This is a genomic window from Brachymonas sp. J145, assembly GCF_036312245.1.
GTDB classification, from domain to species: Bacteria; Pseudomonadota; Gammaproteobacteria; order Burkholderiales; family Burkholderiaceae_C; genus Brachymonas; species Brachymonas wangyanguii.
Genome location: NZ_JAZDCI010000008.1, coordinates 1 through 106,300, shown reverse-complemented (window position 1 = coordinate 106,300; position 106,300 = coordinate 1). Strand labels below are relative to the sequence as shown.

Genomic DNA, 106,300 nt, shown 5'->3' with positions numbered 1-106,300 from the left:
GACTCCACGCCGACAGCGCCGGTGATCCCGGTGGCGGGTCAGGATGGTGCCGTGGTATACGAATCCGGCCTGCCGGCGCGTACCGGCGAACCGGAAGGTTCGGACGAGACGGCAGATACCGAGACCACCAGCGGCACGATCACCTTCACCAGCAAGGACGGTGTGTCCGAGGTGAGCCTGGGTGGCTATCTGCTGGGCACCACTGAAGCGGTGCTGGAGGCAACAGATACCGGTGAGCTCAAGGGCTACTACACCTACGAGCCGACCACGGGCGCAGGCGTGATCCACTACACGTATACGCTGCTGGACAACACCCTGGTCGATCCGGACAGCGTGAGTTTTGCCGTGGCGGTGAAGGATCTGGACGGCGACCCGGCTCCGGCTGCTGATCTGGTGATCAATATCGTGGACGACGTGCCCACGGCCGAGCCGGATACCAACAGCGTGCCTAGCGGCACCTATGCCGCGATCACGGGCAACGTGATGGCCAACGACACCGAAGGCGCGGACGGCGCAGAAGTGGTGGGCGTGCAGCCGCAAGCCGGTGATGTGCAGGAGGCCGGCACGGAGGTGCCGGGTCAGTACGGCACGCTGACGCTCAATGCCGATGGCAGCTACAGCTACCAGCGCGATGCGGCCACCACCGAAGGTGGCGTGACGGACGTGTTCACCTACACGATCCAGGATGGTGACGGCGATACGGCCACGGCCACGCTGACGATCACGATCGAGGACTCCACGCCGACAACGCCGGTGATCCCGGTGGCGGGTCAGGATGGTGCCGTGGTATACGAATCCGGCCTGCCGGCGCGTACCGGCGAACCGGAGGGTTCGGACGAGACGGCGGATACAGAGACCACGAGCGGCACAATCACCTTCACCAGCAAGGACGGTGTGTCCGAGGTGAGCCTGGGTGGCTATCTGCTGGGCACCACTGAAGCGGTGCTGGAGGCAACAGATACCGGTGAGCTCAAGGGCTACTACACCTACGAGCCGACCACGGGCGCAGGCGTGATCCACTACACGTATACGCTGCTGGACAACACCCTGGTCGATCCGGACAGCGTGAGTTTTGCGGTGGTGGTGAAGGACCTGGACGGTGACCCGGCTCCGGCTGCTGATCTGGTGATCAATATCGTGGACGACGTGCCCACGGCCGAGCTCGATACCGATACGGTGCCCAGCGGCAGCCATGATGCCGTGACCGGCAATGTCATGGACAACGATACCGAAGGCGCAGACGGCGCCACAGTGACCCAGGTGGTGCCGACGACGGCGGCCACTGCGGCAGTTGCTGTTGCCGAATCGGGCGATACCACCATCATCGGCAAGTATGGCGTGCTGACAATCAGCGCCGATGGCAGCTATAGCTACCAGCGCGACGCCGACAGCCCTGGTGATGTGGAAGACGTGTTCACTTACACGCTGACCGATGGCGACAACGATACGGACACGGCCACGCTGACGATCAGTATCGGCAACGCTACGCCGACGATCACGGACCTGACGCCCAGCACCGCAGGCGGTGATGCCACGGTGTACGAGAAGGCGCTGGACGGCCAGGGCAGCGAGCCTGCACTGACGAGTGAGAGTGCCCAGGGCAGCTTCAAGATCCAGTCTCCGGACGGTATCAAGTCGCTGACCATTGGCAGCACCATCGTGATTGCCGATGACGTGTTCACGGCTGCAGTGATCACCACGCCCATGGGTAACGAGCTCAATATCCAGAGCTATGACGCCGCCACTGGCGAGGTGGTGTATGTCTACACCCTGAAGGATGCGGAGCTGCACACCAAGCCGGCGCTGGATACCGAGCTGTTCGAGCACTTCACGGTCCAGCTGGTTGACCAGGATGACGACACGATCGGCGGTACGCTGAGCGTGAAGATTGTGGATGATGTGCCGAGCATCTTGGCCAACGCCACGGCAGCGCCGGCGCTGACGGTGGACGAAACCACCCTGACCACGGACGCCACCGTCGCCATCCCGGCCGCGTTGTTCACCGTCACGGCAGGTGCCGATGGCGAAGCCAGCAGGGTGTACAGCCTGGCTGTCGATGCCGCAGTGGAAAGCGGTCTGGTCGATACCGCCACTGGCGAAACAGTGCTGCTGAAACTGGTGGGCGACAAGGTACTGGGTTACGTCAGCGATGCCGGAACCGAAGTCACGGTGTTCGAACTCAGCCTCGTGGGCGACACCAGCTTGAAACTGGACCAGCAACGCGCGGTCAAGCACGCTGATCCGGCCACGCAGGATGAATCCGTGAGCGTGGCGGCTGCCGCCGTGCAGCTGACGCTGACGGTGACTGACGGCGATGGTGACATTGCCAAGGAGAGCGTGAACCTGGGCACCAGCCTGCAGTTCTACGACGATGCGCCGACCGTCAAGCAGCCCGCTACGGCCCTGCTGGACGATGACGCCCAGCCGAATGCCAACACCACGGCTGGCGAAACCTACCTGAAAGAAGCCTCCGGCACTGGCCTGTTTACCCCTGGTGCCGATGGCCTGGACAGCCTGACGCTGACGCCGCCCGCCATGACCGTGATCCATGTCTGCGAATTCGGCGTGGCTACCCAGCATGCCGTGAGCTGGATCCCATACGCTCCGGAAAACCCTGGCGATGGCTACAACCTGGTGGGCAGCATCAGTGTCAAGGGGGAGAGCATCACGGCGGCCCAACTGCTGGTAAAGGAAGACGGCAGCTATACCTACACGCAATTCAAGCCAGTCGCGCACGGCACGGCTTCGTCTGATGGCGTGGAAGAAGATGCCAGCTTTGCCTTCGGCATCGCCGTCACCGACGGTGATGGTGACAAGGCCAGCACGACGCTGAACGTGCAGATCAATGACGATGTCCCGATGGCCTATACGGTGACAGCTGACGTCGTGCTGGACGACGATGCCCAACTGGGCGGCAATGCCGGCGGCACTGGCGATGTGGCCGACGCCAAGGCGATTGCCAGGACGACAGCCGGCCAGTTGTTCTCTGCCGGCGCGGATGGCGTGCAGTCCCTGCTGCTGGAGGCCGCGACGGGCGATCTGGCGATGAAGGCGATCTACGTCGATGCCAGCGCAGGCCGCATGGCCACGCAGGAAGCCATCACCTGGACGCAGGCCGGTGACCTCGCCGCCAATGGCTACGTCACGCTGACCGGCACCAGCGACAGTATCACCAAGGTGGCGGTGCTGACGGTTTACGCCGATGGCTCGTACGCCTATGAGCAGTTCGTGCCGGTAGTCAGCTCCAAGCCGACTACAGCGCCGGATGGTGTGGAAGAAACCGATACCTTCAGCTTCAGCGTCACGGTCAAGGACGGCGATGGCGATACGGCCAAGGCCACGCTCAAGGTGCAGATCAACGACGACACGCCGGTGGATGCGATGGTGAACGCCGTGACCGTCAAGAACAAGGCTGGCAATGCGCCGGTCTTCTCGCTCGATACGCTGGACAAGGCATTTGCCGACAGCTATGGCGCCGACGGCGGCAGCGTGCGCTTCAATCCGGATCTGAACGGCCAGCCGGCGCTGGGCGCCGATGGCAAGGGCATGGTGGCGGGCGGCCTGCCGATCACCTATGTGCTGAGTGATGGTGGACTGGTGCTGCAGGCAGTGACCAACCATGGCACCGCGGCACAGAGCGAGGTGTTCAAGATTACGCTGGATCCGGCCAACTCGGAATACAGCCTGGTCATGACGCGTCCGGTCGATCTGACCAAGGAGATTGATTTCAGTGCCGATAGCGGCTATGCCTTCAAGGGTGGCCTGGACACGTGGAACGGCTTTTATGCGCTCACCGTTGACCAGAGCAAGGACCTGCTGCTGACTGGCGTGAAGGCAAACGGAACTCCTGGCACGGTCAACACCAGCACCGGCAGCGGTGGCGTGGACGACAACCTGATGGAGCAGGGTGAAACCATGCGGATCGACTATGTGATCGACCTGCAGCCTGCGGCAGTCCCGCAAGGCTATACCTTCCAGCAGCACTACGTCGCCCAAGGTGCCGGCATCGGCTTTATGCACAAGGACAACGTGGCCGTCAACCTGCGTGCCGTGGATGACACCAACGACGGTGAGAACACCGGCAGCTACACGCTGGCGGATGGCGTGACCGATCCTGTCACCACCGTGGCCGTGATGTATGGCACCAGTACCTATCTGTTCAGCCGTGGCGTGACGCCGCCGACAGAGAATGGCGGTTTTGCGGTGACCTTCAAGGATGATGGCACGGCAGACTTGAGCAACATCATGATCGGTACCCAGGTCGCGGTCTACACCGCCGACGGCTACAACCGTCTCGAGGTGAAGGCGCTGACGCCGGACATCAAGTTCAAGGTCACGGAACCGGTCTCGGCCGTTCTGAACGAGCTGGACTACCAGTTCAAGCTGCCGCTGCAACTGGTCGATGGCGACGGTGACCTGGCTGCCAGCCAGCTGGACATCACGCTGGCCGGCATTGCCGAGCCGCCGACCATGGTGCTGCAGGACGTGGCCGCCGTACGCGTGTCGGAAGAAGGCCTGCCCCATGGCCTGCCGGATACCGATGGCCTGGTGCCTGGCGATGACACCACCAACGTCACCACGGTGACAGTCGCCACCGGTGCCGTCCTGTTCAGCGATACGGATAGCCTGCTGGCAGAGTTGAGCTTCCAGTTCAACAGCCCGATTGGTGCCTACACCTCGGGTGGCAAGACCGTGCTGTGGGACCGTACCACGCCGGGCGAGATCGTGGGCTATGTGGAAACCGGCACTGGCCGTGAAGATGTCATCACCGTCAAGATGGGAGAGATCAGTGCGGTGGCTGGCGAGACTGACCAGTACCAGGCCGGCTACACGGTCACTCTGCATCAGCCGCTGGACCATGCCCAGCAGGGCGAGGATGTGCTCGACATCGATTTCGAGGTCAAGGTGTTTGACGGCCGCTTCTACAGCGCGCCGCAGACGCTGACGGTGCAGGTCGAGGATGACAGTCCGGTTGTGACCGGCGTGCACCACGAAGTGGCGGTGCCGGTGGACAGTCTGGTGGTCAACAACCTGCAGGCCGGCTTCATCGGCTATGTGCTGGACAATGGCAACGAGGTACCTTCTGGCAATCGTTTCGACAATGATGCGGACGACTACATCGACAAGGTCCAGTGGGGCGGCTGGAGCGGTTACTCCAGCTACAGCCTGGTAGACAACCCGGCGTTCGTTGGCACCGGCAGTGCTGCGCCGCTGGGTGAGATTTTCAAGCTGGGTGACTTTACCCACGTGAATAATCCGATCTCTGGAGCTGCGCTCGACTACGTGACCGTGGAGCTCACCTTCGACGTGACGGTCAATGGCGTGAAACAGACCCTGACCGGCCAGTTCAAGCTGGACCACACGGAAACGCCGAACAACGGCCCCCATCCGGATGACATCATCGAGATCCAGCCGGTCAGCGGCAGCGGTGGCACAGTCTTGCCGGATGGCTCGCTCAAGTTCGTGCTGGACAATGCCTCTGGTGAAGGCCAGTACGCGCTGGTGATCAAGGGCTTCCGCAATGCCGCAGGCAACTATGTGCAGCGCGTGACCAGCAAGGAAGAATCGAGCAACTCCTTCCAGATCTACGCCGTAGTCGAAGCCGAACACGAAGTGGCCCCGGTCAGCAGCAACATCTTTGCCAACGGTGGCCTGCAGACGGGTGCTGACCACACGCCGCAAGGTGATGTGGAGTGGGCTGTGCACACCAGCCAGTGGGGCACTTTCATCGGCAAGGCGGATGGTTCCTACACTTTCACGCTCAGCGACTACGGCCAGCTGAACGTGGGCATTGGTGGCAGCCATAAAGAAACCATCAGCTACGACTATCGCGATGCCGATGGTGACCTGGTGACCGGCTCGGTCGAGATCGTGCTGGAAGGCTACAAGAACTGGGAAGACGCGGTCGATCCGGACAGTACCGATCCGCTTTACCTGCAGGGCACGGCGAATGCCGATACCCTGGCCGGTGGCGCTGCCGCTGACTACCTGGTGGGCGGTGCCGGCAACGACACGCTGACCGGTAACGCTGGCGCAGACCGTTTCGTCTTCAACGCGCCTCTGGGCAGCGGCAACGTCGACACCATTACCGATTTCGGCAATGGCGCAGACAAGCTGGTCTTGGCTTCCGATGTGTTTGCTGGCTTGACGGCTGGCGGTATGGTGAATCTGGTGGTCGGTGGCGCTGCCACCACGGCTGACCCGACCGTGCTGTACGACAGCGCCACCGGCATGCTGTCTTACGATGCCGATGGCAATGGTGCCGGCCCGGCCGTGGATTTTGCCAAGCTGCAGAACCTGGCCCCGCTGAGCAGCAGCGATTTCATGATCATCTGATCATGCTGCCCGATCCCGCCAGTCCGCAGAGGCGGCCGGGATCGGGCAAGAAAGAACCACTCCTTTGCCGGCCTTGTGCCGGCTTTTTTCGTCCTGTCTCAGTCGGTGGCGGCTTCCAGCAGCCGCACGCGCTCGATGTGAATCGCCTGGCGGATCAGCTCGCCCGGGTTGCGCTCACGCGTGTCCGCGGGCTGCTCCTGCCAGCGCTGCTGCACGCTGCGCGCAATCGCGCCTTCATCCAGCGTGCGCAGCCGCTCCAGCACCGCCAGCAACCGCGCCGCTTGCGGGTAGGGGCGCTCATCAAAGCCAAGCCGGCCGCGTGCATCGCATTCGCAGGCCAGCAGCACCTCGGCAAAGCGCTCGGGCTGGCGCAAGGCATCGCAGCGTTCCAGCAGGCGCACCGTGGCCGCGGCAGAAAAGTCCAGGCTCTGGTGGATGTTGCCGTGCTCGCGTGCCACCACTTCGGCCAGCTCCCGGCAGGCCACCGGCACGCGCAGGCGCTCGCACAATTGGCGCAGCAGCTTCACGCTGCGCTGCTCGTGGCCGATATGGCGCGGCAGCACATCGGCCGGCGTGGTCGCCTTGCCCAGATCGTGGCAGAGGCAGGCAAAGCGCACGGTGAGCGGCGTGTCCAGCCGCGCCGCCATGTCCAGCACCATTTCCAGGTGCACGCCGGTATCGACTTCCGGGTGGAATTCGGCGCGCTGCGGCACGCCATAGAGCGCCGCCACCTCGGGCAGGATGCGCTGCAGGGCGCCGCTGGCACGCAATTCCTGCAGCATGCGCGAGGGGCGCTGTTCCAGCAGGCCGCGGCTGATTTCCTGCCAGACACGTTCCGGCACCAGATGATCCACTTCGCCATCGTCCACCATCTGCTGCATCAGCGCCAGCGTTTCGGGCGCGGTACGGAAATCGCTGAAACGCGCGGCAAAGCGCGCCAGCCGCAGGATGCGCACTGGATCTTCGCCAAAGGCATCGGTCACATGGCGCAGCACACGCTGCTGCAGGTCGCGCTGGCCGTGGAACGGATCGACCAGGCTGCCATCTTCGGCCTGGGCGATGGCGTTGATGGTCAGGTCGCGACGCGCCAGGTCTTCTTCCAGCGTCACACCGGGATCGGCATGGACGGCAAAGCCCTTGTAGCCCCGCGCCGTCTTGCGCTCGGTACGCGCCAGCGCGTATTCCTCGTGCGTGTCCGGGTGCAGGAACACCGGAAAATCCTTGCCCACCGGCACAAAGCCGTGCTGCACCATCAGCTCCGGCGTGGCCCCGACGACGACCCAGTCATGGTCCTGCACGGGCAGGCCTAGCAGGGCATCGCGCACGGCACCACCCACCATGTAGATGCGGACACCGGGCAGGCGGGGAGGGGCGGAAACAGCAGCAGTCATGACAGGGAATGGGGCTGTGTTGCGGGAAACAGCCCATGGCGGGTTGGAATGTCCCAGTGTATCCTGTAGTCCGATTTGTCACTGGAGCACGCATGAGCAGTACCGCCACCCCCGATACGCCCGATACCGAACCCTATGTGCAACTGGAGCGCGCCGATGGCGTCTGCACCCTGTGGCTGAACCGTCCGCGCCAGTTCAACCCGCTGTCCGAAGCGATGATTGGCGCACTGGAAGCGGCCCTGGCCGAGATTGCCGCCGACAGCAGCATCCGCTGCGTGGTGATCGCCGCGCGTGGCAAGGCCTTCTGCGCTGGCCACGACCTGCGTGAAATGCGCAGCCAGTACCGCAAGGAGTACTACCAGACCCTGTTTGCGCGCTGTGCGGCGCTGATGCAGTCCATCGTGGCGCTGCCGGTGCCGGTGATTGCGCGCGTGCATGGCGTGGCCACTGCCGCCGGCTGCCAGCTGGTTGCGACCTGCGATCTGGCGGTGGCGGCGGAAGAAGCGCGCTTTGCCGTATCGGGCATCAACGTCGGCCTGTTCTGCGCCACGCCCTCGGTGGCGCTGTCACGCAACGTGGGCGTGAAAAATGCCTTTGATATGCTGGTTACCGGCCGCTTCATCGATGCGCCCACGGCGCAGGACTGGGGCCTGGTGAACCGCGTGGTGCCGGCCGATCAGCTCGATGCCGCGATTGCCGAATACACCAGCAGCATCTGCGCCAAGAGCCCGGCGGCGATCCGCCATGGCAAGGCGATGTTCCAGCGCCAGCGCCAGCTGCCACTGGCTGATGCCTATGCGCTGGCCGCCGAATCGATGGCCTGCAACATGATGGAAGACGATGCCGCCGAGGGCATCGACGCCTTCCTGGAAAAGCGCCAGCCGGTGTTCAAGGGCTGACCGGGCGGGGGCCGATGCGTCCCCGCAGAAGCTGATTCAGGCGTCGTGGCGGATGGCCGCGTAACGCTGCTCCATTTCACGGCGCATGGTCTTGCGCAACTCGGCAGCGGCGTGGCGGCGCTTTTCCTCCGGCGTGAACGGACGCAGCGGGGCCACCGCGGTCGGCTTGCCGTTTTCATCTACCGCCACCATGGTGAAGAAGCAGCTGTTCACATGGCGCTGCTCCTGCGTGCGAATGTTCTCGGCGATCACCTTGATGCCGATTTCCATTGACGAGGAGCCGGTGTAGTTGACGGCCGCCAGCAGCGTGACCAGTTCGCCCACGTGGATCGGCTGGCGGAACACCACCTGGTCCACGCTCAGCGTCACCACGTAATGGCCGGCATAGCGGCTGGCGCAGGCAAACGCCACCTGGTCCAGCAGCTTGAGCAGATGCCCTCCGTGCACATTGCCGGAAAAGTTGGCGGTATCGGGCGTCATCAGCACGGTCATGCTGAGCTGGTGGGCGGGGAGGTCCATGGCGGTCAAGGGCAAGGTGCTGATCGGTAAAGGATAAAACCCGATTGTGGCATGGCTCCGAATCCCCAGGGGCGTGTGGGTATGGCGTGCAACACAGCTGGAATGCCACAAGAGGACTGTCAGGAATCCCCTGATAATCGTGATTGAGCCGATTTCCCTGTTACCGGAGCCTGCCATGCCCCCGATTCCCGTCCGCCGTCATGCCCGCCTGCTGTTCCTGTTGCCCCTGGCCGGGTCGCTCGGCGCCTGCAGCAGCTTCTACGACAAGCACCCCACGGCCGCTGCCGCCGCACTGGCCAGCATGCGCCAGCAGCTGGACGCGGGCAGCTACCGTGTGCAGACCGAGGCGCAGCTGGAAGATGTGGAGCTGTCGCCCTCGCTGCAGAAGACGGTCGAAGGCCTGATGGATGACGAGGGCGACGACGCCCTGGGTACGGGCGAGGTCGGTTCGGCGCTGGGCGCAGCGCGCGATGCCTTGCGCGCCATCACAGGCCAGCCGGCGGTAGACGATGCAGCCGCATCGGTGGAATCATCGGGGAAGTCGACAGCACAGCCAGTGACTGATGAAGACATGCTGGCCGGCATCGCCGCCGACAATCGCCATCTGAAGCCGATGACCATCGCCAGCCATCTGGGCAGCGGTTATCTGCACATGCTGCGCAACATGAAGTTCCAGGGCGATACCGTGGTCGATGGTGGTAATGGCCGTGTCCAGCATGTCTCCGGCATGGACTATCGCACGCGTACCACGCACCAGAGCTACCACATGCCTTTCCTGCTGGATTTGCGCAAGCGCCAGCTCTACTGGGACGCCGAAGCCGTCAGCATGCTGATGAACCCGGTGACGCGCGACAAGCCGGTGCGCATTGACCTGGAACCGCTGAACCAGCATGTCGATGCCATGAAGCTCTATGGCATCTTGCGTCAGCAGCGCACTTATGTGCTGGAACACGCCAATGCGGACGCGATCCGTTTTGAGCCGCTGGAAGACGGCCCGCAGGTGCCGGGCGCCTACCGCAAGATCCGCTACCAGGTGCCGTTGCGGGCGGCGCTGCAGCAGAACCGAGATTTCCTGCGTGACCACAAGGACGGCATCGTGCAATCGGTGCGCGATGAGGGCAGCCGCGAAAAGGTGGGTGAACTGCTGGAGGGGCTGGTGGACATGGGCGGTGAATTCCTGAAGCCGGCGGACATGGCCAAACTGCCGTCGGCGGCAGCGCAGGCCACCGACGACAGCAGTGAAACCCTGGCGAAAGACATCGTCAAAAGCGAGGTGCCGCAAGAGGACGCATCGGCATCTGACCAGGCCATGCGCAAGATGGCAGCGCGCACGCTGGACGATTCCACCATCACCCAGTGGCTGTGGCTGGACCGCAGCGGCCGCCTGCTGCGCGAAGACAAGCGTCACGACCTGCACCTGGGTGGCACAGAGGACTATGTGAAGGTCAAGACCATCGGCCGCAAGATCTACAGCGATGTGCCGTCAGAGCCGGTAGCGAAAATCGTGCCGGAACAGGCGGTCAGCCTGCGCGAGGCGGTCAAGGGATCGCTGGTCGGCTATGTGCTGGCCAGCGTGCATGACAGTACCAGAAAGAAGGAGGCCGATGAGGTGTCCTGGAGTGCGGCTGATGATGCGGCCATGGCGGCCGCCGAAGCGGCAGTTGCCGAAGCCATCGCCGAGGCAGAAGCGGCTGCTGCGGCTGCCGGCTCTGTCGTGGAGCCGGCTGGCGATACTGTCAGCACGATTGATGCCGCACGTGCTGCCTATGCAGCCGCCCGTGCGGAACAGGCCGCCGCCGAGGCAGTGCCGCAGCAGTGATGCCGCGATGACAGGCTTGCCAGCAGGCAGGCCTGTCACTGGCGACATCAGGGCATCAGCACGCCCATGGACAGCAGCAGGAATACCAGCAGACCCAGCGCGATGCGGTAGGCCACGAACGGCAAGTAGGAGTTCTTGGAGACGAACTTCAGGAACACCACGATCACCGCATAGCCGGTGACAAAGGCAATCAGCGTGGCCAGCGCCGTCGGGCCAGGAGCAATCGGGCTGCCAACCTGGAAGCTGCGCAGCAGCTGGTAACCGCCGGACAGCAGCACCGCCGGTACCGCCAGCAGGAAGGAGTAGCGCGCCGCCGCTTCACGCGTGTAGCCCATCAGCAGGCCGGCGGTAATCGTGCCGCCCGAACGCGACACGCCCGGAATCAGCGCCATCGCCTGGGCAAAGCCGAAGATCAGGCCATCGCGCCAGCTCAGCTCGGTCAGCGTCTTGCGCTGCTTGGCGATGCGATCGGCCAGCCACAGGAACAGGCTGAACACGATCAGCATGGTGGCGGTGATGTAGAGATTGCGCAAATGGGTCTCGATCGCGTCCTTGAACAGCAGGCCCAGGATGGCGATCGGCATGGTGCCCAGAAAGATCAGCCAGCCCATGCGCGCATCGGCATCCATGTGCTTGCCCTTGCTCAGCACGGATTGCCACCAGGACTTGAGAATCGCCCACAGCTCGTGCCGGAAGTAGATCAGCACGGCGGCTTCGGTGCCGATCTGGGTGATGGCGGTAAACGCCGCACCCGGGTCACCGCCCGAGGGCAGCAGCGGGCCGACGATGCGCAGGTGCGCGCTGGAAGAAATCGGCAGGAATTCGGTCAGTCCCTGCAGCAGGCCGAGAAAGGCGGCTTCTGCGTAGGCAGCAAGAGAGGTCATGGTGTGATGGGATCAGGAACGGGAAATGCCGCAACGCAGCATAAGCTGGTGCGGCAGGTGTGATCATACGCAAAGATGGGTCTGTCGGGCAGTTTTTTGGCCGTGCTTTGCTGGTTGGCGGAGCGTGTCAGCGCATCTGGACGAGGACGATGCGCTAGCTTGGCCAGGCCACGGCTGGCATGAAAAAGGCGCCCGGCATGGCTGCCCGGGCGCCTGCTGTCAGGCCAGTTGGCTTGCCGGAAGGGTTACTCCACCGTCACGCTCTTCGCCAGGTTGCGCGGCTTGTCCACGTCCGTGCCCTTGGCCACGGCCGTGTGGTAGGCCAGCAGCTGCAGCGGCAGCACGTGCAGGATCGGGCTCAGGCTGCCATAGTGCTCGGGCATGCGGATCACGTGCATGCCTTCCTCGCTGCGGATCTGGCTGTCGGCGTCGGCCAGCACGTACAGCACGCCGCCGCGCGCGCGCACTTCCTGCATATTGCTCTTGAGCTTGTCGATCAGCTCGTCATTCGGCGCCACCACGACGACCGGCATGGCGTCGGTGATCAGCGCCAGCGGGCCGTGCTTGAGTTCGCCGGCCGGGTAGGCTTCGGCATGGATGTAGCTGATCTCCTTCAGCTTGAGCGCGCCTTCCAGTGCAATCGGGTAGTGCATGCCACGGCCCAGGAAAATCGCGTTGTCCTTGCTGGCAAAGTCTTCCGACCACTGGATCACCTGCGGCTCCAGCGCCAGCACGGACTGGATTGCCACCGGCAGGTGACGCATGCGCTGCAGGTAATCGTCCTGCTTGGCTTGCGGGATCGTGCCCTTGACCTGGCCAATCGCCTGCGTCAGCAGGAACAGCGCGGCCAGCTGGGTGGTGAAGGCCTTGGTCGAGGCCACGCCAATTTCCACACCGGCACGCGTGATGTAGTGCAGCTTGCACTCGCGCACCATGGCGCTGGTGGCCACGTTGCAGATCGTCAGTGTCTGCGTCATGCCCAGCGACTTGGCGTGGCGCAGCGCGGCCAGGGTGTCGGCGGTTTCGCCGCTCTGGCTGATGGTCACCACCAGCGTCTTCGGGTTCGGCACGCTGGTGCGGTAGCGGTACTCGCTGGCAATTTCCACATCGCAGGGGATGCCGGCAATCGCTTCCAGCCAGTATTTGGCGGTGCAGCCGCTGTAATAGCTGGTGCCACAGGACAGGATCAGCACGCGCTCGATCTCCTGGAACACGCTTTCGGCCTCGTCACCGAACAGCGTCGGCGCAAATGCCTCGATGCCTTCTAGCGTATCGCCCAGCGCACGCGGCTGCTCGAAGATTTCCTTTTGCATGTAATGGCGGTAGGGGCCGAGCTCGGCGGCGCCGCTGTGGGCGTGCACCGTTTTCACCGGGCGGTCAGCGGCTTCCTGTCGCTGGCCCTTGTTCTCGATCCAGTACTTGCCCGGCTGCAGGTCGATCACGTCGCCTTCTTCCAGATAGATGATCTGGTCGGTCACGCCGGCCAGTGCCATCGCGTCGCTGGCCAGGTAGTTGGAACCGTCAGCGGCCAGGCCCAGGATCAGCGGTGAGCCGGCACGGCCGCCAATCACGCGGTTCGGTTCGTCACGGGCGATCACGGCCACGGCGTAGGCACCATGCAGGCGCGCCAGCGCTTCCTTCACGGCCACGAACAGGTCGCCGTCGTAGACGGAATCGATCAGGTGGGCAATCACTTCGGTATCGGTCTGGCTGTCAAACTGGTAGCCCTTGGCACGCAGTTCGGCACGCAGCTCGTCATGGTTTTCGATGATGCCGTTGTGCACCAGTGCGATGCGCGCCTTGCTTTCAACGGCAGCGCCCTCGGGCTGAGGGCCAAAGCTGAAGTGCGGGTGTGCGTTGTGCGTGGCCGGCACGCCATGCGTGGCCCAGCGCGTGTGCGCGATGCCGGTATAGCCGTCCAGACTGTCCTGCTGCACCTGCTCCAGCAGTTCGGCCACGCGGGCCGTGCTGCGCGCGCGCTTCAGGCCGTCATTCCACACGGCCACGCCGCAGGAGTCATAGCCCCGGTACTCCAGCCGCTGCAGGCCCTGCACCAGCACCGGCACCACATTGTTCGAACCCACACCTGCGACGATTCCGCACATTCTTATTCTCCAAGGTTAAGTGGCAGGCCCCGTGGGCACGCCAATCCCTGATCATAGGGGCTTGTTGAAAATGCAACCGTTCAAAATTCACGAAAAATGAAAGATAATTTCATGAGCCGAAGGGCTTGAATTTATATTTCAAAAATAATCAACTATTGAAATGGATAAACGCGTAGAGCTTGATGCCAGCGACTGGCGTATCCTGCAGCAGCTGCAACTCGATGCCAGCCTGAGCAACCAGGCGCTGGCCGAGCGTTGCCACCTGACACCGCCGACCTGCCTGCGCCGCGTGCGCCGATTGCAGCAGCTGGGCCTGATCGAGCGCACCGTGGCCATCCTCGGTGCCGATGCGCTGCGCCAGCACACCGGCGCCGGCCTCACCGCGATTGTCGAAGTCACGCTCGACCTGCAGGCCGAAGAGCGCCAGACCGCCTTCGAGGCGCTGGCGGTGCAGGAGCCGGCGGTGCAGCAGTGCTACCGCACCTCGCCCGGGCCGGATTTTGTGCTGATCATCACCGTGGCCGACATGCCGGCTTTCATGGCGGTGAGCCAGCGCCTGTTCAGCCAGCAGGCCAATGTGCGCAACGTGCGTTCCTTCTTCAGCCTGCGCCGTGCCAAGTTCGGCAGCAGCTTGCCCCTGCCGCTAGCCGAAGGCTGAAACCGCCTCTGTAGGTTTGGTCCGATTGACAGTCGCCTGCTCGTCCCCATGTAATAGAGCAGGGCGTGGCAGCCTGCCGCGCACACCATGCAGGAGCTGTTGCAGATGGAGTTCAAGGACTACTACCAGGTGCTGGGCGTCGACAAGAACGCCAGCGCCGACGAGATCAAGAAGGCCTACCGCAAGCTGGCGCGCAAGTACCATCCTGACGTCAGCAAGGAGGCTGATGCCGCTGAGCGCATGGCCGAGATCAACGAGGCCAATACCGTGCTGTCCGATCCGGAGAAGCGCGCCGCCTACGACCAGGCTGGCACGCAGCCTTCGGGCGGCGGCTACTACCAGCCGCCACCGGGCTGGGATGCCGGCTACAGCTGGCGCGAAGGCGATTTCCACGGCGGTGGCGAAGGCCAGTACAGCGATTTCTTCGAGCAGATGTTCGGCCAGGCGGCACACGCCGGCCGTGCGCGGCGCCAGCAGCGTCCAGCCGCCATGCGTGGCGAAGACCTGCACGCCAGCATCGAACTGGAGCTGCGCGATGCCTACCAGGGCACCGAGCGCACCATCACGCTGCAAAGCGCCCGCCTGAGCGATGACGGCCAGGTCGTGCCCGAGCAGCGCAGCCTGCAGGTGAAGATTCCCAAGGGCGTGCGCGAAGGTCAGCTGATCCGGCTCGCCGGGCAGGGCGGTCCGGGTTTTGGCGGCGGCGCCAATGGCGATGTGCTGCTGGAAGTGCGATTCCGCCCGGATCCGCGCTGGCGCGTTGAAGGCAAGGATGTCACGCAGCGTGTGCGCGTGTCCCCGTGGGAGGCCGCACTGGGCGGCGCGATCCAGGTCGGCACGCCAGCCGGCACTACGGTCGAAGTCACCGTGCCGGCCGGTTCCGGCAGCGGTCGCAAGCTGCGCCTGAAGGGCCGCGGCATTCCGGCCGCCGAACCCGGCGATCTCTATCTGGAACTGGAGCCGGCAATTCCCGGCGCCGTCACTGACGAACAGCGCGCCGCCTGGGCGGCACTGGCCCAGGCCTATCCTGGCTTCGACCCGCGCCTGGCCTGAGCAAGGAGAGACAGACAATGGCAAACCTGACCACCACCATCCCCGTGCCAGCGGATCTGACCGAACTGCTGGCCGACCAGTCACTGACGCTGCAGGAGCTGGCCCGCGCCTGCCGCATGGCGCCCGAATGGGTGCATGCCCGCGTGCACGACGGCGTGATCGATATCACCCAGACCCAGGCCGATCCGCGCGTGCAGGTCGATGACCAGGGCAGCTGGCGCTTTTCCTGCACCATGGTGCTGCGCGCGCGCCGCATCGCCGATCTGGAACGCCAGTTCGAGGCCGACCCGCAGCTGGCGGCCCTCACCGTGGACCTGATGGAAGAAGTGGCGCGGCTGCGCCGCCAGCTGGAGCGTCTGGCATGAACCGGCCTGATCTGCCCGATGCCGAAGCGGTGCTGCGCTTCTGGTTCGAGGAGACCACGCCGAAGCAGTGGTTTGCAGTCGATGCCGCCTTTGATGCGCTGATTGCCGAGCGCTTTGGCGCGCTGCTGCAGGCGGCCAGCCAGGGCGAGCTAGCGCACTGGCGCGACAGCATCCGTGGCCGGCTGGCCGAGATCATCGTGCTGGACCAGTTCTCGCGCAATGTCTATCGGGGGACGGCGCAGGCCTTTGCCCAGGACGCGCAGGCGCTGGTGCTGGCGCAGGAAGCGGTGGCCGCCACGCTGGACCGGGCCTTGCCGCCGCCGCAGCGTGCCTTTCTCTACCTGCCGTACATGCACAGCGAGTCGGCCGTCATCCAGCAGCAGTCCGTGCAGCTGTTTGACCAGCCGGGGCTGGAAGACAACTACCGCTTTGCGTTGCACCACCGCGACATCATCGAACGCTTTGGCCGCTATCCGCATCGCAATGCGCAGCTCGGACGTGTTTCCACGCCCGAGGAGTTGGCCTTCCTGCAGCAGCCGGGATCGAGTTTCTGACGCAGCTGGCCGCGCGGCTTACTTCTGGATCTTGGCCGGACGCGTGTAGTTCTCTTTCAGCGTCAGGCGGCCGCGCACCACGCTCAGCGCATTCGCCGGCGTGTCCTTGCTGACCGCGCTGCCGGCACCCACGGTGCCGCCGGCGCCGATGGTGACCGGGGCCACCAGCACGCTGTTGCTGCCGATATGCACATCGGCCTCGATCACGGTGCGGTGCTTGTTGGCGCCGTCATAGTTGGCGGTGATGCTGCCGGCGCCGTAGTTGACGCGTTCGCCCACGGTGGCATCGCCCAGGTAGGCCAGGTGGTTCGCCTTGGCCCCCTTGGCCAGGGTGGAGTTCTTCACCTCGACGAAGTTGCCGATGTGCACTTCCTCGGCCAGTTCGGTACCGGGGCGCAGGCGCGCAAACGGGCCGATCAGGCTGCCGGCACCAACTTGCACCGGCTGCTTGCCGCCATCGATATGGGTGAACGGGCTGATGACGACATCGTCGCCAATCGTGCAGTTGGCCAGCACGCAGTGCGCACCGATCTTCACGCGGTTGCCCAGCGTCACGTTGCCTTCAAACACGCAGCCGATGTCGATATCCACGTCCTGGCCGCACTGCAGCGTGCCACGCACGTCAAAGCGCGCCGGATCGCGCAGGCGCACGCCATCGGCCATCAGGCGGCGCGCCTGGCGCTGCTGGTATTCGCGCTCCAGTTCGGCCAGCTGCTGCGGGCTGTTGACGCCGGCGACCTGTACCGCGTCGTGGATCATGTGCGCCTTCACCGGCACGCCATCGGCCACCGCCAGCTTGACGACGTCGGTCAGGTAGTACTCCTGCTGGGCGTTGTGGTTGTCGATGCGGCCCAGCCACTGGCGCATCAGGCGCGTCGGTGCCGCCATGATGCCGCTGTAGATTTCCTTCACCAGCAGCTCTTGCGGCTTGCCGTCCTTCTGCTCGACGATGCGGTTGACCTCGCCATCGGGGTTGCGCAGCACGCGGCCATAGCCAAACGGGTTGTCCATGGTCAGCGTCAGCAGTGCCAGGCATTCGTCGCTGCACACTTCCAGCAGCTGCTGGATGGTGTCGGCCTCGGTCAGCGGTACGTCGCCGGACAGCACCACCATCACGCCGTCATCGTCCAGCACCGGCAGCGCCTGTTGCACGGCATGGCCGGTGCCCAGTTGCGGCATCTGGCGCACGAATTCGCGGCGCGGTGCGGCCTCATCCGTCTGCAGCAGGGCGGCTTCGACTTGTTCGGCGCCATGGCCGGTGATTACCACCACCTTGCGTGCCTGCAGCTGCGCGGCGGTATCGAGCACGTGCTGCACCAGACCCTGGTGCGCCAGTTGTTGCAGCACCTTGGGCGTGGCGCTTTTCATGCGGGTGCCCTTGCCGGCAGCCATGATGACGATATCGAGAGGCTTATTGTTCACGGGAAACTCCTTGCAGGTTCGGCGTCAGCGCGCCCCACGGCGCACGCGCAGGATTTCATCCAGGATCAGGCAGATCGCGCCAATCGTGATGGCCGTATCGGCGATATTGAAAGCGGGGAAGTGGCCGCGGTAGAACAGCGGCTCCAGAAAGCGCCAGTGGAAGTCCAGAAAGTCCACCACATAGCCGTGCAGCACGCGGTCCAGCACGTTGCCAATGGCACCGCCCAGCAGGCTGGCCATGGCAAAGCTGAACAGGCGCTGGCCCGGATGGCGCACCAGCATATAGACCATGAAGCTGGCCGCCAGGATGCCGATGCCCATGAAGAACCAGCGTTGCCAACCACCGGCACCGGCCAGGAAGGAGAAGGCGGCGCCGTAGTTGTGCACCCGCACCACGTTGAAGAAGCTGGTGACATAGGTGCTGTCGCCGAGCTGGTAGTGGCCCAGGATCAGGAACTTGGTGAACTGGTCAAACAGGAACCAGAGCGCCGCAATGCCCAGCCACATGACCAGGCTGTCGCGGGAGCCCCGGATCGGGCGGCGCTTGCTGTTGCGCGATCGCGTGGCCGCCATTTATGCAAACTCCCGCTGTTCGCCGGCGCCGTACAGGTTGCTGCTGCAGCGGCCGCAAATCGTCGGGTGTTCGACATCGCTGCCGACGTCATCGCGGTAATGCCAGCAGCGCTCGCATTTCTGCGCGCCGGATGGCGTGACCGTGATCGCCAGCGCTTCGCCGGCCTGCAGCGTCACCTTCGAGGTGATGAAGATGAACTTCAGGTCTTCGCCCAGGCTGTGCAGCAGCGCCAGGTCATCGGCCGCGGCGGTCACGGTCAGCTCGGCCTGCAGCGAGGCACCGACCTGGCCTTGCTCACGCACGGCCTCGATCTCTTTCAGTGCGGCGGCGCGGATCTCCAGCAGGCGTTCCCACTTGGCGTCCAGGACAGCATCGGGTGCCGGCAGCTGGCAGTATTCCTCGATAAAGATCGAATCGCTGCTGCCGATGATGGCCCAGGCCTCCTCGGCGGTAAAGCTGAGGAACGGTGCCATCCAGCGCAGCATGGCGTGCGTGATCTGGTGCAGCGCGGTCTGGGCGCTGCGGCGAGCACGGCTGTCCACCTGCGTGGTGTAGAGGCGGTCCTTGAGCACGTCCAGGTAGAAGCCGCCCAGGAACTCGCTGCAGAAATGCTGAAGCTTGGCGACGACGGGGTGGAATTCGTAGATTTCATAGTGCGCCAGGATGTCGGCCTGCAGGGCAGCGGCGTGGCTCAGCGCATGGCGATCGACCTCGAACAGCTGCTCGTGCGGCACGGACTGCGTGGCGGCATCGAAATCGCTGATGTTGGCCATCAGGAAGCGCAGCGTGTTGCGGATGCGACGGTAGGCATCGACCACGCGCGCCAGGATCTTGTCGTCGATCGCCAGGTCGCCGGAATAGTCGGTGCTGGCCACCCACAGGCGGATGATTTCCGCGCCGAGCTTGTCGCTCACGCTCTGTGGCGCCACCACGTTGCCGACCGACTTGCTCATCTTGCGGCCCTGGCCGTCGACAGTAAAGCCGTGCGTCAGCAGGCCTTTGTACGGCGCGCGGCCATCGGTGGCGCAGGCGGTCAGCAGCGAGCTGTGGAACCAGCCGCGGTGCTGGTCATGGCCTTCCAGGTACAGGTCGGCCGGGAATTGCAGCAGGCCGGCATGGCTGCCGCGCAGCACGTGCAGGTGCGTGGTGCCGGAATCGAACCAGACGTCCAGCGTGTCGTTGACCTTGCTGTAATGCTGGGCATCATCGGCGCCCAGGATCTCTTCGGCCGTGACCTTGCTCCAGGCCTCGATGCCGCCTTGCTCGACCATCTGCGCTGCCTGCTCCATGATCTCCATGGTGCGCGGGTGCAGCTCGCCGCTGTCCTTGTGGATGAAGAAGGGCAGCGGCACGCCCCAGTTGCGCTGGCGGCTGATGCACCAGTCCGGGCGGTTGGCAATCATGTCGCGCAGGCGCGCCTGGCCGTTTTCTGGGTAGAAGCTGGTCTGCTCGATCGCGTCCAGTGCCGTCTCGCGCAGGCTGCGGGCGGCCTTGTCGGTCGTGAACACGCCTTCGCCTTCGTCCATGCGCACAAACCACTGGGCGGCAGCGCGGTAGATCACCGGCGTCTTGTGGCGCCAGCAATGCGGGTAGCTGTGGCTGATGGTGTGCTCGGCAAACAGGCGGCCGGCCTGGCGCAGCGTGTCGATGATCACCGGCACCGCCTTCCAGATGTGCTGGCCGCCGAACAGCGGGAAATCGGCCTCGTAGGTGCCGTTGCCGGTGACCGGGTTCAGGATCTCGTCGTAGCGCATGCCATGGCTGATGCAGCTCTGGAAGTCATCCAGGCCATAGGCCGGCGCAGCGTGCACGATACCGGTACCGTCGGCATCGGTGGCGTAGTCGGCCAGGTAGATCGGGGCGGTGCGGCGGTAGCCGGCGTCCACATCGTGCAGCGGGTGCTCGAAGCGCAGCGATTCCAGTGCGCGACCCTTCGCCGTGCCGACCAGCTCGCCCTGCAGGCCGTAGCGTTCCAGGCACTGGCTCACCAGCGAGCTGGCCAGCAGCAGGTAGCCGCGCTCGGTATGCACCAGCGCGTAGTCCAGCTCCGGGTTGACGTTCAGCGCCTGGTTGGCGGGAATCGTCCAGGCGGTGGTGGTCCAGATCAGCACATAGGCCGGCTCGTTCAGCGTCGCCAGGCCGAAGGCGGCAGCGAGCTTTTCCGGTTCGGCGCAGCGGAAGGCCACGTCCAGCGCCTGGCTCTTCTTGTCGGCGTATTCGATCTCGAACTCGGCCAGCGAGGAACCGCAGTCAAAGCACCAGTAGACCGGCTTCAGACCGCGGTAGACAAAGCCGCGCTCCATGATCTTGCGCAGCGCACGGATCTCGTTCGCCTCGTTGGCGAAGTCCATCGTCTTGTACGGATTGTCCCAGGCACCGAGCACGCCCAGACGCTTGAAGTCGGCCATCTGGCTGGCGATCTGCTCGGTGGCGTAGGCGCGGCTTTTGGCCTGCACCTCGTCGCGCGGCAGATTGCGGCCAAACAGCTTCTCGACCTGGTTCTCGATCGGCAGGCCGTGGCAGTCCCAGCCCGGCACGTAGATCGCGTCCAGGCCCTTGAGCTGGCGCGCCTTGACGATCATGTCCTTCAGGATCTTGTTGACGGCGTGGCCGATGTGGATCTGGCCGTTGGCATAGGGCGGGCCGTCATGAAGCACGAACTTGTCGCGGCCGGCGCGGGCAGCACGCAGCTTGGCGTGCAGGCCGCTGTCTTCCCACTGCTTCACCCAGTCGGGTTCGCGCTTGGGCAGGTTGCCGCGCATCGGGAACGGGGTATCGGGCAGGTTCAGGGTCTTGCTGTAATCGGTCTTGTTGTCGGTATCGGACATGGGGAGATTCCTGGGGCTGCAGGGCCGCTGGCCGGCCTGGCGGGAAAAGGGGGACGCAGGGGTGCAGGGCACGGCAACTGCTGCGCCTGCGGGGCTGGGCAGCGTCAAATTCGGTCGCGTGTGGTCTGGCGGCGCGTTTCGCTGTGGCGGTCGGCAAACCAGGCGCGCGCGTCGGCGCAGTCCTGGGCAATACCCTGACGCAGGGCAGCCAGACCATCGTATTTGCGCTCGTCGTGCAGTTTGTGCAGCAGATCCACGCGGATGATTTTACCGTAGCCATAGCCATCGGGCAGGTCGTCGGGCCATTCGAGGCAGAAGGTCTCGAGCAGCACGCGGCCGCCATTGACATCGTTCGGATCGAGCGAGGGGCGTATGCCCAGGTTGGCCACGCCGGGCAGCACGCGGCCATCGTCAAACAGGCCGGTCACTTCGACCACGAAAATGCCGCTGGCCGCCGGCTTCCAGTGCGAGAAGCGCAGGTTGAGCGTGGGGAAATCCAGTTCGCGTCCGAGCTTGCGGCCATGCACCACGTGACCACTGATGCTGTACGGGCGACCCAGCAGCCAGGCAGCCTCGTTCATGTCGCCGCGTGCCAGCGCCGCACGCACCTCGGTGCTGCTGACGCGGATGCCGGGCTCGGATGGCAGTGGCTCGTGTGGCTGCAGCGGGCGCGACACCTCGTAGCTGTTCATGCGCGCCACCTCAAAGCCCAGTTCACGGCCCATGGCGTCGAGCATGGCGTAATCGCCGGCGCGCCTGGCGCCAAAGCGGAAATCATCGCCGACCAGCACATACTGCGCACGCAGGCCTTCCACCAGCACCTTGCGGATGAACACCTCGGGCGGCAGCGAGGAAAACTCGGCGTTGAAGGGCACGACTACGGTCTGGTCGATGCCGTTGTTGGACAGCTCGCACAGCTTGTCGCGCAGCGTGGCAATGCGCGCTGGCGCCAGCTCCGGGTTCTGGAACTGCTCGGCAAAAAAGTCGCGCGGGTGCGGCTCGAAGGTCATGGCGCAGCTGGGCAGGCCGCGGTGGCGCGCCTCGTTGCGCAGCAGTGCCAGCATGGCCTGGTGGCCACGGTGCACGCCGTCAAAATTGCCGATGGTAAGGGCGCACGGCGGTGCGTCCGGCGGGAGGCGGTAGCCACGGAAGATCTTCATGGCTGGCTATTATCCCACCGTGATCCGCTCAGCGTGGCGTGGACGGCTGCGGCGCCGTCAGCAGCTGCTGGTATTCCTTGGCCAGCGCGCTGCAACCCTCGGCCGTGCCGGGCTGTTCTGCCTGCAGCAGCAGCGGCCGGTCCCAGCCGCTCTGGTACTGGCGGCGCAGCTGGCGGATGTCATAGCCATGCGCCAGCGCCTGGCGTGCGGCATCGAAGGCCGGAGCTGGCTGGCCCGGCTGGCAGGCGGCCAGCGCGATGCGCAGCGGAATCAGGCTGCGTGCGGTGTTTTCCAGCGTCTGCGCCTTGATGTCGGTCGGGGCTGGCACCGCCTCCCAGGCGTAGGCCTGCCACTGGCTGGCCGTGGCTGCATCCTGGCGGCGCGCGGCCGATAGCGCCAGCGCTTCGGCCGCCTGCAGGCGCAGCATGGCTGGCTGTTGCGCGGCGGTGGGTGCCTGTAGCGCCGTGCCGAGCGATTGCTCCAGCTGCGCCGCCAGGCCAGCCGGCTGCTGCGGCATGCGCACCAGCGTGGCCAGCGCCAGCTGCTGCGCCTTGAGTGTCAGCGTATCTTGCGGTATCTGATCCAGCCAGGGCTGCAGGCGCTGCAGCAGGCGCTCTCCGCGTTGCTGCTGTTGCGCCAGGTCACCAAACTCGGCGCCATCATGCAACTGGTGCGCGGCGACTGCCACACGCGTGCGCGGCACGTCCGCTACGGCACCATAGCCGGGCAGCTGGGTCACCCACCAGGCCAGGTTCATCGCCAGGCCGCCGGGTTCCTGGTGCTGCTCCAGCGCCTCGATCGCCTGGCGCGAACCATAGACCGGCAAGGCCAGCGCGATCAGCACGGCCAGCAGAATAAGCAGGATTTTTTTCATGACGGGGATTATCGCCTTGTGGCAGGACAGAAACGACACAGCCCGGCGATGCAGGCATCGGCCGGGCTGTCGGGAAAGGACAGTCGCGCGGGATCAGCTTTCCACGAAGGCGCGTTCGATCACGAAGTCGCCCGGTGTGGTGGTGTTGCCTTCCTTGAAGCCGCGTGCCTCGCACAGTGCCTTCAGGTCGCGCAACATATGCGGAGAACCGCAGATCATGACGCGGTCGGTTTCCGGGTTCAGCTCGGGCAGGCCCAGCTCGCGGGCCATTTGGCCGCTTTCGATCAGGGTGGTGATGCGGCCTTCGCGTTCGAACGGCTCGCGCGAGACGGTCGGGTAGTAGACCAGCTGTTCACGCACGATCTCGCCGAGGAACTCGTGCTCGGGCAGCTCCTGGGTGATGTAGTCGCGGTAGGCCAGCTCGTTGATGAAGCGCACGCCGTGTACCAGCACCACTTTCTCGAAGCGTTCATAGGTTTCCGGATCACGGATGATGGACATCCAAGGTGCCAGGCCGGTGCCGGTACCGAGCAGGTACAGGTTCTTCGCCGGCAGCAGGTAGTCGATCAGCAGCGTGCCGGTGGGCTTCTTGCCGACGATGATGGTGTCGCCTTCCTTGATGTGCTGCAGCTGGCTGGTCAGCGGGCCGTCCTGCACCTTGATGCTCAGGAACTCCAGATGCTCCTCGTAGTTGGCACTGGCGATGCTGTAGGCGCGCAGCAGCGGCTTGCCGTTGGGCTGCTTCAGGCCGATCATGGTGAAGTGGCCGTTGGAAAAACGCAGCGCGGTGTCGCGCGTGGTGGTAAAGCTGAACAGGGTGTCGGTCCAGTGGTGCACGGACAGGACTTTTTCTTCTAGGAAGGCGCTCATGATGATGAAAAAGGGTGGCTCTGGCTGCCATCCGGTGGTTAGGGGAATCCTATATTGTCCTTTACTTGCCACTTCAGGTAAAGCACAAGCATATAAGCCAAACGAATAAGACGCACGCCTACCGACCCGGTCTACAGCAGCCAACCGGGCTCTGGGTGCATAATTCGCGCATGACGCAAGCCCGACGCAATATCGTGATCCTGATCTCCGGTGGCGGCTCCAACATGGCCGCCATTGTCCGTACTGCCAAGCAAGAGCACTGGCAGCGCCGCCTTGGCGCGCATGTGGCGGCAGTCATCAGCAACAAGGCCGATGCCGGTGGCCTGCAGCTGGCCAGTGAGCAGGGCATTGCCACCGCCGTGGTCGACCACAAGGCCTATCCGGACCGCGCCGCCTTTGACGCAGCGCTGGCCGAACAGATCGACAGCCACCAGCCGGCGCTGGTGGTGCTGGCCGGCTTCATGCGCATCCTCACGCCCGAGTTCGTGGCGCGCTATGCGGGGCGGCTGGTGAATATCCATCCCTCGCTGCTGCCCGCGTTTACCGGCCTGCACACGCACCAGCGCGCGATCGATGCCGGCTGCAAGTACGCCGGCGCTACCGTGCACCAGGTCACGGCCGAACTCGACCATGGTCCGATCCTGGCCCAGGCTGTGGTGCCGATCCTGCCCGGCGATACCGCCGCTGCCCTGGCCGCGCGCATCCTGACGCAGGAGCACCTGATCTACCCGCGCGCCATCGCCGACTGGCTGCAGCAGACCACCCCTGTCCCGGAGGTCGCATGAACCCGAACCAGCTGCCCGTGACCGTTCCCGCCCCCAACGACGTGGTGGTGGCCTGGCCTGAACAGCCGCAACAGCTGTTCCTGCTGCTGCATGGTGCGGGTCAGCGCCCGGCCGACATGCGGGACATGGCGCAGCAGTTGGCGGATGCCTTTCCCGAGGGCCTGGTCGCCTGTATTGCGGCGCCGCACCAGCACGATGATGGCGAAGGCTTCCAGTGGTACTCGGAGCGTGGCGAAAACGATGACAACCGTCTCGAGCGGGTGCTGCCGGCACGCGGCGAACTTATGCGCACGCTGCAGGCCTGGCAACAGGCCTGTGGCCTGGGGCCGGAGCGCACTGCGCTGCTCGCCTTTGGCCAGTCCGGCATGCTGGCGCTGGAAGCGGTGGTGGCCAGCGACGCCGTGGCTACCCGCCTGTTTGCCGTGGCCTGCCGTTTTTGCACGCTGCCCGAAGCCATGCACCTGCAGACCACGCTGCACTGGCTGCACGGCAAGACTGATACGCAGCTGTCCTACCAGGCCGCCACAGAGGCCGCGTATCGTCTGCGCGCGCTGGATGCCGACTTTTCCGTCGATGTCTATCCGGATACCGGCCACGAATTCAGCGCGGAGATGCAGCAGCGCGTGCTGCACCTGCTGCGCAACCATGTACCGCTGCGCATCTGGCGCGAAGCGATGCAGCAGGGCGGCCAGCCGGCGGCCGATGACGACCGCACGATTCACTGATGGATACGTTTCGCGTGTGACAGGCGCTTGACATTTGACCTGCTTGCCTCAAACTGGACGGTATTGATTGTTCCAGTGAGGGCTGTTCCGTTCATGACCGATTCGATTGTGGGTTTCCTGTTGCGCGTGTTCCTGTGGGGCGCTGCCGCCATCTTCACCATCAGTTTCCTGATCGTGGGGGCGTTTGCGGCCGTGCTGGGCGGCATCTGGATGCTGCTGACCGGTCGTAATCCCTTCAAGCTCTACCAGACCTATGCCGGCTTTGCGCGTCGCATGCCGGGCGGCGGTTTCCAGTGGGGCATGCCTGGCGCCGCCACGCAGCCGGCGACCGAGCCGCAAACTGCCAGCGAGCGCGTGCAGGAGCGTTTCAGCAACCCGCGTACCGAGGTCGAGGACGTGGCCGTGAAGGAAGTACGCTAAGCCGCTGGCAGTAGTGCCTTCAGGCCTTGCGTAGCACGACGGCAGGCTGGGTGCGCGGCAGCAAGGCCGTGGCCAGACCCAGCAGCGGCAACCAGGCACACCACTGGTAGACCCGCACAATGCCGTGCTGGTCGGCCAGCTGGCCCAGGCCGGCAGCGGCCATGCCACCCAGGCCAAACATCAGGCCAAACATCAGCCCCGACACCAGGCCCACGCGCCCCGGAACGGCTTCCTGTGCATACACCACCATCGCCGAAAACGCCGAGGACATGATCAGGCCGATCAGGATCACCAGCACGGCGGTCCAGAACAGGCTGGCGTGTGGCAGCAGCAGCGCAAACGGCGCCACGCCCAGGAACGACACCCAGATCACCGCCTTGCGACCAATGCGATCGCCCACCGGACCGCCGGCAAAGGTGCCGGCCGCCACTGCCGCCAGGAACATGAACAGGTACAGCTGGCTGTCACGCAGGCTGATGCCGAAGCGCTCCATCAGGTAGAAGGTGAAGTAGTTGGTGATGGAGGCGGTGTAGACAAATTTGGCAAACATCAGCACCGCAATTACGGCGATGGCGCGGATGACGGTGGCACGGTCCAGCGGCGGAGGCTGCTGGCTGGCGAGCTTGCGGATCTGCGCCTGGCCATGGCGCGCGCTCCAGCGTGACAGCTGCCACAGCACCACGATGGCGAGCAGGGCGATCAGCATGAACCAGGCGATGGCCGGCTGGCCGAATGGCACGACGATGGCGGCTGCCAGCAAGGGGCCGATCGCCGAGCCGGTATTGCCACCGACCTGGAACATCGACTGCGCCGTGCCAAAGCGCCCGCCCGAACCCATGCGCGCCACGCGCGAGGCTTCCGGGTGGAAGGTGGCCGAACCCAGCCCGACCACACAGGCGGCCACGATCAGCATTGGAAAACTGCCGGCCACGGCTAGCATGCCGATGCCGGTCAGCGTCAGCACCATGCCGCTGGGCAACAGCCAGGGCTTGGGGTGCTTGTCGGTGTAGAAGCCGATCCAGGGCTGGAACAGCGAGGCCGTGACCTGGTAGGCCAGCGCGATCAGGCCGATCTGGCCAAAGCTCAGCGCAAACTGCGTCTTCAGCATCGGGTAGATCGCCGGCAGCAGCGCCTGGATCAGGTCATTCAGCAGGTGCGACAGGCCGACGGCGGCCACGACCGGCAGCACAAAGCCCGGCGCGGGTGCGGCCGTCGTTGCAGAAGAAGAGGAAGACATGTACATGAAAAACAGGCACCGGCTTGCGCTGGTGCCTGGGGTCATCGGGTTACGGGAAGGCTCAGGCTTCCTTGCGCAGCGCCGGGAACAGGATCACGTCGCGGATGCTGCCGCTGTCAGTCAGCAGCATGATCAGGCGGTCGATGCCGATGCCGCAGCCACCCGTGGGTGGCATGCCGTATTCCAGCGCACGGATGAAGTCGTGGTCGAAGTACATGGCCTCGTCGTCGCCGGCGTCCTTGGCGTCGACCTGGGCCTGCAGGCGCGCGGCCTGGTCTTCGGCATCATTCAGCTCGGAGAAGCCGTTGGCCATCTCGCGGCCGGTGATGTAGAGCTCGAAGCGCTCGGTCACCTCGGGACGCTCGTCGTTGGCGCGCGCCAGCGGGCTGATCTCGGTCGGGTGCTCCATGATGAAGGTCGGCTGCCACAGTTGCTCCTCGACCTTTTCCTCGAAGAACAGCACTTGCAGCGCCGGCAGGCTGCGCTGGCTCAGGCGGTCCTTCTCTTCGCTCATGCCGAGGCGCTTGAGGGCGTCGATCAGCCAGACGGCGTTGTCCACGTTGTCGCCGGCATCGGTATGCGCCAGGATCGCTTCGCGGATCGTCATGCGGCGGAACGGCTGCGACAGGTCGATCTCCTCGCCACCCTGGTAGGTCACGGTCAGCGAGCCGCGCGCCTGCATGGCGACATGGCGAATCAGCTTTTCGGTGTAGTCCATCAGGTCCTGGTAGTTCCAGAACGCCGCGTAGAACTCCATCATGGTGAATTCGGGGTTGTGGCGGACGCTGATGCCTTCGTTGCGGAAGCTGCGGTTGATTTCGAACACGCGCTCGAAGCCGCCGACGATCAGGCGCTTCAGGTAGAGCTCGGGCGCGATGCGCAGGAACATGTCCTGGTCCAGCGCGTTGTGGTGCGTGACAAAGGGCTTGGCGTTGGCGCCGCCCGGGATCGGGTGCAGCATCGGCGTCTCGACTTCGAGGAAGCTGTTCTGCACCATGAAATCGCGCATGCTGCTGATGGCCTTGCTGCGTGCGACGAAGCGCAGGCGTGCGTCTTCGTCAGTGATCAGGTCCACGTAACGCTGGCGGTACTTCAGCTCCTGGTCGGACACGCCGTGGAACTTGTCCGGCAGCGGGCGCAGGCTCTTGGTCAGCAGGCGGATGCGGGTGGCGTGCAGGGAGAGCTCGCCGGTGCGCGTCTTGAACACATGGCCTTCGGCGGCGATGATGTCGCCCAGGTCCCACTTCTTGAAATCGGCATAGACCTCTTCACCCACGGCATCGCGCGTGACGTAGATCTGGAAACGGCCGGTGGCGTCCTGCAACGTGGCAAAGCTGGCCTTGCCCATGACGCGCTTGAGCATCATGCGGCCGGCAATCGTGGCCGGCGTGCTGTTGCCGGCAGCGATTTCTTCCTCGAACTGCTCCTTGGTCTTGCCGTCGAGGGCCTGCACCAGGTCGGCGGCACGGTCGGAGGGCTTGAAATCGTTCGGGAAGGCCACGCCCTTGCCCTCGGCCTGGGCGGCGCGCAGGGTTTTCAGTTTCTCGCGGCGTTCGGCAATGAGCTGGTTTTCGTCGGCGGCGGGAACTTGGGAGGCTTGTTGCTGGTCGGACATAGTGAGATTTGGCTGCCTATGCGGCAGCGAGTAGATATATGGGTTTTTTGAGTTGCCTATGCGGCAAGAAAACGCTGCCAACCGCACAGAGTGGCAGTAGACCGGCCAGAAAGGCCGTAAATTTGGGTAAAACCCGTATTTTAGGGCTTCGGCTGCCTGCTGTCTTGTCTGCAGCGTGTAGCCTTGCCGTTGAGCCGGGCTGTTGCGCCGGCAAGACTCTGGAAGGAAGTCCCATGCAAGATACGCTTGTCGCCCATTGGCGTCCCCTGTCCCTGGCTGCCATGCTGTTGCTGGGAGCCTGTGCGCAGCAGGCTCCGCTGACTGAAACCACGGCACCATCACAGTCCCGGCCACCGGCCCCCTTGGCCAGCAAGCAGGCGCAGCTGTATGGCGCACAGGTGATGGCCGCCCCGGCGGCGGTCGGCATGGCCAGCATGGACCGTCGCGCCATCATCATGCCGCCCGAGTACCGCCCGCCGGTACAGAACACCGAGCAGTACGGCCAGATCCAGGACAACCCGGTGCATGTGGTGGCGCGTGAGCCCGTTTCCACTTTCAGCATCGATGTGGATACCGGCAGCTACGCCAATGTGCGCCGTTTCCTCAACAACGGCCGACTGCCGCCGGTAGACGCGGTGCGCGTGGAAGAGCTGATCAACTACTTTCCCTACGATTACGCGCGTCCGGCCGACAGCCGCCATCCGTTTGGCGTGAGCACTGAAGTGGCGCAATCGCCCTGGAAGAACGGTGCCGAGCTGCTGCGCATTGCGATCCAGGCGGCTGACCAGTCGTTTGGCAGCCTGCCGCCGGCCAACCTGGTGTTCCTGGTGGACGTATCGGGATCGATGCAGTCCGAGGACAAGCTGCCACTGGTGAAAAAGACGCTGCGCCAGCTGTTGGACCAGCTGCGGCCGCAGGATCGCGTGACGCTGATCACCTATGCCAGCGGCGAACAGCTGGTGCTGCCGCCGACGCCGGGCAACCAGCGCGATACCCTGCTGCGCGCCATCAACAGCCTGCAGGCTGGCGGCGCCACCGCGGGTGAACAGGCGATGCAACTGGCCTACCGCGAGGCTGAGCGCGCCTATATCCGGGGCGGCATCAACCGCATCCTGCTGGCGACCGATGGCGATTTCAACGTCGGCATCACCGACTTTGCCACGTTGCGCGGTATGGTGGCGGAGAAGCGCAAGTCCGGCATCTCGCTGACCACGCTGGGCTATGGCCAGGGCAACTACAACGAGCGCCTGATGGAGCAGCTGGCCGATGCCGGTGACGGCAACTACAGCTATATCGATACCGAACGCGAGGCGAAAAAGGTCTTGCGTCAGCAGCTCACGTCCACGCTAGCCACGGTTGCCAGTGACGTGAAGCTGCAGGTCGAGTTCAACCCGGCCACGGTGAGCCAGTACCGCCTGATCGGCTACGAGAACCGCATGCTGCGCCAGGAGGACTTCAATAACGACCAGGTCGATGCCGGCGAGATCGGTGCCGGCCATGCGGTCACAGCGTTGTACGAGATCATTCCGGCCGGCCGCCAGGGCTGGCTGAGCGATAGCCGCTACCAGCCGGCTGCCCCTGTGGCCAGCGGCCACGGCCAGGAATATGCCTATGTCAACATCCGCTACAAGCCGGTCGGCAAGAGCAGCAGCACGCTGTTGAGCGTGCCGGTACGCACCGGCAGCCAGCCGTTGGCGCAGGCCAGCACCGACATGCGCCACGCCACGGCGGTGGCCAGCTATGGCCAGCTGCTGCGCGGCGGCAAGACCACCGGAAACTTTGGCTGGAAGGACACACTGGCACTGGCGAAGGGCGCGAAGGGGCAGGATCCGTTTGGCCTGCGTGCCGAGTTTGTCGAGCTGGTCGAGACCGCCTCCAGCCTGTCCAGCCGAACACCGCCGATGGCGGTCGAGGAGCCGCCGCCGGCACTGCGTCCGTTGCCGCGCCCGGTACCGGTCGTGCCGATCCGGCATCCGCGCCTGCCGGTACAGCCGCAGCCGTATTGAGCCGACCCTGAAAAAACAGCCCGTGTAGCCAGATGGCCAACACGGGCTGGGGTGCAGGGCGCGAACGCTCAGGCGCTGACAGCCTCGGCCGGCTTGCGCTGCAGCATGGCCAGCGTATGGGCCACGGTCTTGCGCAGCTCACGGCGATCGCAAATCATGTCGATCGCACCCTTCTCGAGCAGGAATTCGGCGCGCTGGAAGCCGTCTGGCAGCGTCACGCGCACGGTGTTCTCGATCACGCGCGGGCCGGCAAAGCCGATCAGCGCCTTGGGCTCGGCAATCACCACGTCGCCGACAAAGGCGAAGCCGGCACTGACGCCGCCCATGGTCGGGTCGGTCAGCACGCTGATGTAAGGCAGGCCCTGCTTGGCCAGGCGTGTCAGCGAGGCGTTGGTCTTGGCCATTTGCATCAGGCTCAGCAGGCCTTCCTGCATGCGCGCGCCGCCGGTGGCGGTGAAGCAGACAAAGGGCAGCTGCTTTTCCACGGCGTACTCGACGCCGCGCACAAAGCGCTCACCGACCACGCTGCCCATGGAGCCGCCCATGAAGTCGAACTCGAAGCAGGCCGCGACCAGCGGAATGCTGTGCACGCTGCCCTGCATCACGATCAGGGCATCGGTTTCGTTGGTGGCGTCCAGCGCCTCTTTCAGGCGTTCCGGGTACTTGCGGCTGTCCTTGAACTTCAACGCGTCAAGCGGCAGCACTTCCTGGCCGATTTCATGGCGGCCTTCGGGATCTAGGAACAGGTCCAGACGCTGGCGCGCGCCCATGCGGTGGTGGTGGCCACACTCGGGGCAGACGTGCTGGTTCTTGTCCAGATCGCTCTTGTACAGGGTGGTATCGCAGCTCGGGCACTTGATCCACACGCCTTCGGGGATGAAGGTGGAGCGCTCGGATGATCGCGGTGTCTTGGTTGCCTTGGTCGGCAACAGTTTTTCCAGCCAGCTCATAGGTTTGCTTTCGTTTTCTGATGCAGCGACATTATGCATCCAGTGCGCTACGGATATCTTGCAGGAATCTTGCAGCCGCCTGCGGGATGCCCTCGCCGGTCTGGTCGGCGATCAGCTGCATGATCTTGCTGCCGATCACCACGGCATCGGCGTGCTGGCCGATGGCGCGTGCGCTCTCGGCATCGCGGATGCCGAAGCCGACGCCGATCGGGATCTTCACGTGCTGGCGGATGCGCGGAATCGCCTCGGCCACGGCCGCGGTATCCAGCGCGCCGGAACCGGTCACGCCCTTGAGCGAGACGTAGTAGACATAGCCGGTGGCCAGCTCGGCGATCTGCTGCATGCGCTGCTCGGTGGAGGTGGGAGCCAGCAGGAAGATCTGGTCCATGTCGTGCGCGCGCAGCTGGGCGGCGAAATCCGCACTTTCCTCGGGCGGGTAGTCCACGACCAGCATGCCGTCGATGCCGGCGGCGCTGGCATCGCGCGCAAAGCTGCCGGCGCCATGACGCAGCTCGTAGTTCTCGACCGCGTTGCCGTAGCCCATCAGCACCACCGGGGTGCTGTTGTCCTGTTCGCGGAAGCTGCGCACCTGCTCCAGCACGGTGACCAGATTGACGCCCTGGGCAATCGCCTTTTCGCCGGCAGCCTGGATCACGGCGCCATCGGCCATCGGGTCGGTGAACGGGACGCCGAGTTCGATGATGTCGGAGCCGGCCGCGACGGCGGCGTGCATCAGCGGCACGGTGCAGTCACGCTCGGGGTAGCCGGTCATCAGGTAGGGAATCAGGGCCTTGCGCTTCTGCTCGGCCAGACGCTGCAGGGTGGGCTGGATACGGCTCATGCCTGGCCTCCTTTCACAACCAGACCGCGCATCGAGGGGCGGTCGTAATAATCTTCGCCGGACAGGTCGGCCACGGTGCCGATGTCCTTGTCGCCACGGCCGGACAGGTTGACCAGGATCGCCTGGTCGGGCGACATGGTCTTGGCCAGCTTCATGGCATGGGCCACGGCGTGGCTGGATTCCAGCGCCGGGATGATGCCTTCGGCGCGGCACAGGTAGTGGAAGGCGTCCAGCGCTTCCTGGTCGGTGATGCCGACGTATTCGGCACGGCCGATTTCCTGCAGCCAGGCGTGTTCGGGGCCGACGCCGGGGTAGTCCAGGCCGGCGCTGATGCTGTGCGTTTCGGTGATCTGGCCGTTGGCGTCCTGCAGGATCATGGTGCGGTTGCCGTGCAGCACGCCCGGCTCGCCGCGTTCCAGCGAGGCCGAGTGCTTGCCGCTGTCCAGGCCTTCGCCGGCAGCCTCGACACCGATCAGGCGCGTGCCAGCATGTTCGATATACGGATAGAAGATACCCATGGCATTGCTGCCGCCGCCGACGCAGGCGACCACCGCATCGGGCTGGCGGCCCTGGTGCAGCGCCGGCATCTGTTCCAGGCATTCCTGGCCGATGACGCTCTGGAAATCGCGCACCATCATCGGGTAGGGATGCGGGCCGGCGACAGTGCCGATGATGTAGAAGGTGTTGTCGACGTTGGTGACCCAGTCGCGCATGGCTTCGTTGAGCGCGTCCTTGAGCGTGCGGCTGCCGGATTCGACCGGCACCACGGTGGCACCCAGCAGCTTCATGCGGAACACGTTGGGCGACTGGCGCTTGACGTCTTCGGCACCCATGTAGACCACGCACTCCAGGCCGAAGCGCGCGCAGATGGTGGCGGTGGCCACGCCGTGCTGGCCGGCACCGGTTTCGGCGATCACGCGCGGCTTGCCCATGCGCCTGGCCAGCAGTGCCTGGCCGATCACGTTGTTGATCTTGTGCGCGCCGGTGTGGTTCAGGTCCTCGCGCTTGAGGTAGATCTGGGCGCCGCCCATTTCACGGCTCATGCGTGCCGCGTGGTAGACCGGCGAGGGGCGGCCGACGTAATGTGCCAGCTCGTACTGGAATTCGGCGAGGAATTCGGGATCGTTCTGGTAGTGGGCGTAGGCTGCGCGCAGCTCCTCGATGGCGTGCGTCAGCGTTTCGGAAATGAACGCACCGCCGAACTTGCCAAAGTGCCCGTTGGCATCGGGATAGTGGTAATCAGACATGAAAAAACCCTGGTCAGGCTGGAAGGGCGTCGGCGGCGCGTACGGCCGCGACGAAGGCGCGCATCTTGTCGGCATCCTTGATGCCCTTGGCCGACTCTATGCCGGAACTGACATCGACGGATAGCGCAGTGCAGCAGTCACGCAGGCGCGCGATGCCGTCGCCCACGTTTGCAGGCGTCAGTCCACCACTCAAGACGAGGGGAGCGTTGACGTTTGTTGTAAGGAGTGACCAATCGAATGCCTTGCCACCGCCGCCATAGCCATCCACCTTGGCATCGAGCAGGATGGCCTGGGCGCGCGAATACTGTTGGCAAAATTGTAGCAAGTCAAAGCTGCTGCCGGTACCCAGCGGGATATGCGCGGCGCGCAGCCAGGCGCGATGCGGGCCGGCCGCCTGTTCGCAGCGCTGCGGACTCTCGTCGCCATGGAACTGCCAGCTGGCGTGTGGTACGGCCTCAGCGGCGTCCTGCAGCAGGGCGTCATCGGCATTGACGAACAGCAGCACCGGCGTGACAAAGGGCGGCAGCCGGCGCGCCAGCTGGGCGGCGCGCTGCGGGCTGACGGCGCGCGGGCTGGGCGCGTAGAGCACAAAACCGATGGCATCGGCACCACAGGCGACGGCAGCGTCGACGTCCTGTTCGCGCGTGAAGCCGCAGAACTTGATGCGGGTACGGGGGGGGAGTTGCATGGGGGGTATTGTGGCCCATGGGGCCGATTTGTGTCGGCAGCCTGGCAATGGTCGATGCCGCTGCCTGCCGATTCACCCCGGCAACCAGTCAAACGCCGCCGTCCGCTCCGGCAAGCCCCACTCCGGCGCATACACTGGCCCGGAAAAATACAGCCCGTCCGGCGAGAAGGTGGGCGCGGCAGCATCGCGGCTGCGTGCGGCGATCACCTGGTCGATCCATTCCGGCGGCTGGTTGCCGTGGCCAACGGCGAGCAGGCAGCCCATGATGTTGCGGATCATGTGGTGCAGAAAGGCATTGGCCTGGAATTCGAAGCGCCAGTAGGCGCCGTGCCGGCTGATGGCAATGCGCTGCACCGTCTTCACCGGGCTCAGCGCCTGACAGGCGGCGGCGCGGAAGGACGTGAAATCGTGCTCGCCCAGCAGGCGCGCCGCAGCATCTTCCATCGCCGCCTGGTCCAGCGTGCGGAACACCCAGCCGACGCGGCCGCTTTCCAGGCTGGGCCGCACTGGTGACTCCAGCAGCACATAGACATAGCGCCGCGCGATGGCGCTGGCGCGTGCATGGAAGCCGTCCGGTACGCTGGCCGCCCACTGCACCGCGATGTCATCGGGCAGATAGGTATTGGTGCCGCGCATCCAGGAGATCTCGCTGCGCTCGATATCGGTATCGAAGTGCACCACCTGCATCAGCCCGTGCACGCCGGCATCGGTACGACCGGCGCATAAGGTGTTCACCGGCGGGCCAGCAGTAAAGCGCTGCAGCGCCAGTTCCAGCTTGTCCTGCACCGTGTTGCCGCAGGGCTGGCTTTGCCATCCCAGATAGCGGCTGCCCAGATAGCTCACGCCCAGCGCGATCCGCATGATGGCTCAGTCCTCGCTGCTGGCGGCAATGCGCGCCAGCAGCGCATCGGCTTCGGCCTTCAGGCTGTCGCTGTCGGTCTTGTCGGCCACTTCCTGCGCCAGCACGCGTGCGCCGTCCAGATCGCTGATGGCCAGGAACTCGCGCGCCAGCGCCAGCTTGGTCAGCAACGCCGCCTCGCCGGGCTGGAGGTCCGCCGGCCCTTCGATATCGAGCGACAGGTTGCTGAAATCGAATACCAGCGGCTTGTTGTCGGATGTCGCGGATTCGGCTCCCTCCGGGGAGGCCACCTCATCCGGCAGCTCCAGCGTCAGGCCGGACAGGTCTTCTTGTTCGGCAGCGCTATCGGCCACGGCTGCTGTGGCAGCGATAGGCGCTGCCTCCGGCACCAGCTCCTGTTCCAGCGCCGGCACATGGTCTGGCTGGCTCAAATCCATCGCACGCGACAGCGCCTCGGCTGAGGCACGCGGGCCGGCTGCGGCCGCCGCTTCGGCCGCCAGGCGCTCGGCTTCACGGCGTTGCGCGGCACGCCACAGCAGCAAGAAGCCGATCACCAGCAGCGCCAGCACGCCGATCAGCGTCCAGGCCCACCATGGCAGGCTGTCGGATGCGGGAGCCGATTCGCTGACCGGGGCCGGGGAGGGTTCGCTGGCTGCTACCGGCTGGCTGGCCGGTTCGGCCACGGCTGCGGGCGCAGCAGCAGACGCGGCGCTGGCCATGTCCGATGCCACCAGCGCAGGAGCCGATGCCGCAGACGCTGCGTGCACGCTGGCTGAAGCCGTGGCATCAGGCACTGCCACCGCAGCCGTGGTGCCGGAGCTGGCCGCTTCTTCGGGCTGGGCTGGGGCACTGGCGGCCGGTGTTGCAGGGACTACAACTGTCGCCGATGCCGATGCCGATGTCGATGCCGATGCCGATGCCGATGCCGCAACACCCGCTGCCATCAACTGCACCAACCCATAGCCATGCTTTTCATAATCCGCATGCTGCTGGCGGATCAGGACGCGTGCCTCGTCCGCCGGCGTGGACAGCGCCTGCTCGGCCGTTGGCATGGTCAACGCCGCGCCTTTCTTCAGCAGGTTGATGTTGTCGGCCATGAAGGCATCCGGGTTCACGCGCAGGATCGCCAGCAGGGTCTGGTCCAGCGTGGCACCGGCTGGGCGATTCGCGCTGGCGATGCGGCTGACCATGGCGCCGGGGCGGGTCTGGATCACCTTGGCGCTGCTGGCCGCCATCGGGGCAGGGGCAGCGGCAGTCGTCTGGGCCAGCACTGCCGGTGCGGCAGACAGGCCCAATGCGGCCGTCAGCAGCAGGGCAGAAGCAGAAGAAGGGCGCACGTGGCACATCAGGGTCTGGAGCATGGGGAACACAATTCGATAACAGGCCGCGTGCAGCAGGCGCGCAGCCATCAGGAGGCCGGGCCCTGCAAGGGGCGGCTGGCAATAGTCATAGTCTAACTGCGCGCTGTCCTGCTGGCATGCCGGCTGCATCCTGTTGCACCCGGCAGCGCCTGTACGCAGCAAAAAGGGCGCACCCCCGAAAAGGTGCGCCCTGGGCCTCAGGCTGGCAGCAATCAGTCTTCCAGCAGGATGCGCAGCATGCGGCGCAGCGGCTCGGCCGCGCCCCACAGCAGCTGGTCACCAATGGTGAAGGCGCCGACGTACTCGGGGCCCATGGCCAGCTTGCGGATACGGCCAACCGGGATCGTCATGGTGCCGGTCACGGCCACCGGTGTCAGATCCTGCATGGAGGCTTCGCGCGTGTTCGGCACCACCTTCACCCAGTCGTTGTCGGCAGCGATCAGTGCCTCGATATCGGCCGTGGGCACGTCTTTCTTCAGCTTGAAGGTCAGAGCCTGGCTGTGGCAGCGCATGGCGCCCACGCGCACGCAGTAACCGTCCACCGGGATCGCGGCATCGCCCAGGCCCAGGATCTTGTTGGTTTCGGCCATTGCCTTCCACTCTTCGCGCGACTGGCCGTTGCCCAGGTCCTTGTCGATCCACGGGATCAGGCTGCCGCCCAGCGGTACGCCGAAGTTGGCGGTTTCGTCAGCCGTCAGTGCGCGCTGCTTGGCCACCACCATGCGGTCGATTTCCAGGATGGCGGACTTAGGGTCGTCCAGCAGCGCCTTGACTTCGGCGTTCAGCGTGCCGTACTGCGTCAGCAGTTCGCGCATGTGCTGGGCACCACCGCCGCTGGCAGCCTGGTAGGTCTGCGTGCTCATCCACTCGACCAGACCGGCCTTGTAGAGTGCACCCACGCCCATCAGCATGCAGCTCACGGTGCAGTTGCCGCCCACCCAGTTGTTGCCGCCCTTGGCCAGCGCGTCCTTGATCACCGGCAGGTTGACCGGGTCCAGCACGATCACGGAATCCTGCTCCATGCGCAGCGTGGAAGCGGCGTCGATCCAGTGGCCGTTCCAGCCGGCCGCGCGCAGCTTGGGGAACACCTCGCTGGTGTAGTCGCCACCCTGGCAGGTCAGGATGATGTCGCACTTCTTCAGTTCCTCGATGTCGTGCGCGTCTTTCAGGGTCTTTTCGTTCTTGGCCATGGCCGGAGCAGCGCCGCCGGCGTTGGAGGTGGAAAAGAACACCGGCTCGATCAGGGCAAAGTCATTTTCGGCCTGCATGCGGTCCATCAGGACGGAACCGACCATGCCGCGCCAGCCGACCAGACCAACTACGTTACCAACTTTCATCGTGTATCTCCATGCGAATCAAAAAACCAGGACAGGCGATCCATCTGCGGGCGCACGCAAGCGCGGCGTCAGCGAACGGCAATCAGGAAGGGGGAGGTGTTTCTGGCGGCCCCGGCTCGTCTGGGCCGGTTTTGGCGCACGACGAACCCGGACTGGTCAGCCCTTGATGGTTGTCGTCTTGATGATGGAAGCAGGCAATGCCGCAGCCGCAACAGCACGGGCTGCCGGGTGGGGGGAAAAGGCGACATTGCTAGACATGGGGAACATTATAGGCAGCCCGCGCGCGTGCACGTGCGTGCTTTTTGATGACATCAGTGAAAGCGTGGTTTCTGCGCCATAAAAAACGCCACCCGCAGGTGGCGTTTGAACTACATGGCGAAGATTACTTCTCGGCCACGGCGCGATAGGTGATGGCGCCCAGGATGCCGCCCACGATGGGAGCGACCCAGAACAGCCACAGCTGCTGCAGCGCCCAGGGCTCGGCAAACAGTGCCACGCCGGTGCTGCGCGCAGGGTTGACCGAGGTGTTGGTCACCGGGATGCTGATCAGGTGGATCAGCGTCAGCGCCAGGCCGATGGCGATCGGGGCAAAGCCGGCCGGGGCGCGCTTGTCGGTAGCGCCCATGATGATGAACAGGAAGAAGCCGGTCAGCACGATCTCGATCAGCAGCGCGGCCATCAGGCTGAACTGGCCGGGGGAATGGTCACCGTAGCCGTTGCTGGCGAAGCCTCCGACCTGGCTGAAATCGGCCTTGCCGCTGGCAATCAGGTAGAGCACGCCACCGGCGGCGGCGGCACCCAGCACCTGCGCCACGATGTACGGCAGCAACTGGCTGGCTGGGAAACGGCCGCCGGCCCACAGGCCAAAGGACACCGCCGGGTTGAAGTGGCCGCCCGAGATATGGCCCACGGCATAGGCCATGGTCAGAACGGTCAGGCCAAAGGCCAGCGAGACGCCGGCAAAGCCGATGCCCAGTTCGGGGAAAGCCGCGGCCAGTACGGCGCTGCCGCAGCCGCCAAATACCAGCCAGAAGGTGCCAAAAAATTCGGCGCCATACTTGTTCATGAAGATACTCCTTGTGATAACTGTTGCGCCTGTTTAGTGGCGCCAATCCAGAGTGTAGAAAAACCGGCTGACGGTTTTGTGTACCTGACAACCGGCCTGTACAACAAGTTGCCAATACCGTGCAAATGTCGCAGTTCGGCCGTTGCTTTTATACTGGCCGCAACCTGTTCCACCCTGACTCCGGAGGTCTGCATGAAATCCCGCGCCGCTGTTGCCTTTGCCCCTGGCCAACCCCTGCAAATTGTCGAGCTCGATGTCGCGCCGCCGCAAAAAGGCGAGGTGCTGGTCAAGATCACCCATACCGGCGTGTGCCATACCGATGCCTTCACGCTCAGCGGCGAGGATCCGGAGGGCGTGTTCCCGGCCGTGCTTGGCCACGAAGGCGCCGGCGTGGTGGTGGAAGTGGGCGAGGGCGTGACCAGCGTCAAGCCGGGCGACCACGTGATTCCGCTCTACACCGCCGAGTGCGGCGAGTGCCTGTTCTGCAAGAGCGGCAAGACCAACCTGTGCGTCTCGGTGCGCGCCACGCAGGGCAAGGGCGTGATGCCCGATGGCACCACGCGCTTCAGCTATAACGGTGAGCCGATCTACCACTACATGGGCTGCTCCACCTTCAGCGAATACACCGTGGTGGCTGAAGTCTCGCTGGCCAAGATCAACCCGGCTGCCAACCACGAGCAGGTCTGCCTGCTGGGCTGTGGCGTTACCACCGGCCTGGGCGCAGTCTCGCACACGGCCAAGGTGCAGGAAGGCGATACCGTGGCCGTGTTCGGCCTGGGCGGCATCGGCCTGGCGGTGATCCAGGGTGCCAAGATGGCCAAGGCCGGCCGCATCATCGCGGTCGACACCAATCCCGGCAAGTTCGAGCTGGCACGCCTGTTCGGTGCCACCGACTGCATCAACCCCCAGGACCACGAGCAGCCGATCCAGCAGGTGATCGTCGAGATGACCGGCTGGGGCGTGGACCACAGTTTTGAATGCATCGGCAACGTCAATGTGATGCGCGCCGCGCTCGAGTGCGCACACCGCGGCTGGGGCCAGTCCGTCATCATCGGCGTCGCCGGTGCTGGCCAGGAAATCTCCACCCGCCCGTTCCAGCTGGTGACCGGCCGCAAGTGGCTGGGCACTGCCTTTGGCGGCGTCAAGGGCCGTACCGAGCTGCCCGGCATGGTCGAGCAGGCGATGGACGGCACCATCCAGCTGGAGCCTTTCGTCACCCACACCATGCCGCTGGAAGACATCAACCAGGCGTTTGACCTGATGCACGAAGGCAAGTCGATCCGCAGCGTGATCCATTACTGATCCGGACGCGGCATACGCCACAACGGGGCCGGCATCGCCATGATGCCGGCCCCGTTGTCGCTGGAGGGTGAGTCAGCCGCTGACGCTGGCCTCTTAGTGGCCCACGTTGATCTTCTTCCAGCCCGGGTGGCTGAAGTAGTCGCCATAGGTGTTCAGTGCCTTGGCCACGCTGAGCACGCCATCGGCACGCTTGGCGTTGCCCTGCTTGCCCTTGGTCATCTCGCTACCCTGCATCATCTGCGCGATCAGGCCGTGCAGCTGGGCGTCGGCCTTGGGCTCGAGCTTGCAGTTCTTGATGATGTAATTGATCTGCGTATTTACCTGCTTGTCGAAGGCGGCGTAGTCGGCGGCGCTGGCCTGCTTGCTGTGGGCGCGTTGCAGCATCTTCTGGGTCGAAGTGTGGATGGCGTTCATGCCTTGGCGCAGCGGGGCGTCGCTGGCCCATTTCTGGCCGTTGTTGAGCTGGATCGCGGGTGTGGCGCCGTGATCGCCATGGTTATGACCACCCTCGGCAGCCAACACGGCCAGCGGGCTGGCGAGAGCGACGGCGAGGATCAGGGGCAGGGAACGGCGTTGCATGATGGGAGTCTCCTGGAATAGACAGTGCAATAGTGCGTTGGGCTTGGGCCGGATCAGCCGGCTTGCTGTTACTAACGACGGGCGCAAGCAAAGGTTCCCGCAGGCATCCAGTTTTTTTGAAAAAAGAAAAAGGCACCCGATGCAGGTGCCTGGTCGTGCCGGGAGCGTGGTGTGGCCTCAGGCCTGCCGATCGCGTATCACGCCGATAATAGCGCCCAGCGGCACATAGGGCGAGCGCCAGCTGCGGCTGTCGCTGGAGGCGGCGCGGTTGTCGCCCAGGAACACGCCATGTCCGGCCGGCACTTGCCAGCTGCCTGTCCTGCCGCCCGGATGCGCCACATAGGGCTCGGGCACATGCTGGCCGTTGCGCTGCAGGCCGCGGTGATCCAGCTGCAGCCGGTCGCCCGGCAGGCCGAGCAGGCGCTTGACGATGCGTTGCTGTAGCTCTTCGGAGTACAGCACCACGATGTCGCCGTGGCGCAGCTGGCTGGCATGGTGCACCGGGCGTGCCAGCAGCAGCTGACCGGCCCGCAGCGTGGGCTGCATCGAATGCGATTCGACCCGGATCACCAGACCCGCATAACGGCGAAAGCCCAGCGCCGCAGTTGCTGCGGTCGCCAGGGCTATCGGCCAGAGCCAGAGGTTGCTCATGGCTCGGTGGATCAGTGGGCGTGGTGCGCGTGGCCGTGGCTGCCGCAACCACCGCCGTGTCCGTGATCGTGGTCATGGCCTTCGGCGTACTTGAAGAAGGACACATAGTCTTCCACGTGGGCACGTGCGGCCACCAGATCGTCGATATCGAAGTTCATGCTGGCGCGGGCCCGCTCGAAGCGGCTCTGCAGTTCGGCATGCTGCTTTTCGGGCATCAGGGCCAGCAGCGGCTGCAGGTTGCCATCGAGCATGGCGGCATCGGCAGCGATGACCTTGGGATCCAGCGCAGTACCGCTGGGCTTGATGCCGTCGTAACCGGCACCTTCACCAGCGCGGTGGATACGCACCAGGTTTTCCAGGAAGTGGCGATCGGCCAGTTCAGCGGCTTCGCCGCCCAGGGCACGTACGCGGATTGCACGTTCGAAGATCGGGCGCAGTTCGGCTTCGCCATCGGCAAAGATCCACTTCAGGGCGTAGTTGGCATTGCCGGTCTGCAGCGCCTTGTGGCCATCGACAACGGCGGGACCGTCTTCGGTATCGCAGTGGGCGCTGGCACGGCGCGGGGTCAGGGCGATCAGGGCAAACAGGACGATGGCCGAGAGGATGAGGGTGATCATGGACATGGTGTTCTCCTTGGGGTTGATGAAAAAGCCGCCGTCATCTGGCCGGCTTATTCATACAAACGAACGGGAGCGCAAAAGGTTCCATGATCACGATCCATGAAATTGTTACTTGTTGTGTAACTGCTCTTCCTGCGTCGGTTCTGCCGAGTAGCGGCTCAGTAGCAGGGCCAGCAGTTTGGCGCGCTGGGTGTCATTGAGCAGCTCGCGTTCGGCCGCCAGCTGCGCAATCACGCGTTGCTGCTGGGCCGTCTGCAGTTCGGCGATGCGTGCCTGCTCCCGCTCGATGGCGGCCGGGTCCGGCGTTGGCGCCAGGATCGCCTGCACCAGGGCTTCGCGGTGCTGGCGGATCTGCTCCCAGTTGTGGCTCAGGTCCTGCAGAAAGGGCTGTTCCAGCGCCTCCCACTGCTGGCGCTGGGTCGCGTCCAGGGCCAGCATGTCGGTCAGCTGCTGCGGGGCGGCATCGGCCTGTGGCCGCCATTGCTGCCAGGCCACGGCCGACAGCATGCCGAGGTTGAGCGCCAGCGAAGCGGCCAGCAGCCAGTTCAGGGATTTGCGGTAGTTCATGGCAGCGTCCTTGTCATGCGGCAGAGTTCGGGGGCGGCGCAGAGCCCGCCTGGCGGGACCGGATCGAACACGCGCACGCTGTTGATGCCGGCCGTGGTGCCGACGGTGGCTGCCGGCAGCAGGCCGCCGCCGAGCCAGAGGCCGGCCGCCAGTGCGACGCTGGCGGCCACGCCACCCGGCACGCCGCCGATCCAGCCCAGCCAACTGCTGAAGCGTCCGTCACGGCTGCGGCCAGGCTGGCTGCTGGCAGGCGGCCGCGTCTGCGGATGCGCCTGCAGGCGATCGTGCAGGTTGGCGGCCAGGTCAAAGCCGAGCGCCGGCTCGGGCAGGGCACGTGCCGCGAGCTGCAGGTTGGAAAACACCTGTAACTGCCGCTGGCACAGCGGGCACTGCTGCAGGTGGGCGGCAATCTGTTCGCACTCGCACGGGGCGAGTTCCTGGTCCAGATAGGCAGACAGGTCATCGACAGGAGGGCAGGTCATGGCGGTCTCTCTCATTTCTCATGGGGGCATGGCGGCGGCCAGGGCAAGCCGCGCACGGGCAATGCGCGACTTGATGGTGCCCAGCGGTACCTCCAGTACCTGGGCAATCTCGTCGTAGGACAGTTGTTCGATCTCGCGCAGCAGCAGCACCTCGCGCTGGTCGGCGGGCAGGCGGCCCAGGGCGGCATCGAGCAGTTGCAGCTGCTGGGTGCCCTGCAGGGCCACATCTGGCGTCGGGCCGGTATCGACTAGTTGCGCCGCATGTTCTGGCTCCAGCGCGACAAAATCGACGCGCTGGCTGCGCCGCAGCATGTCATAGGCCTGGTTGCGTGCAATGCGCAGCAGCCAGGTGCTGAACTGGGCGTCGGGGCGCCAGCGTGGCAGTGCTTCGTAAGCGTGCATGAAGGTCTCCTGCGTCAGGTCCTGCGCATCCTCACGCGTGCGCGTCAGGCGCAGCAGGAAGCGGTAGACGCGCTCCTGGAAGCGCCGCACCAGCTCGGCGAACGCGGCGGCATCGCCGCGCTGGGCGCGGACAATGCAGTCGTCGTCGGTGAGTGGGCTGGTCGTGATTCGCATGGCTCTGTTATAGCGTTCAACGAATGGCGCGCAGAAAAGTTCCCGGCAGCGGCAAAAAAAGTGGTCCGTTCGGTGCCACTGCCCGCATGGGCTGATGGCGACAAGGCCGCAGCGCAGCAGGGCGTCATCCGCGCAGTGTATGCTTGGACCGATATCGGCCAGTGTCTGGCGTCATTTCTTGTGGAGGAGCAAGCCCATGCAACGCATTGAACAGCGCGCCAGCTTTGGCGGTCGTCAGGAAGTCTGGAAACACGCCAGCAGCAGTACCGGCACCGAGATGACCTTCGGTATCTACCTGCCGCCGCAGGCACTGGCCGGCCAGCGCTGCCCGGTGCTGTACTGGCTGTCCGGCCTGACCTGTACCGAGCAGAACTTCATCACCAAGGCCGGCGCGCAGCAATTTGCCGCACAGCACGGCCTGATCGTGGTGGCACCCGATACCAGTCCGCGCGGCGAAGGCGTGGCCAATGACGCCGCCTATGACCTGGGGCAGGGTGCCGGCTTCTACCTGAATGCCACGCAGCAGCCCTGGGCGGCGCATTTCCGCATGGAAGATTACGTGGTGCAGGAACTGCCGGCGCTGGTGGAGCAGCATTTTCCGGCCACCGATGCGCGCAGCATCAGCGGCCACAGCATGGGTGGCCATGGCGCGCTTACGCTGGCCTTGCGCCATCCGGGTCGCTACCGCAGCGTCAGTGCCTTCAGCCCGATCGTGGCGCCGACCCAAGTGCCCTGGGGCCAGAAGGCCTTGCGCGCCTATCTGGGTGATGACGAAAGCGCCTGGCAGCAGCACGATGCCGTGGCGCTGATTGCCACGGCGCAGGAGCGCCTGCCGCTGCTGGTGGACCAGGGCATGGGCGATGAGTTCCTGCAGGACCAGCTCAAGCCGGAGCTGCTGCAGGCGGCCTGCGAGCAGCACGGCCACCCGCTCACGCTGCGCCTGCAGCCGGAATACGACCACAGCTACTACTTCATCGCCAGCTTTATCGGCGAGCACCTGGCGCACCACGCAGCGGCGCTGCGCGGCTGAGTCGCTCGCCGTCTACTCCAGCCAGCGCTGGCCTTGCGCCAGCTGCTGGCGCAGTTCGTCCAGGCGCACAAAACGCGCGGCGCGATACAGCTCGCGCCCCTGCAGATACAGCAGCACGACCGGCACCGTCAGCACATGCAGGCGCGAGGCCAGTTCCGGCACCTCGTCCAGCTCGACGATGGCCGGGTGCACCTGCCCGAACTCCGCTGCCAGCGCCAGCACGCGCGGGCGCAGCGCATGGCAGACGCCACAGTGGCGCGCACCCACTTGCAGCAGGCGCAGGCCGTCTCCGGCCAGGTGCTGTTCCACCGCGGCCAGATCGTGCAGGTGCAGGGCATCGGCCGTCATGCGGGGATTTGCCTCAGTCCTTGATCAGGCCTTCGGCGCGCATCGCCTGCTGCACGGCCGGACGCGCGGCCACGCGGGCGCGGAAGGCCTGCAGGTGGGCCAAGCCGGACAGGTCCAGCTGGACGAGATCAGCCCAGTTGGTGGTGACGAACAGATAGCCGTCGGCCACGGTAAAGGTATCGCCCATCAGGTAGTCGCGCTGCGCCAGCTCCTGGTCGATATAGGTGTAGAGCTGGGTCAGGCGCTTGCGCGAGGCGTCCTTGGTGGCGTCGGAACTGCCGGGACGGAACATCGGGCTGTAGCTCTTGTGTACCTCGGTGGCGATGAAGTTCAGCCAGGACTGCAGCTGGTAGCGCGCCAGCGTGCCGTTGGCCGGGGCCAGGTTCTTTTCCGGAGCCTGGTCGGCGATGTACTGCACGATGGCCGGGCCTTCGCGCAGCATGGTGCCGTCGTCCAGCTGCAGCATCGGCACATAGCCCAGCGGGTTGATCGTGTAGTAGTCGGTGCCATCGGCCAGCTTGTGGTCGGGCAGGGTCACGGCGATGGCCTCGTGCGGCAGGCCGGCCTCGAGCAGGGCGATATGCGGGGACAGGGAACAGACGCCTGCGGCGTAATACAGCTTCATGGAAACCTCGTTGTCATCAGGGTGTGGAATAAAGGGGCATGCCGGCTGTGGCAATCGCCCATGCACCAGTATCATGGGAGCTGACACAAGGCCCTGCATCCAGCGTGGTTGTCAGGGCCATTGTGCGCATGCCGCCAGGCTGGCGGAAGTTCCCGAGCCAGCGCCCTGATTCTGTAGCAGATTTCAACCGGATAGCAAGACCATGGACCAGCACTTCCTGACCCCCTTGTTCGCACCCAGCAGCATCATCGTGTTCGCCGGCACCAAGGAGGAACGCGCCGACAACCCGGCCTACCGTGACGCCATCAACCTGATCGATGCGTTCAAGGCCCAGGAGTACAAGGGCAAGGTGTTCTTTCTGGATGTGGACCACTCCGAAGGCAGCCTGTCCGACCTGATCCATGCCGGCTCCGACCTGGCCATCATTGCGCTGCCGCCAGCCGAGATCATGGAAGCGCTGGAAGCGGCCGGCCGCATGCGCTGCAAGTCGGCGCTGGTGCTGTCCGCCGGCATTTCGCCCGACATGGCCAACGAGATGCGCCAGGTGGCACGCCGCAGCAACATGTTCCTGCTCGGCCCCAACAGCCGTGGCTTCCAGCGCCCGAACCTGGGCCTGAATGCCGGCGTGGTCGGCCCGATGGCCGAGAAGGGCCCGCTGGCACTGGTGTCGCAATCCGGCGCCCTGACGGCGGCGCTGCTGGACTGGGCGCGCCCGAACCACATCGGTTTCTCCACCATCATCTCGCTTGGCCCGCACACCTGCGTGGACATGGCGCAGACGCTGGATTTTCTGGCTGCGGACCCGCAGACGCACAGCATCGTGGTCTATCTGGAAGGCATTTCCGATTCGCGTAGCTTCATGAGCGCACTGCGTGCCGCTGCCATCGCCAAGCCGGTGGTGGTGCTCAAGGCTGGCCGCAAGCGCGCCGGCAACGTCGCGGCGCGTACCCACTCTGCCGCGATTGTCGGCAGTGACGAGGTGTTTGACGCCGCGCTGCGCCGTGGCGGCGCGGTGCGCATCCGCTCCTTCACCGAGCTGTTTTCGGCCGCGCAGTGCCTGGCCTCGCGCTACCGCCCGGTCGGCAACCACCTGGCCATCATCACCAACGGTGGCGGCCCCGGCGTGCTGGCGGCAGACCGTGCCAATGACATCGGCCTGGAGCTCGGCCACCTGTCGCAGGAAGCCATCAACGCGCTGATGCCGCGCCTGCTGCCGCAGGCCTCGGTGGTGGACCTGATCGACCTGTCCGAGGAAGCCCAGCCTGAACACTATGTGGCGGCGCTGCAGGTAGTGGCCAAGGAGGCCGATATCGACGGCATCCTGACCATCCACACGCCCAAGCGCGATGTCGACATGAAGGCGGTAGCCGTGGCCGTGGCACAGGAGCGCAAGAAGATCGGCAAGCCGCTGATCAGCTGCCTGATGGGCGATACGGCAGTGCGTGAAGCGCGCGATGCGCTGCGCGAGGCCGATATCCCCACCTTCCGCAGCCCCGAAGCGGCAGTCGGTGCCTTTGGCAATATTTCGCAGTTCTACCATAACCAGCGCCTGCTGCAGCAGACGCCGCCGCCGCTGAGCAATATGGCCAAGCCCGACGTGGAAGGCGCGCGCCTGCTGCTGGAAGGCGTGCTGGCCGAACGCCGCCAGATCCTGACCGAGATGGAATCCAAGGCGCTGCTGTCGGCCTTCCACATTCCGGTCACGCAGACGATCCTGGCGCGCAGCACCACCGAAGCGATGATGCTGGCCTCGCAGCTGGGCTTCCCGGTGGCGCTCAAGATCGATTCGCCCGACATCGTGCACAAGTCCGACGTCAACGGCGTGGCGCTGAACGTGATGAACGCCATCGGCGTGCGCGATGTCTACGAGGACATGATGGAAAACGTGCGCCGCAAGCAGCCGTCGGCGCGCATCAACGGCATCACGGTGCAGCGCATGGCCAGCCATGTGCGCGGCCGCGAGCTGTATATCGGCGTGGTGACCGATGAGGCCTTTGGCCCGGTGATCGCCTTCGGTGCCGGCGGCACCATGATCGAACTGTATCGCGACCGCTCCATGGAGCTGCCGCCGCTCAACCAGTTCCTGGCGCGCCACATGATCGACCGCTCGCGCGTCTCGGCCACGCTGGGCAACTGGCGCGGTGCCAGCGCGGTGGACCGCGAGCTGCTGGAGCAGGTGCTGCTGCGCGTTTCCGAGATGGTGTGCGAACTGCCGCAGCTGCGTGAAATGGACATCAACCCGATCATCGTGGACGCCAACGGCGCGGTGGCGGTGGATGCGCGCATCGTGGTCGGCAACACCACGGCCACGGCGCGCCCCTACCAGCACCTGTCGATCCTGCCGTACCCGGCGCACTTCAAGCAGGAATGGCCGCTGCGTGGCGGTGGCCATTACACGATCCGCGCGATTCACCCGGATGATGGCCAGATGCTGCAGGAGCTGGTACGCGGCCTGAGCCCGGAAAGCCGCTACAACCGCTTCGTCTCCGCACTGACCGAGCTCTCGCCCGGCATGCTGGCCAAGTTCTCGCTGATCGACTACGACCGCGAAATGGCGCTGGTGGCGATACTGGACGAGCGCGAGATCAGCCCGGACGGCAAGGTCACCGAGCAGGAACGCCTGGTCGGCGTGGTGCGCTATGTCACCAACCCCGACAGCAGCACCTGCGAATTCTCGCTGCTGATCGCCGACGACATGTCCGGCAAGGGCATGGGCTCGCGCATGATGCGCTCCATCATGGACGTGGCACGCGACAAGGGCCTGCGCGAGATCATCGGCCTGGTGCTGACCAGCAACAGCAATATGCTGAAGCTGATGCGCTCGCTCGGCTTCAGCATCAAGCCCTATCCGGATGATCCGGATTTCCGTCTGGTGACCTACCAGCTGTAAGGCGCTGGCAACGCAGGCCGGTTCCCCACGGAGCCGGCGCTGCGCGCACTGGGTACGCATGGTCCTCAATCTCGTCTGGCTGGGTTTTTTTGTTTCGGCATTCCTGATCGCGCTGTGGCAGCTGCTGCAGGGGGATCTGGAGGCGTTCTCGCGTCTGCTCACCGCCTTGTTCGATGCCGCCAAGTCTGGCTTCGAGATTGCACTCGGCCTGACCGGCATGATGGCGCTCTGGCTGGGCCTGCTGCGCGTGGGCGAGCGCGCCGGCCTGATCAATCTGCTGGCGCACGGCGTGAACCCGCTGTTCCGCCACCTGTTTCCCGGCGTGCCCTCCGGCCACCCGGCGCAGGGCGCGATGACGATGAACATCTCGGCGAACATGCTGGGGCTGGACAATGCCGCCACGCCGCTGGGCCTGAAGGCGATGCAGGAGCTGCAGTCGCTCAACCCACAGCCGGAGCGCGCCACCAACGCGCAAATCCTGTTCCTGGTGCTGAACACCGCCGGCCTGACGCTGATCCCGACCTCGGTGATCGCGATCCGCCAGACCATCGCCATGCAGCAGGGCCTGAGTGGTTTCAACGCTGCTGACATCTTCCTGCCGACGCTGGTGGTGACCTCGATTTCGCTGCTGGCGGCACTGCTGCTGGTGGCACTGATCCAGCGCCTGCCGGTGTGGAAGCCGGCGATCTGGCTGCCGGTGCTGCTGTTTGGCGCGCTGATCGGCGCTCTGAGCTGGTGGCTGACCGGGCTGCCGGCGGAGCAGGCCTCGCAGCTGGTCGGCGCCATCGGCAGTGGCGTGATCCTGTCATTGGTGGTGCTGTTCCTGCTGGCCGGCGCGGTGCGCCGCATCCCGGTCTACGAAACCTTTGTCGATGGCGCCAAGGAAGGCTTTGGCGTGGCGGTGCAGATCATTCCCTACCTGGTGGCGATGCTGTGCGGCATTGCGGTGTTCCGCGCGGCTGGCGGCATGGACTGGATCCTGCAAGGCATTGCCAGCCTCATCACCGCCTTCGGCCTGCCGACCGATTTCCTGCCGGCGCTGCCGGTGGGGCTGATGAAGATCCTGTCCGGCTCCGGCGCACGCGGGCTGATGGTGGACGTGATGCAGGCGCATGGTGTGGCGTCCTTCCCGGCGCAGGTCGCCGCCATCATCCAGGGATCGACCGAAACCACCTTTTACGTGCTGGCGGTCTACTTTGGCAGCGTTGGGATCAAGGACACGCGCTACGCACTCGGCTGCGCGCTGTTTGCCGACCTGGTTGGCATCGTGGCGGCAGTGCTGGTCGGCTACGCGTTTTTCCGCTAGCAGAAATTGGTCTACGTGATAGGTTAAAATCATCAGTTGGGTGTCTGGCACATGGGGTGCCTGACAGGTTTGTCTTGCGCTGGTCGGGCCGCCACGCGGAGTTTTGTCGACCCTATGGAAACCCTCAATCCCTCTACCGTGCAGATCGTGGCTGCCTGCATTTTTGCCCTGGCGCTGCTGCACACCTTCTCCACCAAGTTCTTCCACGATCTGGCGCACAAGAATCCGCGCCATGGCGGCGTCTGGCATCTGCTGGGCGAAGTCGAGGTCGTGTTCGGCTTCTGGGCCATGGTCATGGTGCTGGTCATGCTGGCGCTGACCGGCCCGCAGCAGGCGCTGGAATACGTCGAATCGCGCAACTTCACCGAGCCGATGTTCGTGTTCGTGATCATGGTGGTGGCGGCTACACGCCCGATCCTGGACCTGGCCACGGCTGGCGTGCACGCACTGGCGCGTCTGGTGCCGCTGCCGCGCACCATGGCGATGTATTTCGTGCTGCTGTCCTTTGTGCCGCTGCTGGGCTCCTTTATCACCGAGCCGGCCGCCATGACCCTGGGCGCACTGATGCTGCGCGACACCATCTTCCGCCACAACGTGAGCAGCATGCTCAAGTACGCCACGTTGGGCGTCCTGTTCGTCAATATTTCCATCGGTGGCGTGCTGACGCCGTTTGCGGCACCGCCGGTGCTGATGGTGGCGGCCAAGTGGAACTGGGACATCAGCTTCATGCTGATGAACTTCGGCTGGCGCGCTGCCATTGCCGTGTTCTTCAATGCCCTGGCCGTGACGCTGATCCTGCAGCGTGAGCTGGTGCGCCTCAAGGTTGATCCCGAGGCCGAAGTAGTACGCGTGCCCATGGTCGTGATGCTGATCCATGTGCTGTTCCTGGCCGGCGTCGTGGTCACGGCCCACCATCCGGTGGTGTTCATGGGCCTGCTGCTGTTCTTCCTCGGCTTTACCGCAGCCTACACCCGTCACCAGTCGCCGCTGATCCTGCGCGAGGCGCTGCTGGTGGCCTTCTTCCTGGCTGGCCTGGTGGTGCTGGGCGGCCTGCAGCAGTGGTGGCTGCAGCCGCTGCTGATGAGCCTGAGTGCCGATTCGGTCTTCTTCGTGGCTACCGGCCTGACGGCGATTACCGATAACGCCGCGCTGACCTATCTGGGCTCGCTGGTGGAAGGCCTGAGCGATGAGTTCAAGCTGGCCCTGGTGGCTGGTGCCGTGTCCGGTGGCGGCCTGACGCTGATTGCCAACGCACCCAACCCGGCAGGCGCCACCATCCTGAAGGAATACTTCCCCAACGGCGCGATTCACTTCTTCTGGCTGCTGGTGGCGGCGATTCCGCCCACGCTGGTGGCGATGGCGGCGTTCCGGCTGCTGTAACGGCTGGCAACGGCGGCCAGCCATCAGCCAGCCCTAAGGTTGGCGGCACATCATGACGCTGTCGGTGGCCCTCATGCCACCGCAGCAACTACAAGGAGTTCATGATGTCTACCCGTAACCGTATCACCACGACCATTCTGGCCACCCTGCTGAGCGCATCTGCCCTGGGCAGCGTGGCGCTGGCCAGTTCCCTGGATGCCAGCCAGCTGCAGGCGATTCGCGTCAGTGCCGAGCAGGCACTGGTCACCGCCGAGCTGCAGGTGCAGGGCAGCAAGGCGGTGGAACTGGAGCTGGAACAGGGCCAGCAGCAGGCCTATTACGAGGTCAAGCTGCTGGGCCCTGACAGCAAGCATGAGGTCAAGATCAATGCCGTCGATGGCGCGGTGCTGTCCACGCGGGACAAGCAGGCCAGGGGTGCCGCCGACAAGCTGCAGGGCGTGAAGGTGACTGCCGCCCAGGCAGCCAGCAATGCAGAAAAACTCTATGCCGGTGGCAAGGCGGTCAAGGTTGATCTGGAGCGCGAGAAAGGCCAGCTGCTGTACGAAGTGGATGTCGTGACGCCCCAGCAGAAGTACGAGGTGCTGGTGGATGCCGCCAGCGGCCAGGTGCTGTCGGCTGAGAAGAACCGCTGAAGCAGGGGATCAGCCCTGCGTGCCCTGCAGGGCGCGCTCCCAGGTGCCGCGCCAGAGCATGCCCAGGTTGGCGCGTGACAGCGCTCCGGGGCCGCTGGCGCGTACGCGTTGCGGCATGTCCAGTGGCTGCCATTGCTGGCCAGCCTGTTGCGCCACGGCAAAGTTGAAGCTGTAGTTCGGGTCGATGCCCATGCGCAGGTCACTCAGCACCAGTTGGCCATCGCGCACCTGGGCGCGCATATAGCCGCGGTTGAACCAGCTCAGCTCCTGCACGGCGGGGATGTGGCTGGCGGCCTGTAGCGCGGCGGTGTCGGAGCGATGCGCGCTGAAACGCATCGGGCCCTGGTCGGCGAGCACGGCGCGATCGCCGATCAGGTAGCCGTCCGGCGTCATGACGACGACGCGGTAGAGCAGGCTGGTGAACGGTGCCGCCACCGAGAAGCGTGGCGCCTCGGCCAGGCCCATGGGGGCGAGCGTGGCTTGTGCGGCATGCTCCGCCATCGATTTGGCCGCCAGTGACCAGGCCAGGTAGCTGCTGGAAGCGATCAGGCTGGCGACGAGCAGCTGCTGCGCCAGCCTGCGCTCGCGCAGCCACCAGGCAGCCAGCACGGCGAGCAGCAGCCACAGCGTATAGGCCGGGTCGATGATGAAGAGGCTGGACCACATGGCCGGATGTACCGGCAGCGGCCAGAACAGCTGTGTGCCGTAGGAGGTGAAGGCGTCCAGGATTGGGTGCGTGAACAGCGGCAGGAAGATGGCCCAGAACCAGGCGCGTGGTGCCTGGGCGACGCGGCCGTTGCGCTGCCTGAAGCTCCACCAGATCAGCCAGGCCAGCAGTGGCAGCAGGAACAGCGAGTGCGAGGCGCCACGGTGCCAGGTCATGAGATGGACCGGGTTGCTGGTGATGGCGGAGATGACGAAGCCGTCCAGGTCGGGCAGGGTGCCGAGGGCGGCACCGGCGAGCAGGGCGGCGCGGCGGTGTCGGGCCGGGGCAGCTGTGGCAGCCAGGGCGCTGCCGAGGACGAGTTGGGAGAGGGAGTCCATGGGCGGGAGCTGGGATCAGTGGGCAGCGGGATCGTGCAGCTGCTGGTGCAGGGTGCGCAAGGCCTGCACATCTTGCGGCAGCGGCAGGTTGCGCTCGCCGTGGGCCAGCGCGGTGGCCGCCTGGGTCCGGGCTGCGGATTGCAGGGCAGGCGTGGCGCTGGCGATCATGGCGAGCAGCTGCTGCATGCGGCTGAGGACTTCCAGCAGGCCGGCGCCATCGCGCGCGATGGGGTCGAAACCGTCGTGGATCAGGCAGTCGGTGTGCAGCGGGAGCAGGGTGACGTAGGGCAGCTGCGGCACTTTCTGGCGCTGCTGCTCATCTGCCGGCTGGCCGAGGCGTACCAGCAGCCGGGTCATGATGGTCATGGCCTGGATGGCGGTGCCGGGATCGTTGGTGGCAGGGGAGAGGGCGCGCTGGGCGGTTTCGCTGAGAACGAGCAGGCCAAAGCGCGGGTCCTGGTCGTAGCTGCGTTCCTGGCTGACGATGAACAGCTGGCGCACGCTGGCAGCGGTGTCGGCATCGATCTGGCTGGCGACGATGGCGAGCACGGTGTCGGGGCCGATCAGGTCGCCGGGACGGGTGCGGATGTGGATCGGGGCCTGCAGGCTGCTGCCGAGCTTGTTGAGTGCGGGCAGGTCGATGTGGCGCAGGTAGCCGACGGCATCGGCCAGGATGGGGGTGCCGGCGGCGGGCTGTTCCGGGCCGTTGAGGGCGCCCATGCTGGCGTGGGCACGGTAGTCGTCGATGGCGGTCTGGGCGGCTTTTTCGATCTTGGCCAGGGTGTTGCCAAGCAGGCCGAGCGAGGACAGGGTGCGCACCCAGCGGATCAGGGTGATGATCAGGTAGAGCAGCACCAGCACGGTGCCGACAAACAGGATGAAGCGCCCGGCCTGGCCGTAGTAGCCCAGTCCCAGCGCGATCTTGGCGATGAGCGAGAAGATGAAGGCGCCCAGAAAGCTGGCAATCGCCACGCGCGTGCCTTCGTCGCCCATGACGAGTTCGGTGGCGCGCGGGGTGACGCTGCCAGAGGCATAGGCGAAGGCCGACACCATGATGCCGAGCGAGAAGGTGGTCACCGCCAGCATGCTGGAGGCGATCACGCTAAGCAGGTCGTCCAGCGTCTCGCGCTCGATGTTGGGGAAGTAGTTGTCGGGCACCCACTGGTTGAACACGGCCGCGCCCAGCGCCAGCAGGATGGCGGCCAGGCTGGTGACGGCGGGGGTGAACCAGAGTCTGGTGCGGCGGTCGGTTAGCCAGAGTTTGGTTTGGGTGAGCATGGGGGTGGAAGTTTTTCTGTCGAATGATAAGTAGTTTTGATAGGCGATTTATTTTAGTGCCTTTAATTTACTTCCCTAGTTGTCTGCTAATTATGTAATAAAAATGATCGACTGGTTGATATGGAAATGTTATTTCAAAATTAATATATGTCATACATTTAATGTAAAATAATTCATATATGTTGAATTTGCCTGATTTTTGTGGATCTGGAGGTGCTTTGGAGACGTTATTTACTTTCTGCGACAATCCGCTTTAGACTAGTTCAAGATCCAGTCAGGATGGCAACCGAGCTGCTTGCTGATCCAACTCAGTCACAACGCACTTGGCTTGTGGTTGTAGAGTGCCAAGGGGATGCATATGCTCGCAAAACTCGAACGACTCATCGGCGAAATCGGCGACCTCAACAGCAAGCTGATCCTGCTGGTCGGTCCCAGCCGCAGTGGCAAGACCCAACTGCTGCGCCAACTCAGCGCCAAGCTCAATATCGAGCCGCTCAACGTCGGCATGGAGCTGGGGCGCCGACTTGCCGCCACGCCAAACAGTAAGCGTGGCTTCTCAGCCGGTGAGCTCCTGCGGGAGATCGCGGACAGGGAACGCACTGAAGACCCGCTGGTGCTCGACAACCTCGAGTTGTTATTCGAGCCGAGCCTGCAGATCAATCCGCTTGACCTCGTCAGGCGGCTGGCTCATTCCAAGCGCGTCGTGGCCGTCTGGCCTGGCGAGCTGCGCGGAGACCGCTTGGTGTACGCGGACATGAGCCATCCAGAACATCGTGACTACAGCCGCGACGGCGTGGTCGTACTCGAAATTTGACGCTATGGTGAAGAGAGAACCATATGGCCAAGAACATGAAATACGGAGATCTGATCCAGTTCGAGCAGATCGAGTCAGTCATTCAGCTGCTCGATGCCGGGCGCCCGGACGAGGCCAAGAAGCTCGTCGCGACCTACGTCATCTCCGACGACATGGCCGAGCGGATCTCCAAGCTCATGGTTCCCCAGCTCAGTTTTGATGATTCGGTCGATCACAAGGGCGTGCTGATCGTCGGCAACTACGGCACCGGTAAGTCGCACTTGATGTCGGTCCTTTCGCTGGTGGCTGAAGACGCCGCGTATGCGCCGATGATTCGCCACCCCAAGGTCGCCGAGGCAGTTGTCCCGATCGCCGGCCGCTTCAAGGTGCTGCGTATCGAGGTGGGTGGGCTGCAGATGCCGCTGCGCCAGATCATCACCTTGCAGCTTGAGCGTTTCCTCGAAAAGATCGGCGTCGACTACACGTTCCCGACTGCCGACAAGGAGCTCAACAACAAGGACTCCTTCGAGGAGATGATGGCCGCGTTCGCGGAGAAATTCCCGGACCAGGGCGTGCTGCTGGTTGTTGATGAGTTCCTGGAGTACCTGCAGTCCCGTCGCGATCACGAACTGGTGCAGGACCTTGCCATCCTGCGTCAGATCGGAGAGGTCACCAAGCACCTGAAGTTCCGCTTCGTGGCTGGTGTGCAGGAAGCCATCTTTGACAGTGTGCGCTTCCAGCACGTCGCCGACAGCATGCGCCGGGTCAACGAACGCTTCACGCAGATCCTGATCGACCGCCAGGATGTCAGCTTCGTCGTCTCCGCGCGCCTGCTCAAGAAGACGGCCGACCAGCAGAACAAGATCCGCGAATACCTCACGCCGTTTGCCAAGTTCTACGGCTCCATGAACGAGCGCATGGACGAGTACGTGCGGTTGTTCCCGGTTCACCCGGATTACCTGAAGACCTTCGAGCAGATCCACTTCACCGAGAAGCGCGGCGCACTCAAGACCATCGAGGCCGCGATGCTGGCCATCCTCGACCAGGAAGTTCCCGCTGACAAGCCGCTGTTCATCAGCTACGAGAATTTCTGGAACACCATCAAGGCCAACTCGGTCCTGCGCGCTGACCCCAACATCAAGGAAGTCATGCGCGTGTCCGAAGTGCTGGAGTCCCGCGTGCAGCAGGCCTTCACGCGCCCGGCCTACAAGGCAATGGCACTGCGCGTCATCAACGCGTTGGCCGTGCACCGTTTGACCACGGGCGGCGACATCCATGTGCCGATTGGCCCCACGGCTGCCGAGCTGCGCGACGCCTTGTGCCTGTTCCAGCCAGGCGTGGAAGACATGCCGGGCGACCCGGCCGAGAACCTGCTGTCGATGGTGCAGACCGTGATGCGGGAGGTGCTGAAGACCGTCAACGGCCAGTTTATTTCCAAGGCGCCGGATACCGAGCAGTATTACCTCGACCTCAAAAAGGACATCGACTACGACGCGCAGATCGAAAAGCGCGCCGAAGCCCTGTCCGACGACGCACTCGACCGCGCCTACTACAGCGCCGTCAAGGCGCTGATGGAGTGCAGCGACGACCTGCGCTATCCCGGCTTCCAGATCTGGCAGTACCAGCTCGAGTGGCAGGAGCGCCGCGTCGAACGCATGGGCTACCTGTTCTTCGGGGCGCCGAACGATCGGCCCACGGCCCAACCCGAGCGCGACTTCTACGTCTACTTCATCCAGCCCTTCGACAAGCCGAAGTTCAGCGACAACAACCTGTCGGACGAGGTGTTTTTCCGCCTAACCGGGCTGGACAACGATCTCAAGCGACATCTGTCGTCCTACGCGGCAGCGCTCGATCTGGCCTCCACCGCCAGTGGCGGCGCCAAGGCCATCTACCTCTCCAAGGCACAGGATTTCCTGCGCGCCATGAGCAAGTGGCTACAGGAAAAGCAGATGACCGCCTTCGAGGTTACCTACCAGGGCAAGAAAAAGAACCTGCAGGAGTGGGCCAAAGGCGTGTCGTTGCGCGACCGAGCACGGCTTGGGGCGGACGAGCGCATCAACTTCCGCGACGTGGTGAACGTCATTTCGGGCCTGGTGCTGGGCCAGCGCTTCGTCGATCTCTCGCCGGAATATCCCACCTTCTCGGTGCTGGTCACCGAGGCCAACCGCAAGCAACTGATCGGCAACGCGCTGCGCGCACTGGCTGGCGGCACTCGCACCAAGGATGCGCTCGCCGTACTCGATGCGCTGGAATTGCTCGATGGTGACCGCGTCGATCCGGCCAATTCCCGCTACGCACAGGAAGTGCTCAACCGCCTCAAGGCTAAGGGCCACGGCCAGGTACTCAACCGTAGCGAACTGCTGTCGGGCACTTCCGACGTCGAGTATTTCGCGCCGATCAAGTACCGGCTGGAGCCTGATCTGCTGGTCACCGTGCTGGGCGGGCTGGTCTACTCCGGCGACATCGTGCTGTCGATCACCGGCGACAAGATCGACTCCGGCAAGCTGGTGCAGCTCGCAGAGCGTTCCCTGGAAGAACTCAAGCAGTTCAAGCACGTCGAGGCGCCCAAGGAGATCAACCTCGCGGTGCTGCGTGCCTTGTTCGAGTTGTTCGACCTGCCGTCCGGTCTGGCGCAGAAGGCCAGCCAGGGCGACACCGAGCCGGTCATCAAGCTGCAGGAGAAAGTCAGCGCGCTGGTGCCGCGCGTGCTCAAGGCTGGCTCCGACCTGCAGCAGGGCAAGCTCGGTTTTTGGGGCCAGAACCTGCTGCGCGAAGAAGAATCCAAAGACTGGCACGCCCGGCTCGATTCGCTGAAGAAGTTCACCGAGTCGCTGGCGCCTTACAACACCGTCGGCAAGCTCAAGAATCTGCGCGTCACACAGGAAGACCTGGACGGCCAGAAGAAGAATCTGGAAATCCTGGCCGCCGTCGAGCGTCTGCTCGAACTGGTGGTGGAGTTGGGCAGCACGGCGTCCTACCTCTCGCAGGCCGAAATGGTGCTGCCTGCCGAGCACCCGTGGGTGAAGCAGGCCGAGGCGGCCCGCAAAGCGCTGCAGGACAAACTGAGCCAGGACCGCACCGCCGAGCATGCCGCCGAATACCGGCAGACGCTCAACCAGCTCAAGAAGGACTACATCACCGCCTACATCGCCAGCCACAGCAAGGCGCGGCTGGGCGTGGCCGAGGACAAGACCCGCAACGCCCTGCGCAAGGACGACCGCCTGCTGGCGCTACGCGTGTTGGCCGGCGTGTCGTTGATGCCCACCAGCCAGCTCACCGCCTTCGAGGAATCCCTCAATGGCCTGAAGAGCTGTTCCTCGCTGGATGAGCCGACCCTGGTCACAACCGCCGTCTGCCCGCACTGTCAGTTCCGCCCGTCTGCCGAGCAGTTGGAGATGATCCCGGCGGCCAACCGCCTGCACAAGCTCGACGATGACCTGGATCAGTTGGTGGCCAACTGGCAGCAAACCCTGCTGGAGAACCTGGAAGACCCGTTCACACAGGACAGCCTGGGCCTGTTGCCGCCCGCGTCCAAGAAACTGATCGACGCCTTCCTGGCCTCGCGCAAGCTGCCGGACCCGATGACCACCGAGTTCGCCAACGCCGTGCAAGAGGCGCTGTCGGGGCTGGAGAAGATTGCGGTCAAGGGTGAAGAGATCAAGCAGGCGCTGCTGCAAGGTGGATCGCCAGCCACACCGGACGACCTGCGCAAGCGCTTCGACACCTTCATGAACGAGCGCTGCAAGGGCAAGGATGCCACCAAGCTGCGCTTCGTGATCGAGTGACACGGTGACCGCTCGATTATGACAACAAGAATTTGAGGAACGACTGATGAGTGATCTTTTCCAGAACCACGCGGCCAAGTCCGGCCCGGTTGAATGCCTCGGGCAAACGTTCCCGAATGATGAGGCTCGCCGCGAGCACTACCTGAAGCTGCTTGCCGAAAAACTCAAAGACCCTGCGTTCCGGAAGATCGAAGGTTTTCCTCTCGGCTCGGATGAAGACATCCTCGCGCTTTCTGATCCGCCGTACTACACGGCTTGCCCGAATCCTTTTATCGAGGATTTCGTCCGGCACTACGGTAAGCCCTACGATTCGTCAGTTCCGTACAGCAAAGAGCCCTTTGCCGCAGATGTCAGCGAGGGCAAAAACGATCCGATTTACAACGCGCACAGCTACCACACCAAGGTTCCGCACAAGGCAATCATGCGGTACATCCTGCATTACACGCAGCCGGGCGACCTCATCTACGACGGTTTTTGTGGTACGGGAATGACCGGTGTTGCAGCGCAAATGTGCGGGGATCGTTCTGTTGTGCAGTCAATGGGCTTCCGAGTGGACCCCGACGGCACCATTTACGAACAAGCCAACGAGGATGGACGTACGGCTTGGAAGCCATTCTCGAAGATCGGTGTCCGCCGAGCAATTCTCAATGATCTGGCGCCGGCGGCAAGCTTTATTGCCTACAACTACAACACGCCAGCTGATGTCGTTGCATTCGAATCAGAGGCACAGAAATCACTGGCCTCCGTCGAACGAGAGTGCGGGTGGATGTACCAGACTCTGCATGCATCCACGCCGGCGCAAATTGAAGACGCGCTTCGTATCGTTAGATCAGACGACCGACCAAACCTAAGCGGTATCGGCTCCATAGGTCGAATCAACTATACCGTGTGGTCTGACGTTTTTACCTGCCCAGAATGCGCTGGTGAAGTGATTTTCTGGGACGCTGCAGTAGATGAGAAGGCTGGCGCTGTTCGTGATGAGTTCGATTGTCCGCATTGCTCATCTAAGCTGACCAAACGAGGGATGGAGCGCGCTTGGGTTAGCAGAATCGATGACGCGACGAAGCAACCAATACGTCAGGCAAAGCAAGCGCCCGTAATGATCAACTACAGCGTTGGTCGAAAGCGCTTTGAAAAGCGCCCTGATGTCGTCGACAAGGCGATAGTGGAGAAGATCGAGGACCAGGCGCTCCTAAACTGGTGTCCGACTGATCGGATGATGGACGGCGGCGAGTCCAGACGAAATGATCCGATTGGTATTACTCACGTCCATCATTTCTATACCAAGCGGAATCTGGCGGTTCTCTCAAGTCTGCGCGCACATCTCAAACATTCTTCGATGGAAGGACAGTTGCTCTGCTTGGTCGGTGATCAGCTGCCGCGCGCAAGCAAGATGCATAAGATTGCCGTGAGCCGTCTTAATTCAAATCTATCAAAGACGGCGGGAATTTTGGCTGGAACGCTCTACGTACCATCGAACCAGATTGAATATTCTGTACTGGAAATGATCTCGTACCGAATTGCAGACGTCGCCTCTTACCTCGGCAAGAGAGATAAAACAACGCGCCAGCTTGTATTCACTGGCTCGTCCGCGACAACGCTCATTCCGGATAACAGTCTTGATTACATCTTTGTAGACCCGCCGTTTGGTGCGAATATCAGCTATTCAGAGCTCAATTTTCTTTGGGAGGCATGGCTCAAAGTCTTCACGAATATTGTGCCTGAGGCCATCGAAAATCGGGCGCATGGAAAGTCGCTTGATGATTACCGGGCGCTGATGTCGATCTGCTTCAAAGAGGCATTCCGAAAGCTGAAGCCGGGCAGGTGGATGACTGTTGAATTCTCGAATACCCAAGCATCCGTGTGGAACACCATTCAAACCTCTCTGCAAGAGGCTGGATTCGTTGTCGCAAATGTTTCGGCTCTTGATAAGAAGCAGGGGAGTTTCAAAGCAGTAACGACTACCACGGCCGTCAAACAAGATCTAGTTATCTCAGCCTACAAGCCCAATGGCGGTCTCGAGGATCGATTCGCCAAGACTGGTGGTAGTGAGGATTCAGTTTGGGATTTCGTTCGGACGCACTTGAACTATCTGCCTACCGTAAAGGTGCGGAACAGCACTCTGGAATTCATCGCAGAGCGTGACCCAAGAATAATTTTCGATCGCATGGTTGCGTGGTTCATCCGGCACAACGTGCCTGTTCCTATGTCCACTCATGAGTTTCAAGCGGGTCTTGTGCAGCGCTTCGTTGAGCGGGATGGAATGATCTTTTTGCCGGATCAGGTCACCGAGTACGACAAAAAGCGTATGCAGGTTGCAATCGCTCCTCAGATGGAGATGTTCGTATCCGATGAGCGCAGCGCGATTGATTGGTTGACCGATTTCTTGAAGCGTCGCCCATCAACCTACCAAGAGGTCCACACCGATTTCATCAGCCAGCTCGGTGCAGGCTGGAAGAAGCACGAGTCGAAGCCGGAACTCGCCGCCCTGCTGGAAGACAACTTCATTCAGTACGACGGCACGGGTGAGGTGCCGAGCCAAATCCATAGCTACCTCTCGACCAACCACAAGGATCTGCGCGGGCTGGAGAAGAATAGTCCCGCACTGGTGGCCAAGGCCAAGGATCGTTGGTACGTGCCCGACCCGAACAAAGCACAGGACTTGGAGAAGAAACGCGAGAAGGCGCTGCTCAAGGAGTTTGACCACTATCGAGCGTTCACGGGTCGCCGTCTGAAGGAGTTCCGCCTGGAAGCGCTGCGGGCTGGTTTCAGAACGGCATGGGGCAATAAGGACTATCAGACGATCATCGACATCGCAGCCAAAGTGCCCGACGCAGCGTTGCAAGAGGATGAAAAGCTGCTCACCCTCTATGACCTCGCGCTGACCCGTACTGAGGATGGCTTATGAGCACTTTTCAGGAGGTCAATGATTCGTCATTGATCAAGCTCATCGGCAACGCTCAGCAACGTGTCGTGTTTGTGGCGCCGGGCGTGCATCAGGCGGTGGCGGAAGCACTGGGTAAGCGCCTTGCCGAGATCGATCGCCTGCAGGTCACAGTGGTGATCGATCCGGATGAGGATGTATGCCGCATTGGCTACGGCGATGCCAAGGGGCTTGAGTTGTTGAGCAGCTACGCCGACCGCCAGAGCTTCGCGTTGATGGCGCAACCGGGGCTTCGGGTGGGCGTGCTCTTGGTGGATGACGTCACTTTGGTGTGGTCGCCCACACCGCGCTCGGTGGAAGCCGCGCCGCTCGGCAACACTGCCGCACCATCCGAACGAGCACCGAACGGCCTGTTGCTGGGCGCGCATCCTGGCGAGCAATTGGCGCATGCCGTGTCTGCCGCCGGCACCGATACGCTCCCATTCGATGCGGAGGTCGGCGTAGAGGTGGTCACCAAAGAGAGGGTGCAAAAGACACTGGATGGTCTGGCCAAGAATCCGCCGATTCCGGTGGATCTGGCGCGCATCACCCGTGTATTCAGCACCAAGCTGCAGTTCGCCGAGTTCACGGTGAAGGGCGCGAAGTTTTCCAAGCGCGAGCTGAAGGTTGCCAACGACTACATGAACGCGGATATCCAGGGCGAGCTGAAGGGCCTGGTGGAATCCAGATTGCGGGCTTTTGGCGACTTTCGGGATGAGGAAATCGAAGTGCCGGCGTTCAACAATGGCACTGCCGCTTTTAATCAACAGGGGGAACCGCTGACGGAAAAGGTCAGCGAAGCGTCCCTGCAACGGCAGCGCAATGAGCTGGAGCGACGTTACCTGTTCAATGTGGCGGGTTTTGGCCGCCTGATTGCCAAGGACGACAAGCAAGACCTGGAGCGTTTGGTGGCTGCCTATCGTGTGCAACTGGAAGCCTACTCAGAAGCGATTCGGCAGAGACTGGACGAGCAGGCGGGCAAGATCATCGATGAAGCTGCCAAGTTGATCGCCGAGCGCGCAGCTCGGACGGGCTCCAAGCTGGATGAGAAACAACTGCGGGACAGTATTCAGAAAAGTCTGGATCGGACCAAAGATGAGGTGCCTGAGGTGAAGCTCGTGTTCAAGGATGTGACCTACGAGCAAACGAAAAACCCGGAGTTTCGTGCCAAGGTTGACAAGGCTTTGCCAGCCGCCAAACGCAAACAGATAGGCGATTGGAACCATGACTTTGATGCGGCCAAGGCGGCAGAGCCACCATCTCCGTCTGAAAGCCGTTGAGCCGTACTGAGGAACCGTAAATGGCCAAACACCCAACCCAAAGCGAACAGGCCGTATCGCTGCTGCCCGTCCCTGAAGGCTACGCGCTGTGGCTGGACGAGCTGAAAGGCCGTATCCATGGCGCGCAGCAGCGCGCGGCACTGGCGGTCAATCGCGAGCTGGTACAGCTCTATTGGCAGATTGGCCGTGACATCCTGCAGCGCCAAGCCACCCAAGGCTGGGGCAGCAAGGTGATCGAGCGGCTGGCGCACGATTTGCGGGTGGCGTTTCCCGGTATGAAGGGGTTTTCCCGCGCCAACCTGATGTATATGCGAGCGTTCGCCGAGGCTTGGCCAGATGCCGCAATTGTCCAACAGGCTGTTGGACAATTGCCCTGGGGTCACAACTTGGTGCTGCTGAGCAGGCTGAAAGCGCCAGAAATACGCCTGGCCTACGCCCAGGCAGCCATCGAGCACGGCTGGTCGCGCAATGTCCTGAACATCCACATCGAAACCCGGCGACTGGAGCGCAGTGGCCAGGCCATTACCAATTTCGTCGAACGCCTGCCCATGCCGGGCAGCGACCTGGCGCAGCAATCACTCAAAGACCCTTACCTGTTTGATTTTCTCGACGTGGGTAACGAGGCGGACGAGCGCGAGATCGAGTCGGCGCTGGTCAAACACATCACTCAGTTTCTGCTGGAACTGGGCGCGGGGTTTGCCTTTGTCGGGCGGCAGGTTCACCTGGAGGTGGGCGGCGACGACTTCTTCATTGATCTACTGTTCTATCACCTCAAGCTGCGCTGTTATGTGGTCATCGAGCTGAAGGCCGAGAAGTTCAAGCCCGAGCACCTGGGCCAACTGAGTTTTTACATCACGGCCGTGGATCGGCAGGTCAAAGCCGAGCAGGATGCGCCCACCATCGGCTTGCTGCTGTGCAAAAGCAAAAACGAAGTCGTGGCCGAATACGCCTTGGGCGACAAATCCCAGCCCATGGGCGTGGCCGAATACAAGCTGCTGGAATCTTTGCCCGAGGAACTGCAAACCAATCTGCCCAGCATCGAGCAGATCGAACGCGAATTGGGTGGGCAATGAGCGACGGAACCAACTTCACCATTGGCGACTGGTGCTGGTTCACTCGGCAGGCGTCCCCGTGCCGGGTGATCGAGCGCCAGGACGTGTGGGGCGAGGTGGCCTACCGCGTGTGGCTGCCCGCCAAGGACGCGGTGGTGCGTGCTCGGGCGGTGGATCTGGCCTCGCTGGAAAGCGTGCGCCCGAGCGTGGAACAGATCCTCCACACCACGGCAGCAGCCAAGCTGCTGGATGCGCTGGAGGACAACCTGCTGTTGGCGCCCATCCAGTCCAGCGTGGTGCCGCTGCCGCACCAGCTTTACGCACTGAATCGCGCCATCAGTCGCGACCGTATCCGCTACCTGCTGGCCGATGAGGTAGGTCTCGGCAAAACCATCGAGGCCGGCTTGGTGCTGCGCGAATTGAAGTTGCGTGGCCGGGTGAAGCGCATCCTGGTGGTGGCGCCCAAGGGGCTGGTGCGCCAGTGGCAGGCGGAAATGCGTCTGCACTTTGGTGAGAAATTCCAGTTCATCGAACCGTCCGAGCTGGCGGCCTTCCGGCAGTGGCGCAGCGGCGGCGCGGGCGAGGAAGAGAACCTGTGGCGCATGCACGACCAGGTGATCTGCTCGCTGGATTCGGTGAAGCCGATGGAGAGTCGTCGGGGCTGGAGCCTGGAGCAACTCAACACCTACAACCGCGAGCGCTTCGAGGACCTGATCTCGGCGTCGTGGGATCTGGTCATCATCGACGAGGCCCACCGCATGGGCGGTAGCACCGAGCAGGTGGCGCGCTACAAACTCGGTGCTGCGCTTGCTGAAGCTTCGCCCTATCTCTTGTTGCTGTCGGCCACGCCGCACCAAGGCAAGACCGACCAGTTCATGCGGCTAATGCAGTTGCTGGACCGCGAAGCCTTCCCGGACGAGAGCAGCGTCAGCCGTGACCGAGTGCGGCCCTTCGTAATCCGCACCGAGAAGCGCGCATCGATCAATGCCGAAGGCCAGCCGCTGTTCAAGCCGCGTGTCACCCGGCTGCAGGCGGTGGCCTGGCAGGCCCGACACGGTTCGCAGCAGCGCCTGTACGAAGCGGTGACCGACTATGTGCGCCATGGCTACAACCAGGCCATGGCGGCCAAGCAGCGCCACATCGGCTTTTTGATGATCCTGATGCAGCGGCTGGTGACCTCCAGCACGGCAGCCATCCGCACCACGCTGGAAAAGCGCCAGGCCCTGCTGGAGGCACCGCAGCCGCAGGCCAACCTGTTCGAGAACACCAGCCCGGACGAGTGGGCGGACCTCGACGGCCAGTCCCAGGTGGATCTGGCCATGCAGTCCAGTGGCTGGGAGCTGGAGAAGTCCGAAGTCGAGATGCTGCTGGATCTGGCGCGGGAAACCGAGGCCGCTGGCACTGATGCCAAGGCCGAGGCGCTGCTGGAGCTGATCTACAAGCTGCAGCAGGAGGAAGGCGACCCGGCGCTGAAGGTACTGATCTTCACCGAGTTCGTGCCCACGCAAGCGATGCTGGCCGACTACCTGGAGAGCCGTGGTTTCTCGGTGGCGACGCTCAACGGCAGCATGGATCTGGAAACCCGCACCCGTGCGCAGCAGGCGTTCTCCAAGGATGTGCGCGTGCTGATTTCGACGGATGCCGGTGGTGAAGGTCTGAACCTGCAGTTCTGCCATGTCATCGTCAACTTCGACATGCCGTGGAACCCTATGCGGATCGAGCAGCGCATTGGCCGGGTGGACCGCATCGGACAGAAGCATGTGGTCCGCGCCATCAACTTCGTACTCGAAGACACCGTGGAACACCGCGTGCGCCAGGTGTTGGAGGAAAAGCTCGAGGTCATCGCGCAGGAGTTTGGCGTCGACAAGGCGGCCGACGTGATGGACTCGGTCGAGGCCGACCCGATCTTCGACGAGCTGTTCGTGCACGGTCTGCAGAACCCGGATGCCATCGAACAGGAGTGCGACGCGGTGGTGTCGCAGCTTCGATCCACCCTGGCGGAGTCGAAGAAGAACAGCGATCTGCTCACCACGGAGCACGATCTGGACGCCGATGATGCCCGCAAGTGGCGCGACCACCCGGCGCAGTTCTGGCTGGAGCGCGCCATCACCAGCGGGTTGGCTGCGCGCGGCGGCTTGGCAACGAAGATTGGCAATGCGTGGCGGGTGAAGTGGGCAGACGGCAGTGAGTCGGCACATGCCTGCTTTGACGCCCGCACGGCGGATGAGAACCCGGAGTTGGAATGGGTCACGATGGAAGACCCACGCGCCCGGGCTGTGATCAGCGAGCTGCCACGCTTTGTCGCCGGGCAGCCGCTGCCGGTGATCCGCGTGACCGGTCTTCCGGACTCGGTACGCGGCATCTGGTCGCTGTGGGAGATCAGTCTGGCGGCTGAAGGCTTGAGTCGGAAGCGTTTCCTTCCAGTGTTCATCAACGAGGAAGGCCGCCCCTTCGTGCCGACCGCCAAGCGCGTCTGGGATCTGCTGCTTACCGAAACCGTAGACGTGCATGCCGTGACGGGTGCCGAGGAGTCGGCGAAGTGGTTCGAGGCATCGCAGTCGACTGCCAGCACCCAGGGCGAACGGATCTTCAACGAACTACTGACCGAACACCGCGCCCGGCTGAAGGAAGAACGCGAACGTGCGGTGTATGCCTTTGAGTCCCGAGGTCAGGCCATCGGGCGAATCGGCCTGCCCGCCGTGCGCGAGCACCGGCGCAAGCGACTGCAACAGGAACACGATGCACGCATGGCCGCCCTGGACGACATGGAGGCCAGCGTGCCGGATTTGAATGCCGTGATGATGGTGCGCGTCGGAGGTGATGCATGAGCCTTTGGACGGAACGCATCCTGAGCCATTTCACAGCCGACCTCACCCGGCTGTGGGTGGCGTGCGACCCTGACGATGTGTTGCTCGACGAGAAGCTGTTGACCGAGCTACGCGGTCGCGGCTTCGAGGTCATGCTGTACGAAGACCCGTTCGCCTTTCGGGCGGAATACGAGGAACGCTATCGCGCAGCCTGGGATCGCGGTGAGGCGGGGCCAGCGCCCTCGCTGGTTCTGCATCTGCGCAGCGCCGATGCGAATGCGTTGCCGTGGGACATCGTGCATCACGGGCGTGTGGTGCGCCTCAGCCTTGCCGATCTGTTCCCCAAGCTGGCTTACAGCGCAGTGCAGCAAGTCGAGCCGGAGCATCTTGCCGGACTGTTTCATGCCCACCAGATGGAATTGCAGAATGCACGGGGCGAGAACGAGTCCAAGGACTTCATCCTCGAACACGTCTACCAACTGGCGCCGAGGTCGATTCGCAATCCGGTGGACTTCTGGCGTGAGCTGCTGCGGCTTCACTTTGCCAACCGCTCGTTGCCGCCCCTGTTTGCCCAGCACGCGGCAGGCATCATTCAAGGCAAGGGGCTGTTCACCGACCAACCCGTCGCCACATGGCTGGCGTCCAAGAGCTCGCTGCTGCGCGTGGTGCAGGATGCGTGGTATCGCTACCTGAAGACACTTGGACTGGATGGCACGCGCACGGGCGAACCGCCACCGCCAGCTTATTTGGGAAAAGATGGCGTCGCCAAGATCGATATCCCCTTCGATCACTCCGATGTGCAGGTGCTGGTCGACTCCATGTTCCTCGACGGCAGCTTGCATCCCTTGGCGGTGCACAGCGTCCCGGCGGGGATGCCGAGCTGGATCAAGGCGGGGATCGTTCAAGACCCGGCGGCGTTGCATGCCTTGGTGCTCAAAGGCATTGATGGCCTGATCGAGACGATCCCAACGGCAGCGTCTTCGCACAAGGACTGGAGCGAGTTCGCCAAGCGCTACGGTGAGATTCTGGCCCGCACGCATGGCCTGCCCGGCACGGAAGCCAGCGAACACTTGCCCGTGATTCGGGAACAGATCAAGACCTTGCAAGCGCAATCTGACGAGCATCTGCAAGCCTGGGTCGCAGCCAAGCACTACGCCGACCTGATCCTGCAGCCGGTGACCAAGGGCCCGGTGATGGTGCACCACGTGCCGCGCTTCTTGCGCCATCGGCGATCCGCAGGGGAAACGAAGGTGGCTCTGCTGGTCTTCGACGGACTGGCCTTCGACCAGTGGGTGCAGATCCGCGAGCGCCTGATCGCCACCACCAAACGTTTCGCGTTCGATGAGGGAACCGCGTTCGCATGGCTGCCGACCGTGACATCGGTGTCGCGTCAGGCGCTGTTCTCGGGTCTGAAGCCGCGTGAGTTCGACGACTCCATCGACCGAACGGACAAGGAGGAATCCTTGTGGAAGACGTTCTGGCAGAACGAAGGCGTCAATCCGAATGAGGTGATGTACCGACGCGCGCTGCGCCAGATTGATCAACTGGATGTGCTTGAGGCGGACTTGAACGACCGGCGCCCGAAGGTAGTGGGCCTGGTCATTGATGAGGTGGACGATCGGCTCCACAAGGAGCGGTCGAAGAAGGACGTGGCGATGTGGATCGGGAACTGGTTGACGACTGGTTTCGTCGACCGGCTTTTCTCGCTGCTGCTGGACAAGGGATACCACATCTATCTCACGGCGGACCACGGCAACGTGGAGTCCGCCGGTGTCGGCAGACCAAACCAGGGCGTCATTGCCGAAACGCGCGGCGAGCGCGTGCGGGTTTATCGGAGCGAACCATTGCTTGCCGATTCCGCTGCGGCCTATCCCAACACGGTGAGGTTGGACATCGCTGGACTACCCGCGAACTTCATGCCCCTATTCGCAGGCGGACGAACCGCCTTTGTGCCGGAGGGCGAGCAGGTGGTGGTCCACGGCGGGGTGTCGATCGAAGAGCTGATCGTGCCCTTTGTGAAAGTCAGTTATGTGATTGGTACCGAATGAATTCATCAGCCCCAAAAATAGGCTTTGATCGGTTCATTCAGCTTGATTGGGCGGCTGCGGCGCTGAATGTTCGTGCTGGCGCGGCTGGACTAGATGATCTGAATGCACTGCTCGATGCAGCCGGACTTGGCGCGGAAGCCAAGAAGAAAACACGCACCGTATTGAACCGGCTGTGGCTGGAGCCCCGCGCCGAGCTGGTCGACTACGCGGATCGTGGCGTGGCCATCCACAAGACGCAGCCGGACATTCCGGTCGCCGCGTTGTGTTGGGGCATGTCCGTGGCGACGTACCCGTTCTTTGGCAAGGTGGCCGAGCTGGTGGGCCGGCTATCCGCGATCCAGGGGGATTGCGCGTCGGCCGAAGTGCATCGCCGGATGAGCGAAACCTACGGAGAGCGCGAAGGCACTCGGCGCATGACCAACATGGTCATCCAGAGCCAGGCGAGCTGGGGCGCCGTGGAGCGGGTCGAGAAAGGCAAGCGCGTCATTCGCTTGCCACAGACGAGCATCGACAACGATGCGCTCACTGCTTGGCTGATCGAAGCTGCTGTCCGATACGCCGGCAAGCCCGTCTCCGTCCCGAGTCTGCAGTCGCTGCCCGTGCTGTTCCCGTTCAACTTGACGCGGCCCCTGGCCTACGTGGTGTCGAACAGCGCAAACCTGATGCTGCGGACTGAAGGACCGAGTAACCAACTGGTGGCCTTGAAGGCTAGTGAGGCATGAAAGAAAGATGTGCAACCTCCGCATAGATGTGAACACGGTCAGTGTCTTGTAAATTATTGAAGTCTCATAATTTCTGCTAAAACTTGCCTTCCGCCTACAACGTTGAGACCTTGCGCCTGTCGTGGTGAGGCAAGTAATGCATGAAAAATTGACCCCATTCGACCCCGCACAACACCTGCAATCTGATGAAGCTATCGACGTGTTCATGACAGGCGCGCTCGAGACTCAAGATCCGGGATTCATCGCCTACGCGATGGAAATCGTCGCGCGAGCCAGGTCCTGGGACGAGCCGCCTGCGTCTTGAGGCAGGTGGCTTTGGCATGAGCCATCCGGGTATTGCTGCCCCTATGATGACGTCTCTCCCAACACTTGCACATCCAGTCCAGCGGCCTCCCAGATGTCCACCCGCCTGTCTCACACCCAGACCCACACCGGCATCCTCTTCGCCCTCACCGCCATCCTGCTCTGGAGCAGCCTCGCCGCCCTCGGCGTCAGCCTGCGCCATGTGCCGCCGTTCCTGCTCACCGGCATCGGCCTGCTGGTTGGCAGCCTGGTCGCGGTGCCGCTGTCACGCGGGCAGTGGTCGCACTGGAAAGTGCCGCCCGGCACCTTGGTCATCGGCGTGCTCGGGCTATTTGGCTACCATGCCATGCTGTTTGCGGCCTTCCACTATGCACCGCCGCTGCAGGCCAACCTGATCAACTACCTGTGGCCGCTGGGCATGGTGGTGCTGGCGCCGCTCTACCTGCGCGGCCTGCACTGGCGCTGGCAGCACATCGCGGCGGCGCTGGTCGGCTTTGCAGGGGCCGTGCTGGCCTTGCTGGATGGTGGCCAGTCCAGCGCGGCGGCGGATGCCTTCCCGCAACGCTGGATCGGCTATGGCCTGGCGCTGGCAGCGGCATTCACCTGGTCCAGCTATTCGCTGCTATGCCAGCGCGTGCCGCCATTCCGCACCGCCGCCATTGGCAGCTTCTGCCTTGGTGCCGGCATCCTCTCGCTCATCATGCATGCGCTGTTCGAGCCCGCCATCGCGCTCGGCACGCAGGACTGGCTGCTGGTCGCCGCGCTCGGCATCGGCCCGGCCGGTGGTGCCTTCTTCGTCTGGGACGCAGCGCTCAAGCGTACCGACGCGCGTACCGTCGGCCTGCTGGCCTTTCTCACGCCGCTGCTGTCCACCATGCTGCTGCTAGTGACAAGCGGGCAGCCATTCACGATCAACATCGGTCTGGCTACACTGCTGATTGTGGGCGCCGCCGTGGTCGGCATGCGCTCCGGTTCCCGCTAAAGGACAACGCATGTACATCAGCCTGCAGGATATGTTCAAGATCGGTATCGGGCCCAGCAGCTCGCATACCGTCGGCCCGATGCGCGCCGCGCGCCGCTTCCTGCTGGAGCTGCCGGACGGGCTGCTGGTGCAGGCGGCGCGCGTGCAGGTTGAGCTGTTCGGTTCGCTGGCCCACACCGGCGTCGGCCACGGCACCGATCGTGCCGTGCTCATGGGCCTGTGCGGAGAGATTCCGGATGATGTCGATACCGGCAGCATCGCCAGCCGCATCCAGGCCATCGAGCAGGAGCAGGCCATCATCCTCATGGGCACACAGAAGGTGCACTTCGAGCGCGAACGCGACCTGGTCTTCAACTTCGTGGACGAACTGCCGCTGCACACCAACGGCATGCGCTTCCGCCTCTGGGACGGGCAGGGCGCGCTGCTGGCCGAGCGCGAGCTCTACTCTATCGGTGGCGGCTTCGTCGTCGATGCCGATGAGCACTTCGTCGGCTCCGCCCGCGGCGCCGAGGTCGAGGTGCCATACCCCTTCAGCACCATGCAGGAGCTGCTCGCCCTGGCTGAGCAGGAGCAGCTGCCGATCAGCGATCTGCTCATGGCCAACGAATCCGCCCTGCATGGCCGCGACAACACCATCGCCTTCATCCGCCGCATTGCCGACCTGATGCTCGATTGCGTGGCGCGCGGCATGCGCGCCGAGGGCGTGCTGCCCGGCGGCCTGGACGTGCCGCGCCGCGCGCGTGGCATGGCCGATCGCCTGACCGCTGCGCCACTGGCCGCGGCGGAATCGGCGATGAGCTGGGTCAGCGCCTGGGCCATCGCCGTGAACGAGGAAAACGCCTCCGGCGGCCGCGTCGTCACCGCGCCCACCAATGGCGCGGCCGGCGTCGTGCCGGCAGTCTTGCGCTACTTGATCGAGCGCCACGGCCACAGCGAGGAGGGCATCCAGCGCTACTTCCTGGTTGCCGCTGCGGTGGGCGGGCTGTGCAAGCGCAACGCCTCCATCTCGGGCGCGGAAGTCGGTTGCCAGGGAGAAGTCGGCTCCGCCGCGGCGATGGCGGCTGCCGGGCTGGCCGCCGCCATGGGCGCCAGCAATGCGCGTATCGAAAACGCCGCAGAAATCGCGCTCGAGCACCATCTGGGCATGACCTGCGATCCAATCGCCGGCCTGGTGCAAGTGCCCTGCATCGAGCGCAACGCCATGGGCGCGGTCAAGGCCATCAATGCCTGCTCCATGTCGCTGCTCGGCACCGGCGTGCACCTGGTCAGCCTGGACCAGGCCATCACCACCATGCGCGAAACCGGGCGCGACATGCAAAGCCGCTACAAGGAAACCTCGCTCGGCGGCCTGGCGGTCGTCTATTCGCTGCGGCAGGTGGAGTGCTGACAGCGCCTGGCAAAGACAGCAAAAAGGCGCGCCGCCGAAGCTGCGCGCCCTGTGGGTCAGGCAGGAGCTGACGCCGGTTTACAGCGCAGCCACCACCGCATCGCCCATCTCGGCGGTGCTGACCTTGGTCGTGCCTTCGGACCAGATATCAACGGTACGCAGACCCTGCTCCAGCACCTTCTGCACGGCGGCCTCGATGCGCGCAGCAGCCGCTTCCTGGTTCAGCGAGAAGCGCAGCATCATGGCAGCACTCAGGATCGTCGCCAGCGGGTTGGCAATGCCCTGGCCGGCAATGTCCGGCGCGCTGCCGTGGCTGGGCTCGTACAGGCCCTGGTTCTTGTCGTTCAGGCTGGCCGAGGGCAGCATGCCGATGGAGCCAGTCAGCATCGCCGCCTCGTCGGACAGGATGTCGCCGAACATGTTGCCGGTCACCACCACGTCAAACTTCTTCGGTGCCTTCACCAGCTGCATCGCGGCGTTGTCCACCAGCATGTGGTCCAGCTCCACGTCCGGGTACTCCTTGGCGACTTCCACCACCACGTCTTTCCACAGCTGCGAGGTTTCCAGCACGTTGTTCTTGTCCACGCTGGTCAGGCGCTTGCTGCGCTTTTGCGCGGCCTGGAAGGCGGTGTGGGCAATGCGCTCGATTTCCGGGCGGCTGTAGCGCATCGTGTCGAAGGCTTCCTCGGTGCCGGGGAAATGGCCGTCTTCGGCGGTGCGGCGGCCACGCGGCGTGCCAAAGTAGATGTCACCGGTCAACTCGCGGATCAGCAGGATGTCCAGGCCGGCCACCAGCTCGGGTTTCAGGCTGGACGCGTTGACCAGCTCCTTGTAGCAGATGGCGGGGCGGAAGTTGGCGTACAGGCCGAGTGCCTTGCGCAGGCCCAGGATCGCTTGTTCTGGGCGCAGATGGCGTTCCAGCTTGTCGTATTTCCAGTCGCCCACGGCACCAAACAGCACGGCGTCGGCGGACAGCGCCAGGTTCAGCGTGTGCTCGGGCAGCGGATGGCCGTGCTTGTCGTAGGCGGTACCGCCGACGTCGGCGTATTCCAGCTCCAGATCCAGCTCCAGTGCGTTCAGCACCTTGACCGCTTCTGCAATGATTTCGTGACCGATGCCGTCACCGGGAAGAATGGCGATTTTCATGATGGGTATGTCCTGTTGAATGGGAAAAGCCCCGCCCGGCGGGCAGGGCTGGCAGGAGAGTCTGCCGGGTGCGGAATCAGATGGCGCGTGCCTTGGTCAGCCAGGGCTTGGCGCTCAGGCGCTTTTCTTCATAGGCCTTGATCTTGTCCACGTGGCGCAGCGTCAGGCCGATATCGTCCCAGCCGTTCAGCAGGCATTCCTTGCGGAACGGCTGCACCTCGAACGGGATCTCCTCGCCGTTCGGCTTGACGACCACCTGGCGCGGCAGGTCTACCGTCAGCTGGTAGCCTTCGCTGGCAGCCACTTCCTGGAACAGCGTGTCGATCACGGCTTCGGGCAGCACGATCGGCAGCAGGCCGTTCTTGAAGCAGTTGTTGAAGAAGATGTCGGCAAAGCTGGGTGCCAGGATAGCGCGGAAGCCGTACTGCTCCAGCGCCCACGGCGCGTGCTCGCGGCTGGAGCCGCAGCCAAAGTTGCTGCGCGTCAGCAGCACGCTGGCGCCCTGGTAGCGCGGCTGGTTCAGCACAAAGTCGGGGTTCGGCTGGCGGGCAGACTCGGGCTTGCCGGGCTCGCCCTTGTCCAGGTAGCGCCATTCGTCAAACAGGTTGGGGCCAAAGCCGGTGCGGCGGATGGACTTCAGGAACTGCTTCGGGATGATGGCGTCGGTATCGACGTTCTCGCGGTCGAGCGGGGCCACCAGGCCCTGGTGGATGGTGAACTTTTGCATGGTAATCGTGTAGGGGAAGAAGCGCCTTCCGGCCGCAGCCGGAAGGCGGGGTTGCAGTCTTAGTTGGCGGCGCGCTCGATGGCGCTGCCAGTGGCCTTCACGTCCTGGCCAATGCCCTGGACGGTGTTGCAGGCGCTCAGCGTCAGCATGGCGGCCAGGACAGCACAGATAGCGGTGATTTTCTTCATGGGATTCTCCTTCTGGGGGAAAGACAACGGCGGTTCAGGCCGTTCATGCAAAAGCACGGACATCCACGAAATGCCCGTGAACCGCGGCCGCCGCGGCCATGGCCGGGCTGACGAGGTGCGTGCGGCCACCAGCACCCTGGCGGCCTTCAAAGTTGCGGTTACTGGTGCTGGCGCAGCGTTCGCCCGGCTCCAGACGATCGGCGTTCATTGCCAGGCACATGCTGCAGCCCGGTTCGCGCCATTCAAAACCGGCATCGATAAAGATCTGGTGCAGGCCTTCCTGCTCGGCTTGCGCCTTCACCAGGCCAGAGCCCGGCACCACCAGCGCCAGCTTGACGTTGGCGGCCACTTGCTTGCCCAGCTTCTGCACCATGGCAGCGGCGGCACGCATGTCCTCGATGCGGCTGTTGGTGCAGCTGCCGATGAACACCTTGTCCACGGCGATCTCGCTGATCGGCGTGTCGGCCTGCAGGTCCATGTAGACCAGTGCACGCTCCATCGCGGCACGCTTGCTGGCATCGCTTTCCTGCGCCGGGTTCGGCACGCGGGCGGTCACGCCCAGCACCATCTCGGGGCTAGTGCCCCAGGTCACCTGCGGCTCGATGGCGCTGCCATCCAGCTCGACCACGCGGTCAAACTGGGCACCGTCATCGGACTTCAGCGTGTTCCAGTAGGCCACGGCCTCGTCCCATTCCTCGCCGCCGACAAAGGCGCCGGTTTCGGGATCAGTGCCCGGAGCAAACGGACGGCCCTTGACGTACTCGATGGTCTTCTCGTCCACCGCCACCATGCCGGCGCGCGCACCGGCCTCGATCGCCATATTGCACAGCGTCATGCGGCCTTCCATGCTCAGGCCGCGGATCGAGCTGCCACCAAACTCGATGGTGTAGCCGGTACCGCCAGCGGTGCCGATGGCGCCGATGATGGCCAGCGCCACATCCTTGGCGGACACGCCAGGCTGCAGCTCGCCTTCGACCTTGACCAGCATGTTCTTGGCCTTCTTGGCCAGCAGCGTCTGTGTCGCCATCACGTGCTCGACCTCGCTGGTGCCGATGCCGTGCGCCAGCGCACCAAAGGCACCGTGCGTGCTGGTATGGCTGTCACCGCAGACCACCGTCATGCCGGGCAGGGTGGCGCCGTTCTCCGGGCCCATCACGTGCACGATGCCCTGGCGCTGGTTCAGGAAGGGGAAGTAGGCGCCAGCACCAAATTCCTGGATGTTGGCGTCCAGCGTCGTGACCTGTTCCTTGCTGGTCGGATCGGTGATGCCGTCATAGCCCAGCTCCCAGCCGGTAGTGGGCGTGTTGTGGTCGGCCGTGGCCACCACCGAGTTGATTCGCCAGAGCTTGCGGCCGGCTACGCGCAGGCCCTCGAACGCCTGCGGGCTGGTCACTTCGTGCACCAGATGGCGGTCGATGTAGAGCACCGTGGTGCCATCGTCTTCGGTATGGACGCTGTGCTCGTCCCAGAGTTTGTCGTACAGGGTTTGTGCCATGGTCTTCCTTCTCGCTATACAGGGAAATTTTACGCGGCAGCGGGCCGTTGCGGGCTGGCTGTCGTCAGGTGCTCCACCAGCAGCCGGGCCGGCTGCGGCAGGGTAGAAAAATCGCGCGCCACCAGTTGCAGCTGGCGCTGCGCCCAGGGATCGCGCAGCGGAATGCAGGCCAGCTGGCCGGCTCCGTGCAGCAGTTCAAAGGCGCGACGCGGCATGATGCCCACGCCCAGTCCATTGTCGATCATGCGGCACATCGCATCCAGCCCGGTGACACGGATGCGCAGCCGGATGCTCTGGCCCGCGCGCAGCGCGGCCTGGCGCATGGCGCGGTTGATCGAGCTGTTGCTGTGCAGGCCAACCTGGTCGTAGGGCAGGGCGTCGGCATAGTCGATGCTCTCCTGCTGCGCCAGCGGATGCTGCTGCGGCGTGATCAGCACCAGCTGGTCCTGGCGGTAGGGGCGTGTCTGCAGCCCTTGGTGTTCCAGCGCCAGATAGCAGATGCCCAGATCGGCCGCGCCTTCCTGCACGGCACGCGCCACCTCGTTGCTCAGGTGTTCTTCCAGATCAATCTTGATGTGTTCGTGGGTGCGCGCAAAACTGCCCAGGTCTTCCGGCAGAAATTGCACGATCGCCGAGATGCTGGCATGCACGCGCACATGGCCACGCACGCCCTCGGCGTACTCGCCCAGTTCTGCCTGCATCTTGTCCAGACCGTAGATCAGCGCGCGTGCATGGTGCAGCAGGCTTTCGCCCGCGGCGGTCAGCGCCACGCCACGCGCATGGCGCTCCAGCAAGGGCGTGCGGAAGATCGCCTCCAGATCGCTCATGCGCTTGCTGACTGCCGAAGCCGCAATGAACTCGCGCTCTGCCGCACGGCCAATACTGCCCAGCTCGCACACGCTGACAAACAGCTGCAGCGAGGTCAAATCGACATGACGGGCAAGATTGCGATCGGGAGCCATGAAAACAGGTTGAGCATCGTGGTTCAAGAGGGGATATGGCATTTTCTCATGAGTTGCCACGTTTACCCATCTCCACACGCGATGGCTAACCTGCTGATTCACGAACAGCGCAAGCACAAAAAACCCGCCGTGCCGGAGCAGGGCGGGTGTCGTGGCAAGAGGCAGTCAGGCTGCCCCTTGCCGCACAGGACGGCTGGCGGATCAGCGCTTGAAGCTGTCCGGCACGTCGCGGCGCGGAGAGCCGGTGTACAGCTGGCGCGGACGGCCAATCTTGTATTCCGGATCGCTGATCATCTCGTTCAGCTGCGCGATCCAGCCCACGGTACGGGCCAGCGCGAAGATGCCGGTGAACAGGTTGACCGGGATACCGATCGCGCGCTGCACGATGCCGGAGTAGAAGTCCACGTTCGGGTACAGCTTGCGCTGGACGAAGTAGTCGTCTTCCAGGGCGATGCGCTCCAGCTCCTTGGCCAGGGCGAACAGCGGATCCTTTTCCAGGCCCAGTTCGGCCAGCACTTCGTTGCAGGTTTCCTGCATCAGCTTGGCACGCGGGTCGTAGTTCTTGTACACGCGGTGACCAAAGCCCATCAGGCGCACGCCGGAGTTCTTGTCCTTGACCTGCTCCATGAACTCGCCCACCTTGGCCACGCCGCCCATCTTCTGGATGTCTTCCAGCATGTTCAGGCAGGCTTCGTTGGCGCCACCGTGAGCGGGGCCCCACAGGCAGGCCACGCCGGCAGCGATGGCTGCAAACGGGTTGGTGCCGGAAGAACCGCACAGGCGCACGGTAGAAGTGGAAGCGTTCTGCTCGTGGTCAGCGTGCAGGATGAAGATGCGGTCCAGCGCCTTCTCGATCACCGGGTTGACCTTGTACTCTTCGCAGGGCGTACCGAACATCATGCGCAGGAAGTTGCCGGCATAGCTCAGGTTGTTCTGCGGGTACATGTAGGGCTCGCCCTTGCCGTACTTGTAGGCCATGGCGACCAGCGTCGGCATCTTGGCGATCAGCTGGGTGGCAGCGATGTCGCGGTGCACCGGGTTGTGGATGTCGGTGCTCTCGTGGTAGAAGGCGGACATGGCGCCCACCAGGCCGGTCAGCACGGCCATCGGGTGCGCGTCACGGCGGAAACCACGCAGGAAGAACTGCATCTGCTCGTTCACCATGGTGTGGCTCAGCACCATCTTGTGGAAGTCTTCACGCTGTTGTGCTTCCGGCAGGTCGCCCTTCAGCAGCAGGTAGCAGGTGTCCAGGAAATCGCACTTCTCGGCCAGCTGCTCGATCGGGTAGCCGCGGTACAGCAGCTCGCCCTTGTCACCGTCGATGTAGGTGATGGCGGACTGGCAGGAGGCCGTGGACAGGAAACCCGGATCGTAGGTGAACATGCCAGTCTGGCCATACAGCTTGCGGATGTCGATGACGTCCGGACCGATGTTGCCGTGGTAGATGGGCAGTTCGATGCTGGGGTTGCCGTTGCTGAAGGACAGCGTGGCCTGGTTGTCGGCGAGTTTCATGTGGGAATCTCCTGGTGTAGTAATCGTGTTGACTTGGAAAAGAGCCGGTGGAGTACACCGGCACTTTTGTTAAGAGGATCTGGGGGTTCGCATGCGCTCCAGCAGGGACAGCACATCGGGCGTATCCAGCGGTGCAGTGGGTTCCTTGCGTCGCAGCATCAGATCCAGCAGATCGTTGTCCGCCAGGTCCATCAGGGCGTACATCGCCCTGGCTTCCCTGACTGTCATGGCGCTTCCGTACTTGTCCAGATAGCGCTCGATGAACAGGTCATTCTCCAGCAGGCCGCGCCGGCAGCGCCAGCGCAACTTGCTGTATTCAACCGGAGTGAGGCGGTCGTCGAGTTCGTCCATCGGCCAATCCGATCAGACGGTACGACGGACCATCAACTCCTTGATTTTGCCAATGGCCTTGGTCGGATTCAAGCCCTTCGGGCAAACATCCACACAGTTCATGATGGAGTAGCAGCGGAACAGGCGGTAGGGGTCTTCCAGGTTGTCGAGACGTTCGCTGGTGGCTTGGTCGCGGCTGTCGGCCAGGAAGCGGTACGCCTGCAGCAGGCCGGCCGGACCCACGAACTTGTCGGGGTTCCACCAGAAGCTCGGGCAGCTGGTGGAGCAGCTCGCGCACAGGATGCACTCATACAGGCCGTTGAGCTCTTCGCGCTCTTCGGGGCTTTGCAGGCGTTCCTTTTGGGGTGCCGGCGTGTTGTTGATCAGGTAGGGCTTGATCGAATGGTACTGGTTGAAGAACATGGTCATGTCCACGATCAGGTCGCGGATGACCGGCAGGCCCGGCAGCGGCTTCAGGACGATCGGGTCCTTCAGGTTGCGCAGGTTGGTCAGGCAGGCCAGACCGTTCTTGCCGTTGATGTTCATGGCGTCGGAACCACACACGCCTTCGCGGCAGGAGCGACGGAAGGACAGGGTCGGATCCACGGCCTTCAGCTTGACCAGGGCGTCCAGCAGCATGCGCTCATGGCCTTCGAGCTCCAGCTCGATGGTCTGCATATAGGGCTTGGCATCCTTGTCCGGATCGTAGCGGTAGATCTTGAAAGTACGTTTTTGCATGAGATAACTCCAAATCGGTTGTCGTTGGCGCAGCTGCCGGATCAGAAGGTACGGACGCGCGGCGGCACGGTTTCAACCGTCAGGGGCTTGGTACGCACCGGCTTGTAGCTCAGGCTGTTGGTAGCGCTGTGCCACTGGGTGTGCTTCATCCAGTTGACATCGTCACGGCCCAGCGGGGCGGTCGGGTGATCGGCCGGATGCTCGTAGTCGTAGACGGTGTGGGCGCCACGGCACTCGTGACGGGCAGCGGCAGACACCATGGTGGCTTGGGCCACTTCGATCAGGTTGGCCACTTCCAGGGCTTCCTGGCGTGCCATGTTGAACACCTGGGAGTTGTCCTTCAGGCCGACGTTGGCCACGCGCTCGCGGATCGCGGCGATCTTGGTCACGCCTTCGTCCATGCCGGCTTGCGTGCGGAACACGCCAGCGTGCTGCTGCATCGCGTCGCGGATGTCGTTGGCGATGTCCTGGGCGTATTCGCCGTTCGGGTTGTTGTTCAGCTTGTCCAGGCGGGCACGGGTGAAATCGCTGGCGTTGGCCGGCAGGTCCTTGTGCGCCTTGTTCTCGCTGTTGTACTTGATGATGTGGTTACCGGCAGCCTTGCCGAACACCAGCAGGTCCAGCAGGGAGTTGGTGCCCAGGCGGTTCGCGCCGTGCACGCTCACGCAGGAGCATTCGCCCACGGCGTACAGGCCGTTGATGACGCGGTCTTCGCCGTTCACGTACTCGACCACCTGGCCATTCAGGTTGGTGGGAACGCCACCCATCTGGTAGTGGATTGTCGGCACCACCGGGATCGGCTCCTTGGTGATGTCCACGTTGGCGAAGTTCACGCCAATCTCGTACACGGAGGGCAGACGCTGGTGGATCTTGTCGGCACCCAGGTAGGAGAAGTTCAGCAGGATGTGATCCTTGTTCGGACCGCAGCCACGGCCTTCCTTGATCTCCTGGTCCATGCAGCGGGACACGAAGTCACGCGGTGCCAGGTCCTTGTACTCGGGCGCATAACGCTCCATGAAACGTTCGCCTTCGCTGTTCACCAGGTAGGCACCCTCGCCACGGCAGCCTTCGGTCAGCAGCACGCCGGCACCGGCCACGCCGGTCGGGTGGAACTGCCAGAACTCCATGTCCTGCAGCGCGATACCGGCACGGGCAGCCATGCCCAGGCCGTCACCGGTGTTGATGAAGGCGTTGGTGGAGGCCGCAAAGATGCGGCCGGCACCACCGGTTGCCAGCATGGTGGTCTTGGCTTCCAGCATGAAGACTTCGCCAGTCTCCATTTCCATGGCGGTCACGCCCACCACGTCGCCGTCGGCATCACGGACCAAGTCCAGCGCCATCCATTCGACGAAAAACTGGGTGCGGGCCGACACGTTCTGCTGATACAGCGTGTGCAGCATGGCGTGGCCGGTACGGTCGGCAGCGGCACAGGCGCGCTCGACCAGCTTGCGGTGGCCGTCGCCGGCGTCCACGGTGTGGCCACCGAAGGGACGCTGGTAGATCGTGCCGTCCGGGTTGCGGTCAAACGGCATGCCGAAGTGTTCCAGCTCGTACACGACGTTGGGGGCTTCACGGCACATGAACTCGATGGCGTCCTGGTCGCCCAGCCAGTCGGAGCCCTTGATGGTGTCGTAGAAGTGGTCTTGCCAGCTGTCCGGGTTCATGTTGCCCAGGGAGGCGCTCACGCCACCTTGCGCCGCCACGGTGTGGGAGCGGGTCGGGAAGACCTTGGTCAGCACCGCCACGCTCAGGCCGGCGCGGGCCAGTTGCAGGGAAGCGCGCATGCCGGAACCGCCGGCGCCCACGATCACGACGTCATACTTGCGGCGCGGCAGGGATTGGGTAATCGAAGTCATTGTTTACAGTCTCCACAGAACTTGGGCAGCCCAGCCAGCGGAGCCAATCAGCCACGCGGCGGCGAACAGTTGCAGGGCCAGGCGGATGCTGACCGGCTTGATGTAATCCATGAACACGTTGCGGACGCCGATCCAGGCGTGCCAGCAGATGGAGATCACGGTGATGAAGGTCAGGAACTTCATCCAGGTAGCGGAGAAGATGCCGGACCAGGCCTCGTAGCCCAGCGGGCCGGAGGTGAAGATGACGGACAGCAGCAGGGCGATCGTGAAGATGGCCATGATGATGGCGGAACCGCGTTGCACGATCCAGTCACCCGTACCGTAGTGGGCAGCACCGCCTGCGCGACGCTTGGAACCATAGTTGACAGCAGACATGGGTTTACCTCTTTAGCTTTGAAATCAGAACAGGCCGAACAGCTTGGCGCCCAGCAGCACGGTCAGGCCCAGGCTCAGCACCAGCGTGAAGATGGCGGAAGAACGGCCAAACTGCTTGTTCACGGCGGAGTGGCAGAAGTCCATGTAGATATGGCGCAGGCCGGCGATCAGGTGGTGCAGGAAGGACCAGATCAGCAGCAGGCCGATCAGCTTGTAGAACCAGCCAGGCATGCCGAGGCTGCCGTTGAACAGGCCGGTGAAGCGCTCCCAGGAGACCTGCGAGCTGACCGACTTGTCGAACAGCCAGACGATGAAGGGCAGCAGCAGGAACATCAGCATGCCGCTGATGCGGTGCAGGATGGAGACCTTGGCCGCGATGGGCATGCGCAGGGCAATGGGAATCAGGTCCGAGAGACCGATGTTGCGGAACTCGGGGCGCTGGGAGGATTTGTTGGTAGTAGACATGATCAGCCTTGTGAGAGTCAAGAAAGCGAAACAGCCGCACACGACACGAGGCATCGCGTCACGTGTGACAAATATCGTTACAAGAGCGGCGTCGATTTTAGCTGCAATAGTTCACGATATGAGGGGTAACCGTTGGAATCGTACAAATTTGGACGGGTAAGCCATCGCGGCGACCGTTTCCGGCAGCTCAACTCAGGGTGTTGCGGTAGTGGTGGGTATCGGTCCGGTAGAGCGCCTTGCGGATCTCTACTGGCTTGTCGTTGTAGGTCAGGCTGGTGCGTTCCACCTGCAGCAGCGGCATGGCCGGATCGACCTGGAGCAGTTCTGCCTGCTCCGCAGTGGGCAGGGTGGCGCGCACGCGTTCTTCGGCACGTGTCATGCGCACGCCAAAGTCGCGCTCGAACAGGCCATAGGTCGGACCCTGGTGCTCGGACAGCTGTTCCGCCGTGAGCCCCTTGAACAGGCTGGCCGGCAGCCACATGTCTTCCAGGATGGTGGGCACGCCGCCCAGCGAGAGCACGCGGCGGACCTGCAGCACCGATTCGCCACTGGCGAGTTGCAGCGCCTCGGCCAGCTCGGCCGTGGCACGCAGCCGGCGGCATTCGAGGATGGTGCGCTGCGCCGGACCTTCGCTGTCGAGCGTGCCATGGTCCGGGTACAGGCGCAGGAAGCGGTATTCCACATGGCGCTCGTTGTGGCTGGCAACAAACGTGCCCTTGCCCTGGCGGCGGATCACCAGGTTTTCGGCAGCCAGTTCGTCGATCGCCTTGCGCACCGTGCCCTGGCTCACGCTGTAGCGCTTGGCCAGTTCCATTTCGCTCGGGATGGCTTCTTGCGGCTTCCATTCACCAGCCTGCAGGCTGTGCAGCATGGCCTGCTTGATCTGCTGGTAGAGCGGACTGAAGGTGGGGGTGGCAACGTTGTCGCTGCCGGCTGCCGGGCCGGAGTGGGCGGCTTCCGCGAGGGCGGTAGGGGCTTGGGTCATGGCACTGTTGCGCCTGTGTAACAGGAGCGGGATAGAGTGGAGTTGACACGCTGGATAGCGCGGTCATTTGCTAAATGATATCTTATATAAGACATAAGACAAGTTGTCGCGCAACAGCTTTCGGCGTTACACTATGGCACGCGCTGTGAGCGGGCCTGGATCCAAGTATCCGGGCGACCGGCACACGGGTTTCTTGTCGTCTGCCGGGTGGCAGGCAACATCCATTTTTTTCTTCTCACACTCCCTGGAGACTGTTTCATGAGCAAATCCCCCGTACGCGTTGCCGTTACCGGCGCTGCTGGCCAGATCGGTTACGCCCTGCTGTTCCGTATTGCTTCCGGCGAAATGCTGGGCAAGGACCAGCCCGTGATCCTGCAGCTGCTCGAAATCCCGGACGAGAAGGCCCAGAACGCGCTGAAGGGCGTGATGATGGAGCTGCAGGACTGCGCATTCCCGCTGCTGGCTGGCATGGAAGCCCACTCCGATCCGATGACTGCCTTCAAGGATGCCCAGTACGTGCTGCTGGTCGGCGCCCGTCCGCGTGGCCCCGGCATGGAGCGTGCCGACCTGCTGGCAGCCAATGCCCAGATCTTCACCGCCCAGGGCAAGGCCCTGAACGCCGTGGCTGACCGCAACGTCAAGGTGCTGGTGGTGGGCAACCCTGCCAACACCAACGCCTACATCGCCATGAAGAGCGCTCCGGACCTGCCGGCCAAGAACTTCACCGCCATGCTGCGCCTGGACCACAACCGTGCCGCCAGCCAGATCGCCGAGAAGACCGGCAAGCCGGTGTCCAGCATCGAGAAGCTGGCCGTGTGGGGCAACCACTCTCCCACCATGTACGCCGACTACCGCTTCGCCACCATCGACGGCCAGGGCGTCAAGGACCTGATCAACGACGAAGACTGGAACCGCAACACCTTCCTGCCGACCGTGGGCAAGCGTGGCGCCGCCATCATCGAGGCACGTGGCCTGAGCTCTGCCGCTTCTGCTGCCAACGCCGCCATCGACCACATGCGTGACTGGGCCCTGGGCACCAACGGCCAGTGGGTCACCATGGGTATCCCGAGCCAGGGCTGGTACGGCATCCCGCAAGACACCATGTTCGGCTTCCCGGTGACATGCGAAAACGGCGAGTACAAGGTCGTGGAAGGCCTGGAAATCGACGCGTTCAGCCAGGAATGCATCAACAAGACCCTGGCCGAGCTGGAAGGCGAGAAGGAAGGCGTGCAGCACCTGCTGTAATTGCTACCCTGGCTGCCGCACAAGCGGCAGCACCAAGGATCTGCCCTGTTTCGACAGGGCATCTGCCCAAGCGCATGTGCTGTGTGCTTGGGTGGATTTTGACCCTGCAGGCATCGCCTGCGCAGCCTGCCAGACCACGACATGACAGACTTGACCACGGCCCACCCGCGTGATGTGCTGCTGGGCGCCCAGGGCGCTACCGGCCAGCTCCCCACCTGCGATCACTATTGCGGGATGGAAGCGCGTATCCGCAAGAGCCTGCAGCTGCAGGCCGAGATGACCGAAGAGTTCGGTGCCTGCGTGTTTGACCTGACCATGGACTGCGAAGACGGTGCCCCGGTTGGCGGCGAGGCCGAGCATGCCGCCATGGTGCTGGAGCTGGCGCGCTCCGCTGCAGCCGATGCGCGTGTCTCGGTGCGCGTGCATCCGGTCGATCATCCCGCTTTTGCCGCTGATGTCGAGACGCTGGTGGGGCAGGGTGCTGCTATCTGGCGCCATGTGATGATTCCCAAGGTGGAATCGCTGGCCGATGTCGAGCTTGCCGTGCAGCACGTGGATGCGCACAGTGGCCAGCAGATGCCGCTGCAGGTGCTGCTCGAGTCCTCCTTTGCCATCCATAATGCTTTCGAGATTGCCGCCCATCCGCGCGTGCAGTCAATCAGTTTCGGCCTGATGGATTTTGTCTCGGCCCACGGCGGTGCCATTCCGGGCGACGCGATGGGCCTGGAAGGCCAGTTCAGCCACCCGCTGGTGATGCGTGCCAAGCTGGAGCTGGCCGCTGCCTGTCATGCCTACGGCAAGACGCCATCGCACTGCGTGGTGACCGAGTTCAGCAACACCGATGCGATCCAGCACGCGGCCGAACGTGCCGCGCGCGAGCTTGGCTACACCCGCATGTGGAGCATCCACCCGGCGCAGATCCGCCCGATCATCGAGGCCTTTGCCCCGACCGAGGCCGAGATCGGCGACGCCGCCGAGATCATCGCTGCTGCCATCGCGGCCGAGTGGGCGCCGGTGAGTCACAAGAAGAAACTCCATGACCGCGCCAGTTACAGGTACTACTGGCAATTGCTGGAGCGTGCCCATGCCACTGGCAAATCGTTACCAGAGACCATCCAGGGATTCTTTGCCTGAGGCTTTTGATTCCATAATGCAGCATCTTCATTTTTGCAAGTAAAGGACGTCATGAAGAAAACCCTGATCCTGTTCTCTGCCCTGGCGATTGCCAGCTCCGGTGCCATGGCCCAGACGGCCAGCAAGACCAGCACGGCCAAGAAGGCCACGGCGACCAAGGCTGCTGCCAAGAAGGCACCCGTCAAGAAGCCGGTGGCCAAGAAGACCACGGCCAGGAAGGCTGCTCCGGCCAAGAAACCGGCGGCCAAGCCGGCAGTCGCCCAGAGCACGCTGCGCGACCGCCTGGCGGTCAACCCGCTGACCGGTGCCAGCGCACCGGCCGCTCCGTTGCCGCCCGCACCGGGTGTCGCCTTCCCGGCGACTGCGCTGCCGGTGTTTGCCGGCGCCATGCGCTGCGACATGAACCAGACCGTGACTGTCACCCCCGACGCTGCCGATCCCTATGTCTACAAGGTCAACCTGACGCGCGGCCCGACCTACACCATGCGCCAGGTGCCGACCACCACCGGTGTGGTGCGACTGGAAGACAAGGATGCCGGCGCCACCTGGCTGCAGCTGGGCAACAAGTCCATGCTGATGAACCAGAAGCTGGGCCAGCGCCTGGCCGATGGTTGCCGCAACGAACAGCAGATGGCGCGCGAGGAAGAGCTCAAGCTCAACCCGGTCGACCTGCTGAAATAAGCCGATCCGTGCTGCTGCCTGCGGGCAGCAGCAGAACCTCTCTAATTACCTACCAGGAGAAAACCCATGTTGAAAGCCTACCGTGACCATGTGGCCGAGCGTGCCGCACTCGGCATTCCCCCGCTGGCGCTGGATGCCAAGCAGACATCCGAACTGATCGAGCTGATCAAGAACCCGCCGGCCGGTGAAGAAGCTTTCCTGGTCGATCTCCTGACGCACCGCGTGCCGCCGGGCGTGGACGATGCGGCCAAGGTCAAGGCCAGCTTCCTGGCTGCCGTGGCGCACGGTGACATCCAGGTGGCGCTGATCAGCAAGGCCAAGGCGACCGAGCTGCTCGGTACCATGGTTGGTGGCTACAACGTGGGTCCGCTGGTGGAGCTGCTGGATGATGCCGAAGTGGCTGACATCGCTGCCGCAGGTCTGAAGAAGACCCTGCTGATGTTCGACTACTTCAACGACGTGGCAGCCAAGGCCAAGGCTGGCAATGCCAAGGCCAAGGAAGTGCTGCAGAGCTGGGCCGATGCCGAGTGGTTCACCAGCCGTCCTGAAGTGGCGCAGAAGATCACCGTCACCGTGTTCAAGGTGCCGGGCGAGACCAACACCGACGACCTGTCGCCCGCTCCCGATGCCTGGAGCCGCCCCGACATCCCGCTGCACTACCTGGCGATGCTGAAGAACACCCGCCCCGACGCGGCCTTCAAGCCCGAGGAAGACGGCAAGCGCGGTCCGATCCAGTTCATCGAAGACCTGAAGAAGAAGGGCCATATCGTGGCCTACGTGGGTGACGTGGTCGGTACCGGCTCCAGCCGCAAGTCCGCGACCAACTCCGTGATCTGGGCGACTGGCGAAGACATCCCCTTCGTGCCGAACAAGCGCTTTGGCGGCGTGACGCTGGGTGGCAAGATCGCTCCGATCTTCTTCAACACCCAGGAAGACTCCGGTTCCCTGCCGATCGAAGTTGACGTGTCGAAATTCGAGATGGGCGACGTGCTCGACATCTACCCTTACGAGGGCAAGATCGAGAAAGACGGCCAGCAGGTCGCCGACTTCGCGCTGAAGAGCGATGTGCTGCTGGATGAAGTGCAGGCCGGTGGCCGTATCAACCTGATCATCGGCCGCAGCCTGACCGCCAAGGCACGTGAAGAACTGGGCCTGCCCGCTTCCACCGCCTTCCGCCTGCCCAAGGCTCCGGTCGATACCGGCAAGGGCTTCACGCTGGCACAGAAGATGGTCGGCCGCGCCTGCGGTCTGCCGGAAGGCCAGGGCATCCGCCCGGGCACCTACTGCGAGCCGCGCATGACCACCGTCGGCAGCCAGGACACCACCGGCCCGATGACGCGTGACGAACTGAAGGACCTGGCCTGCCTGGGCTTCAGTGCCGACATGGTGATGCAGTCCTTCTGCCACACCGCAGCCTATCCGAAGCCGGTCGACGCCAAGATGCACCGCGAACTGCCCGAGTTCATCAGCAGCCGTGGTGGCGTAGCCCTGCGTCCGGGCGACGGCGTGATCCACAGCTGGCTGAACCGCCTGCTGCTGCCTGACACCGTTGGTACCGGCGGCGACAGCCACACGCGTTTCCCGATCGGCATCAGCTTCCCGGCCGGTTCCGGCCTGGTGGCCTTCGGTGCGGCCACCGGCGTGATGCCGCTGGACATGCCCGAATCCGTGCTGGTGCGTTTCAAGGGCGAGATGCAGCCCGGCGTGACCCTGCGTGACCTAGTGCATGCCATCCCGCTGTACGCCATCAAGGCCGGCCTGCTGACCGTTGAAAAAGCCGGCAAGAAGAACATCTTCTCCGGCCGCGTGCTGGAAATCGAAGGTCTGCCGGATCTGAAGGTCGAGCAGGCGTTCGAGCTGTCCGACGCTTCCGCCGAGCGTTCCGCTGCCGGCTGCACGATCAAGCTGAACAAGGAACCGGTCATCGAGTACCTGCAGTCCAACATCGTGCTGATGAAGAACATGATCGCCGATGGCTACCAGGACGCGAAGACGCTGCAGCGCCGCATCGAGAAGGTCGAGCAGTGGCTGGCCAACCCGCAGCTGCTGGAAGCTGATGCTGACGCCGAGTACGCCGCCGTAATCGAGATCGATCTGGCCGACATCAAGGAGCCGATCGTCTGCTGCCCGAACGACCCGGATGACGCCAAGTTCATGTCCGAAGTGGCCGGTACCCCGATCGATGAAGCCTTCATCGGCTCCTGCATGACCAACATCGGCCACTTCCGTGCCGCAGCCAAGCTGCTGGGCGGCAAGCGCGATATCCCGGTCAAGCTGTGGGTGGCTCCGCCGACCAAGATGGACCAGAACGAGCTGATGAAGGAAGGCCATTACGCTGCCTTCGGGACCGCCGGTGCGCGTACCGAAATGCCGGGCTGCTCGCTGTGCATGGGTAACCAGGCACAGGTGCGTGAAGGCGCGACCGTGATGTCCACCTCTACCCGCAACTTCCCGAACCGTCTGGGCAAGAACACCAATGTGTACCTGGGTAGCGCCGAGCTGGCAGCGATCTGCTCCAAGCTGGGCCGCATCCCGACCGTGGCGGAATACCAGGCCGAAATGGGCGTCATCGACGCCGACAAGGCCAGCGTCTACCGCTACATGAACTTCGACCAGATCGAGGAATACGCAGAAGTGGCCAAGAGCGTCTAAGCCCTGCCAGTGGGCGGCTCGCAGGAGTCGCCCTGATGCGATCAACCCCGTTGCCTTGTGGTAACGGGGTTTTTTCTGGTCTATTGCCTGGCTGGAGAGGGGGAGATGGGCATGAAAAAGCCTCCTGGCCGGGGCGAGGAGGCTATCGGTCTGTCAACGACTAGCTGCAGGGACTTCAGAGCGGCGGTTCTTCGTGCTTGTCCTTCATCACCAGGTAGACGCCACCAGCGGCCAGCGCCGCCCAGACGACAAAGGCCAGCATGCCAAAGCGTTCGGCCAGCGGGTTCATGTTGAACAGCATCAGCAAGGCCATGGCAAGCAGGGCGTTGCCGATCCAGAAGCGGGTCTTTGATGGCGGCGGGGTCTGGTTCATGCGATGCGTGCCTGGGCAGGTACTGGATGCTGCCGGATCGCCCGCCGTGTCAGCGGGCGATCCGGAGCACAGCTCAGTTCGTCTTGCCGTAGCTGGCGTAGGCCTCGTAGGCGTGGTAGTTGGAGGCGGAGCGTTCGATGCCGTTGAGCACCGCGCCAGCCACCTGGATCTGGTTGTTGCGCAGGCGATCCAGGCTGGCCTCGATATCCTTCACGGTGGTCTGCTCGAAGCGCGTGACCATCAGCGTGGTACCTGCCAGCTGGCCGATGATGTTGGCGTCGGTCACGGCCAGCACCGGCGGCGAGTCGACGATGACAAAATCGTACTGGCTGGAAGCCTGCTCTAGCAGTTCCGCCAGACGCGGGCTGGACAGCAGTTCGGCCGGGTTGGCCTTGTTGCTGGTGCCGTGCGACATGAAATCCAGGCCGGCTACGGAGGTCGTCTTGATCTGGGCGCTGGAGCCGGGGTTGGCCAGGTATTCGGCCAGGCCCTGTCCCAATTCCACGTTCAGCAGTTCATGCACGTAGCCCTTGCGCAGGTCGGCGTCGATCAGCAGTACCTTCTTGCCGCCCTGGGCCATCACGGTGGCCAGGTTGGCACTGACGAAGGTCTTGCCGACCGCCGGGGTGGCACCCGTGATCATCAGCACGTTGTTGCGTGCCTCCATCAGGTTGAAGTACAGCGCGGTACGCAGCGAGCGCAGCGCTTCCACCGCAATGTCGTCAGGCTGGTTGGCGGCCAGCAGGAAGTTGGAGCGCACGTTCTTGTCGCGACGCTTCAGGTGCTTCAGGACCAGGTCGCGCTTGCGTTGCGTAGACGACAAGGGTACAGAAGACAATACCGGCATGCCGATATCTTCCAGCTCATGGGCTTCCTCGATGCCGCGGCGGAACAGCGATCGCAGGATGAAATACAGGGCGCTCAGCAGGCCGGCACCCAGCGTGCTGGCCAGCACGATCAATGGTTTTTTCGGTTTGATCGGCTCTTCCATGGTCAGGGCGCGATCGATCACGCGGATATTGCCGATTGTGCTGGCCTGGGTGATGTTCAGTTCCTGCTGCTTGGTCAGCAGTTGCTGGTAGATCGCCTGCTGGATCTGGACGTCGCGGTTCAGACGGATCACATCCTGCTGTGTCTTGGGCAGGTTGCTGATCTTGCCTAGCAGCTGCTTGCGGGCATTTTCCAGCACCTGCTTCTTCTCGGCGATGGCCTTGTAGACCGGGTGATCCGGTGTGTAGAGCTGGGAAACCTCGCTTTCCTTGATCTTGAGATCGGTCAGCTGCATGTCGATCTGGTTCAGGCTCTGCACCACGCCTTGCGATTCGATGGCGATATCGACGGTAGCGTTGCGGTTGCGGTAGGCGTTGAGGGCATTTTCAGCCTCTTCCAGTTTCTGCTTGATTTCCGGCAGCTGCTGTTCGACAAATTTCAGGCTGGCGCCGGCCACCTGGGCATCGTATTCCTGGTTCTGGCTGACGTAGTGGTCGATGATGGTGTTCAGCGTATTCTGCGCACGTGCCGGATCCTCGTCATCCAGGCTCATGCCCATGATGTTGGTCTTCTTGCCGTTCTCCTGTACGCCCAGGGAGCGCGACAGGCGCGTGATGGCAGACTGGCGGGAAACCGGTGTGACCTCGAATTCGTCGCCGGGCAGGCCGGCAAACTTGCTGACGTGGATGGACACGCCATCGGCGGCGGTAAAGGCAGTGCCGGTAGTAGCGGCATGGGTTTCACCATCAGGCATGGTGACCTCGAACTTGTTGCCGCCCTGGTAGCTCAGGGTAAAGGTTTCGCCGCGCAGGCTGTCCGGCACGACCATGCTGGTGATGACCAGTTCCGGTGCCACCTTGCGCTTCTCGCCAAAGTACTTGGTGTAGAACGGCGGGCGAACGTACTCGGGCCTGGCCGTCAGGTTCAGTTCGTCCACGGTAGTACCCAGCACCATGCGCGAACGGATGATCTGGATCTCGGTAGCGGCGTCGCCGGATTCGTTGCCGGTGAGGGCGCTCAGTTCGCCAAGGATCTGGTTCTTGTTCTTGGGCTCGATCTGCAGCAGGGCGTTGGACTGGTAGACCGGGGTGGCGCTGAGGGCGTACAGGGCACCGGCCAGCAGGCCGGCCAGCAGGCTCAGGCCGATCCAGGTCTTGTTGAGCAGCAGGACGTTGAACAGGCGACCCAGGTCGATTTCGTCGTCGTTCTGCTGCGGACGGTTGCGGGAAGCGGAGCTTGCGTTTTGGCTATTGGACATGGATTTACCAGTTCATCTTGCTTTTCCATTGCTCGGAAAAGGCAGAAATCAGTTGATAGGCGGAAGCAAAGTGGCTGGCGTCCTTGCGATACGGGTCGGCCACTTCCTGCTGGTTGTTCCAGCGGCCCAGCAGCATCACCTTGCCACGGGCACTCGGGCTGATCTGGCAGACGCTGTCGACATGGCGCTGCTCCATCACCAGGATCAGGTCATAGGACTGGCACATGGCATCGGTGAGTTGGCGCGCGCGATGCGACGACAGGTCCAGACCGTCCTGCACGGCTTCGACTTGCGATTGCGGGTCGGCAGGGTGGTCCACCATGGCCTGGATGCCGGCAGAGGCGACTTCGACCGAGGCCGGTGCCAGCTGGCGCAGCTTGGCCTCGGCCAGCGGGGAGCGGCAGATATTGCCGACGCAGACCACCAGGATCTTGTTGAACATGGGGCTTAGTCTCCCAGGTTGAAGGCGTTGGCCAGCAGGCCGAAGGTGGTCAGGGATGGGATCACCTGGCTCACGACACGGTTCCAGCGGCCGACCGGTGCCAGCGTCACGAACACGATGTCTTCCGGCTGCAGCTGGAAGCGGGTGCCCATGGCAAAGGCCGAGGCGTCCTTCAGGTTGAGCTGGTAGATGTCGGCAATCTTGTGGGTAGCGGCAGGATCACGCGGACGGATCACGAACACGCCGCGCGCATCGGCCAGGGTCTGGCTGATGCCCTTGGCCTCACCGAGGGCGGCGGTCAGCGACAGGCCGCTCGGAGGCACGGCCAGCGTCTTCTGCTCGATCACTTCACCCATCACGTGGATGCGGCGCTTTTCGTTGGTGGGAATGAACAGCACGTCGTTCGGGCCGAGCAGCACGTTCTGGCTCATGTCGCCGTGCTGCATGATGTCGTACAGTGAAATCGTGCGCGTATGACCGTTGCGCGTCAGCGTGGCACGTGTCGGATCGGCGTTGTCAGCCAGGCCACCGGCCAGGTTGACGGCGTTCAGCACCGTCATCGGCACGTTGGTGATGGCGAGCTGGGACGGGCGCTCGACGGCGCCGGTCACTTGCACTTTCTTGTGCTGGTAGGCGGCAATCGTGACATCGACCTGCGGGTAGCGCAGGTAACGGCCTAGCAGGCCGGTCAGCTGGGCGCGGATCTGCGAGGCCGACTTGCCTGACACGCGCACGCGGCCAGCGTACGGGTAGAAGATGTAGCCTTGCGCATCGACCACGGTGCCGCTGGAAGTGTTCTGCTGCTGGCCGTCCAGGCCACCCATCAGGGAGGTGGCATTGGTCATGGGAGCCTGGCCGACGGCACGGTTGATCTCCGGGTGGCCCCAGACCACGATGTTCAGCACATCACCGGGACCGACGCGGTAGTCATAGGCTTGCAGGCTGGAGGCCAGACCCGGATTGGCGCGCGGCAGCACTTCCGGCCGATACTGTGTGGCCAGCAGGGCCGGGGTGATCGGGAAGATCTCGACATGCTGGTTGATATCGAAGGTAGCCGCATCGTGGGGCTGTGTGACCTGCTTGCCGGAAGTCTTGAGTTGTACGCCAGGGACGGCACAGCCTGTCAGGGTGACAGCCAGGGCCAGCAGGGCAGTCGGGATCAAACGTGGGGTCATGGTAATCATCGGGGCTATGGCTAGAGACCTTGCGGGCAAGTATGAATTGTAACCAGTGATTACTGGGTCAGGCGCGCCAGCAGCGCACCCTGGTAGCGGGGTTCCAGCGGCAGCCAGACCTTGAGCGGGCTGCCATTGGCGACCTGGATATCCAGGCCGTCGGCATTCTGCATGGATTCCAGTCTGACGATCTGGTTCCCTGCCGGGTGAATGACCTCGAGTCGGTCACCCACCGCAAAGCGGTTCTTGACCTCGACCTGTAGCCAGCCATCGCGGCTTTCGGTCTTGCTGACTTCGCCGACAAACTGGCTGCGCTGGGTCTGCGAGCTGCCGGTTTCGTAGTTCTGGTAGTCGTTGGCCGGACGGCGCTCAAGGAAGCCGGCGGTGTAGCCACGATTGCTCAGGCCTTCCAGCTCGGTGATCAGTTCCGGGTTGAACGGACGGCCAGCCACGGCATCATCGATCGCCCGGCGGTAGATCTGGGCGGTGCGGCTGACATAGTAGAGCGACTTGGTACGACCCTCGATCTTGAGCGAGTCGACACCGATCTGCGTCAGGCGTTCGACGTACTCGACGGCACGCAAATCCTTGCTGTTCATGATGTAGGTGCCGTGCTCGTCTTCCATGATCGGCATCAGCGCGCCGGGGCGACCCACTTCCTCGATCAGGTAGACCTTGTCGGCCAGCGGATGACGCTGGCCATCGCCGGTGGCGGACGGTTCGCGGCTGGTGGCGGCAAAGGACTTCTCGGCCTGCTCGCGCTCGGCTTCGAAGCTGAAATCCTGGTCCATCCTGGTACCGATGGCATCGCCGGTGTTGCTGTCGATATCGGCATCGTGCGTGGCGTAGTTCCAACGGCAGGCGTTGGTGCAGGTGCCCTGGTTGGGATCGCGCCGGTTGAAGTAGCCGCTGAGCAGGCAGCGGCCGCTGTAGGCAATGCACAGCGCGCCGTGCACGAAGACTTCCAGCTCCATGTCCGGGCATTCCTCGCGGATACGCTCGATTTCATCCAGGCTGAGTTCGCGCGACAGGATGATGCGCGCCACGCCCATGCGCTGCCAGAACTTGACGGCGGCGTAGTTGACGGTGTTGGCCTGCACCGACAGGTGGATCGGCATCTCGGGCCATTTTTCGCGCACCATCATGATCAGGCCGGGGTCGGCCATGATCAGGGCGTCGGGTTGCAGCGCGATGACTGGTTCGATGTCGCGCATGTAGGTGCGCACCTTGTCGTTGTGCGGCAGCAGGTTGCTGGTAACGAACAGCTTCTTGCCGCGCGCGTGGGCTTCGGCAATGCCTTGCTGCAGCTGCTCCAGCCGGAATTCGTTGTTGCGCGCGCGCAGGCTGTAGCGCGGCTGGCCGGCGTAGACGGCATCCGCGCCGTAATCGTAGGCAGCACGCATCTTGTCGAGACTGCCAGCGGGTAGCAGCAGCTCGGGAGCTCGGAGGGGTAGGGTCATGCAGGACCGGCAAGGGCGAACCTTGCCATCAGGGAAATTCGGAAAATCCCTGATTGTCCCGTTTTTTCATGAACTTGGCGAGACAGAACCGTGAAACCAAAGCGCAATGCGAGTGCATATTGCACATCGATACCCGCAGATGTGTGCTAAGCGGGACAGTTTCGGTTCACAATCAGGCCATGGATACACCTTTGCTGATAGCAGGCGGCGGCATTGGCGGGCTCGCTGCCGCACTGGCGCTGGCGCGCCAGCAAATTCCTTCCCGCGTGATTGAGCAGGCCGATGCCTGGGCCGAGGTCGGTGCTGGCATCCAGCTCGGGCCGAACGTGGTGCGCGTGCTCAAGAGCTGGGGCCTGGGCGATGCGCTGCAGGAGATTGCATCTTTCCCGCAAATGCTGCGTGTGCGCGATGCGCTCAACGGCCGCCTGCTCGGCATGCTGCCCTTCGATTCCCATTTCAGCCTGCGCTATGGCGCGCCCTATGCCACGGTACATCGTGCCGACCTGCACCGCGTGCTGCTGCAAGAGGTGATGCGCCAATACGGGGTGCAGCCACAGCTGCAGCGGCGGATGGAACGCTTCCAGACCCGGTCCGATGGCACCCTGGATGTCGAGCTGGCCGCGACTGGCTCCGATGCCGTGCGTGAACAATGGCAAGTGCCGATGCTGATCGGTGCCGATGGCCTGTGGAGCCGGGTGCGCAAGCAGCTGCTGCCAGGCGAAGCTGAACCGCGTTACAGCGGCATCCTGGCCTACCGGGCGCTGGTACCGCAGACCAGCTTGCCGGCCTGTTTCCGTACGCGCCAGGTCACGGCCTGGCTTGGCCCGGATCTGCATGCGGTGCAGTACCCGGTACGCGGCGGCAGCCACCTCAATCTGGTGATCATGATCAAGGGGCCGCGCCCGGACGATTTGCAGGGCTGGGACCATGCGGCCAATGCCGGCCACCTGCGCACCGCCTTGCGGCATACCGCCTTGCCGGTGCGTGGCCTGGCCGACGCGATTGACGACTGGCGGCTGTGGCCGCTGTGCGATCGTCCGCCGGTACGCAGTGCACGGGAGATGGCGCAGGGGCAGGTGGCTCTGCTGGGCGATGCAGCGCATCCGATGCGGCCTTTCCTGGCGCAGGGCGCCGGCATGGCGATCGAGGATGCGGCCGTGTTGGCACAGTGTCTGCAGGCGCGGGGACTGCAGCCGCAGGCCCTGCAGCAGTACGCGCAACAGCGCTGGCAGCGCGTGGCACGCGTGCAGCAACGCTCGATCCGCAATGGCGGCATTTTCCACAGCAGCGGCTGGATGCGCTGGGGCCGCGATACCGGCATGCGACTGCTGGGTGAGCGCCTGATCGATGTGCCCTGGCTCTATGGGCAGTGCGTGGTGTGAAGGGTATGATGGCCGCATCACCCTGAGCACAAGGAGCGAGACATGATGCCGACCCGAACGTCTACCCGATCCCTGACCCTGGCTGCCGGACTGGCAGCTGCTCTGCTGGCAGGCTGTGCCAGCACCCAGGACCAGGCCCCCAGCAGCAGCGAGATGCCACCCGCCATCAACGTCGGTGGCGTGATGGTCGGTACCGCCAACCGCATGACGCTTTATACCTTTGACCAGGACGGCGTCAACAAGTCCAACTGCAACGCCCAGTGTGCGCAGAACTGGCCGCCGTTGCTGGCCGATGCCAAGGCGGTGAACCGTGGCGATTTCTCCGTATTCCAGCGTGATGATGGCCGCAAGCAATGGGCGCTGGTCGGCAAGCCGCTGTACTACTGGAGCAAGGACGCGCGCCCCGGTGACATGAGCGGCGACATGCTCAACAACGGCCAGTGGCACGCTTTCCGCGTGCTGCCGCGCGCCGCACGCTGATGTGACAAGGCGGGCTCCAGGCCCGCCTTTCTGATCTTGGTCCGTTGGCAGTGCAGGGCTGCTGCCAGGCTGGGTTCAATCGTCCAGCTGGCCCAGCATCAGGAACTCCATCAGCGCCTTCTGGCCGTGCATGCGGTTTTCCGCTTCGTCCCAGACCACTGACTGGCTGCCATCGATCACGTCGGCGCTGACTTCCTCGCCACGATGCGCCGGCAGGCAGTGCATGAACAGGGCGTCGGGCCTGGCGCAGGCCATCATTTCGCTGTCCACGCACCAGTCGGCAAAGGCTTCCTGGCGCGCCGCGTCTTCGGCTTCCCAGCCCATGCTGGTCCAGACGTCGGTGGTGACCAGATCGGCGCCGGCGCAGGCTTCGTGCGGGGTCTTGAAGAACTTGACGTGATCGCCCAGTTCCACGCCCGGGATCGTGCTGTCGATGTCGTAGCCGCTGGGCGTGCTGACGTGCACGGTAAAGCCGAGCAGCTTGGCCGCCTGCAGCCAGGTGTTGGCCATGTTGTTGCCGTCACCGACCCAGGCCACGGTCTTGCCCTGGATGGCGCCGCGGTGCTCGATGTAGGTGAAGATGTCGGCCACGATCTGGCACGGATGGTATTCGTTGGTCAGGCCGTTGATCACCGGCACGCGCGAAAATTCGGCAAAGCGCTCGATGCGCTCCTGCTCGAAGGTGCGGATCATCACCAGGTCGACCATGCGGCTGATCACGCGCGCCGTGTCCTCGATCGGCTCGGAGCGGCCGAGCTGGCTCCCCTGGGCGGTCAGGTTGACCACCGTGCCACCCAGCTGGTACATGCCGGCCTCGAAGCTGACGCGGGTACGCGTGCTGGCTTTCTCGAAAATCATGGCCAGGGTGCGGTCAGCCAGGGTCTGGTGCTTCTCATAGCGCTTGAACTTGGCCTTGATCTGTGCCGCGCGGCGGAACAGGTAGGCGTATTCGTCGGCACTCAGGTCGGTGAACTGCAGGTAATGGCGGATGGTCATGCGAAGGGCTTTCGGCTAACAAACAGGGGTGGACGGCGGGCAGGGCTCAGGCGGCCAGGAATTCGCGCACCATGGGCACCAGGATGGCGATGATCTCGTCGGCATCGGCCTGCGTCAGGTTGAGCGGCGGCACCAGGCGGATCACGCTGTCGGCCGTGACGCTGAACAGCAGGCCGCGCTCCAGGCCGGTGTTGAGCAGGGCGCCGCAGGGACGATCCAGCTCGATGCCCAGCATCAGGCCGTGGCCGCGGACTTCCTTGACGCCGGCATCATTGGTAAACGCCTGCTCCAGGCTGGTGCGCAGGTAGTCGCCCATGCGGGCCGCATTTTCCAGCAGCTGTTCCTGCTCCATGATGCGGATCGTCTCGAGACCGGCACGCATGGCCAGCGGGTTGCCGCCAAAGGTGGAGCCGTGGTTGCCGGGCTGCATCACGTTGGCGGCACGCGGACCGGCCACCAGCGCGCCGATCGGCATGCCGGAACCCAGGCCCTTGGCCAGGCTCATGCAGTCGGGCAGGATATCGGCCCACTGGTAGGCAAACCACTTGCCGGTACGGCCAAAGCCGCACTGGATCTCGTCCAGCATCAGCAGCCAGTCGCGTTCGTCGCACAGCTGGCGCAGCTGGCGCATGAAATCGACCGTCATCTCGTGGATGCCGCCTTCACCCTGGATTGGTTCCAGCAGGATGGCGACCACGTTGGCATTGCCTTCGGTAGCGCGCTTCAGTGCCTCGATGTCGTTGCGCGGCACGCGGATGAAACCGGGTACCAGCGGGCCGAAGCCGGCCTGGATCTTGGGGTTGCCGGTGGCGCTCAGGGTGGCGATGCTGCGGCCGTGGAAGGCGTTTTCGAACACCACGATCTGTGCGTTCTCGATGCCCTTGTCATGCCCGAACTTGCGCGCCAGCTTGATCGCGGCCTCGTTGGCTTCCAGGCCGGAGTTGCAAAAGAAGGCGTTGCTCAGGCCGCTGATCTCGACCAGCTTGGCTGCCAGTGCTTCCTGGCCCGGGATGTGGAAGTAGTTGGAGCAGTGGATCATCTTGCCGAGCTGGTCCTGCATGGCAGCGACGAACTCGGGATGCGCATGGCCCAGGGTGTTGACGGCAATGCCGCCCAGACCGTCCAAGTAGGATTTGCCGTTGACGTCCCAGACGCGGGAGCCCTTGCCATGGGACAGGGCGACCGGCAGTCGTCCGTAAGTGTTCATGACATGGGGAGAGGCGGCAACGGTGGTCATGCAGTGCTCCGAAAACAGGAAAGCCGCCCATGGCGACAGGCCCTGGGCAAGCGGAAACAGGAATATGCGCCGTGGCGCAAGTCAGGGAATCATTGTAGAACACATGCGAGATCGTGTGCCAGCGTGCCCGGTCAATGCACAGGTAGTAGAATCGGTGCGCAGTGCCAGCGGCGGGCCCGACGCCGCACCGGGCCACGAGCCCCTTCAGACCAGCGGATTCATGACCATCACTCCCTCCAGCAAAGAAGTATTCATCATGGGCCTGACCAACCAAGGCAAGAAGTTTCGCCCGAGCGACTGGGCCGAACGGCTGGCCGGCGTCATGAGCCACTTCCGCCCTGGTGGCGCCAGCCATCCTGGTGCCCACCTCAGCTATTCGCCCTGGTGCACGCCGAACATCGTTGGCGGTACCAAGTGCGTGATCGTGAACCGCGAGCTCGAGGAATACGAGCCGATGGCCTGGAGTTTCGTGATGAACTTTGCCAGGGACAATGACCTGCAGGTGGTGGAAGCCTGCCTGATGCCGGACGCGCGTCCCTGAAGTGCCCGCCAGGCGCTGGCAAGCGCCCATGAAAAAACCGCCTTCATCATGAAGGCGGTTTTGTTATTCCTGCTGACAGCGCACCCGGACAAACGGCAGTGCGGACGGACCGCACCGGGCGTTGCCTGAAAAAATCAGGCGGCGGTAGCCAGGGCCTTGACCTTGGCAGACAGGCGGCTCTTGTCGCGGGCAGCCTTGTTCTTGTGGAAGATGCCCTTGTCGGCAATGATGTCGACCACGGACTGCATCTTGCCGAACAGGTCCTTGGCCTTCTCGACGTCACCAGCCAGCACGGCTTTCTCGACGTTCTTGATAGCGGTACGGTACTTGGAACGCAGCGAGGTGTTGGCTGCGTTCAGCTTGACGTTCTGGCGTGCGCGCTTGCGGCCAGACGCCAGGCGGGGGTTCTTTTTCTTCTTGGTAGAAGCCATGATGTGATTCCTTGTGTTGAGGGATGATGTCAGCGGAACCCGCAATTATAGCCAGTGCTGGTCAATTTGTCATCAAATGATGGCGTGCCGTGTGGCCGACATGCGCAACGGCTACACTGGCACCTCTGCGCGAAACTGCCGTGCACACTACCGGATATCCACCGTGAGCCTGTTCAAATCTGCTTCCATTGTTTCCCTGCTGACGCTGGCGTCGCGCATCACCGGGCTGATCCGCGAGCTGTTGATTGCCTCGGCCTTTGGTGCCAGCGCCTTTACCGACGCCTTCAACGTGGCGTTCCGCATTCCCAACATGTTCCGCCGCCTGTTTGCCGAAGGCGCGTTCAGCCAGGCCTTTGTGCCGGTGCTGGCGGCCGCGCGCGAGCAGGAGGGCGACGAAGCGACGCGCCAGACGATTGACCGCGTGGCCACGGTGCTGTTCTGGGTGCTGCTGTTCTTCTGTGCGCTGGGCGTGATTGCCGCGCCGCTCCTGGTCTGGCTGCTGGCCAGCGGCCTGCAGCAGGATCCGCAGGGTTTTGATGCCGCCGTCACCATGACGCGCTGGATCTTCCCCTATATCGGCTTCATGTCGATGGTGGCGCTGGCAGCAGGCGTGCTCAACACCTGGAAGCGCTATGCAGTGCCAGCCGCCACGCCGGTGCTGCTGAATATCGCGATGATCCTGGCGGCCTGGTTCGGCGGCCCGTGGTTTGCCAGCATGGGCATCCAGCCGGTCTACGCGCTGTGCGTCGGCGTGATGGTAGGTGGTGTGCTGCAACTGGGTACCCAGCTGATCGCCATGGGGCGTCTGGGCATGTTCCCGCGCATTGGCCTGACCTGGCGCGCCATGCGCGAGGCACTGGCCGATCCGCACACGCGCCGCATCGGCAAGCTGATGCTGCCGGCGATCCTGGGCGTGAGCGTGGCGCAGATCTCGCTGCTGATCAACACGCAGATTGCCTCGCACCTGGCACCCGGCAGCGTGAGCTGGCTGAGCTATGCCGATCGCCTGATGGAGTTTCCGACGGCGATGCTGGGCGTGGCGCTGGGCGTGGTGCTGATGCCGCAGCTGGCGCGCGCCAAGGCGGCTGATGATCCGCAGGCCTATTCGGCGATGCTGGACTGGGGCCTGCGCCTGGTGGTGCTGCTGTCGGTGCCGTGTGCCGCGGCGCTGCTGTGCTTCTCGCAGCCGCTGGTGAGCGTGCTGTACAACTATGGCGCCTTTACCTCGACCGACGTGCAGCAGACCACGCTGGCGCTGATGGGCTACGGTGCCGGTCTGGTCGGCCTGGTGGCGATCAAGGTGCTGGCGCCGGCCTACTATGCGCGCCAGGATATCAAGACGCCGGTGAAGATCGCGATTGGCGTGCTGATTGCCACGCAGCTGATGAACCTGGTGTTCGTGCCGCTGCTGGCGGTGGGTGGCCTGTCGCTGTCGATCGCGCTGGCGGCGATGGTCAACGCCGGCCTGCTGCTGGCTGGCCTGCTGCGCCGTGGCAGCTACCGCCCGGAAAAGGGCTGGGCGCTGCTGCTGCTGCGCGTGTTTGCCGCCACGCTGCTGCTGTCGGCCTTCCTGCTCTGGGCCGATGGCCTGGACTGGGTCGATGTTTCCAGCAAGCTGATGCGGCTGCTGCAGTTTGCCGGCATCATGCTGGGCGCCGTGGTGATCTATTTTGGGGCGCTGGCCGTGTCGGGCTTCAAGCTGCGCCAGCTGGTGCGCCGCTAGGTCAGCAACAACAGCATCGGCAAAAAGACAGGGCTGCCTCTTGCGAGGCAGCCCTGTGTCGTTCAGCCGTGGGCTGCCGGGTGGATCCGGTCAGCCCTGCGCCTTACGGGGCAGCAAAGAACTGTGTGCTGTACTGGTCCACCGGCAGCTTGCGGATGATGGCACGACCGCTGGCATCCTTGTCGCTGATGCGGTCGATCCAGGTCTGCAGCACGTCGGCGTCCAGCACGCCAATGTCCATGCGGCGCTCGGCCGGGATATTCGCCAGCGTGGTGTAGCCGTCACCGCCCGTGGCGTTGAAGCTCAGCACGAACAGGCGGTAGGTCTTGTTCATGTCGAGGGCTTTCCAGCTGTTGCTGGCCTTGTCGAACGCCTGCAGGTTGCTGGCGCGGTTGCCCTTGGCCTGGCTGGCATCGACGTTGAAACGCAGGCCGGCCGAGTAGGGGTAGGGACCGGTAGAGCCGCCCTGCTTGAAGGTGGCGTCCAGGCCGTCCTCGATCATGGACTTGGCTTCGGCACCGGTGATGTCCAGGCGCCACAGCATGTTGCCAAAAGGCAGCACTTCGATCACGTTGGCTGCGGTGACTTCACCCTTGAGCGGAACACGCACGCCACCACCGCTTTGCAGCGTGAAGTCGGCACCGCCGTAATCCTGGTTGGCCACGTCCAGATAGGCCTGGGCGACCAGCTGCTGGATATCGCCGCCGCGCAGGCTGACGTCACCGATGGCATTGCACTCGGCGCTGGAGCGGCCGTAGTCGGTGCTGCCTGCACCACCCGGAACACGGCGGCTGCAGATTTCCTGCGGTGCCGTGGCCACGATCTTGGCCTTGAAGACTTCCACCAGCTTCTTGAACGGTTCCAGCACGGCCAGCGCCTTGGCGTCCGGCTGCACCACGCTCAGGAAACCGCTGGCCTTCACGTCATCCTGGATCGCCTTCAGCGTGGCGGCATCCGGAGCGGCCTTGTTGACGATGTAGTCGTCACCGATCAGCACGTGCGGCGTACCGGCACAGTCGGTGACCTTGCCTTCGGCGTCAAAGTTCACCTTCAGTTCGCCGACCACCTTGGCATATTCGTTGGCGTGCACCAGGCAGACATTGTCGCCATCGGCATTCTGCAGGCGCGTCGGGTAGTCGCCAGACGGGCTGCCGGCCTTGTAGGTTTCCAGGCTGTCCGGGCCGAGCAGGGTGTGCGAGTCGCCGCCGACGATCACGTCCACGCCGCGCAGCTGGGCTGCCAGCGCCTTGTCGGCTTCATAGCCGATGTGCGACATGACGATGATCTTGTTGACGCCATCCGCCTTCAGCTGGTCGATGCTGCGCTGGGCCGCAGTCGCTTCCTTCTCGAAGGTGGTGTCCGGATCGGGGCTGGAGGATTCCTTGGTCTTGCCGGCCACGGTCAGGCCGACGATACCGATCTTCTGGCCGTCACGCTCGACCACGATGTGCGGCTGCACGTAGCCGGGGGCCTTCTGCGGGTTCAGCGCGGAATTGGCACCGAACTGCACGTTGGCCGACAGCACCGGCGTCTTGCACTGGGCCGGGTCCTTGTGCAGGAAGTCGATGAACTGCTTCAGGCCGCTGTCGCCCTTGTCGAATTCGTGGTTGCCCAGCGCGAAGGCGTCAAAGCAGACGGTGTTCATCAGTGCGGCATCGGCTTCGCCCGGCTGGCCAGCGCGGTTGAAGTAGAGCGTGCCGGTGATGGCGTCGCCGGCATGCAGCGCCAGCACGTTGTCATTGTTCGCGCGGATGGCCTGGATCATGGCGGTGACGCGCGGGAAGCCGCCGGCATCGACGCTCACGTCCTGGCCAGCGAGCGCGAAAGTGCGGTTCATGCTATCCAGGTTGGAGTGGCTGTCGTCCACGTGGGCGATGGTCAGCTCCAGCGGCTTGGCAACGACCGCCGGTTCGGACGGCTTCGTGTTGTCGTCATCGCCGCCACAGGCGGTGAGCAGGGTGGCGCCAGCCAGCGACAGGATCGCGGGCAGGGCGTAGGGCAGGGAGCGCTTGCGCATGGGAAATGTCTCCAGTGAGGTGAAATATACCGGTCAGCCGATGGTCGGGCTGGTACTGCCGGCGGGGAGGGTGATGCGGGTGGTCTGCAGCAGCGGGGTAGCGGGAGCCTGGCCCTCATCCAGCGGCTTGACCTTGTGGAACTGCACTTCCAGCTGGCTGGCCGTCACGGTGGCGGTGGCATAGCCTTGCGCGTGGTGATCGCCATACAGCATGTCCGGGTTGTTGGCCGGAACGCCTTGCGGGAAGGCCGGATGCACGCCGGCGGGCAGGCCGCGCCAGAGGAAGGTCTCGAAAGTGGGCTGGTCGGCCACCAGTGCCTGCAGCGCCGGCATGGCCCTGGCGGCGCTTCGCAGGTAGCTGAAGAAGGAGTTGCTGCTGATGCCGGCAACGACAAAATCGACCATCGCGGCTTTGCCAGCCGGCGGGTTGACCGGGGCGGCCGGCTGGCGCGGGTCAAAGCCGATCTGGTCGCGCACGATGCCGCACTGGAAGGCGTGCAGGTCGCCGGTGATGGCGACCACGTTGCGGATATTGTTCTGGGTCAGGAACTGCATCAGCTCCTGCTTGTGTACCGGGTAGCCATCCCAGCAGTCGGCGTTGATGGCAAACACCTGCTGCAGCGCCGGATCGGTGACTAGCGGATGCTGGCGCAGGTCGGCCCACATGCGTGACAGCGACAGTTCGTTGCCCCAGAATTTCCAGGTCGAGCGGCTGTTGCGCATGGTATCCTTCCACCATTGCGTCTGCGTCTTGCCGAGGATGGAGGGCGCAGTGGCGCGCGGCTGCTGCGTCAGCAGATCCACCTGCTGTGCCTGCAGCAGCAACGGCAGCGGCGTGAAGTAGCGCGTGCCGACCGAGGTGTCCATCTGCAGGGCGGCATCCAGCGGGGCACCCTGCGACAGCGGCAGTAGCGCTTCCGGAATCGCATGGTCGTCGCGGTACAGGCGCTGGTCGGTCATGACCAGGTGCATCAGCTGGCCGAACTGGAAATCGCGGTAGATGCGGATGTTTTCGTGGCCGGCCTTGTTCAGGTCGAAGGAGACGTCGCCCATGTCCACCGGCATGTATTCGAACCAGGCCTGGCTGGCGGCACGGCGGCGATCGGTCTGCTGCTGGTTGGCGTTGTTGTAGGTCTGGTGATCCTGCCAGCAGTCGTCGCTGAACTCGTGGTCGTCCCAGACGGCGATGAAGGGGAACTTGCGGTGCACTTCCTGCAGACGCGCATCGCTGCGGTAGGTGCGGTAGAGCGTGCGGTAATCGGCCAGCGTCAGGGCGGCGGTGGAACCATCGGCCAGTGGCATGCCGTCCGGCAGGGTGATCGGCTGGTGGGCCGGCTCGACCTGGCCGGTCTGGAACTGGGCACCCACGGTTTCGTAGATGTAGTCGCCCACGTGCACGGTGAAGTCCAGCTCCTGCTCGGCGGCCAGCAGCTCCATGGCGCCCCAGTGGTTGACCGACCAGTCCTGGCAGGTAAACCAGGCAAAGCGCAGTTGCTGCGGGGTGGCATCGGCCGCTGGAGCGGTCTTGCTGTTGCCGATGACGCTGTGGTCGCGGCCGGCGACAAAGCGGTAGAAATAGCGCGTACCCGGCTGCAGCTGCACCACCTTGGCGCGCACCGTGTGGTCGTACAGGGCCGTGGCAGTCAGCGGCTGTTCCACCACCAGCTCGGAGAAATCCTCGGTCGTGGAGACCTGCAGGGTCAATTCGATATCGCCCGTGCCGGCATCGGCCTGTTGCACGCGGGTCCAGAACACCACGTTGTCAGCCTTGGGATCACCGCTGGCGACACCCAGATCGAAACGGTAGGTGCCAGCAGGCGGGCGCGTGTCGGGAGCGGGTGCGGCAGGCGTGTCGTCATCGCCACCGCAGGCTGACAGGATGCTGCCGGCGGTAATGACACTGAAAAAGGCTGCACTGCGGCGCAGCAACTCCCGTCTTTGCATGGTTGGACTCCCTAGGCTGTGTTGTGTTGCTGCCGGTGGCAGCTATGCACAGCCAGTGTAGGAAGCCCTTGTGACAGAAATGTTGAGTAACAAATAGGTGACCCGTCCTGAATTAGGTTGACACCACAAATTGGCAGGCTGCTCCTGCAGTTGCGGCCAATGATGCCCGATGCATCGCATCGGGCGTTTGCATTTTCAGCGAAGTATGAACCCGCTCGTGGTTATAGATCTGCACAGATTCAGCCACCATGCGCCGTGCCTGAGCCAAGTCAGCCGGACGATGCAGCAGAAGCTCTGTCTTTAGAATGCCGTTGACCCGCTCGGCCAGCGCATTCTGATAGCAATCATAGCCATCTGTCATCGAGCACGTGACTCCATGTCGCTGGTGCAGCTCCTGATAGTGTGTCGCGCAATACTGTATTCCCCTGTCCGAATGATGTACCAGCCGCTGGCGCGTCTGTCGCGTGCGCAATGCCATCTTCATCGCCTGCGCAACCTCCTCGGTCTGCAGACTCTCGTG

At 63.8% G+C, this 106,300-nt stretch carries 88 protein-coding genes; 35 read left to right on the top strand and 53 right to left on the bottom strand.

What is annotated here, in order from left to right:
* Positions 1-51 precede the first annotated feature (51 nt).
* Positions 52-6,336 (top strand): DUF5801 repeats-in-toxin domain-containing protein, encoded by a 6,285-nt coding sequence (locus tag V1261_RS08625; protein WP_329771329.1) that lies wholly within the window; start codon positions 52-54, stop codon positions 6,334-6,336.
* A 98-nt stretch (positions 6,337-6,434) separates the two neighbouring features.
* On the opposite strand, the gene V1261_RS08620 is transcribed toward V1261_RS08625, so the two are convergent.
* Complete coding sequence (locus tag V1261_RS08620; protein ID WP_329771328.1) at positions 6,435-7,727, bottom strand: multifunctional CCA addition/repair protein; 1,293 nt, start codon at positions 7,725-7,727, stop codon at positions 6,435-6,437.
* 92 nt (positions 7,728-7,819) lie between these two features.
* Here V1261_RS08620 and V1261_RS08615 point away from each other — a divergent pair, with 92 nt between their 5' ends.
* Positions 7,820-8,626: an enoyl-CoA hydratase gene (locus tag V1261_RS08615; RefSeq protein WP_329771327.1), complete on the top strand. Its 807-nt coding sequence runs from the start codon at positions 7,820-7,822 to the stop codon at positions 8,624-8,626.
* A gap of 36 nt (positions 8,627-8,662) precedes the next feature.
* Here the strand turns inward: V1261_RS08615 and V1261_RS08610 are convergent, their stop codons facing one another.
* Positions 8,663-9,145 carry an acyl-CoA thioesterase gene (locus V1261_RS08610; protein ID WP_329771325.1) on the bottom strand — a complete coding sequence of 161 codons (483 nt, stop codon included), beginning with the start codon at positions 9,143-9,145 and terminating at the stop codon, positions 8,663-8,665.
* 175 nt (positions 9,146-9,320) lie between these two features.
* Here V1261_RS08610 and V1261_RS08605 point away from each other — a divergent pair, with 175 nt between their 5' ends.
* Positions 9,321-10,964, top strand: a complete 1,644-nt coding sequence (locus V1261_RS08605) for a hypothetical protein (RefSeq protein WP_329771324.1) — start codon at positions 9,321-9,323, stop codon at positions 10,962-10,964.
* 47 nt (positions 10,965-11,011) lie between these two features.
* Here V1261_RS08605 and V1261_RS08600 read toward each other — a convergent pair whose 3' ends face one another.
* Positions 11,012-11,848, bottom strand: coding sequence for an undecaprenyl-diphosphate phosphatase (locus V1261_RS08600; protein ID WP_329771323.1), 837 nt, complete (start codon positions 11,846-11,848; stop codon positions 11,012-11,014).
* Between the two features lie 245 nt (positions 11,849-12,093).
* The gene (gene glmS, locus V1261_RS08595) at positions 12,094-13,953 is read right to left on the bottom strand and encodes a glutamine--fructose-6-phosphate transaminase (isomerizing) (RefSeq protein WP_329771322.1); all 1,860 of its coding nucleotides are present in this window, start codon (positions 13,951-13,953) and stop codon (positions 12,094-12,096) included.
* A 160-nt stretch (positions 13,954-14,113) separates the two neighbouring features.
* On the opposite strand from glmS, the gene V1261_RS08590 reads away from it, so the two are divergent.
* The 4 genes from V1261_RS08590 (at position 14,114) to V1261_RS08575 (ending at position 16,583) form a co-directional block, all read left to right on the top strand.
* Positions 14,114-14,611, top strand: a complete 498-nt coding sequence (locus V1261_RS08590; protein ID WP_329771321.1) for an Lrp/AsnC family transcriptional regulator — start codon at positions 14,114-14,116, stop codon at positions 14,609-14,611.
* 105 nt (positions 14,612-14,716) lie between these two features.
* Positions 14,717-15,664: a J domain-containing protein gene (locus V1261_RS08585; protein ID WP_329771331.1), complete on the top strand. Its 948-nt coding sequence runs from the start codon at positions 14,717-14,719 to the stop codon at positions 15,662-15,664.
* Between the two features lie 17 nt (positions 15,665-15,681).
* Positions 15,682-16,029: a chaperone modulator CbpM gene (locus V1261_RS08580; protein ID WP_329771320.1), complete on the top strand. Its 348-nt coding sequence runs from the start codon at positions 15,682-15,684 to the stop codon at positions 16,027-16,029.
* Positions 16,026-16,583: a DUF924 family protein gene (locus V1261_RS08575; protein ID WP_329771319.1), complete on the top strand. Its 558-nt coding sequence runs from the start codon at positions 16,026-16,028 to the stop codon at positions 16,581-16,583. The genes V1261_RS08580 and V1261_RS08575 overlap by 4 nt, the downstream gene beginning before the upstream one ends.
* A gap of 18 nt (positions 16,584-16,601) precedes the next feature.
* Here the strand turns inward: V1261_RS08575 and glmU are convergent, their stop codons facing one another.
* From glmU to V1261_RS08545, 6 genes are all read right to left on the bottom strand, one after another.
* On the bottom strand, positions 16,602-17,975 hold the full coding sequence (glmU, locus tag V1261_RS08570) for a bifunctional UDP-N-acetylglucosamine diphosphorylase/glucosamine-1-phosphate N-acetyltransferase GlmU (RefSeq protein WP_329771330.1): 1,374 nt from the start codon (positions 17,973-17,975) through the stop codon (positions 16,602-16,604).
* 54 nt (positions 17,976-18,029) lie between these two features.
* The gene (gene lspA / locus V1261_RS08565; protein ID WP_329771318.1) at positions 18,030-18,578 is read right to left on the bottom strand and encodes a signal peptidase II; all 549 of its coding nucleotides are present in this window, start codon (positions 18,576-18,578) and stop codon (positions 18,030-18,032) included.
* Positions 18,579-21,407 (bottom strand): isoleucine--tRNA ligase, encoded by a 2,829-nt coding sequence (gene ileS, locus V1261_RS08560; RefSeq protein ID WP_329771317.1) that lies wholly within the window; start codon positions 21,405-21,407, stop codon positions 18,579-18,581.
* A 104-nt stretch (positions 21,408-21,511) separates the two neighbouring features.
* Positions 21,512-22,567 carry a bifunctional riboflavin kinase/FAD synthetase gene (locus V1261_RS08555; RefSeq protein ID WP_329771316.1) on the bottom strand — a complete coding sequence of 352 codons (1,056 nt, stop codon included), beginning with the start codon at positions 22,565-22,567 and terminating at the stop codon, positions 21,512-21,514.
* Between the two features lie 28 nt (positions 22,568-22,595).
* Complete coding sequence (locus V1261_RS08550; protein ID WP_329771315.1) at positions 22,596-23,441, bottom strand: hypothetical protein; 846 nt, start codon at positions 23,439-23,441, stop codon at positions 22,596-22,598.
* 93 nt (positions 23,442-23,534) lie between these two features.
* Positions 23,535-24,311, bottom strand: coding sequence for a ferredoxin--NADP reductase (locus V1261_RS08545; protein ID WP_329771314.1), 777 nt, complete (start codon positions 24,309-24,311; stop codon positions 23,535-23,537).
* A gap of 170 nt (positions 24,312-24,481) precedes the next feature.
* Here V1261_RS08545 and purN point away from each other — a divergent pair, with 170 nt between their 5' ends.
* From purN to V1261_RS08530, 3 genes are all read left to right on the top strand, one after another.
* On the top strand, positions 24,482-25,096 hold the full coding sequence (gene purN, locus V1261_RS08540) for a phosphoribosylglycinamide formyltransferase (RefSeq protein WP_329771313.1): 615 nt from the start codon (positions 24,482-24,484) through the stop codon (positions 25,094-25,096).
* Positions 25,093-25,821, top strand: coding sequence for an esterase (gene ypfH / locus V1261_RS08535; protein ID WP_329771312.1), 729 nt, complete (start codon positions 25,093-25,095; stop codon positions 25,819-25,821). The genes purN and ypfH overlap by 4 nt, the downstream gene beginning before the upstream one ends.
* 93 nt (positions 25,822-25,914) lie before the next feature.
* Complete coding sequence (locus V1261_RS08530; protein ID WP_329771311.1) at positions 25,915-26,241, top strand: hypothetical protein; 327 nt, start codon at positions 25,915-25,917, stop codon at positions 26,239-26,241.
* 19 nt (positions 26,242-26,260) lie between these two features.
* Here the strand turns inward: V1261_RS08530 and V1261_RS08525 are convergent, their stop codons facing one another.
* Together V1261_RS08525 and lysS are read right to left on the bottom strand one after the other, a co-directional pair.
* Positions 26,261-27,484 carry an MFS transporter gene (locus V1261_RS08525; protein ID WP_329771310.1) on the bottom strand — a complete coding sequence of 408 codons (1,224 nt, stop codon included), beginning with the start codon at positions 27,482-27,484 and terminating at the stop codon, positions 26,261-26,263.
* Between the two features lie 55 nt (positions 27,485-27,539).
* The gene (gene lysS / locus V1261_RS08520) at positions 27,540-29,093 is read right to left on the bottom strand and encodes a lysine--tRNA ligase (RefSeq protein WP_329771309.1); all 1,554 of its coding nucleotides are present in this window, start codon (positions 29,091-29,093) and stop codon (positions 27,540-27,542) included.
* A 233-nt stretch (positions 29,094-29,326) separates the two neighbouring features.
* Here lysS and V1261_RS08515 point away from each other — a divergent pair, with 233 nt between their 5' ends.
* On the top strand, positions 29,327-31,099 hold the full coding sequence (locus tag V1261_RS08515) for a vWA domain-containing protein (protein WP_329771308.1): 1,773 nt from the start codon (positions 29,327-29,329) through the stop codon (positions 31,097-31,099).
* A gap of 68 nt (positions 31,100-31,167) precedes the next feature.
* On the opposite strand, the gene accD is transcribed toward V1261_RS08515, so the two are convergent.
* The 8 genes from accD to aqpZ all read right to left on the bottom strand — a co-directional run bounded on the left by accD (position 31,168) and on the right by aqpZ (position 39,448).
* Positions 31,168-32,049 carry an acetyl-CoA carboxylase, carboxyltransferase subunit beta gene (gene accD, locus V1261_RS08510; protein WP_329771307.1) on the bottom strand — a complete coding sequence of 294 codons (882 nt, stop codon included), beginning with the start codon at positions 32,047-32,049 and terminating at the stop codon, positions 31,168-31,170.
* Positions 32,050-32,080: 31 nt separating this feature from the next.
* The gene (gene trpA, locus V1261_RS08505) at positions 32,081-32,890 is read right to left on the bottom strand and encodes a tryptophan synthase subunit alpha (RefSeq protein ID WP_329771306.1); all 810 of its coding nucleotides are present in this window, start codon (positions 32,888-32,890) and stop codon (positions 32,081-32,083) included.
* Positions 32,887-34,137 (bottom strand): tryptophan synthase subunit beta, encoded by a 1,251-nt coding sequence (trpB, locus tag V1261_RS08500; protein WP_329771305.1) that lies wholly within the window; start codon positions 34,135-34,137, stop codon positions 32,887-32,889. The genes trpA and trpB overlap by 4 nt, the downstream gene beginning before the upstream one ends.
* Positions 34,138-34,150: 13 nt before the next feature.
* Positions 34,151-34,825 (bottom strand): phosphoribosylanthranilate isomerase, encoded by a 675-nt coding sequence (locus V1261_RS08495; protein WP_329771304.1) that lies wholly within the window; start codon positions 34,823-34,825, stop codon positions 34,151-34,153.
* A gap of 72 nt (positions 34,826-34,897) precedes the next feature.
* Positions 34,898-35,686, bottom strand: a complete 789-nt coding sequence (gene truA, locus V1261_RS08490; RefSeq protein WP_329771303.1) for a tRNA pseudouridine(38-40) synthase TruA — start codon at positions 35,684-35,686, stop codon at positions 34,898-34,900.
* A 6-nt stretch (positions 35,687-35,692) separates the two neighbouring features.
* Positions 35,693-37,045, bottom strand: coding sequence for a FimV/HubP family polar landmark protein (locus V1261_RS08485; RefSeq protein WP_329771302.1), 1,353 nt, complete (start codon positions 37,043-37,045; stop codon positions 35,693-35,695).
* A gap of 212 nt (positions 37,046-37,257) precedes the next feature.
* On the bottom strand, positions 37,258-38,382 hold the full coding sequence (asd, locus tag V1261_RS08480) for an aspartate-semialdehyde dehydrogenase (RefSeq protein WP_329771301.1): 1,125 nt from the start codon (positions 38,380-38,382) through the stop codon (positions 37,258-37,260).
* 382 nt (positions 38,383-38,764) lie between these two features.
* Positions 38,765-39,448 carry an aquaporin Z gene (gene aqpZ / locus V1261_RS08475; protein ID WP_329771300.1) on the bottom strand — a complete coding sequence of 228 codons (684 nt, stop codon included), beginning with the start codon at positions 39,446-39,448 and terminating at the stop codon, positions 38,765-38,767.
* Between the two features lie 192 nt (positions 39,449-39,640).
* Here aqpZ and V1261_RS08470 point away from each other — a divergent pair, with 192 nt between their 5' ends.
* The gene (locus tag V1261_RS08470; RefSeq protein WP_329771299.1) at positions 39,641-40,750 is read left to right on the top strand and encodes an S-(hydroxymethyl)glutathione dehydrogenase/class III alcohol dehydrogenase; all 1,110 of its coding nucleotides are present in this window, start codon (positions 39,641-39,643) and stop codon (positions 40,748-40,750) included.
* Positions 40,751-40,843: 93 nt separating this feature from the next.
* Here the strand turns inward: V1261_RS08470 and V1261_RS08465 are convergent, their stop codons facing one another.
* From V1261_RS08465 to V1261_RS08440, 6 genes are all read right to left on the bottom strand, one after another.
* Entirely contained in the window at positions 40,844-41,329 is a 486-nt protein-coding gene (locus tag V1261_RS08465; RefSeq protein ID WP_329771298.1) for a hypothetical protein, read from the bottom strand.
* Between the two features lie 177 nt (positions 41,330-41,506).
* Positions 41,507-41,980, bottom strand: coding sequence for a signal peptidase I (gene lepB, locus V1261_RS08460; RefSeq protein WP_329771297.1), 474 nt, complete (start codon positions 41,978-41,980; stop codon positions 41,507-41,509).
* 11 nt (positions 41,981-41,991) lie between these two features.
* On the bottom strand, positions 41,992-42,450 hold the full coding sequence (locus V1261_RS08455; protein WP_436231813.1) for a DUF6448 family protein: 459 nt from the start codon (positions 42,448-42,450) through the stop codon (positions 41,992-41,994).
* Between the two features lie 258 nt (positions 42,451-42,708).
* Positions 42,709-43,167 (bottom strand): periplasmic heavy metal sensor, encoded by a 459-nt coding sequence (locus V1261_RS08450; RefSeq protein ID WP_329771295.1) that lies wholly within the window; start codon positions 43,165-43,167, stop codon positions 42,709-42,711.
* On the bottom strand, positions 43,164-43,649 hold the full coding sequence (locus V1261_RS08445) for an anti-sigma factor family protein (protein ID WP_329771294.1): 486 nt from the start codon (positions 43,647-43,649) through the stop codon (positions 43,164-43,166). Before V1261_RS08445 ends, V1261_RS08450 begins: the two co-directional genes overlap by 4 nt.
* 18 nt (positions 43,650-43,667) lie before the next feature.
* Positions 43,668-44,225, bottom strand: a complete 558-nt coding sequence (locus V1261_RS08440) for a sigma-70 family RNA polymerase sigma factor (RefSeq protein WP_329771293.1) — start codon at positions 44,223-44,225, stop codon at positions 43,668-43,670.
* A 196-nt stretch (positions 44,226-44,421) separates the two neighbouring features.
* On the opposite strand from V1261_RS08440, the gene fghA reads away from it, so the two are divergent.
* Positions 44,422-45,255 carry an S-formylglutathione hydrolase gene (gene fghA, locus V1261_RS08435; protein ID WP_329771292.1) on the top strand — a complete coding sequence of 278 codons (834 nt, stop codon included), beginning with the start codon at positions 44,422-44,424 and terminating at the stop codon, positions 45,253-45,255.
* Positions 45,256-45,267: 12 nt separating this feature from the next.
* Here the strand turns inward: fghA and V1261_RS08430 are convergent, their stop codons facing one another.
* Positions 45,268-45,603, bottom strand: a complete 336-nt coding sequence (locus tag V1261_RS08430) for a thioredoxin family protein (RefSeq protein ID WP_329771291.1) — start codon at positions 45,601-45,603, stop codon at positions 45,268-45,270.
* A gap of 13 nt (positions 45,604-45,616) precedes the next feature.
* On the bottom strand, positions 45,617-46,228 hold the full coding sequence (gene gstA / locus V1261_RS08425; protein ID WP_329771290.1) for a glutathione transferase GstA: 612 nt from the start codon (positions 46,226-46,228) through the stop codon (positions 45,617-45,619).
* Between the two features lie 202 nt (positions 46,229-46,430).
* On the opposite strand from gstA, the gene V1261_RS08420 reads away from it, so the two are divergent.
* The 4 genes from V1261_RS08420 to V1261_RS08405 all read left to right on the top strand — a co-directional run bounded on the left by V1261_RS08420 (position 46,431) and on the right by V1261_RS08405 (position 52,436).
* Positions 46,431-49,118 (top strand): bifunctional acetate--CoA ligase family protein/GNAT family N-acetyltransferase, encoded by a 2,688-nt coding sequence (locus V1261_RS08420; protein WP_329771289.1) that lies wholly within the window; start codon positions 46,431-46,433, stop codon positions 49,116-49,118.
* A 58-nt stretch (positions 49,119-49,176) separates the two neighbouring features.
* Positions 49,177-50,424, top strand: a complete 1,248-nt coding sequence (locus V1261_RS08415; RefSeq protein ID WP_329771288.1) for a nucleoside recognition domain-containing protein — start codon at positions 49,177-49,179, stop codon at positions 50,422-50,424.
* Between the two features lie 114 nt (positions 50,425-50,538).
* Positions 50,539-51,804 carry a putative Na+/H+ antiporter gene (locus V1261_RS08410; protein WP_329771287.1) on the top strand — a complete coding sequence of 422 codons (1,266 nt, stop codon included), beginning with the start codon at positions 50,539-50,541 and terminating at the stop codon, positions 51,802-51,804.
* A gap of 104 nt (positions 51,805-51,908) precedes the next feature.
* Positions 51,909-52,436: a PepSY domain-containing protein gene (locus V1261_RS08405; protein WP_329771286.1), complete on the top strand. Its 528-nt coding sequence runs from the start codon at positions 51,909-51,911 to the stop codon at positions 52,434-52,436.
* Positions 52,437-52,445: 9 nt separating this feature from the next.
* Here the strand turns inward: V1261_RS08405 and V1261_RS08400 are convergent, their stop codons facing one another.
* Both V1261_RS08400 and V1261_RS08395 read right to left on the bottom strand, forming a co-directional pair.
* Positions 52,446-53,480: a metal-dependent hydrolase gene (locus tag V1261_RS08400; protein ID WP_329771285.1), complete on the bottom strand. Its 1,035-nt coding sequence runs from the start codon at positions 53,478-53,480 to the stop codon at positions 52,446-52,448.
* A 15-nt stretch (positions 53,481-53,495) separates the two neighbouring features.
* A complete protein-coding gene (locus V1261_RS08395; protein ID WP_329771284.1) occupies positions 53,496-54,758 on the bottom strand; it encodes a DUF2254 domain-containing protein in 1,263 nt (420 codons plus the stop codon).
* Between the two features lie 358 nt (positions 54,759-55,116).
* Between V1261_RS08395 and brxF the strand changes: the two genes are divergently transcribed.
* The 10 genes from brxF (at position 55,117) to V1261_RS08345 (ending at position 72,840) form a co-directional block, all read left to right on the top strand.
* Positions 55,117-55,572 (top strand): BREX-3 system P-loop-containing protein BrxF, encoded by a 456-nt coding sequence (gene brxF, locus V1261_RS08390; protein WP_329771283.1) that lies wholly within the window; start codon positions 55,117-55,119, stop codon positions 55,570-55,572.
* Positions 55,573-55,607: 35 nt separating this feature from the next.
* Entirely contained in the window at positions 55,608-59,336 is a 3,729-nt protein-coding gene (locus V1261_RS08385; protein WP_329771282.1) for a DUF6079 family protein, read from the top strand.
* Positions 59,337-59,382: 46 nt separating this feature from the next.
* On the top strand, positions 59,383-62,244 hold the full coding sequence (locus V1261_RS08380; protein WP_329771281.1) for a DNA methyltransferase: 2,862 nt from the start codon (positions 59,383-59,385) through the stop codon (positions 62,242-62,244).
* On the top strand, positions 62,241-63,539 hold the full coding sequence (locus V1261_RS08375) for a hypothetical protein (protein ID WP_329771280.1): 1,299 nt from the start codon (positions 62,241-62,243) through the stop codon (positions 63,537-63,539). Before V1261_RS08380 ends, V1261_RS08375 begins: the two co-directional genes overlap by 4 nt.
* Positions 63,540-63,559: 20 nt before the next feature.
* A complete protein-coding gene (locus V1261_RS08370; RefSeq protein WP_329771279.1) occupies positions 63,560-64,612 on the top strand; it encodes a PDDEXK nuclease domain-containing protein in 1,053 nt (350 codons plus the stop codon).
* On the top strand, positions 64,609-67,419 hold the full coding sequence (locus tag V1261_RS08365) for a DEAD/DEAH box helicase (RefSeq protein WP_329771278.1): 2,811 nt from the start codon (positions 64,609-64,611) through the stop codon (positions 67,417-67,419). The genes V1261_RS08370 and V1261_RS08365 overlap by 4 nt, the downstream gene beginning before the upstream one ends.
* Positions 67,416-69,446 (top strand): BREX-3 system phosphatase PglZ, encoded by a 2,031-nt coding sequence (pglZ, locus tag V1261_RS08360; protein ID WP_329771277.1) that lies wholly within the window; start codon positions 67,416-67,418, stop codon positions 69,444-69,446. Before V1261_RS08365 ends, pglZ begins: the two co-directional genes overlap by 4 nt.
* The gene (locus V1261_RS08355; protein ID WP_329771276.1) at positions 69,443-70,168 is read left to right on the top strand and encodes a hypothetical protein; all 726 of its coding nucleotides are present in this window, start codon (positions 69,443-69,445) and stop codon (positions 70,166-70,168) included. Before pglZ ends, V1261_RS08355 begins: the two co-directional genes overlap by 4 nt.
* Positions 70,169-70,565: 397 nt before the next feature.
* Complete coding sequence (locus V1261_RS08350) at positions 70,566-71,453, top strand: DMT family transporter (RefSeq protein ID WP_329771275.1); 888 nt, start codon at positions 70,566-70,568, stop codon at positions 71,451-71,453.
* 10 nt (positions 71,454-71,463) lie between these two features.
* Positions 71,464-72,840, top strand: coding sequence for an L-serine ammonia-lyase (locus tag V1261_RS08345; RefSeq protein WP_329771274.1), 1,377 nt, complete (start codon positions 71,464-71,466; stop codon positions 72,838-72,840).
* A gap of 78 nt (positions 72,841-72,918) precedes the next feature.
* On the opposite strand, the gene leuB is transcribed toward V1261_RS08345, so the two are convergent.
* The 12 genes from leuB to V1261_RS08285 form a co-directional block, all read right to left on the bottom strand.
* The gene (gene leuB, locus V1261_RS08340) at positions 72,919-73,986 is read right to left on the bottom strand and encodes a 3-isopropylmalate dehydrogenase (RefSeq protein ID WP_329771273.1); all 1,068 of its coding nucleotides are present in this window, start codon (positions 73,984-73,986) and stop codon (positions 72,919-72,921) included.
* Between the two features lie 76 nt (positions 73,987-74,062).
* The gene (gene leuD, locus V1261_RS08335; protein ID WP_329771272.1) at positions 74,063-74,713 is read right to left on the bottom strand and encodes a 3-isopropylmalate dehydratase small subunit; all 651 of its coding nucleotides are present in this window, start codon (positions 74,711-74,713) and stop codon (positions 74,063-74,065) included.
* Between the two features lie 59 nt (positions 74,714-74,772).
* Positions 74,773-74,901, bottom strand: a complete 129-nt coding sequence (locus V1261_RS08330) for an entericidin A/B family lipoprotein (RefSeq protein WP_329771271.1) — start codon at positions 74,899-74,901, stop codon at positions 74,773-74,775.
* A gap of 43 nt (positions 74,902-74,944) precedes the next feature.
* On the bottom strand, positions 74,945-76,396 hold the full coding sequence (gene leuC / locus V1261_RS08325) for a 3-isopropylmalate dehydratase large subunit (RefSeq protein WP_329771270.1): 1,452 nt from the start codon (positions 76,394-76,396) through the stop codon (positions 74,945-74,947).
* A gap of 29 nt (positions 76,397-76,425) precedes the next feature.
* Positions 76,426-77,358, bottom strand: coding sequence for a LysR family transcriptional regulator (locus V1261_RS08320; RefSeq protein WP_329771269.1), 933 nt, complete (start codon positions 77,356-77,358; stop codon positions 76,426-76,428).
* A 201-nt stretch (positions 77,359-77,559) separates the two neighbouring features.
* A complete protein-coding gene (locus tag V1261_RS08315) occupies positions 77,560-78,870 on the bottom strand; it encodes a citrate synthase (protein ID WP_329771268.1) in 1,311 nt (436 codons plus the stop codon).
* A gap of 69 nt (positions 78,871-78,939) precedes the next feature.
* The gene (locus V1261_RS08310) at positions 78,940-79,221 is read right to left on the bottom strand and encodes an FAD assembly factor SdhE (RefSeq protein WP_329771267.1); all 282 of its coding nucleotides are present in this window, start codon (positions 79,219-79,221) and stop codon (positions 78,940-78,942) included.
* 12 nt (positions 79,222-79,233) lie between these two features.
* Complete coding sequence (locus V1261_RS08305; protein ID WP_329771266.1) at positions 79,234-79,938, bottom strand: succinate dehydrogenase iron-sulfur subunit; 705 nt, start codon at positions 79,936-79,938, stop codon at positions 79,234-79,236.
* A gap of 41 nt (positions 79,939-79,979) precedes the next feature.
* Positions 79,980-81,794, bottom strand: a complete 1,815-nt coding sequence (gene sdhA / locus V1261_RS08300; protein WP_329771265.1) for a succinate dehydrogenase flavoprotein subunit — start codon at positions 81,792-81,794, stop codon at positions 79,980-79,982.
* 3 nt (positions 81,795-81,797) lie between these two features.
* Positions 81,798-82,169, bottom strand: coding sequence for a succinate dehydrogenase, hydrophobic membrane anchor protein (gene sdhD, locus V1261_RS08295; RefSeq protein WP_329771264.1), 372 nt, complete (start codon positions 82,167-82,169; stop codon positions 81,798-81,800).
* A gap of 24 nt (positions 82,170-82,193) precedes the next feature.
* Positions 82,194-82,634 (bottom strand): succinate dehydrogenase, cytochrome b556 subunit, encoded by a 441-nt coding sequence (gene sdhC / locus V1261_RS08290; protein WP_329771263.1) that lies wholly within the window; start codon positions 82,632-82,634, stop codon positions 82,194-82,196.
* 187 nt (positions 82,635-82,821) lie between these two features.
* A complete protein-coding gene (locus V1261_RS08285; protein ID WP_329771262.1) occupies positions 82,822-83,619 on the bottom strand; it encodes a GntR family transcriptional regulator in 798 nt (265 codons plus the stop codon).
* A 258-nt stretch (positions 83,620-83,877) separates the two neighbouring features.
* Between V1261_RS08285 and V1261_RS08280 the strand changes: the two genes are divergently transcribed.
* From V1261_RS08280 to acnB, 4 genes are all read left to right on the top strand, one after another.
* A complete protein-coding gene (locus V1261_RS08280) occupies positions 83,878-84,864 on the top strand; it encodes a malate dehydrogenase (RefSeq protein WP_329771261.1) in 987 nt (328 codons plus the stop codon).
* 141 nt (positions 84,865-85,005) lie between these two features.
* Complete coding sequence (locus V1261_RS08275; RefSeq protein ID WP_329771260.1) at positions 85,006-85,998, top strand: HpcH/HpaI aldolase/citrate lyase family protein; 993 nt, start codon at positions 85,006-85,008, stop codon at positions 85,996-85,998.
* A gap of 51 nt (positions 85,999-86,049) precedes the next feature.
* Positions 86,050-86,679 carry a hypothetical protein gene (locus V1261_RS08270; protein WP_329771259.1) on the top strand — a complete coding sequence of 210 codons (630 nt, stop codon included), beginning with the start codon at positions 86,050-86,052 and terminating at the stop codon, positions 86,677-86,679.
* A 66-nt stretch (positions 86,680-86,745) separates the two neighbouring features.
* A complete protein-coding gene (gene acnB, locus V1261_RS08265; protein ID WP_329771258.1) occupies positions 86,746-89,331 on the top strand; it encodes a bifunctional aconitate hydratase 2/2-methylisocitrate dehydratase in 2,586 nt (861 codons plus the stop codon).
* 175 nt (positions 89,332-89,506) lie between these two features.
* Here the strand turns inward: acnB and V1261_RS08260 are convergent, their stop codons facing one another.
* The 5 genes from V1261_RS08260 to trhP all read right to left on the bottom strand — a co-directional run bounded on the left by V1261_RS08260 (position 89,507) and on the right by trhP (position 95,029).
* Entirely contained in the window at positions 89,507-89,704 is a 198-nt protein-coding gene (locus V1261_RS08260; protein ID WP_329771257.1) for a hypothetical protein, read from the bottom strand.
* Positions 89,705-89,777: 73 nt separating this feature from the next.
* Complete coding sequence (locus V1261_RS08255) at positions 89,778-91,952, bottom strand: polysaccharide biosynthesis tyrosine autokinase (protein WP_329771256.1); 2,175 nt, start codon at positions 91,950-91,952, stop codon at positions 89,778-89,780.
* A gap of 4 nt (positions 91,953-91,956) precedes the next feature.
* Positions 91,957-92,394, bottom strand: a complete 438-nt coding sequence (locus V1261_RS08250) for a low molecular weight protein-tyrosine-phosphatase (protein WP_329771255.1) — start codon at positions 92,392-92,394, stop codon at positions 91,957-91,959.
* A gap of 5 nt (positions 92,395-92,399) precedes the next feature.
* Positions 92,400-93,569: a polysaccharide export protein gene (locus V1261_RS08245; RefSeq protein WP_329771254.1), complete on the bottom strand. Its 1,170-nt coding sequence runs from the start codon at positions 93,567-93,569 to the stop codon at positions 92,400-92,402.
* 59 nt (positions 93,570-93,628) lie between these two features.
* Entirely contained in the window at positions 93,629-95,029 is a 1,401-nt protein-coding gene (trhP, locus tag V1261_RS08240) for a prephenate-dependent tRNA uridine(34) hydroxylase TrhP (RefSeq protein ID WP_329771253.1), read from the bottom strand.
* Positions 95,030-95,208: 179 nt separating this feature from the next.
* On the opposite strand from trhP, the gene V1261_RS08235 reads away from it, so the two are divergent.
* Together V1261_RS08235 and V1261_RS08230 are read left to right on the top strand one after the other, a co-directional pair.
* Positions 95,209-96,411, top strand: a complete 1,203-nt coding sequence (locus tag V1261_RS08235; protein WP_329771252.1) for an FAD-dependent monooxygenase — start codon at positions 95,209-95,211, stop codon at positions 96,409-96,411.
* A 42-nt stretch (positions 96,412-96,453) separates the two neighbouring features.
* The gene (locus V1261_RS08230; RefSeq protein WP_329771251.1) at positions 96,454-96,891 is read left to right on the top strand and encodes a COG4315 family predicted lipoprotein; all 438 of its coding nucleotides are present in this window, start codon (positions 96,454-96,456) and stop codon (positions 96,889-96,891) included.
* 75 nt (positions 96,892-96,966) lie between these two features.
* Here the strand turns inward: V1261_RS08230 and argF are convergent, their stop codons facing one another.
* Entirely contained in the window at positions 96,967-97,887 is a 921-nt protein-coding gene (argF, locus tag V1261_RS08225; protein ID WP_329771250.1) for an ornithine carbamoyltransferase, read from the bottom strand.
* Between the two features lie 46 nt (positions 97,888-97,933).
* On the bottom strand, positions 97,934-99,124 hold the full coding sequence (locus V1261_RS08220) for an aspartate aminotransferase family protein (RefSeq protein ID WP_329771249.1): 1,191 nt from the start codon (positions 99,122-99,124) through the stop codon (positions 97,934-97,936).
* A gap of 220 nt (positions 99,125-99,344) precedes the next feature.
* On the opposite strand from V1261_RS08220, the gene V1261_RS08215 reads away from it, so the two are divergent.
* On the top strand, positions 99,345-99,665 hold the full coding sequence (locus V1261_RS08215) for a DUF3579 domain-containing protein (RefSeq protein WP_329771248.1): 321 nt from the start codon (positions 99,345-99,347) through the stop codon (positions 99,663-99,665).
* Positions 99,666-99,799: 134 nt separating this feature from the next.
* Here V1261_RS08215 and rpsT read toward each other — a convergent pair whose 3' ends face one another.
* A complete protein-coding gene (gene rpsT, locus V1261_RS08210) occupies positions 99,800-100,096 on the bottom strand; it encodes a 30S ribosomal protein S20 (RefSeq protein WP_329771247.1) in 297 nt (98 codons plus the stop codon).
* A 163-nt stretch (positions 100,097-100,259) separates the two neighbouring features.
* Here rpsT and murJ point away from each other — a divergent pair, with 163 nt between their 5' ends.
* Positions 100,260-101,819 (top strand): murein biosynthesis integral membrane protein MurJ, encoded by a 1,560-nt coding sequence (gene murJ / locus V1261_RS08205; RefSeq protein ID WP_329771246.1) that lies wholly within the window; start codon positions 100,260-100,262, stop codon positions 101,817-101,819.
* A gap of 103 nt (positions 101,820-101,922) precedes the next feature.
* Here murJ and V1261_RS08200 read toward each other — a convergent pair whose 3' ends face one another.
* The 3 genes from V1261_RS08200 to V1261_RS08190 form a co-directional block, all read right to left on the bottom strand.
* Positions 101,923-103,836, bottom strand: coding sequence for a bifunctional metallophosphatase/5'-nucleotidase (locus V1261_RS08200; RefSeq protein WP_329771245.1), 1,914 nt, complete (start codon positions 103,834-103,836; stop codon positions 101,923-101,925).
* Positions 103,837-103,869: 33 nt separating this feature from the next.
* The gene (locus V1261_RS08195) at positions 103,870-105,780 is read right to left on the bottom strand and encodes an alkaline phosphatase D family protein (protein ID WP_329771244.1); all 1,911 of its coding nucleotides are present in this window, start codon (positions 105,778-105,780) and stop codon (positions 103,870-103,872) included.
* Between the two features lie 112 nt (positions 105,781-105,892).
* The coding region (locus tag V1261_RS08190; protein ID WP_329771243.1) for an integrase core domain-containing protein at positions 105,893-106,300 on the bottom strand (408 nt) is incomplete at its 5' end.

Bases quoted from the DNA above. Each gene is read 5' to 3' on its own strand.
- V1261_RS08620 (WP_329771328.1), bottom strand. From the start codon at position 7,727: ATGACTGCTGCTGTTTCCGCCCCTCCCCGCCTGCCCGGTGTCCGCATC.
- V1261_RS08615 (WP_329771327.1), top strand. From the start codon at position 7,820: ATGAGCAGTACCGCCACCCCCGATACGCCCGATACCGAACCCTATGTG.
- V1261_RS08610 (WP_329771325.1), bottom strand. From the start codon at position 9,145: ATGGACCTCCCCGCCCACCAGCTCAGCATGACCGTGCTGATGACGCCC.
- V1261_RS08605 (WP_329771324.1), top strand. From the start codon at position 9,321: ATGCCCCCGATTCCCGTCCGCCGTCATGCCCGCCTGCTGTTCCTGTTG.
- V1261_RS08600 (WP_329771323.1), bottom strand. From the start codon at position 11,848: ATGACCTCTCTTGCTGCCTACGCAGAAGCCGCCTTTCTCGGCCTGCTG.
- glmS (WP_329771322.1), bottom strand. From the start codon at position 13,953: ATGTGCGGAATCGTCGCAGGTGTGGGTTCGAACAATGTGGTGCCGGTG.
- V1261_RS08590 (WP_329771321.1), top strand. From the start codon at position 14,114: ATGGATAAACGCGTAGAGCTTGATGCCAGCGACTGGCGTATCCTGCAG.
- V1261_RS08585 (WP_329771331.1), top strand. From the start codon at position 14,717: ATGGAGTTCAAGGACTACTACCAGGTGCTGGGCGTCGACAAGAACGCC.
- V1261_RS08580 (WP_329771320.1), top strand. From the start codon at position 15,682: ATGGCAAACCTGACCACCACCATCCCCGTGCCAGCGGATCTGACCGAA.
- V1261_RS08575 (WP_329771319.1), top strand. From the start codon at position 16,026: ATGAACCGGCCTGATCTGCCCGATGCCGAAGCGGTGCTGCGCTTCTGG.
- glmU (WP_329771330.1), bottom strand. From the start codon at position 17,975: ATGGCTGCCGGCAAGGGCACCCGCATGAAAAGCGCCACGCCCAAGGTG.
- lspA (WP_329771318.1), bottom strand. From the start codon at position 18,578: ATGGCGGCCACGCGATCGCGCAACAGCAAGCGCCGCCCGATCCGGGGC.
- ileS (WP_329771317.1), bottom strand. From the start codon at position 21,407: ATGTCCGATACCGACAACAAGACCGATTACAGCAAGACCCTGAACCTG.
- V1261_RS08555 (WP_329771316.1), bottom strand. From the start codon at position 22,567: ATGAAGATCTTCCGTGGCTACCGCCTCCCGCCGGACGCACCGCCGTGC.
- V1261_RS08550 (WP_329771315.1), bottom strand. From the start codon at position 23,441: ATGAAAAAAATCCTGCTTATTCTGCTGGCCGTGCTGATCGCGCTGGCC.
- V1261_RS08545 (WP_329771314.1), bottom strand. From the start codon at position 24,311: ATGAGCGCCTTCCTAGAAGAAAAAGTCCTGTCCGTGCACCACTGGACC.
- purN (WP_329771313.1), top strand. From the start codon at position 24,482: ATGACGCAAGCCCGACGCAATATCGTGATCCTGATCTCCGGTGGCGGC.
- ypfH (WP_329771312.1), top strand. From the start codon at position 25,093: ATGAACCCGAACCAGCTGCCCGTGACCGTTCCCGCCCCCAACGACGTG.
- V1261_RS08530 (WP_329771311.1), top strand. From the start codon at position 25,915: ATGACCGATTCGATTGTGGGTTTCCTGTTGCGCGTGTTCCTGTGGGGC.
- V1261_RS08525 (WP_329771310.1), bottom strand. From the start codon at position 27,484: ATGTACATGTCTTCCTCTTCTTCTGCAACGACGGCCGCACCCGCGCCG.
- lysS (WP_329771309.1), bottom strand. From the start codon at position 29,093: ATGTCCGACCAGCAACAAGCCTCCCAAGTTCCCGCCGCCGACGAAAAC.
- V1261_RS08515 (WP_329771308.1), top strand. From the start codon at position 29,327: ATGCAAGATACGCTTGTCGCCCATTGGCGTCCCCTGTCCCTGGCTGCC.
- accD (WP_329771307.1), bottom strand. From the start codon at position 32,049: ATGAGCTGGCTGGAAAAACTGTTGCCGACCAAGGCAACCAAGACACCG.
- trpA (WP_329771306.1), bottom strand. From the start codon at position 32,890: ATGAGCCGTATCCAGCCCACCCTGCAGCGTCTGGCCGAGCAGAAGCGC.
- trpB (WP_329771305.1), bottom strand. From the start codon at position 34,137: ATGTCTGATTACCACTATCCCGATGCCAACGGGCACTTTGGCAAGTTC.
- V1261_RS08495 (WP_329771304.1), bottom strand. From the start codon at position 34,825: ATGCAACTCCCCCCCCGTACCCGCATCAAGTTCTGCGGCTTCACGCGC.
- truA (WP_329771303.1), bottom strand. From the start codon at position 35,686: ATGCGGATCGCGCTGGGCGTGAGCTATCTGGGCAGCCGCTATCTGGGA.
- V1261_RS08485 (WP_329771302.1), bottom strand. From the start codon at position 37,045: ATGCTCCAGACCCTGATGTGCCACGTGCGCCCTTCTTCTGCTTCTGCC.
- asd (WP_329771301.1), bottom strand. From the start codon at position 38,382: ATGAAAGTTGGTAACGTAGTTGGTCTGGTCGGCTGGCGCGGCATGGTC.
- aqpZ (WP_329771300.1), bottom strand. From the start codon at position 39,448: ATGAACAAGTATGGCGCCGAATTTTTTGGCACCTTCTGGCTGGTATTT.
- V1261_RS08470 (WP_329771299.1), top strand. From the start codon at position 39,641: ATGAAATCCCGCGCCGCTGTTGCCTTTGCCCCTGGCCAACCCCTGCAA.
- V1261_RS08465 (WP_329771298.1), bottom strand. From the start codon at position 41,329: ATGCAACGCCGTTCCCTGCCCCTGATCCTCGCCGTCGCTCTCGCCAGC.
- lepB (WP_329771297.1), bottom strand. From the start codon at position 41,980: ATGAGCAACCTCTGGCTCTGGCCGATAGCCCTGGCGACCGCAGCAACT.
- V1261_RS08450 (WP_329771295.1), bottom strand. From the start codon at position 43,167: ATGAACTACCGCAAATCCCTGAACTGGCTGCTGGCCGCTTCGCTGGCG.
- V1261_RS08445 (WP_329771294.1), bottom strand. From the start codon at position 43,649: ATGACCTGCCCTCCTGTCGATGACCTGTCTGCCTATCTGGACCAGGAA.
- V1261_RS08440 (WP_329771293.1), bottom strand. From the start codon at position 44,225: ATGCGAATCACGACCAGCCCACTCACCGACGACGACTGCATTGTCCGC.
- fghA (WP_329771292.1), top strand. From the start codon at position 44,422: ATGCAACGCATTGAACAGCGCGCCAGCTTTGGCGGTCGTCAGGAAGTC.
- V1261_RS08430 (WP_329771291.1), bottom strand. From the start codon at position 45,603: ATGACGGCCGATGCCCTGCACCTGCACGATCTGGCCGCGGTGGAACAG.
- gstA (WP_329771290.1), bottom strand. From the start codon at position 46,228: ATGAAGCTGTATTACGCCGCAGGCGTCTGTTCCCTGTCCCCGCATATC.
- V1261_RS08420 (WP_329771289.1), top strand. From the start codon at position 46,431: ATGGACCAGCACTTCCTGACCCCCTTGTTCGCACCCAGCAGCATCATC.
- V1261_RS08415 (WP_329771288.1), top strand. From the start codon at position 49,177: ATGGTCCTCAATCTCGTCTGGCTGGGTTTTTTTGTTTCGGCATTCCTG.
- V1261_RS08410 (WP_329771287.1), top strand. From the start codon at position 50,539: ATGGAAACCCTCAATCCCTCTACCGTGCAGATCGTGGCTGCCTGCATT.
- V1261_RS08405 (WP_329771286.1), top strand. From the start codon at position 51,909: ATGTCTACCCGTAACCGTATCACCACGACCATTCTGGCCACCCTGCTG.
- V1261_RS08400 (WP_329771285.1), bottom strand. From the start codon at position 53,480: ATGGACTCCCTCTCCCAACTCGTCCTCGGCAGCGCCCTGGCTGCCACA.
- V1261_RS08395 (WP_329771284.1), bottom strand. From the start codon at position 54,758: ATGCTCACCCAAACCAAACTCTGGCTAACCGACCGCCGCACCAGACTC.
- brxF (WP_329771283.1), top strand. From the start codon at position 55,117: ATGCTCGCAAAACTCGAACGACTCATCGGCGAAATCGGCGACCTCAAC.
- V1261_RS08385 (WP_329771282.1), top strand. From the start codon at position 55,608: ATGAAATACGGAGATCTGATCCAGTTCGAGCAGATCGAGTCAGTCATT.
- V1261_RS08380 (WP_329771281.1), top strand. From the start codon at position 59,383: ATGAGTGATCTTTTCCAGAACCACGCGGCCAAGTCCGGCCCGGTTGAA.
- V1261_RS08375 (WP_329771280.1), top strand. From the start codon at position 62,241: ATGAGCACTTTTCAGGAGGTCAATGATTCGTCATTGATCAAGCTCATC.
- V1261_RS08370 (WP_329771279.1), top strand. From the start codon at position 63,560: ATGGCCAAACACCCAACCCAAAGCGAACAGGCCGTATCGCTGCTGCCC.
- V1261_RS08365 (WP_329771278.1), top strand. From the start codon at position 64,609: ATGAGCGACGGAACCAACTTCACCATTGGCGACTGGTGCTGGTTCACT.
- pglZ (WP_329771277.1), top strand. From the start codon at position 67,416: ATGAGCCTTTGGACGGAACGCATCCTGAGCCATTTCACAGCCGACCTC.
- V1261_RS08355 (WP_329771276.1), top strand. From the start codon at position 69,443: ATGAATTCATCAGCCCCAAAAATAGGCTTTGATCGGTTCATTCAGCTT.
- V1261_RS08350 (WP_329771275.1), top strand. From the start codon at position 70,566: ATGTCCACCCGCCTGTCTCACACCCAGACCCACACCGGCATCCTCTTC.
- V1261_RS08345 (WP_329771274.1), top strand. From the start codon at position 71,464: ATGTACATCAGCCTGCAGGATATGTTCAAGATCGGTATCGGGCCCAGC.
- leuB (WP_329771273.1), bottom strand. From the start codon at position 73,986: ATGAAAATCGCCATTCTTCCCGGTGACGGCATCGGTCACGAAATCATT.
- leuD (WP_329771272.1), bottom strand. From the start codon at position 74,713: ATGCAAAAGTTCACCATCCACCAGGGCCTGGTGGCCCCGCTCGACCGC.
- V1261_RS08330 (WP_329771271.1), bottom strand. From the start codon at position 74,901: ATGAAGAAAATCACCGCTATCTGTGCTGTCCTGGCCGCCATGCTGACG.
- leuC (WP_329771270.1), bottom strand. From the start codon at position 76,396: ATGGCACAAACCCTGTACGACAAACTCTGGGACGAGCACAGCGTCCAT.
- V1261_RS08320 (WP_329771269.1), bottom strand. From the start codon at position 77,358: ATGGCTCCCGATCGCAATCTTGCCCGTCATGTCGATTTGACCTCGCTG.
- V1261_RS08315 (WP_329771268.1), bottom strand. From the start codon at position 78,870: ATGAAACTCGCCGACAACCAGGCCACGCTGTCCTTCAGCAACGGCAAC.
- V1261_RS08310 (WP_329771267.1), bottom strand. From the start codon at position 79,221: ATGGACGAACTCGACGACCGCCTCACTCCGGTTGAATACAGCAAGTTG.
- V1261_RS08305 (WP_329771266.1), bottom strand. From the start codon at position 79,938: ATGCAAAAACGTACTTTCAAGATCTACCGCTACGATCCGGACAAGGAT.
- sdhA (WP_329771265.1), bottom strand. From the start codon at position 81,794: ATGACTTCGATTACCCAATCCCTGCCGCGCCGCAAGTATGACGTCGTG.
- sdhD (WP_329771264.1), bottom strand. From the start codon at position 82,169: ATGTCTGCTGTCAACTATGGTTCCAAGCGTCGCGCAGGCGGTGCTGCC.
- sdhC (WP_329771263.1), bottom strand. From the start codon at position 82,634: ATGTCTACTACCAACAAATCCTCCCAGCGCCCCGAGTTCCGCAACATC.
- V1261_RS08285 (WP_329771262.1), bottom strand. From the start codon at position 83,619: ATGACCCAAGCCCCTACCGCCCTCGCGGAAGCCGCCCACTCCGGCCCG.
- V1261_RS08280 (WP_329771261.1), top strand. From the start codon at position 83,878: ATGAGCAAATCCCCCGTACGCGTTGCCGTTACCGGCGCTGCTGGCCAG.
- V1261_RS08275 (WP_329771260.1), top strand. From the start codon at position 85,006: ATGACAGACTTGACCACGGCCCACCCGCGTGATGTGCTGCTGGGCGCC.
- V1261_RS08270 (WP_329771259.1), top strand. From the start codon at position 86,050: ATGAAGAAAACCCTGATCCTGTTCTCTGCCCTGGCGATTGCCAGCTCC.
- acnB (WP_329771258.1), top strand. From the start codon at position 86,746: ATGTTGAAAGCCTACCGTGACCATGTGGCCGAGCGTGCCGCACTCGGC.
- V1261_RS08260 (WP_329771257.1), bottom strand. From the start codon at position 89,704: ATGAACCAGACCCCGCCGCCATCAAAGACCCGCTTCTGGATCGGCAAC.
- V1261_RS08255 (WP_329771256.1), bottom strand. From the start codon at position 91,952: ATGTCCAATAGCCAAAACGCAAGCTCCGCTTCCCGCAACCGTCCGCAG.
- V1261_RS08250 (WP_329771255.1), bottom strand. From the start codon at position 92,394: ATGTTCAACAAGATCCTGGTGGTCTGCGTCGGCAATATCTGCCGCTCC.
- V1261_RS08245 (WP_329771254.1), bottom strand. From the start codon at position 93,569: ATGACCCCACGTTTGATCCCGACTGCCCTGCTGGCCCTGGCTGTCACC.
- trhP (WP_329771253.1), bottom strand. From the start codon at position 95,029: ATGACCCTACCCCTCCGAGCTCCCGAGCTGCTGCTACCCGCTGGCAGT.
- V1261_RS08235 (WP_329771252.1), top strand. From the start codon at position 95,209: ATGGATACACCTTTGCTGATAGCAGGCGGCGGCATTGGCGGGCTCGCT.
- V1261_RS08230 (WP_329771251.1), top strand. From the start codon at position 96,454: ATGATGCCGACCCGAACGTCTACCCGATCCCTGACCCTGGCTGCCGGA.
- argF (WP_329771250.1), bottom strand. From the start codon at position 97,887: ATGACCATCCGCCATTACCTGCAGTTCACCGACCTGAGTGCCGACGAA.
- V1261_RS08220 (WP_329771249.1), bottom strand. From the start codon at position 99,124: ATGACCACCGTTGCCGCCTCTCCCCATGTCATGAACACTTACGGACGA.
- V1261_RS08215 (WP_329771248.1), top strand. From the start codon at position 99,345: ATGACCATCACTCCCTCCAGCAAAGAAGTATTCATCATGGGCCTGACC.
- rpsT (WP_329771247.1), bottom strand. From the start codon at position 100,096: ATGGCTTCTACCAAGAAGAAAAAGAACCCCCGCCTGGCGTCTGGCCGC.
- V1261_RS08200 (WP_329771245.1), bottom strand. From the start codon at position 103,836: ATGCGCAAGCGCTCCCTGCCCTACGCCCTGCCCGCGATCCTGTCGCTG.
- V1261_RS08195 (WP_329771244.1), bottom strand. From the start codon at position 105,780: ATGCAAAGACGGGAGTTGCTGCGCCGCAGTGCAGCCTTTTTCAGTGTC.